Source organism: Schnuerera sp. xch1 (genome assembly GCF_019931165.1).
In the GTDB taxonomy this organism is placed as follows: Bacteria; Bacillota; Clostridia; order Tissierellales; family Tepidimicrobiaceae; genus JAIOUP01.
Window position 1 is genome coordinate 1 of sequence record NZ_JAIOUP010000004.1, and the last position, 115,343, is coordinate 115,343.

Below are 115,343 nucleotides of genomic sequence, written 5' to 3' on the forward strand. Positions count from 1 at the left end.
TTTCTCCGCCACCAAGTTCTATTCTTTTTTTGGTTTCTAGGAGATTTTCAATTTTCTCATTCAATTTTGGTCCTCCTTTTTATCTAATTATTATCTTTCACAAAATTCTATTAAAACTCCAAAAGTAGATTTTGGATGTAAAAAGGCAATCTTCGCTCCTCCAGCTCCATCTCTAGGCTTTTCATCTATTAGCCTAATTCCTCTTTTTTTTAACTCTTCTAGAGCTTTCTCTATGTCATCAACTCTATAAGCAATATGTTGAATGCCCTGACCTCTTTTTTCTATAAATTTGGAAATTGCACCACTTTTATCAGTAGATTCTAACAGTTCTATTTCCGTATCCCCTATAGGCAAAAAAGCTGTTTTTACCTTTTGTTCTTCTACAATCTCAGTATCTACACATTTTATACCCAATATTTCTTCATAAAATTTGATTGTTTTGTCTAAATCTTTTACAGCTATGCCTATATGGTCAACTTTATTCACCATAAAATCCCTCCTATTATTTAATAAGCCTCATTATCTTATCCTTAGCAGTATAAGGATCTAAATCATTTAATACAACTTCATTTGAAAGACTTTCCAATAAATTCTGTTCCAATGCCCTATCCATAATCAAGTTCATCAATTCTTCTTCTATTAATTTTATTATTTTAAACTTGGTATTGTCTTTTCTTCTTTCAATAAGTTTCTCAGTTCGTTCCATATAATTCCTATGCTCTATTAATTTCTCAACTAATTTATCCATATTTTCATCTTGTGTAGCCGATACCTTTATCACAGGAGGCCTATAGTCCTTCTTATCATTTAAATCCAAGTTCATCTCTATTTCCATTTTAGTCTTATCTGCTCCGTCTAGATCAGATTTATTTATAGCAAATATATCCCCTATTTCCATTATGCCAGCTTTTATTGCTTGTATATCGTCTCCCAAATTTGGAACCATTATCATCAATACTGTATCTGCTACTTTCACTATATCGACTTCAGACTGACCTACTCCTACAGTCTCAATAAATATATAATCCATACCATATATGTCTAAAACCTTGGCTGCGCTCCAAGTAGCCTTAGACATTCCTCCTAAGGAACCTCTAGTTCCCATACTTCTTATAAATATACCCTTATCTAAAGCCAAATCACTCATCCTAATTCTGTCTCCTAAGATTGCCCCACCTGTAAAAGGACTAGTTGGATCTATAGCTAAAATGCCCACTTTCTTATCTCTATTTCTAAGCTTTCTTGCCAATCTATTTGTAAGAGTACTTTTACCACTACCAGGAGGTCCTGTTATCCCTATAATATAAGCATTTCCCGAGTGCTTGTATAATCGTTTAATTATTTCTATTGCTCTTTCATCATCATTTTCCAACATGGTAATAAGTCTTGCGCAAGCTCTTCTATCACCCTTAAGAAGCCTTTTTTCTATATTCAATCAAAGCACCACCTGTATTATCTCTTTAAATTATTCTTTATAAATTCTACAACTTCTGAAGTTGATGTTCCTGGAGTAAATATCCTTTCTATGCCAGCATCTTTTAACGTAGGTATATCCTCATCAGGAATTACTCCTCCTCCAATTGTTAATACATCATCTATTCCCTCTTCCTTCAATAAATTTACTACCTTTGGGAAAAGATGATTGTGAGCTCCAGATAGTATACTCATAGCTATTACATCTACGTCTTCTTGAATTGCTGCCGCCACAATTTGTTCTGGAGTCTGCCTAAGTCCCGTATATATTACTTCCATACCTGCATCTCTCAATGCTCTTGCTATCACTTTAGCTCCTCTATCGTGGCCATCTAATCCAGGCTTTGCTACTAACACTCTTATTGGCCTATTCATTTTTATACCTCCCTCTCTATTCACTTTATAATATACAATTATCTTTTACCAATTTTATAGTATTACAGATTGTTCATATTCGCCAAATACTTCTCTTAAAACTCCACAGATTTCACCTAATGTAGCATAGACTCTTACTGCATCCATTATATATGGAACTAAGTTTTCAGATGTATCCGCTACTTCTTTTAATTTGTTCAATTTATTTTCTACTTCTTTGTTATTCCTTTCTCGTTTTAATGTCTCAAGCTTTTCTCTTTGGAACCTTTCAATCTCTGGATCAACTTTTAATATATCCTTGTGAATATCCTCTTCTATTTGAAATTTATTTACTCCTACTACTATCTTTTCTTGTGATTCAATTTCCATTTGATAATTGTATGCGGAGTTTTGTATTTCCTTTTGAATATATCCTTTTTCTATTGCTTTAGCTGCGCCACCTAGTTTATCAATCTTATCAATATATTCTATAGCTTCACTTTCTATTCTATCTGTTAGGCTTTCTACATAATAAGAACCAGCTAATGGGTCTATAGTTTCTGTTACCCCAGATTCATGAGCTACAATTTGCTGAGTCTTTAAAGCTATTCTTACTGATTCTTCTGTAGGTAACGCTAAGGCTTCATCTCTAGAATTTGTATGTAGTGATTGAGTTCCTCCTAAAACAGCCGCTAGTGCTTGAATTGTTACTCTAACAATATTATTATCTGGCTGTTGTGCTGTTAATGTGGAACCGGCTGTTTGAGTATGGAATTTAAGCATCATGGATTTTTCATTCTTAGCATTAAACCTTTCCTTCATAATCTTTGCCCACATCCTTCTTGCTGCTCTAAACTTAGCAACCTCTTCTAATAGATCATTATGAGCATTAAAGAAGAAAGATAATCTAGGTGCAAAGTCATCTACATCTAATCCTGCTTTAATAGCTGCTTCCACATAGGCAATTCCGTCAGCCAAAGTGAACGCTACTTCTTGAACTGCAGTAGCCCCAGCTTCTCTTATATGATACCCACTTATACTTATTGTGTTCCACCTAGGTACTTCCTTAGAACAATATTCGAATATATTAGTTATCAACCTCATTGAAACTTTAGGTGGAAATATATAAGTTCCCCTTGCAATATATTCTTTTAATATATCATTCTGAATAGTTCCCCTTAACTTATCTTTAGATACTCCTTGTTTTTCTGCAACTGCAATATACATAGCTAACAAAACACTTGCAGGTGCATTTATAGTCATAGATGTACTAACCTTATCCAAAGGTATTCCATCAAATAATACTTCCATGTCCTTTAATGAATCTATAGCAACTCCAACCTTTCCTACTTCTCCTTCAGATAATGGATGATCTGAATCATATCCAATTTGAGTAGGTAAATCAAATGCAACACTAAGTCCAGTTTGTCCTTGCTCTAATAAATATTTATATCTATTATTAGATTCCTCAGCAGTTGCAAAACCAGCATATTGCCTCATGGTCCAAAGTCTTCCTCTATACATCGTTGGTTGAACGCCTCTAGTATATGGATATTCTCCTGGAAAACCTATTTTTTCATTATAGTCTAAATCCTCTATATCTTCTGGTGTATAAACTCTATCAACTTCTAAATTAGATCCTGTCTTAAAAACTTTCTTTCTTTCTGGAAATCTACTAGTGACCTTTTTTACTTTTTCTTTTTCCCATTTATCCCTAGCCGCTTCAATATCCTTTAGATCCTTTTCATTAAACATATCTTACCCTCCTTCATATTAGAAAAGTCTATCTAAAATCAATATGGTTCTCTAACTATTATACCGATACTTTTGATGATTTGACAACATGAATTTCAATTTATTTTAAAAATGAAATAAATATTGCAAAATATATAAAAAAAACTTCTATCGAAGCATTAAAAATAGCTTTTCTTGAAACTCATACACGGAGAGTTTTTTTAATTAATATTTTATATAATAGAAAAAAACTTTCCTATTCATTATAAAAAATAGTACTAACGCCTATTAAAGTCATTAGTACTGGATTTTATTTGATGTGGAATTTAGATTTAATCTCATTCCCACAAATAAAACAGTTTTATTATCTTTGATTTTCTTCTTTCCACTTTAGATATCTTCTATATACTCCTTTTGTAGCCACTACTACAGCTTTCTGTGAATATCCAAAAAACCTAGTTTCTATTTTTTTTACTATATCGTCTATACCATCCTTTTCAATATTACAACCTATTGCAAGATAAGCTATGAAATCTTTACATAAATCAGATATTAAAGTTACCATTACATCTTCTATTATTCCCGTCTTGACATTAATTAAAAAACCTACTCCTACTACCTTATGTACATAAGTAGCAGATATATCGGATGGAAGCTTTGCATAGGAAACAAAATATATAGTATCCTCTCCAAAATCTCGAACTTTCCTCATTACTTCACCTCCTATAGAATATATTCTCTATCTTTTTATAAAATTTTCTAGCTACTTTATAAAAAGGCTGCCTTTAACATTGCAGCCTTTTTATTTTTTTAATTCCCAATATACTTCTGGCTTCATCTGGAGTAGCTATCTCCCTTCCTAGTTCTTTAGCAATTCTAACTACTCTCTCTACTAACATTTGATTAGTCGCCAAAATACCTTTGTCATAAAGGATTGTATCTTCCAAACCAGTTCTCGTATGTCCTCCCAATAAGATAGACATGGTAAGCATTGAGACTTGACTTAACCCTATTCCTGAAACTGTAAAAGTTGAACCTTCTGGCAAAGATTCTACCATGTGTAATAAATTTCTAAGAGTACCAGATACTGAACCTCTTACATTCATTACAAGGTTGAATTGTAGAGGTGGCTTTAAAATGCCTCTTTTCACTAGATATTTTGTATTATCGATCATCCCTAAATCAAAGGCTTCTATTTCCGGTTTTATATTATTTTCATACATTTTATTAGCTAGTTCTTCAATTAATTCAAAAGAGTTTGCATTTACTTGAGTTGTGAAGTTAGATGAACCTGTGGCTAAACTTGCCATTTCTGCATTTAAATCCAACATTTGTCCCCGCCATTTAGCAGTATTCCCTCCACCTCTAGCTCCTGTAGAAAGTTGAGTTATAATATCGCAATCTCTCCTTTCTAATTCCTCTAATAACTTTTTATACAATTCCCTATCACAAGTAGGATTCCCTTCTTCATCCCTTACATGAATATGAGCTACAGAAGCGCCTGCTTCCTTACATTTAATTATATCATCTACTATTTCATTGATTGTAATTGGAGTATTAGGATTCATTTCTTTTGTGGGAACGTTTCCCGTAAGTGCAATAGTAATTATTAATTTTTCTTTTCTATAATTCATGATCAAACCTCCTTAATATACTTTTTGTCCCAAGACCTCTTCTGTAGTTTTTTTAACAGATCTGTCTAATTTTGCATATAACAGATCTACCTCTTCTTTAGTTATATTAATTGGAGGTGCTAATAATATATGGTCTCCTCTGACTCCATCAACAGATCCTCCACCTGGATATACTACTAATCCTTCTTCCAGTCCATTGTTGGTTATCTTTCCCTTGACATTCTCTGATACTTCAAAAGGTTCCTTTATATCTTGTTCTTTAACAAATTCAATACCTACCATGAGACCTTTACCCCTAATATCTCCTACAATAGGATAATTGTATAGTCCTTCTAATTTCTTTAACAGATATTCTCCTTGTATTGCACAATTTTCTATATAACTTTCTCTTTCAATGATTTCCATTACCTTATCTGCAATTCCACAGGATAGTGGGTTTCCTGCATACGTATGACCGTGAATAAAATTACCAGTCCCTTCTACCATAATAGTATTAAATATTTCATCGGTACATACTGCAGCACCTATTGGAGTATAACCGCTACTTAATCCCTTAGCAATTGCTAAAATATCTGGCTTAGCTTCAAAATGATCAGAGGCCATTTTCTTACCTGTTCTACCTGTACCTGCCATAACCTCATCCATTATAAACAAAACATCGTATTTATCACATATTTCTCTCACCATTCGGAAATAAACCTTCTCTGGGTATACTCCAGGAGCAGCTGAACCTATTACTGGTTCTGATATAAATGCAGCTATATTTTCTGGACCATGTCTTAATATTTCTCTTTCTAATTCTTTTGCAGCTAATGTACTGGTCTCCTCTAATGTTTCTACTCCCCAAGGATTTCTATAGTGGTAGAATTGATTTATTTTTGGAAAGTTTGCTAACAAAGGATCATATATCTTTCTTCTTCCAACGCTACCTGTCATAGATAAAGACCCCATTGTAGCGCCATGATAGGAATTCCACTTAGATATAACTTTCCATTTACTCGTCTTATGTCCATCTCTTTCTACAAAATACTGTCTAGCCATTTTTATTGCAGCTTCAGTAGCTTCAGATCCACCAGATACAAAATATACATGGTTTAATCCTTCTGGGCACCAGTTAACAATTCTTTCTGCACATTTTTCAATGGAATCAACAGTCCAACGGGATAAATGTGTAAATGCAATTCTTTCTATATGCTCCTTAACAAACTCTGCTACCTCTCTATTCCCATGACCTATATTCGCCACAGCAGAACCAGAACAACCATCGATGTATTTCTTACCATTCTCTCCAATAAGGTAGATTCCCTCACCTTTTTTAATTCTAGGATAATGCCAATTTTGATTTCTATAAAACACATTGTTTTTTGGAGCTTTGTTTAAACTCATATTAAATCCCCCTTCCTAAATTCTTTATTTATGATAAGGTTTAACTAGCTTTTTTTCAGCGTACATACCTCCATGTTCTAATAATTCCCTATCTAAATCACCTTCTAAGGATGATACAGAAACTGCAACAACTAAATCCCCTAGTGAATTGGTAGAAGTGTGAATCTGATCAACTATTCTATATACTCCTGCAATTAATGCTATAGCATCTAGGGGTATTCCTAAGTTCGTCAATAATGCTATTGAAATAATAAGTCCTGTTTGAGGTGCAGCAGCACATCCTATAGATAACAATGTTGCAGTTAAAACTAACATAATCTGCTGACTAATTGATATTGGTATACCATATAATTGAGATGCAAACATTACAACAACTCCAAAATAAATTCCAGTACCATTCATATTAGCAGTTGCACCTAGAGGTAGTACGAAGCTTGCAGTTTCCTTTGGAATACCTATTTCGTCTACACCATTTTTCATTGCTATAGGAAGAGCAGCAGCACTAGTACATGTACTAAAGGCTATTGCCCAAGATTCAAATGCTTTTTTGAAAAATCTCATTGGTTTTACCCTTCCCATAAAATATAGTATTAAGGAATACCATACTACTACAGTGAATATATTTGCACCATAATCTACTAATATAAACTTGAATACAGGTCCAAATATACCTACTCCAAAGGTTGCTACAGCCTTTGCCATAAGTCCAAATACTCCAACAGGAGTAAATTGTACAACAATATCTACTACCTTATACATAAGATCAGAACATCTGTTGATTAAATCTATAATAGGTTTTCCCCTTTCACCCATTAAAAGCAGCCCTGCTCCAACAAATATACAAAAGGAAATAATATGAAGCATTTCCCCCTGTGATAATGAATCAAAAATGTTCTGTGGGAATAATCCTAATATTGATTCAAATACAGATGGAAGCTCCCTCATTTCAACTGCATCAGCACCTACTTCAGCAATATTTAAACCTGAACCTGGTTTAAATATGTTTGCCATAACTAATCCAGTACCTATACATAAAAATCCTGTTCCAAAGAAGAAAAGTATTGTTTTGATCCCTATGCTTCTTAGCTTACTGATCTCAGTTAAACTGGCTACTCCACTAGTTATTGAAAATAGAACCAATGGAACTACTACCATCTTAATAAGTCTTAAGAAGATATCTCCTAATAATCCAAGCCATGGCACTATTTTAACAACGATTGGATGGTCTCTTCCAATAGAACTTAGTATGATTCCTACTATAATTCCTAGGAATAAACCGATGAAAATTTTGTGGAATAATTTCAATTCTCTTTTTTTCACCAAATACCACTCCTTTAATCTCTTTACAATATTTTCTTTGACAGCCTAAATCAATTACTAGCCTCACCCTCCCTTCTATAAGAAATATAAAAACCCAGTATTAATGACAATAGTAAATCATTAATACTGGGTTTTATCTGCTAAGCAATTCGGGTATAGCCTTATTACCACAAATAAAGCAGTATTTTAACATTTAAATATTTAATTTAGAATAATGTGACTAGAAATGTAATTAAGAATTATCTGACATGGTTGTCTTAGTATTCTATTCCATATAAGCTTAAAAAATCCTTTATTTTTTTATAAAAAATTTATAAATTTTTTATAAAAAAATAAAGAAATGAGTTGAACTCATTCCTTTATTTAAGCTATTCGATTCCTACGCTGCTTGAAATACTTCTTCAAATTCTTTTGCATCAAGAGTTTCTTTTTCTAAAAGTTCACTTGCTACTCTATGAAGTTTATTTATATTTTCTTTTAATAATTCTTCAGCTTTATTATATGCCCTATCAATTAAATTTCTCATTTCCCTATCTATAGCTGCTGCAACTTCTTCACTATAGTTCCTTGTCCTGCCAAAGTCTCTTCCTACAAACACTTCTTCTTCATCAGTACCATAAGTCATTGGGCCAAGATTTGAACTCATACCATAGTGAGTAACCATTTGTCTTGCTAATTTAGTTGCTCTTTCAATATCATTTTGAGCGCCAGTACTTATATCTTCAAGTACTAATGCTTCAGCAACTCTACCACCTAATAAACTTACTAACTGATCTTCCATTTTTCTCTTTGTCATAAAGTATCTATCTTGCTCTGGTAAATAAGCGGTAAATCCACCTGCTCCTCCTCTTGGGATTATAGTTACCATATGAACTGGATCTGTATTAGGAAGAAGCCTTGATGTAATTGCATGACCAGCTTCATGATATGCTGTTAGTTTTTTCTCCTCTTCACTAATAACCCTACTTTTCTTTTCAGGTCCTGCTATTACTTTTATTGAAGCTTCATCTATAATATGCATAGGTATTTTTTTCAAGCCTTTTCTAGCTGAAAGCAAAGCTGCCTCATTTGTTAAATTTTCTAAATCTGCAGGAGTAAATCCTGGAGTTCTCTTGGCTACAACCTTCAAATCAACATCCTCATCTAAAGGTTTGTGTCTAGTATGAACTTTAAGAATTTCCTCTCTAGCCTTTATATCAGGTAAGCCTACGTTAACACGTCTGTCAAATCTACCTGGTCTTAATATAGCAGGATCTAGTATGTCAGGTCTATTGGTTGCTGCCATTACAATTATTCCTTCATTAGTACCAAACCCATCCATTTCAACTAATAATTGATTTAGAGTTTGCTCTCTCTCGTCATGACCTCCGCCAAGACCTGCTCCCCTTCTTCTACCTACTGCATCAATTTCATCTATAAAAATTATGCATGGTGAATTCTTCTTAGCTTGTTCGAATAAATCTCTAACTCTACTTGCACCAACTCCAACAAACATTTCAACAAAATCAGAACCAGAAATACTGAAGAAAGGTACCCCAGCTTCACCTGCTACTGCTTTACTTAAATAGGTCTTTCCTGTTCCTGGTGGCCCTACTAATAATACTCCTTTAGGAATCCTAGCACCTATTTCAATAAATTTCCTTGGATTTTTGAGGAAATCTACTATTTCTTTAAGTTCTTCTTTCTCTTCTTCTAGCCCCGCTACATCATCAAAGGTAATCTTTGGTCCATCATCATCCTTTTGTAATTTAGCTTTACTCTTACCAAAGGACATCACCCTACTACCTCCACCTTGGGATTGTTGCATAAAAGTAAACCAAAATACTACAATTATCAAAATCATAAAAATTGTAGGCAATGCTGTAATAAACCAAGGTTCCGATGGTATTGGTTCTGCTGCGTAACTATTTATCTCATTATTTTCTACTTTATCCTTTAAATAATCTGTATAAAAAGTATTCCTAACGTGCTCAGGTAACATAACAGTAAACTCTGTTCCATCCTTTAATTTACCATTTAAAGTATCACCTACAGTTACAATACTCTCTATTTCGTTATTTTCTAAGTGATCTATTAACTCAGTTACATCAATTTCCATAACTTGCTCTACATCTTTGTTAATCATGGATACTACAAAAATTATTATAATCAGTAGAAGCAAGTAGAGACTTGTTCCTCTAAAAAATTTTCTCAATCCAAGTCCTCCCTTCTGCTAAAGTCAAGTTATCTTCAAATTATAGCACATTTTTTGCGAAAAAACAACATATTCGAACTGTAAGCTTCAATCTTTATTAATTATATATTTCTTCTTTTAAAGCTGCAACATAAGGCAAATTTCTATATTGTTCAGCATAATCTAAACCATAACCTACTACAAATTCATCTGGTATATTAAATCCACTGTAATCTACATGAACATTTACTTCTCTTCTTTCAGGCTTATCTAAAAGAGTCACAATTTTAACACTTTTAGGTCCTCTTTTCTTCAAATTATCTGTTAAATATGATAGAGTAAGTCCCGTATCTATTATGTCCTCAACAACCAATATATGCATATCTTCTACACTATAATCTAAATCTTTAATTATCCTAACTATTCCAGTCGATGTTGATGATTTCCCATAGCTAGAGACAGCCATAAAATCCATCAAAATTGGCATATCAATATTTTTCACCAATTCAGACATAAATATTACTGCTCCTTTTAATATACCTATTAATATTAAATTTTTCCCCTTATAATCTTCAGTTATTTGTTTTCCCAGTTCCTTAATCCTTACTTGTATTTCATCTTCAGTTAAAAGTACTTCTTTGACAATATCCTCCATCTTATTCCTCCTTAAGATTAATATCTATTTACTTCAATTACTAATACATTCTTTGTGTCTGAAGTTATCTTATATAAATTGTTAATCCTATAACCAACTAGCCAAAGAATATTTTTATAATCTACTATAAGTGGAATTCTATCTCTTTCTTCTTTTGCAACCTTCTCATCAATAAAATAATCCTTTATCTTTTTAGTACCTTTCATTCCAAATGGCACAAATCGATCTCCAGCTTTTCTATTCCTTATATATAGGTCCCCTATTACTTTATCATAATCAAAGTATTTTATAAACCGATTTTTATTATTTATTTTTATTTTTTTAATAGGACAAACTTTTGCATTAAATTCATACCCTAACTCGTCTATATATGTTGCATCTTCTAGTTCAAGCTTATAAATAAAACTTTTATGTATAACCTTATTTTTCTTCTCCATAATGAAATTTTCATAGCTTGTCTTGGCTATAATATTATCAATTAAATCAATACTCTTTCCTGTCCCCTTTTTTAAAAATAATGTCATTATATCAGAAATATGTTTCTTAGTAACTCCTTGTAGATTTCCTTTTATATCAATGATACAATTCCTTATTATTCTTTGCTGTATGCTTTTATGTTCTTTTTTAAAAGAATTTCCATCTAAGATTATGAAGTTATCAGTCTTTTTTTTCATCAACTGATTATACACTTTTGTCGCATATTTTTCTAAAAAGTCGTTGTCAGTAGATATAAGCTGTGATGTCCTCCAAAGTGTTTCTACAATATTTGGATTATAATACTTCTCAATATAGGGAATCACTTCTAACCGTATTCTATTTCTATTATATACTAATTCAAAATTAGTTCTATCCAATCTAGTCTCTATATTCATATCCGATAGATATTTTTCTATCTCTTTTCTTTCTATACCCAACAATGGTCTTATTATATCTTTATTTATATATTCCATTCCTTTTAAACCTTCCAACCCCGTTCCTCTAAAAAATCTCATTAGCAAGGTTTCAGTCTGATCATTTTTATTATGAGCTACTGCAATTTTACCTCCACCGATTTTGGATAATATTTCTCTAAAAAAATTATATCTTAATTCTCTTCCTGCTTCTTCAGGCGACATTTTATGTTCAATCGCATATTCATCCATGTTAACAGTCTTACAATAATATGGCAAATCCAATCTATTTGCTAAATTCTCTACAAACCTCTCATCTTTATCTGATTCTTTCCCCCTTACTCCGTGGTTAACATGAGCAATAAATATATTAAAACAAATTTCTTTTCTTATTTCCAGCAACACATGAAATAGAGCCATAGAATCCGGACCTCCAGAAAGGCCAATTACTATGTTATCATTGTCTTCAATTAGTCTATGTTTCTCTATAACTTTTAATACTTTCTCTTTCATATATATCACCCATATATATTATACATGATATTTTCCCTAATTTATTATTGATTTTATACTAAAAATTACAACAAAAACAAAACTGACTATACTTATTACAAGTAGATAGTCAATTTTATTCATATTGTTTTTATTGTCTTTATTATTTCTTTTATTCAATGGAGATAAAGAACTAAAGTTTTCTAATTCTAAAATTAAAACTTTAATATCATCACTCTCAATAATTCTTACATTATCAACTTTGAAATCATTCTCTGGTACAAGTCTTGCTATATGTTGCGGTTTAATCTTCATGTTGGATTTGTCGTCAGATATAAGTATGATTTGCTTTATCACAAATATCACTCCTATCAATTTTTATAAGAATTATTGACAAATCCATAAGATATATACAATATATTCTAAATAGTCTTCCAAACCTTTGTTACTAATACAGTCATATCATCTCTTGCTTTTTCACCACCTATTTCTTTAGCTGCATTCATAATCCCTGTTGCAATAGTTTTAGGATTTATACTATCTATATCATTGATTACACCTTTCATCCATTTTTCAGTATCATCTTCATCTTCATTTGCATCCAATATCCCATCAGACATCATAATTATAATATCTCCATCTTCTAAATATTCTTCATATACGTTAAAATCTACATCATCTAATATTCCTACTGGTAAAGATTGTGAATTGATTACCTCCACCTTATTCTTTTTCTTAATAAAGGTAGCGGGAGCTCCTGTTTTTATTACCTGTAATTTCCCTGAATATAAATCTATTAGTGATATATCAAATGTAGTAAATATCTCATCATTTGACTTCAACATAAGTATAGAGTTAATAGTTTTTAAAGCCAGTTCTTTATCAAACTTAGCATCTAAGAACTTTTCCAATAGATTAATTGCTATATCGCTTTCTCTATTTGCCTTTTTGCCTACTCCCATTCCATCACTTATGGCTGCAAAATAAGTATTTTGTCCTTCCCCGAAAGTATAATTGTCCCCCGACACTTTATTTAAATAATTTGGTTTTGAGACTGCTTCTGTAAAAGCACTATACCTATTACTTTTTATTAGCTTGAATTTTACCCTCTCTTTTTCCGATTGATTTATGTTAAACTCTCCCCTTAGAGGTATTCCTATAGTGTCAGAAACTATTTGTTTAATATTTTCTTGACTGTTTATAGCTTTATAGGCTTTATTAACTTCTACATATACTTCAATATTATCATCTTCCAATTCTGATATAATTACATCATCTATATCCACCTTATTCCTTTTCAAATTTGTATAAACAATTTCCTCTAAATCCTCTTTAAAAATAGGATTTATATATATATCATTAGCCATATCCTCCATTATCTTTGCTACTCCTTCTAATTGTTCAGAAACTAATAATCTATTTTGAATTATTTTATTTTTCCACATGTTATTTATCTTAAACCTTTCAAATCGGCTTAGCATTTCTTTTCGTATTCCATTTTTATTTAAACAATAATCTTTAAAAAATTGGGGTAAATTATCATCTGTTAATGATTCATTCTCCTCTAATAAACTTATAGCTTTGAACATAGCATTATAGGTAGTATAAAAATTCCCTTTCCAACAAGACTTTCTCATCCCACAATTTGAACATATGGAATTTGCCACATCATTGATTAATTCATATACTTCATCAACATCATTTGCCTTATTATCTCCAACAGAATCTTTAAATGTCTTTCCTAATCCTCTAAATATATCTGATATTTCATTTAGTTTGTTTATAGTCATTTCATCTTTTCTATGAGAATAAGACTTTTCTTTTGCTCTTTTCGTAATTAGCTCAACATAATCTGATAAATAGTTATTTAATGGTTTATATAAAACTAAAAAAGCTACAATAGATATTATTAATTCTCTAAAATCTATAAAACTTATCCCATATCCATTTATATAAAAAGAGATTATTGCATTTCCTAATACAAATCCTAAAATAGATCCTATTTTCCCCAAATCTTTAAATACTCCTGTTAACAATCCCGCCAATCCATATATAGATAAAATAAATGGCATCTCTGGCTGAGATATATATGATACAATTCCTAAAGTTATTCCTATAGTACTTCCTATAAATGCTCCTTCTGTATATCCAAAATATAATATTATCAATACACTAATGATGTTTTTCAAAGATGCTTCAAGTATTGATAGACTACCAATACCTAATAGTATCAAAGCTAAAGTTAAAAAAGTACATATAATCTTTTCATTTGTATAGGATTTTGCTTCAGAATTAGTAGATAAACTGTATGAAAATATATAAGTCATCGTAAACACTAATAATCCTTCAAAAGTAATAATTAATAAATCATAAATAAAAACTTCTTTAAATATCACTAAATATAATGTTTTTATAAATATGAAAATGCCCGATGTTACTATTGATGATTTAATAATTGAAAACGTTTCTTTAGATTTAATAATATTAAGTAATATCATAACAATAGTAGTTGTAACCATATAATCTAGTCCATTTATACTATGAAATGAAAAGATTCCTAATATAGTGGAAATAAAAACATAAATATTATATTTTCCAGCTAAAATATACGCTGACATAAAAGCTATTCCGAATGGTGTTAATCTTTCAATTATACTTGCCCTGCTGATAAAAAAAGCCAAAGCAATAGGTATTAAATATTCCCAATTAAAATTGATCATTTCATTACGTCTCTTTTCTTTAGATAAAATATATTCCGTATTCAACATCTCTAATCCCCCTCATTTATTTTTCCTGTAAATTTATATTAGCAAAGGTTAAAAAAATATTTTGTCAATACTTCTTGTATAAAACAAAGAAATTTCTGACACATACTCTATAAATACTTGGATATTCATTTATCTAAAGTAAGTAAACATTATATCTCTAGTTTAGTAAATAACAACCTTATAGCTATAATGGAGAAATAAGCATATTTAATGTCTATATTTGTATAAAATCTTGGATAAGGCACTATGCTTAGTATATAGGCATGTTATAGCTATTATATAGACATAATATTAGCATAAGGTGAAGATTACATTAACAAAAAACACAAAAAAATAAAAAGGCCCCATTCAAAACGTTATTATCAATGTGCCTTTTTATATACTCTTACACATTATAAAAAAACCGGAAAATCCGGTTTTATAGATATTATAAGTCCACGCTTCGCCCCCTACATCTTTGGCCTAGGTTTCTCCTGCCTTCTCTCATCTTAATCATATCTTGTTTTTCATTACTGTCTTTTAAAAACTTAGAGAGCTTATCTTCAAAAGACATAGACTTTTGCTTTTCATCATTTTTATCCCAGTCAATTTCTATAGGATTGTTGGTTTTAGGTTTAGCTTGTCTAATTGAAAGGCTAATTTTGCCATCATTAGATACTGATAATATTTTTACTTTAACTTTCTGATCTTTTTTCAAGTAGTCGGTTACTTTCTTAACATAGTCATCAGATATCTCAGAAATATGGACAAGCCCACTTTTCCCTTCAGACAATTCAATAAATGCGCCAAAGTTTGTAATACCTGTGACTGTGCCCTCAACTACTTTTCCAACAGTTACGGGCATAGATAAACTACTCCTCCTTATAATTAATTATATTCTTACTCTAGTATATATTAGAATGCTAGTATTGTCAATAAATTATACTAGTTATTACAATTCTTAAAAACACCATTACTGCTATTTTTATCAATATAAATAATCTCTCTAGGCTTAACTAAGCCTAATTTTTCTCTTGCAACTTTTTCCACAAATGTTAAAGAATCTTTATTTTTAATTTCCATTTGTAATTGTTCAATTTTTCCCTGCAATTCAACTACTTCTTGTTCTTTTCTTAGCTTTTCTTCAGATAAATCATTCATTACTATACTCTGACTAATTAAAGTTTTCCCTACCCAAAATACTATCAATAGAAAAATAAAATGTTTTAATCTAAATTCTCTTTTTCCTCTTTTCTTTTTCTTCACAATAACACCACCTACTTAAATAAAACATTTAGTTAGTATATTTATACTACATCAATTCAAAAAATCCTTTATTTTTTTTTAGAAATTATTTTTTTATATCTTTTTATTTCTTTAATAGCCTCTACTGGCACTCTTCTTGCTTTATTTATCTTTTTTAATTTAGGCGATATTATTTTCTTGGTAAATCTAAAAGGTAATATTAAGATGTTTACAATACTCCTCAATAAATAACCAATACCGTCAAATAGCTTTAAAGTCAACGAAAATATAATCTTGCTTAAAGTCTTTATATATATATATCCTCCAACGAAAAAGCCAATAAATATATAGCCACGTAATTGATCCCAACTACTTTTATTTATAATATAAAAAAATATTAGTGCAATTCCAATCCAAAATAACAAATCCTCTATAATAGTAACTATTTTCTTAGGTTTAAAGCAATATCTTGTAGCTCTATATATATCATAAGCTAACCCCGTTATTAATCCTCCATACACAGCTGTTAAAAATATATAAAATTGAATTTTTATAGTAGTATCCATTTATAAACACCCTAAATCACTTAAATATTTTCCCGATTATATTTCCTTTATGAGATAATTCCTTATCAACATAATTAATTCCACTTATAGTACCAGTTATTTTCACATTTCCATCATCTAGGTTTAACTTATCAACATTAAGATCTTCACCTTTTATAATCATTCCTCCCCTTATAGTTTTTAAAATAATTGTATTATCATTAAAACTTTCTACCTGTTCTACTCCTGTAACATTAATTTTACTCCTATCTTCTATTAAAATATTTTGATTTTTAAACTTTGTACTCCCTTCAGGCATTCGGCTCACCCCCTGTTTATTCATTATTAATATATTTATGAATAAAAAAAGGCTTTTAGAACAAAGCCTTTAATCTATAAATTTATATAGTTGTAATGCCTCATCCTTTTTTACATTATCGCTTACCCTTAATACCTGAACTTTTTGATTATGTGATCCAAAATTTATCTGTATAATATCTCCTACTTTGACGTTATCTCCTGGTTTAGCCGGTTTGCTATTTATAAATACTTTTCCTTGTTCACAAGCCTCCTTAGCTATAGTCCTTCTTTTAATGATTCTGGAATTCTTCAAAAATTTATCGATTCTCAAAATACATTCCCTCCCTATTACCAAAAAAAATCAGGTCTATGACCTGATTTTTTTACTTATTTACAGCTTCTTTTAATCCTTTACCTGCTTTAAATACAGGTGCCTTTGATGCAGGAATTTGAATAACTTCTTCTGGATTTCTTGGATTTCTACCTTCTCTAGCTTTTCTGTCTCTTACCTCAAAAGTTCCAAATCCAACTAATTGCACTTTTTCTCCTCCAGTTAAGCTTTCCTGTACTGCTTCCATAAATGCATTCAATGCATTCTCTGCATCTTTCTTTGTCATATTACCCTTTTCTGCCATACTAGCAACTAATTCTGCCTTATTCATTATTAATTCCTCCTTTTTCTTAATGTTAATGTTAATATTAATCTTTTCTTATAAGTTTATTCTATATTTATTACAAGACTCCTTCTTCTTATACTGTAATATCTATTAAAATGTCAATGTCTATGTAGTTTAGCTTCATTCCATAGTACATCCATTTCTTCTAGTGTCATTTCTTCTAATGTTTTGCCTATTTCCTTACTCTTTTTTTCCATGAATTCAAACCTACTTATGAACTTGTTTACTGTCTTATTCAATGCAATCTCAGGATTCACATCTAAAAATCTGCATAAATTTACAACAGCAAATAATAGATCTCCTGATTCTTCTTCTATTTTTCCTATATCACCACCTTTAAAGGTATTTATTTCCTTAACGACTTCATAATATTCCTCTTTTATCTTATCTAAAGCTCCATCTGTACTATCCCAATCAAATCCAATCCTCGCTGCTCTCTCTTGAACTTTGGAGCTTCTCATCAAAGAAGGAAGCTTAGGTATATCATTTAGCATCTCTGAATAGGTAGAAATACCTTTACTCTTAAATTTTAATTTATCCCAATTATATACCACTTCATCAGATTTTTCTACCTTTTTTTCATCAAAAACATGAGGATGCCTGTAAATTAACTTTTTATTTAACTCAGTTGTAACATTATAAAGGTTAAATTCTCCATTCTCTTGAGCTATTTGACAATGAAATATCACTTGGAACAATAAATCTCCTAATTCCTCAACAACACTATCTATATCACCTCTATCTATGGCATCTACTACTTCATAAGCTTCTTCAATCACACATTGTCTTATAGATTCATGAGTTTGCTGTCTATCCCATGGACAGCCTGTATCACTTCTCAACTTTTTCATTGTATATATGATATCATCAATATTATATATATTTTTAGTTATTTTGTCCATTTTAGTTACATATATACTAAAAAGTGAGTCTATAGTATCAATTCTATCCAATTTATAGATTGGAATTTCTCTTAAAGTTTCTTTCCCCTTTACTCCTGCACTATTTATTAAATAAACTTTATAATCATCTCCATACACCTCAGATAGAACAAGTTTTATGTTAGAAGCAACTCTTCTATTGTACACTTGAGTTATTATAAAATCAATATTTATATTTATATCATTTATATCAAATGTTATTCCATCTACTATTTTTAAACCATTAATGGGATCTCTTTTCATCAGTTGTATTACCGGTTCAATAAAGCTCATCCCAGTCATCAACTCAATTTCTAGTTCTTCATTTTCTTTGTCAAGTAACAACTCTACAGTTTTTTCTGCAACTAAGGGATTCCCTGGTACTAAATAATTAATAACCTTATATTTTTCTGCTTTATTAATTAAATCTTCAACAATATACTCGTATACATCCTCAAATTCAGCTTCCCTATCGTATACATAATCATAGGATTCATACTCAATAGAATTATCATCAAAATATTTTATTGTGGGATGTTTTTTCGTACGCAAGAAATTTTTATTTCCACTATTTATTTCATTTATTACCCCTAATGTTAGAAAATTGGCATCCCCTGGTCCTAATCCTAAAATATTAATCTTTCCCATATTTATTTCTCCTTTGCTATAAGAAATTTATCTACTTATCAATTTTAGTTTTACTAATTTATCAGCTATCTTTTCTCCCTTCGGCAATAGATTAAAGTCATCATATGTTAAAGATCCAGTTACTAGTAACAGTATACCATAAACCACACCAGCAATAATAATAGCAACTACTGTAGCTAATCTATCATCTATAATATTAATTAACCCCAGATAGCTTACTCTTGCAGCAAACATCATCCCCAAAGAAGATGTTAAAGGTTTTATAAAAATTCCCTTTATATCTAATCTTGTTTTAGTATACCTTTTTACGCTAATTAAGTCCAGTAAAGCTGCAATAAAATAAGCCACTACTGTACTTATAGCCGCACCTTTTACATTTATATTTTCAATACCAGTTAATGCATATGTTAAAAATACTTTAGTTATTGCACCTATAAATAAATTTCGTACAGCCACAAATGGTTTGCCCAATCCTTGTAAAATAGCAGTAAGAGATTGTACCAACGTTAAAAATATTACTCCAAAAGAGAGTATGGCCAATATTTTCCCAGTATTATCTATAGTTTCTGCTGTATTATTAAAATATAAAAGATTTATAATAGGTGTTGATAAAACAAATAATCCAAGTGCACAAGGTAAACCTATCAGTAATGTTACCCTAATACCTGAAGAACTTATACTTCTAATCTCACCATATTTTTTTTGGGCATTAACCTCAGAAATTGCTGGCACTAGACTAACAGCTAAAGCCATAGAAAAAACTTGTGGTAAATTAATCAAGGTTTGCGCTAGTCCTGTTAACTGACCATATAAACTATTGGCTTCTAGGGCAGTAAATCCTACACTTTGAAGTCTCCTCAGTACAATCACTGTATCTATGGTATTCATTATAGGTACAATCGCAGCACCTATAGTTATAGGAATAGCTATAATCAATAAATCTTTTATGATTTTAATAGATGAGTCTTCTTCTTCCTGTATAGTAACATTTAATTCTTGGTTAATTTCTTTTCTTTTCATTAAGTATATAATTATCATTACTGCTGCTCCAGCTATTGCTCCTGCAGATCCTCCAAATGAAGCTCCACCAGCCGCTATTGGTTTTCCTCTATCCAATAAAAGCAAAGTCAATGACAACCCTATTGTTACTCTAAAAAACTGTTCAAAAATTTGAGACAGAGCTGTAGGAGTCATAAACTGCCTACCTTGAAAAAACCCTCTAAAAGCTGACATAATAGGCACAAAAAATAAAGCAGGTACTAATGCAATAAGAGCATAGTATGCATTCCCATTTCCTAAAGAATCAACAATATTTTGGGCATTGAAAAACACAAATAAACATGTAAGAACTCCGGTTATTAATAGCCCTAAGAATGCAACTTTAAATACCTTATATGCTCCCCTATAATTCCTAAGTGCTCTCTTTTCTGACACCAACTTTGCTATTGCAACTGGAAAGCCTGATGTAGATATAGTTAACAACAGCGTATATAAAGGATAAGCTGTTTGATAATATCCCATTCCTTCAGTTTTTATTATATTACTAAGAGGTATTCTATAAAATGCTCCAAGTATTTTTACAATTATACCAGCAACACCAAGAATAGCTGCTCCCTTTAAAAAATTGTTTTTTGTCATTACATTTCCCCCTAAATATTAATCCAAACTAAATCCATTATATCAAAAATATATTTGTTTTAATATGATAATATAACAATAAGATGTTAATCAAGTGTTTTTTAATTATTAATAAAAAAATAATTTAGCCTACCAAGATTGGTAGGCTAATTTTCCATCTGTTTGGACAAAAATCCTGCTGCAGTTTCTAATATCTTAATCTCTATTTCTCCCATAGTTGTACCTGGTTCCTTTGATATAAGTATTGCACTTCCTATTGGATCTCCTTGCATAATTATCGGTGCTATTACTTGCGCCGAATAATTATTGGCATTTTCATCCTCATAAAATATCTTAATAGGCTTATTTGTTTCGTTTGTTGCATATACATTTCTTGACTCCATTATTTTTTCCAATTCTGGACTTATTCGTTTTTCAAGATATTGTTTCCTTGAACCACCAGCAACAGCAATTATATTATCCCTATCAGTAATAATAGCAATATAGTTGGTAGTTTCATATAAGGAGTCACAATATTCATTTGCAAATTCATTTAACTCACCAATAGGTGAATATTTTTTTAGTATTACTTCACCTTCTCTGTCTGTAAATATTTCTAATGGATCTCCTTCTCTTATCCTCAAGGTCCTCCTGATTTCCTTAGGTATAACAACTCTTCCTAAATCATCTATACGCCTAACTATACCAGTAGCCTTCATTTTCTCCCTCCTTAAGAAAATTTATTGTGCCATTATTATTTTACTAATAGGAATTTTTTATACATTTATGGTAATCTTAGCTTAAAGTATTTACCTTAAAAAATAATTAATAAAATCTTCACAAGCTTGTGAAGATTTTATTAATTATTTTCATTTTCAATACTTTCTTTTAATTTTCCTTCAACTTCTTCATCTCCCTTTGTAAATGAGTCCTTATAAATTTTCACATCAGCTTCATTGATCAATTTATCTAATTCTTCAGAATACCTTTGATTTTTTAATGCTTCTCTTGCCTCTTCTTTTAAATCATCAAATGTATCCATTCTATCTTCTACTAACACTATATGATATCCTAAATCAGTTTTTATCAATCCACTTATTTCACCAATTCCCAAATCTAGAGCTACATCTTCAATTTCTTTATATTGAGTTCCACCTTTAACAAAGTAATCTCCACCTTTAATTGCTGCTTGCGGATATATAGATTCAGTAGCAGCTAAACTAATAAAATCTTCGCCTTCTTGCAACCTTCTTAACACTTCATTTCCGTCCTCTTCTGTTTCAACAATTATATGGCTCGCTCTAACCTTTATTAATGAATCCTTATGTTCATCAAAATATTTTTTGATCTCTTTTTCTGATAATTCAAGTTCATTAAAAAAATGTTCTCTATGCTTTTCATGTATTAATTCTCTATTTGCTATTCTTTTTAAAGATTCATTGTTAGCATTCATATTCTGTAAATATTTTTGTTGTTCTTCTTCAGTTATTTTAATCCCTAATTTTTTTAATTCTTCACTTTTCAATTTTTCGTATATTAATTCTCGCAACAGCCATTCTCTTAAAACATCCTCAAAGGTTCCATTATCCTTTGACTCCTGATTCATCACATCTTCTCCATATTGACTTATATAATTATTTTTTATCATTTCAAAATCTTCGTCAAACTCCTGTTGAGTTATCTCATAACCATTTACTTCTGCCACAACCTCTTCTTTTACTCTATTATTATTACTACACCCAACAATTGTTGACGATATTATGCTGACCAATAATAAAATAATAAAATAATTTGCATTTGGCTTCACAATTAAAACATCCTTTCTGTACAACACCAATTATATTATATCTTATTTCTCTCAGCATGAAAACTATTAATTTTCTCGACTAATTTTCTTACCTCTAGTAGTAGATTATTCCTAAATCTACAATGAAAAGAAGGATTTTTAGATAAATCAAATTGAATTTTTCTTCCATACTTGCGGGATAGATGATCAATCATGTCTGCTGAAATATGTTTCATAGAACTAAATTCTAAAGTAACTATATCTCCTGATTGAGTAATATTTTCAATATAACATAAACTTGCATTATTCTTAATGTAAGAAATATCCAACAAATTATTTACTTCTTTAGGAATATCTCCAAATCTATCAATCAATTCATCTACTAATTCTCTATAATCTTTGTCACTTCCAACAGCAGCAATCTTCTTATAAATTTCAATTTTTTGTTCCTCATCCTCAATATATTTTGAAGGTACATATCCGTCTACTGATAGATCAATAGCTGTATCAACTGTTTCTTCGAATTTTTCTCCCTTTAACTTCTTAATAGTTTGATTTAAAAATTTGACATAAAGATCATACCCTATAGCCTCAATATGACCATGCTGTTCTATCCCTAAAAGATTTCCAGCACCTCTTATCTCTAAATCTCTCATCGCAATCTTAAATCCTGATCCAAATTCTGTAAAGTCCTTTATGGCCCTTAATCTCTTTTCTGCTACTTCGGTTAAAACCTTGTCCTTCCCATAAGTAAAATATCCATATGCAATTCTATTAGTTCTACCAACTCTACCCCTTAACTGATAAAGCTGTGATAATCCCATCCAGTCTGCATTATATATTATTATTGTATTCACATTTGGTATATCAAGCCCTGTTTCAATAATAGTTGTACATACTAGCACATCATATTTTTTATCTATAAAGTCCACCATGACATTTTCTAATTCCCTTTCACTCATCTGCCCATGCCCTATAGCCATATTAGCCTCTGGGACCAACTTTTTTAATCGGGTAGCCATTTTATCTATGGTTTCTACTCTATTATATACAAAATACACTTGACCGTCTCTCTCTATTTCTTTTAATATAGCTTCTCTTATCATTTGCTCATTGAATTCCACAACATAAGTTTCTACTGGATATCTTTGTTCAGGTGGCTCATCTATTACACTCATATCCCTAATACCTATAAGTGACATATGAAGAGTTCTAGGAATAGGTGTAGCTGTAAGAGTGAGTACGTCAATATTTTCTTTTAATTTTTTCAAGGCTTCTTTATGTTTTACACCAAATCTTTGTTCTTCATCTACTATTAATAGACCTAGATCATTAAAAAATACATCCTTAGATAAAAGCCTGTGAGTACCTACAACAATATCTATAGTCCCATCTTTAATCCCTTCAATAACCTCTTTACGTTCTTTCGGAGTCCTAAATCTGCTTAACATTTCTACATTGATAGGAAATTCATCAAATCTCTCTTTGATAGTATTGTAATGTTGCTGGGCTAATATAGTCGTAGGAACCAAAAAAGCTACTTGCTTTCCGTCCATTATCGCCTTAAAAGCAGCTCTTAAAGCTACTTCTGTCTTTCCATATCCTACATCTCCGCAGAGTAATCTGTCCATTGGTCTTCCTTTTTCCATATCCTTTTTAATTTCATCTACACTTTTAATTTGAGCTTCTGTTTCTTTATAAGGAAATGAATCTTCAAACTGCCTTTGCCATATAGTATCTTCAGAAAAAGCAAATCCTTCTAAAGTCTCCCTTTTAGCATATAATTCAAGCAATTCCTTAGCCATATCTTCTACAGCCTTTTTAGCCCTTTGTTTAGTTCTAATCCATTCTGAACTACTAAGTTTATTAAGCTTTGGCTTTATAGAATCTCCACCTACATATTTTTGCATTAAATTCATCTGATCAATGGGCACATATAATTTATCGCTTCCCTTATATCTAATCATAAGGTAATCTTTTATAATTCCTTGAATGTTTAATTGTTCTACTCCCTGATATTGTCCTATACCATGACTTTCATGTACCACATAATCTCCTATCTTTAAATCAGAAAAACTAAGCGAATCTTCTTTTTTAAATTTCTTTTTATGTCTTCGAATTTCTTTAGAAGAACCAAATATTTCTTCATCATTAATAATCGCTAACTTAATTTCTGGATACTCAAATCCACCATCTATGTTCCCAGGAGTTATAAAAACTTGACTTGATTTGATTTCTCTATTTATATCCTCTACATAATTACATATAACCCCTAAATCCATCAGAGTTGATTCAATACGCCTACCTCTTTCTTCTGTACCAGAAAGGATGATAACCTTATACCCTCTATATTTATAATAATTTAATTCCTTACTTAATAGATCAATATTATTATGAAATGATTGCATAGATTTAGTTACAAAATTAAATACAGATACCGGTTTGAATTTCTTGTCGATTTTAGCAACTGATGTGTTTAGTATACATATTCTTTCTTTTAAACTGTCAAATATATCTTCATATCCAAAGTTAATCTTCGCATGACTTGAGAGAACCTCTCCCGTTTCTAAAACATCAGTATATTTCATTAAAAATTGATTTTTTATATTTTTTGCCCTTTCTTCTATTCTTCTTGGTTCGTCTATAAACACCACACCATTTTCGTTTAAATAACTCAAAATATTTGACAAGTACTTCCCAGGCACATATGGAATTACCATATCCATATTTGAAATGTGTAAATTTCCTTGAATTGCTTCAATAAATCCTTCGAACTTTTCCTCCATGTTCTTCCTAACAACAGAATCTTTTTTTAATTTTCTAGTCGCCTTTATTAAATCCTTTTTCATATTCTCTATAATAGAATTTCTGAAATCATCTAATACAAATATTTCTTTTACTGGAGGGATAAATACTGATTTAACTGCCTTTAAGGATCTTTGACTTGCTAAATCAAACATTCTTATTGAATCTACCTCATCATCAAAAAGCTCAACCCTATATGGATTCTCACTATTAGGAGGAAAAAAATCGATTATTCCGCCTCTTACGCTAAATTGTCCTATTCCTTCTACCATTGTTTCTCTTTCATAGCCACCATTCACAAGCTTTTGAACTAATTCATACAAATCTATTCTACTATCTAAATCTATTTGCATTGATTCTCTTTTAAACAGAGTAGGACTAATAAGTTTATTCAGTAAACTTTCTATATGGGCAACCACAATTATTGACTCTTTTTTTGCTAACCGTGAAATTACCTTTAACCTATTTATAGTCCGCTCGGAACTAATAGCATCAACCTTATAGAATATTACTTCTCTGCTAGGAAACAATTCTACTACATCTTCATTAAATTTTTTGATGTCTTCATATATCCTCTTAGCTCTTCTTTCATCATGAGTTAGTATCAAAATTTGTTTATCAGTATGCTGATTTAGAGCATAAGAAATATGCCCTATATTCTTATCTATAATACCGTGAGTAGCAATAGGACTTTTACCTTCGTTAATATCATGTATTAAATTTTTATAAGAAGTCCAATTCCTTAATGGATCAATAAACATATTTTGCATCATATCAGCGCCCCTTAAGCATACACCTTAAGCCCAGGATTTTAATCCTGGGCTTGTATTCTTTTTGAATTAAATTCATTCATCGCTTTATTTACATTATCTTTTACTATCGTCTCAACTGCTAATGCAGCTCTTTCAATAGAAGCATCTATTTTTTCTCTTTCATCTTTACTAAACTTGCTTAAAACAAAATCAGCTAAGTCCTGACTTTCTTTTTTATCTCCTATGCCAATTTTTACTCTAGTAAAATTATCAGATTGCAATTGATATATTATAGATTTTAAACCATTATGTGAACCAGCACTACCTTTAGCTTTTACTCTAATAGTTGCAAAATCAATATCAATATCATCTACTATTACTATTATATTCTCTATAGGAAGCTTATAGAAGTTATATAAATCCAAAACCGCTATTCCACTATTATTCATATAGGTCTGAGGTTTCAATAGTATAACCTTTTCATCTCCAATAACGCCTTCTCCATATAGTGACTTAAACTTTGTTTTATTTACCTTGATGTTATTTCTATACGCTAATAGATCTAAAGTATCAAAACCGACATTATGTCTAGTATTAGAATAGTTCTTTCCCGGGTTCCCTAATCCAACTATAACAAACAATATATCACTCCTTGTCTTAATCAAACAATGTACTTACAGATTCATTGGAATGAACTCTTCTAATTGCTTCAGCAAATATTGGAGCAATACTTACAACCTCTATCTTGTCAATTCTCTTTTCCTCATTTAAAGGTATAGTATCTGTAACTACAAATTTTTCTATTACAGATTCTTCTATCCTTTTTACTGCAGGTCCTGACAAGACTGGATGAGTAGCACAAGCATAAACGGATCTAGCACCATAATCCTTCAACACTTGGGCTGCCTTGGTAATAGTTCCTGCTGTATCCACTATATCATCTACTAATATTACATTTTTGCCTTCAATATCTCCTATTACATTCATTACTTCTGATACATTAGCTTTAGGTCTTCTTTTTTCAATTATAGCAATGGGCAAATCCAATATATTAGCAAAATTTCTTGTTCTAGCAACTCCACCTAAATCAGGGGATACTATGACAGTTTCTCTATCTATTATATTCTTAAAATAATCTGCAAGTATTGGTACTCCAGATAAATGGTCTACTGGAAGATCAAAATAACCTTGAATTTGTCCTGCATGTAAATCCATAGTAATAAGTCTATCTATACCTGCTGCCTCCAACAAATCAGCAACTAACTTTGCTGTAATAGGCTCCCTAGATTTCGTCTTTCTATCCTGTCTAGCATATCCATAGTATGGAATTACTGCATTAATTCTTCCAGCAGAAGCTCTTTTCAAAGCATCTATTAGTATTAAAACCTCCATTAAATTATCATTAACTGGAGAAGAAGTTGGTTGAATTACAAATACATCATTGCCTCTGACAGTTTGAGCAATATTTACAAATAATTCTCCATCACTAAATTTCCCAACTTCACAGCATCCTAAAGAAACATCTAATTCTTTAGAGATATCTTCTGTTAACTTTCTATGGGAGTTTCCTGAAAAAATTTGAATCTTTCCTATACTTAAATTCATATCAAATCCTCCTGTTAGTTTTTGTTTTATTTATCTTTTTTATAATTCTTTTTTTCTACCCATCCACTTTTATTTACCTGTCTAGCTCTAGCAATAGACAAATAACCTTCTCCTACTTCTTCAGTTATAGTGGATCCAGCAGCTATATAACCCCACTCTTTAACTACTACAGGCGCTACTAAATTAGAATTACTTCCAATAAAAGCATTATCTTCAATTACACTTCTATGTTTAGTACGGCCATCATAGTTTACAAATACAACACCACAGCCTATGTTCACATTTTCACCCACATCTGCATCACCAACATAAGCTAAATGACCTGCTTTTGAATTATTTCCTATTGTAGAATTCTTAACCTCTACAAAATTACCGATTTTTAAATTCTTACCTAAATGACTATTAGGACGCAAATGAGCATATGGTCCTATATGGCATCCATCATCTATGGAACTCTTTTCAATAGTGGATGAATGAATGTCTACTTTATTCCCAATTTGGCTGTCCTCTATTATTGTGTTTTCTCCAATTATGCAGTCTTGTCCAATGACAGTATTACCTTTTAAAAATGTTCCAGGATATACTATAGTATCAATTCCAATCTTTACTTTGGAACCAATATAAGTACTTTCTGGGTTTATTATTGTTACTCCTCTTTCCATATGGCTTTTGTTTATCCTATCTCGCATTACCTTTTCACAAAAAGCTAATTGAGCCCTAGAATTTACTCCATAAATCTCAGTGGAATCATCTATTAAACAAACTCCTATCTTACAATTTTTTTCCCTTAAGATTGTAAAAACATCTGTTATATAATATTCGCCTTGAGCATTGTTATTGTCTATTTCATTTAAAGCATATTTTAAATACTTTCCTTTAAAACAATATATACCTGAATTAATTTCCTTTATTTTCATCTCGTTTTCATTAGCATCTTTATGTTCGACAATTTTTAGTATCTTACCTTCTTCATCTCTTACTATTCTACCATATCCTGTAGGATTTTCCACATATGCAGTTAGTACTGTGCCATCGTATTCATTTTCCCTGTGATAATTCATAAATTCCTTTATTGTTTTACTTGTTATCAATGGGGTATCACCATATAAAATCATTACATTGCTCTCATCATCTATATAATCAATAGCTTGCATAACTGCATATCCAGTACCATAAGGAAATTCTTCTCCTATAGGTTGAGTTTTAAATTCAATATCGACATCTTTGAATTCATTCTTTACTTCATTTCCCCCATGTCCAACTATAACAATATTTTTTTCTATACTAGCATTCTTACTAGCTTCTATTACATATTGTAACATTGTCTTTCCGTTTATATTATGCAAAACTTTTGGGACTCTAGATTTCATTCTTGTTCCCTCTCCTGCTGCCAATATTACAGAAATATTCATAATAACACCTCTCCTAATTTTATATGTTCAAAATATATTTTAACTTATTTATACTATAAGTCCAAACTAAAATTAAATAATTTCAAATAAATTTATAAGTCTTCACTTTTATTATAATATTTCTGTCCATAAAACATCAAGAAAACAAAAAAAGGAGCTTTCGCTCCTTTTTAACTATTTGTCTGTTATTAGAACTTTTTCGTATTCTTCAAAAATCGCATCTTGAATCTTCTTTCTTGTCTCTGCATTAATTGGATGCGCAATGTCCCGAAATTCTCCATCCGCCATTTTTCTACTAGGCATAGCTATAAATAATCCATTTTGACCATCAATTATTTTTATATCATGTACAACAAATTCTTCATCAAAAGTTACGGACACTATCGCCTTCATTTTCCCTTCTTCATTAATCTTTCTAATCCTTACGTCAGTTACTTTCACTAATAAACTCACCACCTTCCATAGAAGTCAATAAAATATTACTAAATATTCTTTATATTCTCTATATTTTTTAAAAGTCCTTCTTATTTTTTAAGTATTTTATTTTTTATTTATAATTTAAACAAAAAAAATTAAGTTTCGCTTTTTTCTTCCAAATATTAGGATATACGATTGTTGCCTTTTTATAATTATAGTAATATGATATAATCAAGCAGTAACAAAATAATATTATTGTGAATAAAATAATATTAATACTTAATTTGGTAATAATATTGGAATAGGGCGATTAATTTGAAAACTTAGGAGGTAAGTTAATGTTTACTTTTTCTATAAATGAACATAAATATAATCATATTCACTTTATCGGAATTGGTGGAGTTAGTATGAGTGCTATGGCAGAAATTCTATTATCAAAAGGATATAAAATTTCTGGTTCTGATATGAATTCTAATTATACAATAAAAAGATTGAAAAATTTAGGAACTGATATATACATAGGCCATAGCAAATGTAATATCAAAGATGCTGATTTAGTAATATATACAGACGCTATATCTAAAGATAACGAAGAATTATTAGAAGCTTTAGATACAGATATCCCAACAGTTGATAGAGCAACTTTTTTAGGTGCACTTATGAAAAATTATCAAAACTCAATCGCAGTATCAGGTACTCATGGTAAAACTACTACAACCAGTATGATTGCCACTATATTAAATCATTCTGATTTAGATCCTACTATTTTACTTGGAGGACAATTAGATGAAATTGGTGGAAATGTGAAATTAGGTAATAAAAAGCATATACTTACAGAAGCTTGTGAATATAAAGGAAATATTTTAAAATACTTCCCAAGTACAGCAATCATTTTAAATATGGAAGAAGACCATCTAGATTATTTTAAAAATATTGATCACATAGTAGATACTTTCGTTCAATACGGGAAAAATATCCAGAAAGATGGAAATCTAATCATCAATATTGATGACGAAAATGCAAAAAAAGTAATTAAAAATACAGATACAAATGTTATTACTTTTGGAATAGATAACAAAGCTGATTATACTGCTGAAAATATATCATTTACATCTCAAGGCTATCCTAAGTTTATGCTCAATATAAAAAATAGTTCATTACATCCAGTTGAATTAAGCATAATGGGAGTTCATAATGTTTATAATGCATTAGCTAGTATAGCAGCTTCACATTCAATAGGTATACCTATTGATACCATATTAAAAAATATAGAGAAATTCAAAGGAACCCATAGACGCTTAGAATTAAAAGGAATTATTAATGGTATAAAAATAATTGATGATTACGCTCATCATCCTACAGAAATAAGAGCATCTTTAAAAGCTCTGAAAAATTCAACAAAAAATCAAATATGGTGTATTTTTCAACCTCACACTTATAGCAGAACAAAATTATTGTTAAATAACTTTTCAAAATCTTTTTCAAATGCTGATAAAGTAATAATTACAGATATATATGCTGCCAGAGAAAAGGATACTGGAATAATTCATTCTACTCATCTAGTAGATGCTTTGGTAAGGAATAAAATAGACGCTAAGTATATCTCCTCTTTTGAAAATATTGAAAACTATATACTAGGCAATGCTAAAAAAGGTGATATTGTTGTAACCATGGGAGCAGGGAATATATATGAAGTAGGAGAATCCATACTGGAATCTAATGAAAAAGAAGCAATTTAACCCCCTAATCATTGGGGGTTTTTTCTATATTATATGTTTCTTCTAATATATTTTTAATTTCTACTGAGTCAAAAATATAATAAGATAATAATTTACCATCATATCTTCTAAATTTCGATTCTCCTGGAAGTGTACTAAAACTTATATCTTCAGATTTCATTCCCAGTGCTTTTCTTGAATAGTTCAAAGCATCAATTAAAGTTATATCAGTTTCAACATATTGATAGCCATCCTTAATCACCATTGGTAAACGATAAGATAAAACTTTATCAGTAAAAGATTTAAGGAATTGTTGTTGTGCTTTAATCCTTCCTAGATCTCCATCTATATAACCATTTTCTTCAGAATTTCCTGTTCTATATCTCAAGAATTCTAGAGCTTTTTTCCCATTTAATACTCTTTTTCCTTTTTTTAAATCTATATGTAAAGGTGGATCAGCAGTAGGATCATCATACTTCATATGAAAAGGTACTACTACTTCCACTCCGCCAATTGAATCTACAACTTTTTCCACACCCTTATAGTCTAACATTATATAATGATGAATAGGTACTCCTTGAAATATATGGGATACGGCTTTTCTTACACCTTCTACACCATGTTCTCCATATATAGCATTTATCTTTCTTTGTTCTGCTCTACTATAACCCTTTCTATGAATATAAGTATCTCTTGGTACTGAAATAACATTTATCTTTTTAGTATCTGGCTCAAAAGAAGCAAATATAATAGTATCTGTTCTAATATCTTCCATTCCTAATATAATTATATTAATTCTATCACTCTTATCATAAGCTTCGGATAACGAATGGTATACCTTTTTCAATTCTTCCCGTTCATTATCTTTATATTGTTTTCGTACAATACTATCATCTATACTTGAATCCGATTTCTCTTCATTTGCTTTTAAATAAGAATAGGAACCCAAAGAAATAGCAATAATAAAAAAAATAAAGGACACAATAAAAACTTTCCAAAAGGTTTTCATTTGATAGCCACCTTCCATAAATAATATTTTTATATATTGTGTCCAATACATATTTTTATATAATGCTCATAATAATAAAATAACTTTCCTTTTTGAAGCCTGGCACCAAAAAAAGAAAGTTATTTTCAATTAAATGATATATTTTATCTAAAATAGTCAAAATTCCTTGCTCATTCTAATATCCAGGTTTTCCTAAGAGCCTAAACATATTCTTTTTGTATTCTTCTACTCCAGGCTGATCAAATGGATTAACTCCTAATATATATCCACTAATAGCACATGCTTTTTCAAAGAAGTAGATTAATTTACCAAGAAAATATTCATTCATTTCAGGTACATTAATTATCAAATTAGGTACCTTCCCAGTTATATGAGCTTCCAAAGTCCCTTCAAAAGCTTTCTTGTTTACATAGTCTATGGTTTTACCTGCTAAGAAATTAAGACCATCCAAATTATCTTTATCCTTTTTAATAACTAAATCCTTTTTTGCTTTCATTATATTTATTGTGGTTTCAAATAAATTTCTTTTCCCATCTTGAATAAATTGTCCTAATGAATGCAAGTCAGTAGTAAAATTCGCTGAAGCCGGATATATTCCTTTTCCATCCTTCCCTTCACTTTCACCATATAACTGTTTCCACCACTCTGCAAGATAATAAATGTAAGGCTCATAATTTACAAATATCTCTATATCCTTTCCTTTATTGTACAAAATATTTCTTATCAATGCATATTGATAGCATATATTATCATCCACTTTATCTAAGTATTCTGTTACACCATCCAAAGCACCTTTTAATAAACCCTCTATATCAATTCCTGATACAGCTATTGGTAATAAACCAACTGGTGTAAGTACAGAATACCTTCCTCCTATATCATCAGGTATAATAAAAGAAGTGTAGCCTTCTTTTTTAGTCAAATCTCTCAAAGCACCTTTTGATCTATCAGTAGTTACATAAATCCTTTTTTTTGCTTCTTCTTTCCCATATCTATTTTCTATGTATTCTTTAAACAACCTAAAAGCTAAAGCTGGTTCTGTAGTCGTCCCAGATTTAGATATTACATTTACGCTTATATCCTTACCTTCTAATATATCAAACAAATCTAAAATATAGCTGCTACTGATGTTATTTCCTACATAATAGATTTCAGGACCTTTACGTTTATCTTTCGTCAACTCGTTATAAAAACTATGGTTCAAAGCTTCTATACATGCTCTAGCGCCTAAATAAGATCCTCCTATACCTATAATTATTAAAACATCTGAACTATCTCGTATATAATCAGCTACATCCTTAATTTGTGCAATTTCATTTTTATCAATATCCTTAGGTAAGTCAATCCAACCTGTAAACTCATTACCTGCCCCAATATTTTTATGTAACATTTCATGAGCAGTATGTACTAGTGGTTTCATCTGCTCTATTTCATAATTTTTAATTAAACTTTTTGAATAATCAAAAGTAATATTACCCATACATTTACACCCTCCATTGAATTATTCTAATGAATGTTAAAAGTTTTAGAAGCTAGCTTCTAAAACTTTTAACTATCTAATACTTCCATCAATAAGATTGCATAATCATCTTCCTGTTCTCCCCATCTAAATTTTTCTATACTATTCACTATACACTTCAATACATCATCGTCACTTTTCTTTATAATATCTATTACGTTATCTACTCCAAACTCTACTCTGTCAACATTTTTTACTTCTGTTATTCCATCAGTATAGAAAAGGATTTTATCATCTTTATTTAATATTATATCATTCTCTTCATAATATACTTTATTAAATATTAGAGATATTGGAAAGCCTTTTGTTTTTAATAGATCTATATCATTAGAATTATACTTAATAGGTATACAATTATGTCCAGCGTTTGCATATTTAAAATGATTATTCTCTGCATTAAACACAGCATAAAAAATCGTGAAATATTTATCTGTACCTAAATTTAGAGATCTAAATCTCTTATGGAGCTTAGTCAAGGCTATAGAAGGGTTCACAACTTCATCTTTTATAGATCTCATGGTCTCTCTAACAAACATGGTCATCATAGAAGCGGTCACACCATGACCTACTACATCACAAATATACATTCCAATATTATTATCATCAATATGAAAAACATCAAAGACATCTCCGCTTAATACTTCAGAAGGTTTATATAAATGATCAATTTTCAATTTATTATATATACCTTTCTTAGGTAAAATTCTACGCTGAAGTTTTTTAGCGAATCTTAAATCCTTAACCATTTTTGTATTTTTTTCAATAAGTTCTAATTCTAATTTTCTTTCTCTAGTTACATCTCTAAGCACTTCAACAGCACCTATTATATTACCATTTCTGTCCTTAAACGGAGAACTCAAAACAGAAAAGTATCTTCCATTTACAATTTCTTCTTTTTGTACTATCTCATTACTTTTTATGCTCCTTTTTGATATACAAAAATTACATGGTTCATCTCTTCCGATTGTTTCATAACATTTTTTACCTACTAAGTCCTCTCCTAAAGCTTTTTTCATAGCTTTATTAGCATATAAAATAGTACCATCATAACTTATCAGTCTAACCCAATCCGCCATGCTTTCAAGAACTTGATAATTTAACATATCATATTCTGTCAAATTGTTCTCTAAAATTTTAGCTCCTTTCCTATTTAACATAGTATCACCCTTTAAATGAATTAGGTACTTTTGTCAATAATATCATAATGAATTTTAAAATACAAAATCTATTCACATTTCCATTCTTAACTAATTATATACTAAATTCTTTGATTTACTTGCACTTTTTTATTTTTATAATACTATAAATAATACAGTTGTCCTATGAAAATTAATATAGATTATTCATTTATTTTAATCTTCGTATTTTACCTTTATCTCATCCTTTTCTAAATATCTTGCTAAAGCATATATTAGATCTGATAATCTATTTATATATTTAAGTACTAGAGAATCTACCTCATTATGATAACTTAAAGTAGTTATTCTTCTTTCTGCTCTTCTACATACAGTACGACAAACATGAAGATACCCAGATTTCTTACCTGACCCAGGAATTATAAAACCAGTCTGATCACTCAACTTTCCCATATATTTATCAATTCCATCTTCTAGGCTTTTAATATCTTGTTCCACTATATTATACTTAACTTTATCCTTATCCTCTGTAGCTAGATTAGAAGCTACTACAAATAACTTACTTTGAACTTGTTGAATCAAATTGTATATTTCTTTATCATCTATATAATTTTTGGCTAATCCTAAAAAAGAAACTAATTCGTCAACAGTACCATAACTTTCTACTCTAATATGGTCTTTTGGTACTCTTTTATTATCAAATAGACTTGTAGTTCCTTTATCTCCAGTCTTTGTATAAATGCTCATATATTATCTTCCCCCTTAATTATTTTTATATATTAACATTATACCTAGACCCCTACTGTCATCTTTTCTTCGGAGGCCTCGGTCCATAATATTGGTAATAATCAACTTTAATCCTGCCATTATATAATTTTCTCTTTCTACTTGCTTTTTTGCCATATAATTTTTCAAAATCTTCATTTGAAGTTAGAACATATATTGAATAGGTATCAAGCTCTCTAAATATTTTCCCCATATCTTTATATATTCTATTTACTTCTTCTTTTTCTCCAATTCTTTCACCGTAAGGAGGGTTGCAAATAATTATGCCGTAATCATCTCTAAAATCTATATTTCTAAAATCTCTAGTAATAAATTTTATGTCTTCCTCTACTCCCATATTATAGGCGTTATCTTTTGCTATTTCTATTGCTTTTTTATCTGTATCTGAACCTATAATATTTAATTTAATATCTTTATTCATTGCATCCCAAACGTTTCTTCTCGCATTATACCAATATTCTTTCTTTATCCTTGGCCATTCTTCTGAAACAAAATTTCTATTAAGTCCTGGTGCTATATTTTTCCCAATCATTGCTGCCTCAATAGGAATAGTCCCAGAACCACAAAAAGGATCTATAAAAAATCTATTTTTGTTCCAATAACTTAACTGAACTAATGCTGCGGCTAAAGTTTCCTTTAAAGGTGCTTCTACGCTTTTACTTCTGTATCCTCTTTTATGCAATCCTATTCCAGAAGTATCTATAGTCAATGTGGCTATGTCCTTTAAAATTGACACTTCTATTGTAAATTTTGCTCCAGTTTCTTTGAACCATTCAGTATTATATTTAGTCTTCAATTTTTCTACTACCGCTTTCTTTACTATGGCTTGAGAATCTGAAATACTATATAACTGAGAATTTACTGATTTGCCTTCTACTGTGAATTCTCCATCTTCAGTAATCCATTCATCCCAAGGAAGAGCCTTAGTCTTTTCAAATAATTCTTCAAAAGAAGTAGTCTCAAACTCTCCCATTTTTAACAATACCCTATCAGCAGATCTTAACCAAAGATTTACAATAGGAATATCCTTTTCTGTAGCATTAAAGGTTACCTTACCATTTTCTACAATCAAATCATTATAACCTAAATTCTGTAATTCCTTTTTTACAACAGCTTCCAATCCGAATGTGGACGTTGCAATTAATTCTAGTTGTCCCATACTATCTTCCTTTCTATATATATCTTACTTATTATTATACCTGAAAAATAGAAACAATTTCTCTTATATGTGTTATTTTTATATTATTTGGGTATTAAATTGTATAGATTGTTAGATTAAAATAATTTTAATAAAATAGGAGGTTTTATAAATGAGAAAAATAGGAGAATTATATCAAAGCGGAGATTGGAAAGGTGAAAAACATGTACCAGTAATCCATGTTTCAGAAAGAGCTAATAAAGGTGATTTAATAGAAGTAAGTGTAAATATAGGAGAAGAAATTTCCCATCCAAATACTCAAGAACACTATATCTCATGGATTAAGCTATATTTCCATCCAGAGGGAGCAAAGTTTCCAGTAGAAGTAGGTAATTATAATTTTAATAGTCATGGAGAGCAAGACATCTATACTGAGCCATATATAACAACTAAGTTCAAGGTTGAAAAGTCTGGAATTCTCTATGCTACAAGCTATTGTAATATACATGGATTATGGGAAAATAGTAAAGAATTAGAAGTAGAATAATTACGTCATAAAGTGTTACAATATATTAGCCATCCTTTCCACCCTTGACAATATATAATATATATATTAATATACACTTAAATCAATATAGAACGAAGATGGATACAGTAACTCATTATGGTTAAATGACAGAGAGTAGATCGTTGGTGAGAGATCTATAACCTAATAATTGAGTGAAATATGAATCCTGAGTTTCAATGGGAAACCATTGCGTTTGTCACACGTTAAGTGATTAAAGGCTTTATGCAAATTAAGGTGGTACCACGGGTATCTTCTCGTCCTTACATGAGAAGATACCCTTTTTTATTGAAATGAATTATTTAAATATAAAACTTTAGGAGGTAGAAAAAATGGCTAATGTATATGATGTATTACAAGAAAGAGGTTATATTGACCAAGTAACTTATGAAGATGAACTTAGAGACCTTTTAGGTAATGAATCAGTTACTTTCTATGTAGGATTTGACGCTACTGCTGATAGCTTAACTTTAGGTCACTTTATTCAAATAATGGTTATGATGCATATGCAAAAAGCAGGTCATCGACCTATAGCATTATTAGGTGGCGGAACTACTATGGTAGGAGATCCTTCAGGACGAACTGATATGAGAAAGATGCTTACTAAGGAAGAAATAGATAATAATGCTAGCAAATTCAAGGAACAATTTTCAAGATTTTTAGATTTTGATAACGGTAAAGCCATTGTAGAAAATAATGCAAATTGGTTATTAAAGTTAAATTTTCTTGAATTCATGAGAGAAATTGGTGTACATTTCTCTGTGAACCATATGCTTACCTTAGAAAGCTATAAAAATAGATTGGAAAAAGGATTAACATTCTTCGAATTCAGCTATATGCTAATGCAATCCTATGATTTCTTACAATTATACAGAAATTATAATTGTCGCCTTCAAGTAGGGGGCAGCGATCAGTGGTCTAATATATTAGGAGGGTATGATCTGATTAGAAAGCTTGAACAAGATAAAGTATATGCTATGACCTTTAAGCTACTATCCACTGCATCAGGAGTTAAAATGGGTAAAACAGCAAAAGGCGCAATATGGTTAGATCATAAAAAAACTTCGCCTTATGAATTCTACCAATATTTACGAAATACAGATGATAGAGATGTGGAAAAATTCTTAGCGTTATTAACATTTCTACCTATAGATGAGGTAAAAAGATTAGGATCCCTAAAAGGATCTAAAATAAATAAAGCTAAGGAAATTCTCGCCTTTGAGGTAACTAAGATGGTTCATGGTGAAAAAGAGGCTATAAAAGCACAAGACGCTTCTAGAGCTTTGTTTTTAGGTGAAAATAAGGAAGGATCTATTCCTTTCACAGAATTTGATAAATCGGCATTCGAAAAAGGAATAGGCATTTTAGATCTATTAACAAAAGTAGGACTTACTAAATCAAATAGCGAAGGTAGACGTCTTATAAAGCAAAATGGTATTTCTATAGATAATGCAAAAATTAAAGATATAAACAGAACCATTATATTAGAAGATTTTAATGACAATAAACTAATGTTGCGCAAAGGTAAAAAAATATATCATCAAATAAGAATAAAATAAAATATTTCCTTTTAGTCCTGATTCAATCAGGACTTTTTATTTTACATGCTATACCAATATTATGTATATATTCCATTTATTGTTCATTTATTTAATAAAAATTTAATGTTATACTCTTACAAAGTTCAAAATGAAAGGGGGATAGATCAAACTAAATAATATTTAAAATCTTAAGGAGGCAATAAATAATGAAAAATGGAAAGAAAATTATAGTTTCTTTAGTAGCAACTCTATTTTTATCTACAGCTATAGGACATGCTCAAAACTTTAATCATAGAGTTAGTAAAAGTAAAAATGACAATAATTTAAACAATAAAAATGGATATGTTTTAAAAAACAACAAGTATTCCAACGATTATCTAAAAAAAGCATTTGACAGTTTAGTTCTTAAATTAACTCCATTATTCAATTTAGATAAAGAAGAACCACAAGATAATGAATCAGAAAACAAAGAAGAACAAGAACCAAATAAACCAGAAAAACCAAAAGATAATGAATCAGAAAATAAAGAAGAACAAGAACCAAATAAACCAGAAAAACCAAAAGATAATGAATCAGAAAATAAAGAAGAACAAGAACCATGTAAGCCAGAAAAACCAGAAGATAATGAATCAGAAAATAAGGAAGAACAACAACCATGTAAGCCAGAAAAATCAGAAGATAATGAATCAGAAAATAAAGAAGAGCAAGAACCAAGTAAACCAGAAAAACCAGAAGATAATGAATCAGAAAATAAAGAAGAACAAGAACCATGTAAGCCAGAAAAATCAGAAGATAATGAATCAGAAAATAAGGAAGAACAACAACCAAGTAAACCAGAAAAACCAGAAGATAATGAATCAGAAAATAAAGAAGAACAAGATAACCAAACACCTGACGACAATACATCTTCTGTAGAAAAAGAAGTTGTTAGACTAGTAAATATTGAAAGAGAAAAAGCTGGACTAGCTCCATTAACTCATAGTGCAGAACTATCAAAAGTTGCTCGAGCTAAGTCTCAAGACATGGCCGACAAAAACTATTTTAGCCATAATTCTCCTACATATGGTGATCCATTCGCCATGATGAAGGAGTTTGGAATCGACTACGGATACGCAGGAGAAAATATTGCTAAAGGACAAAAAAGTGCAGAGTCTGTAGTTGAAGGATGGATGAATTCAACAGGTCATAGAGAAAACATCCTAAATCCAAATTTTAATAAAATCGGAGTAGGATATGTTGAATCTAATGGTACCACTTACTGGACCCAAATGTTTACAGATTAATTCTTGGCTAAAAAAATAAACATATAAAATTAAAAGTTAGGATTCTAATGATTAGAATCCTAACTTTTTTCACTGCTTTTCATTGATAAGAATATAAATTATAACATCGCTTCATATCAACAATGGTAACTGTAATATTCATTCTTCATTTTATTATATCTATAAAATTCTTAGTCACCTTAGCTGTATACCCCCATATTATATAATCATTATAATGATAAAAATATACTGAATGCCTATCTATTTTCCAATCATAATCTTTCCCATTAGGTATCAAATTATATGGAAAATCATTGCTAATTGCTGGATGTAATTCTATGTAATATAATTTAGGTTCATCATTTAGAAAAAATTCAATAGGTACCGTGAATATGTGATCAACTTCGCCCTTGTTTGGTCTTATATCATCTACATCTATATTTTGAATTATAGCTAAAAAAGAATGTATAGTAGTATTATCACGAGACACAAGATAATCTAATTCGCCTATTATATTAATATTTTTATATTCAATATTGAGTTCTTCCATGGTTTCCCTTATAGCAGCATCTCTATAGGTTTCTCCTTTTTCTAGCTGACCACCTGGAAATGATATCTCCCCAGGTTGTCTATTTAAATTTTTATCCCTCAATTCATATATTAACTCCCAACTACCATTTATATTTATCATAGGTACTACTATTGCATATTCTTTCTTAATATCTAGAGGCTGTGGAATTCTATTCTCTATCTTTCTTATAACATCATCTATATCTACCATTATAGCTCCCCCCAATATATAAAAATATAAGCGGCCAGCCATTGACCGCTTATATTTATTATAACAGATCTTCGCCTTCAGTCCAATCGACCGGGCACATACCACCTGTTTTGAGAGCTCGTAATACTCTTAGTGTTTCATCAATACTTCTTCCTACATTTAAACCATGTATTACTGAATATCTTACAACTCCATCTGGGTCTATTATAAATAATCCTCTTAATGCAACACCATCTTCCTCTATTAAAACTCCATAATCACTTGAAACTTTTTTAGTTATATCTGATGCTATTGGGAATTTAACTTTTCCAAGACTTGTATTTATCCAAGCTTTATGTGAATGTTCACTATCTACACTTATAGCAAGTACTTCTGCATCTTCTTTCTTAAAATCTTCATATCTCTTACTATATCCAGTTATTTCTGTAGGACAAACGAAGGTAAAATCTGCTGGATAAAAAAACATTACTAACCATTTTCCTTCGTAATCCTTTAAACTAACCTTACGAAAATCACTACCATCTCCTTCAGCAGCATTCATTACAAAATCTGGTGCTTTTTTCCCTATTAATCTTTCCATTTAATACCTCCTAGTATATATGTTCTTTTGTAAAATATCTTCATTTTATTTATATCCAAAGTACAAAAATTTAAACGTAATAATAATGATTCTCAATATCATTATTATTGTAGAAAAAAACCTAAAGTCATCGACTTTAGGTTTTTTTAACTCTCTAATTAAATTATCTTACTGGTGTAACATCTTCAGCTTGTGGTCCTTTTTGACCATCAACTACTGTGAAAGTTACTTCTTCGTTTTCTTCTAATGTTTTGAATCCTTCTCTGTTAATCTGTGAATAGTGTACAAACACATCTGTACCTTCCTCAGTTTGAATAAATCCAAAACCTTTTTCTGAATTAAACCATTTTACTTTACCGTTAGCCATTTCTAACTACCTCCAAATTTTTATTTCCTTTAATTCTCAGGGCATTTATAAGAAATAAAGATTTGGAGATTTTACAATCTATATAAATCTTATTTCTTTAATCGTTTTTAATTAATACTTAAAAATTTAAAACAAAATACTTAACTGATGAATTAAGGTTACTATTCATTATAACCTTTATTCAAAATAAAATCAACTAATTTCGTGAATTTAAAACAAAATATTTACAATAACTTTCTTTTTTGGTGCCAGGCTATCAAAATAAAGTTATTTAATCATATCTACTATTACTTCATCTGCATGTGTAAAAACTTCTTTACATAAAATTCCTGTATTTTTTATTGTTTCTTCTATATTCTCACCTATTATTCCTACATTGTTTTTGACAATGATGTTTTCATTAGCTAAATATGCAGATATAACTGATTCACTTGCTGATGTCGCTAATTTAAGAGCACAACTTTCTTTAGCTCCATCACATATCATACCAGTCAAATTAGCCAACATATTATTACATGTTCCACTTATTTGTTCATCTTTTCCTCCTAACATCCAAGATATTCCTGCACTAGCTCCAATTCCTGCTGCAATTGCACATCCACACATCCCTGATAATTTGCCAGTATAAGTTTTAACAAATTTGTTGACTATATGCCCTAAAAATACAGCTCTTATTAATCTTTCTCTTTCAATACCTTCGTCTTCTGCTACTACCATAATAGGAAGTACAACACCTAATCCTTGATTTCCACTACCTCCACTGGTCATTATAGGGCAACACCCACCACCCATTCTAATATCAGCCGCAGCTGCTGTCAAAATTCTAGCTTTGGTAGGAGCATCCATAGACAACCTCTTTTTTTCTAGCAACCTTTTCAATGTAGCCCCAATATTCAAGCCCTTATTTTCACTAATACCTCTTTCAGCTGCTTTTTTATTCATGTCAATTCCTTCTTGAATAAATTCTAACTTCTCTAAAGGTATAATCTCACACACTTCCCTAATTTCTTTAAAAGTCATATTCTTTAAAAATTCGCAGGACACAATATTATCATTACTCAACTTTGCCTCATATACAGTTTCTCCACCTACTACTATCTTCTCTATATGAGTGTGGCTATCTTTTAATTCCACTTCGACCACATCAGAATAACTATTAACAACTATATCAACATATACATCAGAATCTCCTTCTACATACTCTGATTTTATCTTGCCTGAATCTATTATTTGATGAGCAGATTCAATTACATCTTCATTAACATCTTTTAATACCATAAATCCCTTCTCTGGATCTCCAACTAAAGCCCCCAACGCCCCTGCTAGATCTAGTCCATATTCATTAGTACTTGGAACAACAACAAATTTCCCATTTTTAAATATATTTTTACTTACCTTTATAAGCATACTATCCATATTGCCTGTCAAATATTTATTTGCAACTGCTGCTGCATAAGCTACAGCAATAGGTTCTGTGCAACCTATCGCTGGAAAAATATCTTTTTTAATTGTCCACAATAAATTATCAAGCTTTTGACTATCCTTCATTATAGCAACTCCTTCCTAATTAAAATATATTTAACTTTATATTATGCAAGGAATATGCCATAATTTTCAAAATATTTTATATATTCTAGAAGTCAGTGCCTTCCCTACTTATAAGGTTATTTTACCGATTTTAAATATTATAATTTTTTCATTTATGCAAATTGCATCTAATTACGAATAGATTATTCTTAGACTAGGTATGAATAAATTGAGAAAAAATTATTATCATCTATGAGAATTAATTCGCATTATTGCAAATTATGTTTACTTAATTTCCTATATAGAGTAGATAAATTGATTCCCAAAATAGACGAAATTTTTATTTTATCTTTTGTAGTATTCCCATATGTATCTAGATATAATTTAAGAATTTCTCGTTCATAATTGTTTAAAATATCTTTTAACCTATGACTATTTCCTGATTTATGAGAATAGTCTTTTATATAACTTTTTATAGCATATGGCAAACTTTCAAAGTTTATACTCTCTCCTTTAACTATATTAACTAAATATTCTACCACATTCTCTAGCTCCCTTACATTACCTGGCCAATTATATTTATATAAAGCTTCTTTCACATCTTCTGAAAAATACTTTTGAAAAACTTCTAGTTTATCGCAATACTTATTAAGAAAATGTTGACTTAATCTATTAATATCCTCTATTCTCTCTCTTAAAGGAGGAATATCAATTGGAATTACATTTAATCTATAATATAAATCCTCCCTAAATTTCCCATCTCGTATCATTTGTTTTAAATCCCTATTAGTAGCGGTTATCAATCTAAAGTCAACAGAAATAAGCTCCTTGCCTCCTACCCTCATAAAAGCTTCGTCTTGTAATACCCTTAAAAGTTTAGGCTGCAAATGCAATGGTAAATCTCCTATCTCGTCTAAAAATAATGTACCTCCATTAGCCAATTCTAGCTTTCCTAACTGTCCATCTTTACTAGCTCCTGTAAAAGCACCTCCCTCATATCCAAACAGTTCACTTTCCAATAGATTATCTGGAATTGAAGCACAATTTATAGCTATAAATGGGTAATTATCTCTTCCGCTAGCATTATGTATTGCTCTAGCAAATAGCTCCTTTCCTGTACCACTTTCTCCATTTATTAATACGGTAGATTTGCTTGTTGCTATTTTTTTTGCTACATTTTTAACTTCAAGCATTTTAGGGCTATTCCCTATAATATGTTCAAATGTAATGTTACTTCCACCTTCTATCAGCTTGTATGCACTCATCACCATACTAGAGGTTTTATGGATTTCCATTATATTGCTTACCTTTTTCTTTCTCAACATTACAGGATTCATCTTTACAATAAAACTTTTTCTTTCGCCATTTACAGTTATCTTGGTCTCAATAGCCCTTTGAGTTTTTGAATCAGATTTCAATTCAGGTATAATTTCATATATTGATTTATTGATTAATGTATAGCCATTGACTTTTAAAAACTTTTCTACTTTAGAATTTATAAATTTTATCTTTCCTTCGTTATCAATGCATATTATCCCATTTTCCAACTCATCTACTATCATTTTGATTTCTTCACTTTGTATAGTCAATGCGGTTATGGTCTTATCATACTTTAAGTTTCCTACTAACAAATCTCCTAATTTATTTAGGAACACAATTAAAGAGTCATAATCCTGTTGAATTTTTCTTTTTTGTTCCATATTAAATGCTATTAATCCAATAACTCCTAACAGATCTCCATTATTCATTATTGGATATCCTATTGTTGCCATCTCAGTACAATTACCCTTCAAACTACATCTGCTACATTTTTCACTTGTATTAGGCATGTCTATGAATTCGGGTTCCTTCTTTTTGCATATCAGTTCAAAGGAGCAATTTTTAGGCAACCTTTTCCCAATTAAGTCTTTGTACATTCCTGTAGCTGCTACTCGATTTAAGTTTTTGTCTACAATAGTTACATCCACATTTAATACAGTAGAAATAGCTTCTGCCACTCCTTGAACCGACTCCTGTATACTAAATAAATTCACCAAAACCACATCCTTAAAATGTTTTAGGCATTATTCTTCTGTCCATCATGAAAGATTTGATCCATCACTATGACCAAAGCCAGTATGAATGGTTGATCTTGTTCATCCATTATTTCTACACAATAAGTATCAGAAAAAGTACCCCATTTTTTATTAACCCAAGCAACTGGTTTATTGTTTTTTAAGACGTCAAAATTATGTTGAAAAACATCTCCATCGATTGTGAATTTTCCATGAGAACTTTCAATACTAAATTTTGGTTTAAAAAAAGTAAATTCTTTTTTAACCATCGCAAGATGACTTCCTTCTCCATATATATTGTATTCGGGTAAAAATCTAAGTATTTTTTGCTCTATATATATTAATTCCTTTCCATTTAATTCATATATTCTTAGTTTATTTCCAACAGAAAATATCTTACCTTCTACCTGATATATAGAATTACCATTCTCATCTTCAATATTAAATTTATCCGACAATGTAAATATTCTTTCTTTTATTAAATATTTCATGATTTAATTTCTCCTCATATTTATTACTGCTTCTATTATATTATATCAATAATATATATATCTACAAATATATCTATATACAATACAATGAAATTCAAAGATATGATAATATAATATTGTATTAGAAACTATTTTTCAAAGGAGAAGGGATAAATGAAAAAAAGGAAATCTTGGAACAAATACTTTATGGAGATAGCAGAGATAGTAGCCACTCGTTCTACATGTGATAGGGCAGAAGTTGGCTGTTTAATTGTTAATGACGATAATAGAATTGTATCCACTGGATACAATGGTTCAATTTCAGGTAATCCACATTGTAACGATGTAGGACATGTTATTAGAGATGGCCATTGTATAGCAACAATCCATGCTGAAATCAACGCTCTGGTATATTGTGCAAGAGAAGGAATCCCCGTAAAAGGATGTAGAGTCTATGTTACCCATTTTCCATGCCTTAATTGTACAAAGGCTTTGATACAAGCTGGAATCAAAAAAATATATTATAAAAATGATTATAGAATTGATGATTATGCAGTAGAATTATTAAATATAAACAATATAGGATTTGAAAAAATATAGGGGTTCCCAATTGGGAATCCCTTTAAACTTCTATTCCAAGAGCCTTTTTAGCTAATAAATCTGCTTCTTCATTATACTCAACTCCCGTATGGGCTTTGACCTTTAAGAACATTATCTTTAATTTATCCTTTACTGAATCGTAATATCTTTTATACATTTTTGTACCATATTTGTTAGTTTTCCATTCTCCAATAGCCCATTTTTCTATGCCCACATAGTCATAATACAAATATAGAGTATCTTTTTCATTTTCTAAAGCTTTCTGCATAGCAACCATAGAACCTTTAATCTCTCCTGCAACATTTCTCATGTCTACCATTTTTTCATCATTATATTTATCCGATAAAGTTTGCTTACCTTCTTTAGTAAATAAAACCGCACCATAACTATAATATCTGTTATCCTTATCAAAGCTACCATCTACATAGGCAATCATTTCATTCTCCTTTAATCTCTGTAAGTCCTTTTCTTCTATAGCTTTCTCATCATTATTAATAAAATTCAAAGCCTCTTCGTATGTTGAAAATTTCTTATATATAGCTCCTGAATATCCTTTCACCTGTAATTCACACTCTGTCCATGTATTATATATTCCTATTTCCTTACCTTCTTTAACAGCATAATAGTGTTTCGCCATAATTCACCTCATCATTTAATATTCATATATCTATTTTAAAGTAAAGATTTCTTCACTTCAAGGTTTCTTTGATCATCTTTAATTAAAAAAGCTTGTTTATAACAACGAATTCGGTGATATAATTGTAATATAATAAAACAACATAAAAACTTAGTTTTATCGACAATAAATATTGATAAGGGGGATTCTAAATGGATACAAGACTAATTGGAGTACCAATTATGTATGGATGTGATCGTCAAGGTGCTCAATATGGACCAAAAAAGTTAAGAGAAAAAGGTATTATTGATATAATTAAAAAACACCATCAAAGTGTTTACGATTTCGGAGATATATATATCCCAGATGTTTCAGAAGAAGATAAATACGCATACCACAAAAAAATCAAATATCTAAAACCAATAGTTGACATCAATACAAACCTTGCACATTCAGTTTATAACACTTTAGTTTCAGATGATTTCCCTTTTATCTTTGGTGGAGATCACTCTTTAGCATTAGGTAGCATCGCTGGTACTAGCAAATTTTATAACGATTTAGCTGTCATTTGGATAGATGCTCACGGAGATATTAATACTGATGAAACATCGCCATCTGGTAACTTTCATGGGATGCCTCTGAGTACAGTATTAGGAAAAGGAGACCCCTCTCTAGTAAACATATATTTTGATGGTCAAAAGGTTAACCCTGAAAATGTATACATTATTGGTGCTAGAGACTTGGATGAAGGTGAAATTCAAATAGCTAAGAATTTGGATTTAACTCTTTACACTATAGATGATATTAGAAAATTTTGTTTAGACACCATTATAGATGAAGTTATAAATAGTATTAAATCCTCTGGCATTGACAATGTTCATTTAAGTTTTGATATAGATGTATTGGACAAATCTATTGTCCCTGGAACAGGAACTCCAGTTGGAAATGGTTTCAGTCTAAAAGAAGGGAAAAAAATTCTCAAAGCCTTTTTGAGTACGGGGATGATAAAATCCATGGACTTTGTAGAACTGAATCCTCAGCTTGATGAAGACGATGTCACAGCAAACCTTTGTATTGATTTAATTGACTGTATTTTTGAAAACCTTAAGTTATCAACTCCTATTAAAGGGGTATAACAAATACTAAAAGAAAAGGAGGTAATTTTTTTGAAGGCACTTACAACTTTTAAATTTACAGATGAGGAATATAAAACATTGCAAAATTTAGGTTACGAGATAATATTTAGAGATGAAAAGGACATCAATTTTTCTAATGCCATAAAGGACATAGATATTTTAGTCTGTTTTAATCCTTTTGATAAAATAAACATTAGTATGTTCCCCAATCTAAAGTGGATTCAACTTTTAAGTGCTGGCATTAACCAAGTCCCAAAGGATAAAATATTAAATCAAAATATATTATTAACCAATAATAGAGGTGGCTATAGTATACCAATAGCTGAGTGGATAGTATTAAAAACATTAGAAATGTTCAAAAACAGTAAGGAGTTTTATCAAAAACAAAAAAATAAGTTGTGGAAAGTCAATACCAATCTATTGGAATTATACGGAAAAAATATTTGTTTTATAGGAACTGGATCTATTGCTCAAGAAACCGCAAAAAGATTTGAAGGATTCGGTGTAAATTTGCTAGGAATAAATTCTAATGGTCATGAAACTGAATACTTTCATCAATGTTTTAATATAGATAAAATTGATGAAGTTGTAAAAAGATGCGATGTCGTTGTAATTACAGTCCCATACACAGATAAAACTCATCATCTTGTAAATAAATCTCTATTAGATAATATGAAAGATGATACCTATCTGGTTAATATTGCTCGTGGGAGCATAATTAACGAAAAAGCACTTATAGAAAGTTTAAAATCGAAGAAGATAAAAAAAGCCGCTCTAGATGTATTTGAAGAAGAACCTTTGCCAGAAAGCAGCCCACTTTGGAATATGGATAATGTATACATATCACCTCATAATTCTTGGGCTTCAGAGATGGTTTATAGAAGAAGATATGAAATAACATATAAAAACATGAAAAAATATATCAATAATGAAAAGTTAATAAATGTAATAGATTTAGATAAAGGATATTAAATATCAAATCTCATTAAGAATCATTTATATGGACATTGTAAATAATATAACGATAGTTGGTATTTACCTTCAAAAGAATTATCATATTAATATAAATGATAAAAGGAGTGCTATAAATGAATTCAATGTTAAAAAGATTAGTAGACCAAGGATTTATGACAGAATTACAAGGAAACTATATTGAAGAAGCAATTTCTAACAGAGAATCCTTGATAGTTTCTGGTCACAGAGGTTGGGGAACTCGTCCATTGATCGCTACATTAATGGCTGTAGCTAAGTCCAACGCTAAGAGTGTTCAAATTAAAGGTTTTGACGATTTTAAAAATAAAAATACAGACTACTTTTTAATTCCAGGAATAAATAATATCGATTTTGAAAAATTAATCACAGAAGCTATGGCCATACCAAATGTATCAATGATAAGTATAAAAGATCCAGAACATCCTTATTCTATATTTAAAATTTTAAGACAAGTATTTAAACAAAACAAAGATACTTCAAAAGTATATCATATTCTAGAATGTGCTAAAATAGATGACGTTCCAATCCTATCAAAGATAACCAGGGTGACATTAGATGAAAAAGGAAAACTTAACAAAAAAAATTTAGAAGGTTAGAAATATATCAATAATAGTAAGGAGGCTCTCGCAGTAGTCTCCTTTTGCTCATTCCTCTTTATTTTCTCTTATTTTTTATCTTCTACAGGATCCATGTGAATAACTATATCAATATCCAGTTGTTCTTCCACTTTTTGTTCCACTTTATCAATTTCTGAATGGATATCTACTATATTCTCATCGTCAGAAACTTCTACATGAATTGAAGCCATCATCTTTTTTGGTCCATAATCATGAACTATCAGGTCGTGAACTCCTATTATATTCTCATTTTCAAGAATTAACTCATTGATTCTATCGATAAGTTGTGGATCTGGAGAACTTCCTAACAGTAAGTTTACAGAATCCTTAGCAATATCAAACCCTGTGTACATTATTAAAGCAGAAATAATAAGACCCAATAATCCATCAATAGGCAAATTTACACGCTTTCCTATTAAAGTTCCTACTATTACTATAAAAGTAGCAGCAGCATCATTTAAGCTATCATAAGCTGTTGCTCTATTTATACCAGAATTTATCCTTTTGCTTATATACTTATTATAAGAAAACATCCATAACTTTACTAAGATGGAAATCAATAAGCCTACAATTAACATCTGACTAAAAACTACGGTTTCTGGATTAATAATTTTATTAAAAGATTCCCTTAACGTCTCTAATCCAACCGCAAATATAATAAAAGCCACTACTAAGGAAGCAATATATTCATATCTTCCATGACCATGTGGATGTTTATCATCCGGAGGTTGGTTACTTAACTTTGCTCCAAATATAATAACAACCGATGAACCTAAATCACTAAGATTGTTAAAGGCGTCAGAAATCACCGCAATACTGTTCATAAAAAGTCCAATAGCTAACTTCAATATAAATAAAAATAGATTGCAAATGATTCCTAATACTCCAGATAATATACCATAAGATTCTCTTACATATTTATCATTTATATTCTCATGATCCTTAATAAATCTTTTTATTATAAAATTAATCAATACAAACCCTCCAATGAATACGTTCAATGTCAAAATAAGTTATAAGTTAAAAATAGTATAACCAAGATGCTCTAATAGAATCTTAACACCCATCCCAATTAGAATAATTCCACCTATTGTTTCGGCTTTTGATTGAAACTTTACTCCAAATATATTCCCAATTTTTACTCCAATAAACGAAAATATAAAGGTAATAATTCCAATTGTTAAAATAGCAGGGATAATATTCACTTCTAAAAATGCAAAAGTTACTCCTATAGCTAATGCATCAATACTCGTAGCAAGAGCTAATAGAGTCATGTCCTTGATATTAAACGGTTCATTAGATATATCACATGTATTATTAGATTCCTTTATCATATTGATACCTATAATCAAAAGTAAAATAAAAGCTAGCCAATGATCAATTGACACTATATAATCCTTAAACTGTGTCCCCAAAATGTAACCTATGAACGGCATCAATGCCTGAAAACTCCCAAAAAAATATCCAGTAATGACTGCATTTTTATAACTCATTTTTTTCATAGATAAGCCTTTACATATTGCAACTGCAAATGCATCCATAGAAACTCCAATTCCAATAATCACTAATTCTAAATTTCCCATAAATATTCTCCTCTCTAGTTAATCAAAACAAAAAACTCTAAAATAGCCAGAGCTACCTATGACCTATAAGCCTTGTCTATGAAAGAAAGCCAAAAAGATCGTTGCATATATTCATCACTATCACTTCATTTTATCATATGGACTTATTAAAATACATATTAATTTCACTATAAAATCATAACGAGCTGTTCATTTATTTAATTAAATTTACCCTATAGTTTCACGCTAATCTGTCGATATTATTATGTGATAGTACATACATCAAATAAATATTATCAATTTTAATGAAAGGAGTAATTATATGAAACTTAAAACAAAGAAAAAAAACTTTAACAAACATTCTATTAAAGTAAGATTATTAATAGTTCCAATAATTATGGTAATTATAGGTATAGCAGCAATGGGAACAATCTCTACTTATAATACCAAACAAAGCTTACTTAATGAAATGAGGGAAAACGGGCAATTTACATTAGATGAATTTATAAGCAGAATGGAAGATAATTCAAAATCCTTAGAGGCCGTAAATAATTCCATAGAAAATCAAATTAGGATAGCAGCTAAGTCCATCATGAAACTTGAGGGTGAATTAAATAATCAAACAGTTACTCAATTAGCAGAGGATTTAGGAATAGTCGAAATTAATATCTTTAATTCTCAAGGTGTAATAATGTACTCAAATCTTTCTCATTATGTAGGTTGGAAACCAGCTGAAAATCATCCTTTAAATGCTTTCTTTGAAAGCAATGAAACAGAATTAATAGAAGAAATTAGGAAAGATACATTATCAAATACATATAAAAAATATGGTACTATAAAAAGTCCAGATGGATCTGCAGTACAAATAGGTCTTTTAGCCAATGACATTAACGCCTTAACAGAACAATTCAGCTATCAAAGGCTAATAGATGATTTAGCTGCAAACGATAATATTGTTTATGCTGTTTTCATAGATGAAAATTTACAAGCTACTGCTCATAGTATAAAGGAGCGTATTGGTTTAGATCTCTCTGAAGATGAAGCAGCCATCTCAGCAGTTGTTGATGATGTTTCTCATACATCTGAGTATTCTTTTGGAGAAGAAAAAATTCCAGTTTATGATATAGCATATCCTGCAATTGTAAATGGTGAAAATGTAGGAGCAGTAAATATAGGTTTTTCAATGGAAAGTGTTAATTCTGCTATAAACAAAAATGTACTTACAGTTATTATTTCAGGAATACTTGCAACTTTAGCAATAGGAGCATTTTTGTTCTTTACATCTAATTATGCTGTAAAAATCATACACAAACTAAAAGATATTATGGGCTTCATGGCAAAAGGAGACTTTAGCATCGACGTACCACAGAGTTTGAGAAGTAAAAAAGATGAATTTGGGGAAATATCTCGATCAGTAAATATTATGCGAAATTCTATAGCTAATATTATTAAAAATGTTTCGGACAGTTCTCAAATGGTAGCTGCTCATTCTGAAGAACTAACAGCAACTACTGAGCAATCTTCAAGAGCATCTAGCGAAATATCTAAAGCCGTCGAAGATATAGCTAGCAGTGCCAGTGAACAAGCAAAAGATGTAGAACAAGGATTTGAAACCGTTACAGAACTTGGGAATGTAGTTGTTAAAAACGCAGATTATATAAAAAATCTAAACAATTCAATTGAAAAAGTTAATCAACTAAAAGATGAAGGAACTGAATTAATTGGAGAACTTGTAGAAAAGAATAATATGAGCAATAAAGCATCAAATCAAATTAAAGAAGTAATAAATAGTACTAATCAAAGTGCAGAAAAGATTGCCTCTGCTAGTGAAATGATAAAAAGTATTGCAGAGCAAACTAATTTATTAGCTTTAAACGCAGCCATAGAGGCAGCTCGAGCAGGAGAGACTGGTAGAGGATTCGCTGTAGTGGCAGATGAAATTAGAAATCTTGCAGAACAATCAAATCAATTTACAGAAGAAATTAGCACCATAATCAATGATCTCACAGAAAAAACATCGATGGCAGTACAAACCATGAAAGAAGTAGGCAAAATAACAGATTCTAGAAATACAAGTGTAAATATGACTAGCAGTAAGTTCGATGGAATTTCTAAATCCATAGAAGAAATGAAGAAAGTAATAAATACAGTTAATGAATCAAGTAATGAAATGGCAGCTCAAAAAGAAAAAATAGCTAATATAATGGAAAACCTATCAGCTATATCACAAGAAAATGCAGCTGGAAGCCAACAAGCATCAGCATCTATAGAAGAGCAAACTGCTGGAATGAGTGAAATTACAAGCGCAAGTGAAGAGCTTGCAAGTATAGCTGAACAACTCAACAGTCAAGTAGAACAATTTAAAATATAAAAATAAATTATAATTGACAAAGACAAAAGTAAAACTATCTATTGTTCAATAGATAGTTTTACTTTTTATCTATACTAAAAGGATAAACCATAAATCATAATTTCTTTGAAACCGTTATACCTAAATGTTAAATTACTAATTTCTAATGCTTTCATTTATATTGGCCAATTTTTCTTTTTATAACACCCATCCCAAAACATATATTCATATTTTGAGGACATAATAAAAATCTCTTCTAGTTTTTTGAGTTGTCGTTCTGGAAGTCCTTCAGCTAACTTGTCCATTAATTGTATACACCAATTGTTCTCATTATTATATTCTTCAGTTGCATATGTAAGTATCCATTCCCTATAAAAAGGATGCTCCAATGCTTTTTTGCTCTTAGCTAAAATCTTACCAATAAATGCATAGCTCCACATACAAGGAAGTAATACAGCTACTAATTCATCTAGTGACCCTTGCGTAGCTACTTGAAGCATATACCTAGTATACGACAAATTATTGACATTCGGTTTTGTGTCTTCTAATTCCTTTTTAGTTATTCCAACTTTCTTTGCGAATTTAATATGTGCATCCATCTCAATATTCACTATTGCATTGGCACTTTTAGAAAAAGCTTGCATATCTTCTAAATTATCTGATTTAACCATACCTAATGCAAAGAGTTTCATATAATCTATTAGATAAACATAATCCTGTTTAACATAGAAACAAAACTTACCTTCTTCTAAAATACCTTTACTAAGTTCATCAAGAAAAGGATGTCTTAGACATGATTCCCAAATAGGTTTCCCTTTTAATAATAATCTTTGCGAAAAACTCATAAAAAAAACTCCTTTCAAACAGTATTTGACATACCACCGAAAAAAGTTAACAATCTAATAATTGTATAAATCTATACAAAATTCTAGATTTATCTTTTAAACTATCAGATAACCTCCCTTCGCTGGCATTATCCAGTGCAGGTTCAAAGGGTTCGAATAATTCATCTCAGCCATAATGGCTCCCCTAGTATATATCTAAATTTTATACTTTAAGTAGAATAATGTCAAGAATACAATATCTTCCGGATTAACAAATATGGTTACTCTAATTATACGCCATGGAAAAACAGTAAATTCCTTACTTATTCTAGCTCTATTGTTCCAGTATTCAATGCATAATAACGACCTTTTTGTTTCATTAAATCATTATGATCGCCTCGTTCTATTATTTGCCCATGTTCTAATACCATTATGGCTTTAGCATCACGAACTGTTGATAATCTGTGGGCAATTACGAAAGTTGTTCTACCTTCCATTAGTTTATCCATACCCTCTGCTATTAATTTTTCTGTCCTCGTATCTACAGAGGATGTTGCCTCATCTAATATGAGTATAGTCGGGTCTGCTACTGCTGCTCTTGCAATAGATAATAACTGGCGTTCCCCTTGAGATAGATTGTGCCCATCAGCTGTAAGCATTGTGTTATAACCTTGAGGTAAATGTCTAATAAAGTAATGAGCATTAGCAAGTTTAGCTGCTTCCTTTACTTCTTCATCTGTGGCATCAAGTCTACCATACCTAATGTTATCTGCAATTGTACCTTCAAATAGATGAACATCTTGCAGTACAATACTCATTGTACTTCTTAAGTCATATTTTTTAATACGTTTAGTATCTATGCCATCATAAAGTATAGTTCCGTTATGTATCTCATAAAATCTATTTATAAGATTGGTTATAGTAGTTTTACCAGCACCAGTAGATCCTACAAATGCTATTTTCTGACCAGGTTTTGCATAAAGATTAATATCTTTGAGTGCTTTCCGCTCTTGTGTATAACCAAAATCCACATCTTTAAAAGTAATAAAACCTCTTAGTGGTACTTTTTCATATTCACCATTTTCCTTTGGGACCTTCCAATAAAGTTTATTGTCCCCTTTATCATCTCTAATAAGAGTAATATCACCTTGATCAACTTCTATTTCTTCATCTAATATATTGAATATCCTTTCTGCACCCGCTAAGGCTGCAAACAATACATTAAGCTGATTAGAAACCTGAGTTATAGGTCTTGAAATTGTTCTTGTATACTGTAAGAATGATGCAATATTTCCAACACTCATTTTATTTACAATTACTAAAAATGCACCAAAGATAGATACAAGTGCATATAGTACATAGGATAAATTTCCCATAATAGGCATAAGCATAACACCATAAGTAGATGCTTGGGTACTTGCATTACGAAGTTCTTCATTTCTTTCATTAAAACTATCAATAGCACGATCTTCATAATTAAATACCTTAACTACCTTTTGTCCTGACATCATTTCTTCTACATAACCATTCATATCTGCCAATGCAGCCTGTTGATTACGAAAGTTTCTTGCCGACTTTTTCCCAATATATTTTACTACGCCAAGCATAACTATTAGCATAGCTACTACTACTAATGTAAGCATCGGACTTAAATATATCATCATGCCAAATGTACCAACTACTGTTACAATGGATATAGTAATCTGAGATACACTTTGTTCTAATGATTGATTAAGCATACCTACATCATTTGTAAATGTAGACATTAAGTCACCATGAGAATGTGTATCAAAGTATGAAACAGGCAATCTCTCCATATGAGAAAACATATCTGCACGAATCTTGTGAATTGTCTTTTGTGCTAACTTTGCCATAAATAAATTTCCTAAATACTGACCTACAGCAATTAGAATTACGAATATCCCCATTATAATAATGTATCGTACAAATTGACTTGTATCATAATCTCCAACCAATGTATCAATAATAGGACTTAGCATACCATTAGCTGCTATCTGTGCAATAGAACCAAGTATTACGAAAAATACTCCTCTAAAAAATAAAGCCTTATTAAACTTAAAATATCCAAATAATCTCATTATTGTTTTCTTTGGATTACTAGGGCGTAATTGTCGATATCCATATTGACTTTTCATTATCCAACCACCCCTTTTTGTTGTGATTCATAGATCTCCCTATAGATTGAAGATATATTTAGTAAAGTTTCATGATTTCCTATAGACTCTATATGTCCTTGATGCATTACAATAATTCTATCAGCATGTTGGATAGAAGCAATCCTTTGTGCAATTATAAGTGTAGTTATATGTCCTAATTTCTCTTTAAATGTTTTTTGAATCTTTGCATCAGTTGTCATATCAATGGCACTTGTTGAGTCATCAAGTATTATAACCTTTGGAGATTTCATCAATGATCTTGCAATACTAAGTCTTTGTTTTTGACCACCTGAAAAATTTTCTCCTCCTTGTTCAACCTTATGTTCTAATCCATCTTCAAATTTTGAAACAAATTCCCAAGCCTGAGCTTGCTTAAGTGCATTTATAATTTGTTCGTCTGAGGCATCTTCATTACCCCATTTCATATTTTCTCTAATTGTACCTAAGAATAACGTGTTTTTTTGTAACACAAATGCTACCTGATCCCGCAATACTTTAATATCATAATCTCTAACATCTATACCACCAACAGCAACTGAACCTTCAGTTACATCATAAAGCCTTGGTATTAATTGTACCAATGTAGACTTAGATGATCCTGTAGATCCAATGATCCCAATAACTTCACCAGATTTTATGTCAAGATTAATATTATTTAAGATATTCTCTGTACTACCAGGATAACAAAAACTTACATGATTAAAGCTAATTGAACCATCTTTTACTTCTTTAATAGGCTTTTCAATTTCCTTAATTTCCGATTCCGTATTCAACACTTCTAAAATCCTGCCTACAGATGCAGAACCACGTAGTAATTGCATAAAGAAAAATGAAATCATCATAAGCGCCATTAAAACCTGTGTTATATAAGTGATAAAAGATATCAATTCTCCACCACCCATGTTTCCTGCAACTACTTTTTGTCCACCGATCCATAATACTGCAATAATAGTTGAATAGACTATAATATTTAATAAAGGCATAAGGAATATAACAAGCGAGATAGCTTCTAGTGCAGTTTCTTTCAGAGAATCATTTCTTTGCTTAAATCTCCCTTCTTCATGTCTTTGTCTATTAAACGATTTTACAACCTTAATACCTGTTAAATTCTCTTGAATAATGGCATTTACTCTATCTACACGAGTTTGTAACATCAAAAATAAAGGTCTTGCTTTAGTTAAAATAATAGTAATAGCAATTGCTGTAATTGGTATAGCAATCATAAAGACTCTTGCTAATGATGCATTTATTTGGAATGCCATAATAAGTGCAAACAATGCTAGAAATGGTGCCCTTACTGCCATACGCAAACTCATCATAGTTACTTGACCTATAGTATTACAATCATTGGTCAACCTTGTTATAAGTGATGAAACTGTAAATTGATCAAGATTTGCAAATGAAAAACTTTGGATCTTATTAAATGTTTTTTTTCTGATCTCTGCAGCAAATCCATATCCTGCTCTTGCACCACAATGAGCACTTAATATACCAAACGTCATGGCAAGTAGTGCAGCTCCAACCATTATAAGTCCAATTCTTACTATATATTCAACATCCCGATTTGCTATCCCTATATCCACTATACGCGACATAAAATAAGGAATGATAATATCAGCCAGAACTTCTAAAATCATAAGTATAGGACTTAATATAGCAAAAGTTTTATATTTCTTCATAAATGGTAATAATGCTCTCAAAATATTCCTCCTGTTCTGCTAAACTTTATAAACCAATTTAACTGCTAATATTACTCAAATTTTTATTAAGCTTTAATATAGAATTATACAATTTCATTAATTCGTCATAGTCAAATCCAATAAACATATCTGAATATATCTCAAGTAAATAATCCTTATAATCATCTATCATGGATTTGCCTTTTTCTGTTACAATCAACCTATTATATCTCATATCCGATTCCAAAGGTATTTGTTCAATCATATCTAGTTTCAGTAACCTCTTAACAGCACTGCTCATAGCTCCTTGTGTAAACCTCATCTCTTCAGCTAATTCTTTTTGGCTAGAATTAGGTTTTTTTTCTATAAGTATTATAAGATATAATAGACCAAGGGTTAGCCCATATTCATCAATCTTAGACTGCATTATATACGTTATCCTCTGATAGGTTTCCTTTAGTTGTATAGCCACATCCTTTTCAATCATATTGCTACCTCCTAATACTTTAGCATTAAAGTATTTAATAAACATTATATAATAATAAACTAAATTTTACATATTGTCAATATATAAGATGATAATTGCAAAACAGTGAGCTAAAGGGTATAATATAACTGTAATACTTGTAAAATTACAATCATCTTTATTATCATAATATCTATATTAAATATAGGAAGTGATTTGATGAATACATCCTTTGAAGATATGTTAAATAAATTGAATGAAAACAATATAAGACTTTCACATCAAAGATTAAAGATTTTGGAATATCTTGCTGAAAATCGGTGCCATCCCACTGTTGATAAAATTTATAATGAACTTCATAAGGATTTTCCTACCCTATCTAAAACTACCGTATATAATACATTAAACCTATTGACTAAAATCAATATTGTTAGGATAGTTAATATTGAAGACAATGAGACTCGATATGACATATGTACAGAAAACCATGGTCATTTTAAATGTGAATCATGTGGCAGAATATACGATTTCTCTATTGATATAGATTCCTTTACAACTAAAGAACTAGATGGTTTCAAAATTAATGAAAAAGATATATATTTTAAAGGAATCTGTCCAAAATGTATTAAAAACTAAAAGAACCCTGTTCAATACAGAGTTCAATATCCATTATTAACCTTAGTTTTCATCCTCCTCTGTTTCCATCCATTCTGGTTTGTCAGGCATTATTAAAGCACAAATTATATATGCTATAATTCCAGTACCGTATGCTAATGAAATAATAACCCATATTAATCTAATTACAGTAGAATCAATATTAAGGTATCCAGCTATACCACCACACACTCCAGCAAGCTTTTTGTCTCTACTTGATTTATATAACTTCTTTTGCATTTATATCCCTCCTACTCCCTATATTTATATTATATAATATGAATTTTATATCTGAAATACAAAATAAACAAAACTTAGATCAAGATAGAATTATTCTTAATATAAGAATAGGAATATATCAAATAGAATGTACATATATTATACACTGTAATTTATATAATTCTTCTTTATCCTTACTTATTTTACTATAATATAGTTTATTTAAGAAAAGGGAAATTTTTTGCTATCTATAAACTCTTATAACTAATATCTATTCTTTTTGCGATAAAAATGGGTTGTTAGTTTCTTGCATTAAATTGTCCTTTTTTGTTACAATAATGTATGAAATTTGGTAAAACCCATTTGAATTATTCGCAATATTGAAAACTACAAAAATATTAAAATACAATAAAAAGGAGAATTTTAAATGAATCAGTTTATAAGACCAAATGTTATACCATTAGTACTATTGGCTCTGATAATTGTTATAGTTCCAACCTACGCTTATAATAATGTGGAAACAGTTTTATTTGCAGAGAGTCTAATGGGTATACCTTTTGAATTAGGAGGTAATACACCAGAAGCAGGGTTTAATAGTACAGGATTTATTCAGTATATTTTTGAAGAAAAAGAAAATATAACTCTCCCTCAATCTCCTTCAAAGCTATGGAAACTTGGTGAACCCATACAACGCAATGAGATACAACCTGGAGATATCCTTTTTTTTAATGGAAGCAAAAACCTTATACCAGCAATATATAAAGGTGATGATATCATTATTGTTGTAGCAACTGATGAAGGTGTAGTAGAACGTAATATTAAAAAACATCCCTATTGGAGAACTCGTTATAAAGGGGCAAGACGCTACACAGATATAACTAATGAATTAGATCCTATAGCCATAAAAGCTCTCGAATTAGCAGAATCTCCCTATGAACTTGGAGGTAATAATCCAAATGGCTTTGATCATTCAGGCTTTGTACAATACGTTTTTAGTCAAATAAAGAAATTAGATTTCCCTAGAACATCCGCAGAGCAATGGCGTATAGGCATGAAAGTAGATATGTCTGATATTAAATCTGGCGATGTGCTATTTTTTCAGGGTGATGATGTCCGACTACCAGCAATTTATATAGACAATGGTATTTTTGTGATCGTTACAACTGAAGGAGTTCAAGTAGTGGATCTCGAGACAAATGATTATTGGAAATCTAAATTACTAGGGGCAAGACGCTTTACTAAGAACATCATTGAGGAATCTATCGTAAGCAATCCAATTGTAGAAAATGCTATGGACTTGCTGGAAACACCTCATAATCCAGATGGTGAACTCCCAGCCGAAGGATTCAATTCGACTAGTTTTGTACGTTATGTTTTTAAAGATACCTTTGACATACAATTATCCGCTTTTGCTGATAGAATATATGAAATGGGTAAACATATCTCTAAGGAAGAGCTCAGACCAGGTGACATAGTGTTTTTTAAAGGAAGTAAACTAATACCCGGTATTTATAAAGGAAATGGTATCTTTATAGTCCAGACAAAAATGAGCGGAGTTGCAGAAAGAGATATTGAAAGTGAATATTGGTCAGATATATATAAAGGTGCAAGACGACTAACAGAAGAAGATATTCATAATTTGCAACCTGAAAATTATATGCAACACGAAAATCCAGTTATTCGAGAAGCAATGAAATATATAGGAACTCCTTATCTGCTAGGTGGAGAAACTATTAATGGTTTTGACTGTTCTTATTTTGTTCAAACAGTTTTTAGAAATTCTAAAAATATTTATTTACCACGTAAGACTAAAAAACAATATAAAGTAGGTGAAACTATTGATTATAAGGACATGCGCCCAGGAGATGTAATTTATTTTTCGAAAAAAAATTCAAAGAAAAAAAAGGTATCTCATACTGCAATTTATTTAGGAAATAATTATATTATTCATGCATCTGGTGATGAAGATATGACTACAATCAGCTATTTAGGAAAACACTGGTTGGATCGTATCATAAAAATAAAGCGCTTTGAAAGGTAAAGCGCTTTGACTCTATTAGTTTGAGGCAGGCTCTAAAATAGTTGAAGAAGCATACGAGCTGCTAGGTACTCCTTATTCTTTAATATCTCAGATAGTTATTAAAGCAAATGTTATGTTGGAGAAGAAGATATAAATAGGTAGTAAAAAATTGACAAGCTACATATGTAGCTTGTCAATTTTTGATGAAGCATATAAAATCATAGTCTTATGAGTAAAGTTGATGAGCTAAAGAAAAGCTTGTCAACTTCTTATCTATAGAAGCTCATCATTCAGCTTAATCTTCTATTGATGTATGTTCAACATTTTTAATTAATTCATCAGGTGTTTTCGCATCCTTTTCTAATATCTTATCTACTTTCTTATCAAAATTAGGCTTTGTAGGATTAAACTTGTTTAAGAATCCCATAATACCATTTGACTTAGCAAATCCATCAGAATCAGCCATTTTCTCCAATTGAGACATTACTATTGGCCAACTATTATTTAACGCTTCATGGATGGAATAAGAGTAATTATTTAATTCACTTGAATTAGCTACAAGCTTATCTCTTAGTCCTTTTGAAACAGCTATCTGAACACCACCCATTTGATAACTATCTTTAAACAATTTATTCTTATTTACAATATTACTGTTCATAACACCAGCAATACGGTCAGGAATACTTAAATTCTTTACAGCATATCCCTTATTAGTAAGATGCAATTTAATTAATTCTGCTAGTATTTTATTCTGTCCACCAACATATGTTATTTCATCATTGTCTGCAGCTCCTATAACAGAAACAGTGTCAGCTGATTTCTTAACTAAATTAACAGCTGATGGCTCATCAAAATTGATAGCCTTTATAAAGAGACTCCAGTTATTAGATGGTTTATTTCCTTCAAATAAATAAGTATTATACTTACCATGTCCACCTAATGCTTCTACAATCTCTGAAGTACCTCTCTCAATACCGCCTCCATGAATAGCTAAAATGGTTGTATCGCTTCCAACATCATTAGTCTTAATTGAATAGTCTTGTCCAGCCTCTTCAACTGCAGATAAATCAGCAAAACTGGTATAACCTTCTGTTAAAGCATATCCGCTTGCACCAATCCCTAAAGTAAATAATAGGACAAAAGCTAAAACTTTAAGATGTTTCTTAGTCATTTTTATTCCTCCTTTAAATAATTTAATATAGATAATCAACAGTAAAAGCTAATAAAGTTAACCCTAACAATACGAGTGATTGATGGCTGGTATTCCTTTTGCTTATTTTAATAAGATATTGACATTTTTCTTTTAATGTTAATGCATTAAAAACCTCGAGTGCATCGTTGTGACTGTCTTCTTTATAAAAAGATGGACTATATTTACTTTTAATTAGCATACTTAGAAAAGTGTTCATTTTATTATCCCTCCCTTCCTATATTGTAATATTTAATAATGTTGCGCACCCATAGGTTATTGCAACCATCAAGCTAGTACTTAAAAATGTTGCAGGAAGACCTTGACGCTGAATTGAATTGGCTATTAATCCAGGCACTATAATACCAACTGAAGCCAGTCCAGTGATGTAAACATAATCAACTGGTAAGAATGTATTCATAATAAACTCTAACATTATTGCTACTACTATCATGGCTGTAAACTTCCTTTTGCCATATAAAATTGTAACTTTACCTATTCCAAAAAATACTATTAAATATGTTAAAATACTAATAATAAAGGTTGTTAATATAGCCTGTGGGAATTTCATAAGTAAAGTTAAATATCCTGGTACAACTAAACCAGCAGGCAAAACTCCTGTAATTTCTGTAAATAACAAACTAAATATTACTCCTAATATAATTATTATGCTTATGTCTGTGAGTAACAACCTGCTTACCTCCTTATAATATTTTCATAGATTTTTATTTCAACTTTTAACATTTCTAAAGGTACTATGATGCTTTTTCCAACTTTGATTCTTCATGGATTATTAGATCAGCTAATTCTTCCCCACCGCCGTGAATATTTCCAATACCAAAAATTGTTCTGTCACTAAAATAATCCTTAATCATTTCATAAACCTCATACGGAGATAAACCTTCAGCATTTATATATTCTTGTGTAGATATTCTTTCAGCATTAACTCCTTCAGTAATTGGTTTAACTGATTGTCCCATTGCCACAAGAACATCAATATCCATATTTGGTAACACATCTTCAGCAATTTGTAATGTTCTATCAACCCTATCAGGTCTACAATTTACAATTATCATAGAATTCTTCGTTGGATATCCAATAGCAGTTATATGATTCCAAATCATTAGTGTTGAACTTGGGTCATTGGCAGCAAATCCATTCACAAAATAAGCTGGTTTCTCATTGTTTAATGTATGTACTATCAATGCCCCAACGTCTGGGTTAGCTTTTAACATTCCTCTTAATGCAATATCCTTATCAATATTCAATGCTTTAGCAACAGCTAACGCAATAGCAACATTTTCATGAAAAGTTATATAGCTAAATTTTTCTAAATAACCATCTGGAACATCTTTTTCCTTTGCAATAATTATTTCGCAATTTCTTTTCCTTGCTTCTTCAGCAAAATAATCATTATACTCACTATCAGAAACAACAAGAGTTCCATTTTTAGGAATGGTAGCAGTAAAAGACTCTGCAATAAAATCCTTAGTCGGACCACATAAATCCATATGGTCTTCACGAACATTAACAATAACACCTATATTTGCTTTGACAAGTTTTTCTTGAAACGTAATTTGATAATCGGGATTCACAGCCATGCATTCTGTTACAAATGCAGAAGCCCCTAGCTTAGCCACTTTTTTAACTACAGATTTTTGTTCTATAATATTTGGACCCAAACGTCCTCTTTCAATTGGTTCTTCTTCTTCTTTATCCCAATAAATAATTCTTGCACTAGTTCCTGTTGTTTTCCCAACAACCTTAATCCCCGCTTCTTTCAAGATCCCAGTAATTAATCTTGTTGCAGTTGACTTACCTCTTGTGCCATTTACATTAATTCTAAGCTCGATAAGCTTTAGCATTTTATTATGTTTTATTTGCTCATAAACACCTAAAATAAAAACAAAAATAATTGCACCTATAGTAAGCAATTGGTGATAAAACAAATTATCAACTCCTTCCCTTGTGGTATTAATTACATCCTAAAGCCTTTAAATAATAGGCTTGTCCTAATTTTAAGTCTTCTAAACTCTTAATAAGCTCTAAGAAATAGTCCTATAAAATTAGTCTTATCTAAGTATATATGGTAAATATTAGAACTATATTAACAAAATATTAAAATTTATTATTGAAATATTAACAATTTTTACAGACATTAAAAGTCTTAACTTTACACATTAAGTAAATTCTGCAAATAAAAATTCCCTTAAACTTTAAAGTTTAAGGGAATATACCTTCGAGTATTACAATTTTCCATTTGTTATTTACTATCCTAATCTTTCTCCTATTTTCACGGATTACTCCGGTTGAATAAGAAAATCATTCAAGCTTGGCCCCATAACTTTAACCTTTCTCCTACTAATGCCAAAAGCACTCCAGATACAATCAATATTGTCTCTACCGATACAACATCAGCTAATGGACCAAAAAGCAAAATTGCTACCGGCATAGCACTTACACACATCAATCATCCATAAGATGATCGACCTTCTCAAAAATCTCTTCTTGCTTATCTTTTGGAAGTTGATCAACGTATCTTTTTAAGCAAAACTGTAACAGCTCTTCTGTTTCTGATAAATCTACAGCTTGACCATCCGAATTAAACGGATGTCTTTCAATCATTGCAGCCATTTCGATATCTTCAAGATTTTTAAAGACAGAAATAATCTCTTCTGTAGTCAATTGTGCATCAAATAGTACATCTTCGAGATCACCAAAGGACTTTACTTTTTCTTTTATAAGTGCAAGCTTATCAGATGAATATCTACATACAAGCAATTCATCAATTAATTTTCTGTAATCCTTATCATCCATCTTTATATCAGATAAAAAATAAATTTTAGGTTTTAATTCTTGATTAATTGAACGTGCAAACACTTTGCCAAGATTATCCGTCCGAACTCCATTTATAATATTTGATATAATCTTTGGCAAACTTTTTTTGATATAATCTCTTAGAGAAGGATTTATAATATTCAACTCTTTTAGTATTCTCTTTATTGCCTTATAGACTTTCAAAGCAATTTCATTATCATCATATTTAAGCAATTTATCACTCAAATATCGAATATCCTTTTCTGTAATATTCAATTTAATAATGTTACAATTTACAAGTGAACAGCCTAGTGCTCCCAGCAGTACATGTTCAAATATATTAATCAACAGATCTTTATATCCTTTATTATATCCGTAAAGCAAATGGTGAATATCCTCCGCAGCGAAATTCTTACAAAATTTATTTTCAAGATATAAGTTCTCTAGATACTTTTGAATAAACTCGACTCCTACCAAATCAGTAACTGGATTACATAACTGATAATCAATAGATGCTGGAAACTCATGAGCTTCATAATCAGGATCATAGGACTTAAAAAAAATTTCTATACCATTTTCGCCGAGAGTTGCGTTGTAAGTATAGTTCATAGTAGCTATTCTATTTTTTTGGACTAATTTATAGATATGTTTTGCAGTATGAAGTTTTGTACTAACAAGTTTTCTGCCCCTTTCATATAATTCAAAAATCCCTATATTTTTGAGTTCTTTCACTGCATAATCTGCATCTTGTAATGACTTTAAATATAATCCAATTGTATATAGATTAGATTTCATAATGCTTTTAGCAGTCTCGACTCTTATAGAACTGCTTTGGCCAAAATTATATCTTTTACTTTTACATGATAAGAGTCTCATACATTCCATCTGAATTTTTTCTATGTCATAATCATCTAAAAGTTCACAGTTATACGCTTCCTGTAAAATAGAATTAAAATAAAATTCCCGGCTTAAATTTTGACTATCAATGATATGCCGTTTTTCAATATTCGCCATATTCGCCCTCCTCTTCATATCCTGTATCCTCCGAATAATCTGGGGCATATCCAAATCGTATATTACGAGCCATATTAGCAAGTTCTCGCCCTGAAAGCAACTCAAGTGATCCCTGACATTTGCCATCAAAACTATGTTTCATGAACTTTATTAAATCATCATCGCTTATCATATCAAGAGTCTCATTTTTATAGAAATAAAACATTTCGATAAGCTCGTGAAGTGTTTTCACATAGTTATACATCGATATATAAGGGGAATCACAAAATTCTTTAATTATCTTATCAATTACACCACCACCGAATTCAATTCGTTCATTATTCTTCAGTAATAAGGCTCGTGTTTCAACTAGCTTAATAGCATCCAAGCGGGATAGAATTAATCCAAACTTAGCGGTAAAATCATTACATTTTTCAATTTCCTCCACCGCTTGTTTTTATATCACTGAAGAAAACATATTCATAATTTCAAATGACAATAATGATCACCTCCAGAATAAAAATAAATTCTAAAATTTTTTAAAAACTATTGACTTTTATTTTGAAATATATTATGATATAATAGGTGGATTTTACTATATTTTTAATATTGTCATAACTCCTATTATAGCATTAAAAAATATTAAAATCAAATATCTTTGATAAATAAAAAATTAGCTAAGATTATAGTCTTAACTGTTGAGTTATTACCCTACAATCTGGGAACAAATTGAATACTAAATTAAAAAAGAGCTATGTTAGCATATCCCTGATAACATAGCTCTCCTAATATTTTTATTATTTTTTGTAAACTATATTTTAAATCAATCTATCATTCAACATTTTCGTATTTCCTAGTCTTGTTCCAAAAATCTTTTTTCCATTCAGGATTTATTATTCTATACAATCCAATAGTTAAAAGAGGCAATGCATATACAGCAATCATTCCATATGCCATAATTGTATATCCTTTGGAAACCAAGTCAATTATGCCAATTTTCGATAGAAAGGTAGCCGTAATTAAAACAACTACTGTAAGTATGGCGTTCTGTTTACGAGTAAGTATTTCTTTTCTCATTTCCTTTAATCCCGAATTAATCCTTTCTACTAAAGCATGAATCATCCCTGTTGATGTTTCGATTAACGTCCAGCCAACTACAATACCAAATAAAATAATTATCCATGGTCTTCCCATCCCCTGTAACATTACAAGCCAAGGAACTGGTGCACCTATAATTTCCTTGGAGGGATAAAATCCCATCAGCGAAAAATAGGTTATAAACCATGGTATTGTCATCAATAATCCTGCTATAATTGCAGCACAAATAGTTTCCTTTCTTTTAGTTTGTCTCTTCAGTGTAAATAAAGTAGCAGGATATACTGCTAAATTATAACCCACATATAAAATACCACTCCATAATACAGCCCCTATAGATACTGATGTTTCTGAAACATAACTAACATCACTAGTCATAAAAACCCGTTGTACATTACCCCAGGTACTTGATAAAACTAGTATACCAAATATTATATAGCCAATATATAAAGCTATGGTTCCATATGTTTCAAACCTTTCAATTAACCAGCCACCATAAAAGTTTAAAATACCAACTATAATTATAACCCCCGTAACACCAATCCAATATGGAAGCCCCATTGTACTTTTAACAATTTCTCCAGTAGCAGAAGCCATTATAGCTATAATTAATATGGCTAAGAGTATATATAAAACATCATATAATATGTAAAATTTACCTATAAATTGCTGCACTAGTAATTTATAATCATACACTTTGAATAATCTAGCTAATTCAAATGTCAAAATAGCTAATACTGTAAAACCTATAAAAATACCTAAACCACCAAGCCATCCCATAGCACCAAATTTACCACCGTAGGCTACGACTTCACTTCCAGTTGCATATCCTCCACCTATAAGAACAGATTGTAATATAACCCCTGGAAGTATATATCGCCCAAATACACCATCATAAAATCCCTTTTTATCTTTACTCGTCATTATAATTCCCCCTAAAAATAAAATAAATTGCACTAATTCCCGTTACAAAGAACTTCTATTGTTTGCTCAAAGAAATTTAGCAAGTCTAATCTCTCAAAATCTGATAGAGATTGTAAGTTTAGTACTCACACCAAGAACCATAGTTACCAGCCTTTAGCTATCTCTAGCACTTCATCGGGAATATGGCCATTAATATATTCATTAATAGATTCTTCAATAATATTTAACGCCTTATCTATCTGTTCTTTATTTATAACAAGAGGAGGTTGAATCCTAAGAACACTATTGCTAAAGAAAGTAAGCAATACTCCCTTCTCCCAGCAACGATAACAAATTTTTGCTGCTGCATTTTGAGCTTTTTCCTTAGTATCTCTATCTTTAACTAAATCAACTCCAATAGATAATCCAAGGCCACGAACATCTCCTATAAGAGAATACTTATCCTTCATCTCATTAAAGCGTTCCTTTACATATTCTCCTAATTCTTTAGAATGATTTATTAGATTTTCTTCCTTTATAACTTCAATAGTAGCTAAAGCTGCTCTACAAGCTATAGGATTACCTCCCATTGTAAATAAATGAGCAGGTGCTCCCATCGATTGCATAATTTCTTCCTTTGCAACTATAGCACTCATGGGCATTCCTGAAGCTATTGATTTAGCCATAACCACAATGTCAGGTTCAATATCAAAATGATTAATTCCAAACCATTTTCCAGTTCTACCAAAACCTTGTTGTACCTCTTCGCTTACGAATAGAATTTGATATTCTTTACATAAGGAATATAACTTATCAATATACTTTTTAGGTGGAATTACAAGACCTGCATCTCCTGCTATAGGCTCAATTACGATTGCAGCAACTTCCTCTATTGGTATATAATGTTTAAAATCATTTTCTAAAAGTTTTAAGCATTCTAAATCACAGATTTCTTCATTTTTATCAAATAGACAACGATAACAATCAGGATATGGAATGTGATGTATGTCGGGTACCAATGGTCCTATCTTTCTACGCATATTTAAACTTAATGCTGACATTGAGATAGCCCCATAGGTTGAACCATGATATGATTGAATATAAGTAATAATCTTACTTCTACCTGTATAAGCTCTAGCAAGTTTAATTACGCCATCATTGGCATCTGAACCCGAAAGGCCAAAAGCTACTTTTTTGTTGAAATGTCCAGGAGTAATATCAATGAGTTCTTTAGCCAATTTAACCAAAGACTCATGATACATATAAGCTGGAGTATAGTGAATAAATTCTTTAGCTTGTTTTATAATAGCGTCAACAACCTTTGGATGGGTATGTCCAGTATTTAGCGCTGCAGCACTAGACAACAAGTCAATATAATTATTTCCATCTACATCTTCAATAATCGCACCCCTTCCACGTTTTACAACTAATGGATAATATGGAACTCTAGCAGATGGACAAATAACTTTGTCATCTTCCTTTACTATGTCAATACAGTTATCTATTTTTACTGTCATAAAACCTCCTCCTTTAATAAGTGAAATTTAAGTTATGTTAAAAAATATTTTAATTATAACTTAATTAATTATTTATTAATTAATTGTAGTATTACTTAATCTATATGCTAGGAGGAAATTAAGTATTCATTATAATTATTAAGTATATATTTATTTTAAATAGAATAATGCTGCCGTTTTTATATAAGGGAACACCTTAAATTGCTTAGTATACAGATTAATCGAGGTTTTTTGAAACTATTATTATATAAGGAAAGTAGTAAATGAAAATAGTTAAAAAGTAAATATAATTTAAACTAGTGATATTTATCTAAGTCTATATTAATAACATATTAAGTATATATTAACAACGTATAATGTTGGAATTAAAGATACTTAAATAAATTAAAAAAGATAATCTGTTTTACAACAGATTATCTTTTTTAATTTATTTAAGGTTACCATATTTTTTCGCATATTTTTGAATATAAATCCAATAGTATTTTAGCTTAGAAATAAATTATTACCATGTCAAAATCAGTTTAGTTTGTCATAGCATCTTCACTTTTAATAAATAAGACTTTTTTACGCTTACTTATCCTTTATCAAGAAATATTTAAAATGATATTTATTTAATGGTAAATTAATTAATATATTGGAGGAGATATATTACTTATACCTATAGCTTTTTCAGTACTAGAATTATAAAATTTATGTGGAACGTTTTCATGAATGTAAATACTATCTCCCTTTTTAAGCTCATATTTACTTTCCCCTAGAAAAACTTCAATTTCCCCTTCTATCACGAATATACACTCATCGGCAGCATGGGTAAGATAATCATCACTGCTCCAGCTTTTTGAATCCAATTGAAAATATATAATTTCCATCTTAGGATTTGTCCTTTTATCAGAAGCCATAGGTGAAACAAATTCATAAATTATACTGCTATTAGGTAAATCTAATTTTTTTCTTTTATCTGCAGTAATAAGGACATGTTCCTTGTTTTCATCAGCTAAAAAAGTATATATAGGTACTTCTAAAGATTCGGCAATCTTTCTTAATGAGGAAAGGGAAGGTTCTATAATTTCTCTTTCCAGCTGTGATATATAACTAGCAGTTAATTGTGTTTTATCAGACAACTGATTTAAAGTGTACCCTTTATTTTGACGTATTTTCCTAATCTTGTAACCTAACATAAAAAACCTCCTTAAGGATTTAATAGTGAACTACTCTCCACAGACTTGACTTTCCCTCGTTTAAAGGACAGATATTGCTTTTATTAATCCCTTTAATGCCTTATATATTTTACATAAGAAAGACAATACTTAGTTTTCACTATTGCCGAATTCTCCTTGCAACATTATATATGTATTTACTCAAAACTATCATATCTATATTATATCAATTATATTATAAAATTAAAGACATAAAGCTATTGATTTTATAGTGTTTACATCCGTACTGAAAGATTCAATATTGGCATTATTGATAAAAATAAAAGTTGATATTTCATAATAAAATAAAACAAGAGAACGGTTTTACTGTGTTATCCGTCCCCTGTATAAAAACAATTATATTCTATATACTAAGCAATGCCAATGATGGTGCAATGGTACTCTAAAAATATCCCTATAACAAAGTCTCACCCTGGATACTATGAATTATTGCAGTTTGATCTTCAATATCATCTCGTTCAATTTTTATTTCTAATTCATCTCCAAAGATATCTTTGCTATTAACCTCTAAATACTTTTGCAAATTCACTTCATCAATATCGTTTTGAAAACTCACTACTAATGTAAATTTATCAATCCGCTTAATATAGTTCTTCTCACAAATTTCATTTAATGACTGAGATATCTTATTCAATAAATAAGTATCATGCATTAGAAACCTCCTCATAGTATAATTTATAAATCCCTCAGCTTATGGATTCATTTAATTCTATGCTTAATAATAAATAAATATTAGCATATAATGAATTACTACTAAAAAGGTAGAGCTCTTACTAGATTATAATATATTACTTGAATCTTATTGCAACTCCTGACATAATTGCTGATGATTGGTTAATTATAAATACCATTATTGATATATGGAATTGTTTAAGCCTGAATCCTCAGTTGTTTTTCTCTTTAATAGTAACACTAATTCCTTCAACGTCGCCGTTATTTTTAGCCTCTTCAAGGAGACTTATAAGTTCGCCACTTTCAATATCGTTAGGAGTCACTCCATGTACACTTACATACGTGCTATCCACTTCACTAGATAAGCTATATTCGCTAAAATTACAGTCATTGTCTACGAATGCCTTATATGCATCAGTTAAGATCTTTGCAATTCCTTCTAAGGTTCTATCTCTTAAATCAACCCGAATTAAAACCTCTGAATCTAAAGGCAATGATCTGTCAAATTCCATATCAAGCTCTAAAACATCATTAGTCAGCTCATCCTTTTTATATATTACTATTGTAGTATTGTCTTCATATCCAAGTTCTTTTGCAATAATATCCTTTGCAATAACTGAGTATTCATCTGAAAGCCTTTGCCATGTATTAAACTTTCCTAATACGTAGCTTTCATAATCATCCCGAATCTCGCCTTTACGATAATATATAGGAAATTTAGTATCAATACTTGTTTTGGATTTGGCTCTTGCCATATATGCTCCAGTTTTAAAATTATAGTTTGCTTTTTCTATTTCAAGGTCTAAAGAAGGATAATTTTCATCCACGTATTTCTCTATAGCCTTATTTGCAATCATTTCAGATATTGGGTTGCCAGCAAAAGCGTTGATAAAAAATAGTATGCCTCCAATAAGTGCTGTAACTATTACCCCTACAAGTACTTTTAATACCTTCCCTCTATTATTCTTCATCTTATTCCCCTTTTCTAAATACAAATTTTATAATTCCTGCAATGATTATACCACAGTGTAATATATCATACAAAAAAACCAATATGCGAAAAAATAGAATCAGACTTGAATTTAGGGAATTATTCAAGCCTGACCCATAAACTATATTTTATTAATACTTCATAAATATTAACCCAAAAGTTTCGAAAGGGAAACTGATCTGAAAAATATGATTCGATTTTAGTCTCATAACTACCACTTAATACATCTTCAATATGAAAATCAGGCCATTGTGCTAAATAACGTTGTTCCTCTTTCGAAAAGGTTTTATCGGGTATGGTAAAATGCAAAATAAGCATAGCAATTATAAATAAAAATGGGAACACGGAAACTATATTCTGCAAAATAGTACAGTTTTTTTGTTATTTATTCGCATATCAATCCTCAAGGTTAAAATCTAAAATATATAAATGGGTTGTAGTCGGACAGAATATCGATATCATCATAAATAAAGCCAGCTGTACTTCCAGCTCCAGCTATTACAGATTCCCTTGGCAGGATTTCATTAAAAACAAAGCCTTCAGTAATAGAATCTCCTATAAATACACTGTTTTCAAAATCAGCTTTAACATCATTTTTTGCAGTTGTATTCTGGCAGGCAGTCATACTACCTATGATAAGAATACCAATTAGTAAACTAATCATTAATTTTTTCATATACAATACCTCTTTTCTTTATTTGATACGTATATATTACAGTAACGAAGTGCAGATGAGGTAAAGTTTGGATATTGTTTAATGTGATTTTTAGCAAAAAAACAGCCATAAAGAATCTCTCATGGCTGTATCGTTCTATTACTCTCCATTTGAAAGCGCATCTAAAATGATCTGCTTATACTCCTCTTTTGTCTTAACTCCTATGATTATTTCACCTATACTATTTCCTGCATTATCAACAATTAAAGTTGTTGGATACGCGATCACTGGTATATCTTTAGCAAGCATCTCATTGTTAATCAAGTTTGTATAACTTATATGTTGTGCATCTATAATTTTATTTGCAAGGGCTATGTTTTGCTTATCCTCTTTAAAATCAGCATCTATTGTATCGCCTACAATTCCTATGATGTTCACGTCTTTATCCTTTAGTTCCTCGCTAAGTTCTTGAATTTCCGGCATCTCATTTATACATGGCTTGCAGGAGGTTGACCAAACATTTATCATTGTAATTTTGTTCTCTTTAAATATATCACTGCTTATTTCATTTCCTTTTAAATCTGTAGTGTTAAAGCTTATCTTTTTAACATCCTTTAGTTTTCCCTTTGCCTTCTTATCATACTCTTCTTGCATTCGTATTTCAGTATCAGACCTATTATCTTTATTTTCGGGCACAGCTTTTCCACAGGCTGAGACCGATATCATTAATATTAATAAAAGCATGATCGCTAATAATTTTCTCTTCACATTTTACACTCCTATACTTTGATAAATTTAGTTTTCGCTGCTCTTAGTTTGCTTATTTCTCAAATTTTGTATTTCCTTTCTCGCATCGAAAATATTCTAAAGATGAAACCCTTTTTTATCGCCTTTTTAGAACAAACTTTGACACATTCTCCGCATCTAATACATTCTCGATGATTTGGATTTCTATTGGGCTCAATATGCATTTTGCAGCTCTTTGAACATATATTACAATCTATACATTTACTTTTATCAATCTCATACTTATAAAAACTAATTTTATTAAAAAAAGAATAAAACGCACCCAAAGGGCAGATATATTTACAAAATGGTCTATAAATCAATATCGAGCTTATCACAACTATGCCTAGAATTATCATTTTCCATGTAAACAAAAATCCTATGGTCTGCCTCAGCGGCTCATTCAACAATACTAATGGAATACCACCTTCCAAAGTCCCTGCAGGACAAATATATTTACAAAAATACGGAATACTTATTCCAAGTTGACCAACTAGTAAAATTGGAAGTAATATTACTGGTATAGCCAAAATCAAGTATTTAGTAGACCTAAGAATTCTATCCACTTTCCTATTAATTGTAATCTTCCCTATAGGTATCTTGTAAACAATATCTTGAAATAATCCAAAAGGACATACAAAACCACATGTAAGCCTCCCAAACAATACGCCTATTAATGAAATAAAACCAATGGTGTATAATGAAACTCCATAACCTACTGTTCCTGCTACAGCTTGTAATGAACCAATGGGACAAGAACCAATAGCACCAGGACACGAATAGCAGTTAAGCCCTGGGACACAAATATTCTTTAGTTTTCCTCTATAGATATTTCCTTTAAGAAACCCCTTAAGATAAGAATTTGTAATTATAGCAGAAATTATTTGGAATACCATCCTTTTATTTACTTTTCTATCCAATACCTATACACTCCAAACATATATTAGTTGCCTTATTTAATATAGTATGTACTTCACCCAAATACACTCCTGCTACTACAAAAACAATGCTTAACAAAAGTATTCCGCATCTCAACTTATTTTGTGTCAGGTTCATTAATATACCTCCCTGTATCAGACTGTTAGTGTAAAGTTATTTACACTAGTTTTTAAAATTTGTCTTTATTTATCAAGGGTTACAATGTTTTTTAAGATAAAAATACAAATGACCTCCTTTTGTGTTATAATTGAGTTTCTCAAGACACTAATTATCTACTAGAAAGGACGTCATTGTTTTGAACTCAATTATAACTTATTTACTTTTATTTAATCAATATCTTTTGAAAGTAATTTCTCAATTACTTTTATTTATCGCTAAATATATTTCTCTTAAGTTATTCGATCTAACGTGATAAAGACATTATCAGGATTTTTCTCGGACAGAATATCGATATCATCATAAATAAAGCCAGCTGTACTTCCAGCTCCAGCTATTACAGATTCCCTTGGCAGGATTTCATTAAAAACAAAGCCTTCAGTAATAGAATCTCCTATAAATACACTGTTTTCAAAATCAGCTTTAACATCATTTTTTGCAGTTGTATTCTGGCAGGCAGTCATACTACCTATGATAAGAATACCAATTAGTAAACTAATCATTAATTTTTTCATATACAATACCTCTTTTCTTTATTTGATACGTATATATTACAGTAACGAAGTGCAAATTAGGTGCAGATGAGGTAAAGTTTGGATATTGTTTTTGTTCTACTTTTGACAAAATAAAAGCCATGAAGTATATTTCATAGCTTTTTTTGCTCATAAAAAGTTTATTTGTATTATTCTATTTCTAAATATTCTTTAACTCCATCACATATAGATTCTGCAACTGAATATTGAAACTCATCATTAAGCATTATCTGTTCTTCTTGAGGATTAGTTAGATATCCAATTTCCAACAAAACTGATGGCATATCTGTATACCTCACTACAAATAAATCTTTCTTTCTAACACCTCGATCGTTAAAACCTGTTGAACTAACTACATTTTTATGCATAATTTCTGCAAAGGATTTAAACTTCTCATGATAATAATATGACTCTGTACCAGATACATTTGGAGATTCAAATGTATTTCCATGAATTGAAATGTATAGATCTGCATCTAATTCATTTGCAAATTTTGCCCTATACTTATCTTCAGTTGAAATAAAAGTATCATCTTCCCTGGTCATATAAACTTCAATCTTTTCTTCTTTTTCCAATATTTCATTTACTTTCTTTGACAAACTTAAAGTGAAGTCCTTTTCATATAAACTGCTTGTCCCTGTTGCCCCAACATCTTTTCCACCATGACCTGGATCAATTACTACTTTAAATGTTTCTTCTGTTGTGTCTAAACCCTTATCATCATCTTGTTTATTAGTATCACCTTGTATATTGTTATTCCATGTTAAAAATATTAATATCAATAATGAAACAATTCCAATAAATCTCACTCTTCTTTTTACTCTTTTGTTCATACTTAAATCTCCTTTGACATATTAATTTTTTTAAGAATACCACTTTCCTTTGCTCGATATATAAATATTACAACTACAATATGCAGATGAAGTGCAGATGAGATAAAGGTTGGGTATTATTTTTACTTTCCTCATAAAATATAATTAATGATTCATGACTCTACTCACAATGTAAAGAAAAAGCGAACGCCATTTTTCGTATTTTCTACACCATAATTTGAATTATGCAGCTTAAGTATTTCCTTAGATATGGAAAGTCCAATACCTGTACCTGCTTTAGATGTCCGTGCCTCAACACGGTAGAATTGGTCCCATATTTTTTCTTTGTCTTCCTCTGATATCGGGTTGCCCTGGTTTTCTACACTGACTTCCACTGTTTTTTCATTGCATCTCATAGCAATCACTATTTCATGTCCTTTTTCTGTATGTCGAATTGCATTGCTTAGAAAATTAACAATAACACGGCTGATTAGCCCTTTATGTCCTACCACCATTTGAGAACATAGTCTTAATGTAAGAATGAGCTCTTTCTCCCGTATTTGTTCAGCCAACGATCTACATACTTCAATAATAGCCTTATCTATTCCAAAAGGAGCCATTTCAGGCTTATAGGTGCCAGATTCAAACTTAGCCAGATCCAGCATATTAACAACCAGTAAGTCCATCCTCTGTATCTCATTTTCCATTGCCTGAATATAATGTTCTCTTTTTTCAGGTGCGATTCCATCCTTTAAAATCGATAGACAGCTCTTCATGATAGCAAGAGGCGTTTTCAACTCATGAGATACCCCTGCAATAAATTCTTTCCGTGTGTTTTCCAGCTTTCTCTCTTTATCTAGGTCCTGCTTAAGCTTACCAATATACATTTCCATCTGACTAGATAAATAATTGATATTTTGAGATAGTTGACCAATTTCATCAATAGAATGCACTGGTAGTTTTTCAGTAAAATCCATATTTGCTATTTTCCCTGTTATCTTGTTGATGGATATCAGCGGTTTTGCTAGCCACCTAGAAAAAATAAATGCCAAAATTATGACACAAAGTAAGGTGACTCCAAAAAAATAAGGATAGAATTGACGTATAGTCGATATTGCTTCATCTACCGGTTGCAAAGAGGTCATAGCAAAAATATATCGCGTTATCCCATCTTCAACGACAGGTTTAATAATTATCTTATAGTCCACAAAATTTTTTGTTACACTAAGTTCTTTTGTACGTTTAATCGGTTTCCCATTATCAGCTAATAAACTAACTTGGAATTCCTTTATCTGTTCCAAAAAATAACTCTCATTATAAGGAAATGAAATATACGACTTTTGTTCTGGAAATACAGTTTTCGTTATCGTTCCCCTATATAGACTGGTTCTAAAGCGACTATAATCTTCATCAGCATCAGGACCATGCAACCTGTTTGCAATGTTTAAATTTATAACTCCCGCTGATTTAGTTTGTATTTGATAAGGTATACTTTCATCTCCTACATTAATCGCATCTATAATCACCTCATCTCCAACCTTTAATGAAGAAAGTACATCAGAAGAAAATTTTCCTTCAAATGAGTACATAGGTATTCGTAAATTATCCTGTGATTCATTTCTCAATTTTACTTCGATATAGTAATTTGCCACATCCCAGATACGCCCATATTCATCTAATTTTGTAATCCAGATATGGTTATTTTCATATATTTTAGCTGACGCTTCTTCTGCTCCTTTTTTTGATGCCAAGCTTAAGTACTCATTCATATACATTTTGAGAGCATCAGATTTCTCACTTATATAATATTTTTCAAAAAAGTAATTTTGCATAATTCCAATGAATAATAACATTATAGAGAATAATAGAGCTGTTAATATAAACCATTTAAAAACAATGCTTTTTTTCATAGTTGTTCCTCTTCAAATTTATACCCAGAACGGATAACCGTAACAATGCAGCTGCCTTTATTTCCCAGTTTAGCCCGCAGATTTCTTATATGACTGTTCACTGTCTTTGCATCACCATAAAAATCATAACCCCATATTTTAGCAATTAACTGTTCTCTGGTAATCACAATCCCTTTATTTTGCATTAAGTAAGCTAGAATTTCAAATTCTGTGTGAGTCAAATTAACTTTATTGCCATCTACAGAAACAAGTCTTGACCCCATATTTATGACAATACCTCCTGCTGATATCAACATTTCATCCATAGCATCCGAGTATTTTTCAAGAAATCGTTTCACTTTTGCCATTAAAACCCGGGGACTATATGGTTTGATCAGATAATCATCGGCTCCTAACTCGTATCCTAAGAGAGAGTCATCCTCATCTGAACGTGCAGTCAAGATAATTATAGGGATATTGGAACTTTTTCTTATTCTACGGCATACTGACCATCCATCAATCTTCGGTAGAACAATGTCTAATATAACTAAATCAACAGAATTTGATTGAAACAGCTCTAAAGCTTCTTCCCCATCTGCGGCCTCTAATACCTGATATCCATCTTCATTCAAATAATCTATTATTACTTCACGCAAAATATCTTCATCTTCCACAACCAATATTGTATTCATCATCTAACCTCCATCTATCCTTAATCCACTGTTAAATAGAAATTTCATCAGTGGCTGAAGTAGATAAATTTCATAAAAACAACTATGCTTTTTATTTTAGTACATTTATTGATTTATAACAATAGGTAATATAGTAACATTTCCATTGGTGTCCCTACAAATACAATCTTTCAAACGTTTTAACCTATATATGACTCAAAGTCTATAATCCAGTTAATACTGTTAACTTATCTCAGGCATCTTTTGTAAAATACTCTTTTTAATTTTATTCTTTAATACTAGTTATTTTAGCATAAATTTGTGGTAAAGTTGTGTCAAATTTATGTCAATTTTTTAATTTTGACTAAGTCAATTTTTCATGTTGACATGCAACATGTTTTGTGATAATTTGTTACTATTGATAATGGTTATCATTGTCATAATATTGTTTATGAGGAGAGACATATATGAAAAAGTTTATATCCATATTTGCTTTATTACTTATTATTTTATCTTTAGTTGCTTGTAGTCCAAACGCGGTTGAAAATTCAAATCAAACAGAAGATACAAGCAACAGTATTGCAATCGAGCATTCAGCAGGAACAACTGTCTTAGACAAACCAGCTGAAAGAGTGGTAGTTTTAGAATGGATTTATGGCGAGGAAATGTTGGCATTAGGAGCACAACCTGTTGGTATGACTGATATACCTGGTTATAATTCATGGATGAATTCTGGAAGTGTAAAATTAGATGAAAATGTTGAAAATTTAGGAACTAGAGGTAATGCAAACCTTGAAGATATTGCCGCTTTGAAACCAGATTTAATAGTTACAGCAGATTACTATGAGTATGATTATAATCTGTTAAGTCAGATAGCACCTACTATCGTTTTAACTCCATATCCAGGCGAAGAATATCCTACAGGTGAATACGATCACATGATTAGTTCCATAGAAATTATGGGTAAAGCCTTAGGATTAGAAGAAAAGGCAACAGAAGTTATTAATGATTTAGAATCAGCATATGAAAAAGCAAATAAAAAATTAGAAGAAACAAGTATAGATTTTGATTATATTGAACTAATTGATTTTTCTACAGATGATACCGTATCCATGTATCTATATACAGATACATCAATTCATACAACTATTTTAGAAAAGATAGGTTTTAACAACATATATAAACCAAAAAAATTTGAATTATATGGACAAACCAATATTAACGTAGAGAATTTAGTAGGTTTAGATGATCATACTCTCTTTGTAGTAGCCGATAAAGGAGAGGATGTTTTTAGCAAAGGTCTTATTTCTGAAGATGTATTAAATGGATTAGAATTCTATATCAATGATAGAATTCATTATTTAGGTTCAAATGCATCTCCTTTTGGTCCTTTATCAACTTTAAATTTTATCGATACTGTTGTGGAGGTCGTTACTGAAAATGAGTAGCAAAATTGAAAATAAGTATAGACTTCTCCTATTAACAATGATAATAGGAGGTCTTCTATCTCTTTTTATTCTATCTTTTATCCATATTAATCAAGGTTCTGTTGGAATTTCTCTAAAAGTTATTTTAGAATCCTTGATTAATCCTAAAAATATAATAGAACACAACGTAATAAGAGATTTAAGATTGCCTAGATTAATCATTGGAATGATTGCTGGAGGAGCATTAGGTATTAGTGGAGCCTTATTTCAAAGTATCATGAGAAACCCCTTAGCTTCTGCTTCTACTCTAGGTATTAATGCTGGAGCATATTTTTCTGTTAGCCTTTTTACCATTTTTCTTCCTAACTTCACTGTAATTCCTTTTTTCCCTGCACTTGCAGGAGCACTAGGAACAGCTATTATTGTCATGAATTTAGGAGGCGGCAGAAAAGCAAATCCAGTTCAAATGACCTTAGCAGGTGTAGCATTATCTTTAGTTTTTTCTTCAATGACTTCAGCTTTACAAATTTTATTTGAAAATGAGACAAAAGGTCTATTTTTATGGGGATCAGGCTCCCTTGTTCAAACAAGTTGGCGTGGGATTAATTTTTCTTTCCCAATAGTATCACTATGTCTCTTTTTTAGTTTAGTTATTGCTTCTAAAATCGATATATTAGAATTGGGAGATGATATAGCAACTTCCTTAGGATTAAGAGTTAACTTGTATAGATATATTGGAATTGCTATTGGAGTAGTAGCTACTTCATCAGTTATAGCTGTAGTTGGCCCTATTGGTTTCGTTGGACTAGTAGCCCCTCACATAATGAAAAGAATTGGTTTCAAAAAACATATCCACATCTTTATATTATCCTTTATATGGGGTGCAGTAATTTTAATAGGGGCAGATGTGTTATCCAGATTATTTACAAAGGGTAGCTATGAACTCCCTGTTGGAGCATTTACAGCGATTATTGGTGCCCCTTGGTTAATCTATCTTGCATATAAAACTGGGAAACACATAGAAAAAACTCCTCATGGCTTATTAGTTCAAGTAAGTAAAAAAAGATTACCTTATTCTATCTTAACAAGTATATTATTGATTAGTATTTTAATAGTATTTTTTATTTCTCTCAGATATGGAGGGCAGGAATACTCAATCAAAGAAATTATAGAAACTATACTGGGCAATGGGAATGGCATCTCTAATATGATTATTAATAAAGTACGACTACCTAGGGTACTTACTGCTCTCTTAGCAGGAATAGTTCTAGCAGTAAGTGGCTTTTTATTACAAACGGTGCTCAACAATACATTAGCAGACCCGTCGACTTTAGGTGTAACTCCTGGGTCTGCTTTAGGAGCATTATTTACAATATATTTTTTACCTAAAATGTCTAATATAATGATACCTATAAGTGCCTTCATTGGTGCAATACTGGCTTCTTTCGTAATTTTTGGTATATCTAAAAAGTCAAAATACAACCCTTCCATGTTGGTGCTAGTAGGAATGGCTGTAACAGCTCTTTGCCAAGCTGGAGTAAATATCATAATAATTAATACTACAGTTGGTAAATCCGCTTCTTTAGTTTGGTTAGCTGGTAGTACTTATGCTAGTACTTGGAATAACGTAGTTACTCTTTTAGTATCTATGCTCATTATGCTTCCTATAGCTTGGTTGCTATGTAAAGACCTTGATGCTATTATGCTTGGACAAGATGTTGCTACAGCAATTGGTAGTGACGTCACAAGGATACGTATTCTTGCATCTGTAGTGGGAATATTTCTTTCTGCAGTTGCTGTATCCACTGTAGGAACAGTAGGTTTTATTGGTTTGTTAGCACCTCATATGGCACGTTTTTTAGTAGGAGTGAAACATAGAAAAAGTCTCCCTATAGTTTCTCTTCTAGGAGGATTGCTGTTGCTCTCAGCAAACTTTATTGGTAGTACAATTATATACCCCAATGAAATTCCCTCAGGACTAATAGTATCAGTCATTGGTGCTCCTTACTTTTTATGGTTATTATATTCTACATCAAAAATAAAGAGGTGATTTTAATGAAAACTATTCAAACAGAAAAATTGATATTAGGCTATGAAAATACTGTAATCATAGATGATATTTCTGTAAAAATTCCTAACAATAAAATTAGCATTTTGATAGGAGCTAACGGATGTGGTAAATCTACATTGCTCCGTTCTTTTGCAAGATTATTAAATCCTATTAGTGGTAATATCATTCTTAATGGAAGAAGCATGTCAAAAGTTTCAAACAAACAAATTGCAAAAGAGCTAGCAATACTCCCCCAAACTCCAGTTGTATCTGGAAGTCTTACTGTAAGGGAATTAGTGAAGATGGGGAGATTTCCATATCAAAGCTGGAAAAATAAATTAAGTGATATAGATCATGAAATAGTAAAAAAAGCGCTTAAATCTACTAACATGCAAAATTTTGCAGATAGAAACCTAAATTCTTTGTCCGGAGGACAACGCCAAAGAGCATGGATTGCCATGGTTTTAGCTCAAGAAACAGATATAATCCTACTTGACGAGCCTACAACTTACTTAGATGTTACCTATCAAATAGAAGTACTAGATTTGTTATGTAAACTAAACAAAGAAGAAGGCAAAACAATCGTTATGGTTTTACATGATCTAAACTTAAGTTGTCGATATGCACATCATATTATAGCTCTCAAGGATAAAAAAATCTATAAACAAGGGGCTCCACAAGAAGTTATTACCAAAGAAACTGTCAGAGATATCTTAGATTTGGAATGTGAAATCATTAATGATCCCATATATAAGACTCCAATGTGTGTTCCTTATAGTAAAGCTGTGTAGTTTGGAAACTGAATCAAAAATCTATAGAATTAGAATCAGGCTTGAATTAATGGAATTAATCAAGCCTGACTCCTTATTATCCCTTGTGAACGGGAATCCAAACTTCACTATATGCATAATCTTCTTTGTGCTCATCCATTTTGGTAAAAGAAAAAGTAGGAGCATTGATTACTTGATAATTGGAAGAAGGAAGCCATTCTGAATATATTTTTGCCATTGTTTCCTGTAGTGTAGAAGGAAATGGTCCTTCATTTGGAAATATCGCCCAAGTACAAGCTTCTACTGGCACCTTTTCTAATAGATCGCTTACCTGATTTTCAGTAGTTAAAACACCTATCAAGTGAGTTAAGTCTCCCTCTTCTTTTAAGAAATTCGCATCAGCCTCATAAGAAGCGTTGACAATTTCATAAGGCTCAATATTTTGAAGAGAATGCATTTCTTCTTTTTGTTCGTCCGTAATGCTTTCTGCAAGCTTTACAATCTCCTTATTAACACCTTCAAATTGCATAGGAACTCGCTTACTAACACCTACTAAATTAAAGGCTGGTTTGTCTTCAATTCTAAATTCCATAGTGATTCCTCCCTTTACAGTTATTATGAATGAAAGCTTAGGAAATGATTTACTTATGCCTTTTTTTATTACATCTGATGGTAAAAATCCACTCCATTTTTTAAAAGCTCGAGTAAAGCCATCCATTGACTGATAACCATATTTAAAAGCAACATTCGTCACTTTTTCTCCATTTAATAAATCCTTATTTGCCTCCGACAATTTTCTGGTTTTGATGTATTCACTAAGGGTCAACCCTGAAAGATAAAAAAATATCTTTCTAAAGTGATAGTCAGGAACCCCAGCATATTCAGAAACTACTTCAAGTGATAGGTCATCATCAGTTAAATGGTCTTCAATATAGTCAATCACATTATTTAATTGGTTTAACATCATCTCCCCTCCCTTTCATATCTACATAATAACAGAGCTAATTTATTGATGCTCGACTTTCTTAACACAAAAAATATCGAATCGTTAAATAATAAATTTGAATCAGTTGTCTTTATTATATGTTAACTACTTTATAGACTTTTTCTATTTAATCTACTTATAAATTAATTATATAACATTAAAACAATTATTAAACTTCATACATTATTTCAGAGATATTTAGATAAAAGAATTGATAAAACTTTACGCCCAAAAAATGGTAGACCTTGAACGCATAATCAATGTAGCAACCGAACTATTAGTGATAAAACTACAAAAGAATCTATGTTTAAATATCAGATAATCTTAATAATGAGGTTAAACACACAACTGAAATTAATATTATCAATAATGAAACCAAAAATATTATCCGGTGCATTTCAATACTGTCGAATATAAATCCATACATTAATGCACCGAGAGGAATACCACCCTTAGTGATTATCCCAACGATTGAGAATATTCGAGACATATATTCGTTCGGCGTTTCCCTTTGTATAAGTGCCTGTACCGGAACATGGATAAACATGATAGAAACACTTAATAAACAGAGAACTCCTAACAGCAAGAGAAAATACAAAAGTGTATCTTCCCCCAGTTGGGATAAGATAGAGGGTAATAATAACACAGAAAATGCCAGCATCATAACCATGAGCATATTACAGCCAATCATAAGAGACTTAGTAACCTTCTTATCTTTACCAAACAATAAGCCCACCAAAACACTTCCAAACAAGGCACCCAATATAATTACCATTTGTAAATAACCGTACTGTGTATCGGAATAATTGAGCTTAGTTCTAAAGAAAAGAGGCAACACAACAGTAAATATCGGCTGAATCAAGGCGTATATTATTAGGAAAAAAACACATAGTTTACGAATTAACTTATTATCAAAAATGAATTTAAAGCTCTTAGTCAAATCTATTACTATTTCCTGTATACCTCTGCTACCTTCTCGACTAGAATGCTTATACTCTATGAACATCTCACTGCTTGCTGATAGAAAAAATGATATACTATTAATAAAAAATAGTATCGTAATCCCCAATTTTGCATACAAAGCAGCACCAATAACAGGTCCCATAAGAGCAGATAATGTCCTAAGGGAGGCTACAGCAGAATTGGCCTGTGTCAGTTTATCCTGTTCTACCAATTGAGGAAGCATCCCTTTTGTAGCCGGATCAAACAGACCATTCAGTATAGCTACTATGACCTGGAGCAGTAACAGCAAAGTAATACTCATTTTACCTAAATAGGAGGTAAAAGCTAGTGCAAGTATTACTATAGCACTAGCGAAGTCTGTTGTAACCATGATTTTTTTCGGTTTAACCTATCTCCTAACACTCCAGCAAGGGGATAAACTAGAAGCGATGGCATTAGGGCCAGAAATGAAAACAGTCCCACAGTAGCTGCTGAACCACCTATATCGATGATATACAGAGGTATAATCACCATTTGGAGACCGGTTCCAGTATCAGAAACCATCCTTCCAAGCAATAACAATATTAGATTTGTATTTAAAGCTTTCTTACCTCTTTTCCACATTCGAAGCACCTCTACTATTCCAATATTTATACATATCCTTCTGTTCCATTTATACGAATTCTTTGCCCATCTTTAATAAGCTTAGTAGCGTTCACCACACCTACAACTGCGGGCATGCCATATTCACGGGTAATAACTGCACCATGGGACATCATGCCTCCTGCTTCAATAACCACTGTCAAACGATCGGAAGTCATTGGATGGGCGGTAAACAGAACCCCAGATACTTCGCAATCAACTATTTTTTGTACAACCACGGCAATTGTAACCTTATCGTGGGGAAAACCATTTTTAATATGGAATGGAATCACCATGTTTAGATAGTTCCTTAATAATTTCTTCCTTGAACTCTAAAGGAAGTCTAATTTTTCCGATTGTCTGTCTCATTTCTTTGCTTAATTTTGTTATTGCTTCTGTTTGATCTGCAACAATCTCCGTCAAGCGAGACAGTAATTCTTTTACCTCTGGTATAGATAAAACTAAATCACTATAACCCTGCGCGCTAACAACAAACCCATCCGGTACAGGAATATCTGGGATACTGTGCAATCTAGAAAGATTAGCTCCTTTCCTGCCTGAAATGGACAGTTTACACGCCTCTTTGTCTTTTAAGTCAATAATATACTTTCCCACTCTTTATACCTCCTTAAAATACATTGCTCTATTAAACAATTATTTATTTGCACTTACTCCTTCTCGCATTATTTTGATGGCGTTATCTAGCGTGCCCAAATATTTCTTTTCATCTAGACCGACACGGTAAAAATTCAATAAAACAAAATTGTAAAACATGTCTATCATTACATCCGCATCGATTTCAGGTTTGATCAGGCCACGCTGCTTATCACGTTCAATGATGTCTTTCCAACGTTTAGTCGAATCTCCACGCAGCTTCCTAATAAATTCATTGTCATCCATTTCTTGAAGTAGAGCAATATGTGCATAGTCTGGATTGCGCTTTCCCAATTCAAACAGGGCTACTATTTTTTCTCGGATTGTATCAAAAAAATCCGCATCCATATCCTCTACGCCAGCTTGTTTTAGAACAGCCCATTTATCTCTTGATATTTCCTTTAAAACATAGAGATAAATGTCTTCTTTATCATCAAAATATTGATAAAAGCTACCCCACGATATCTTCGCAGCCTTTACAATTTGATTAAGAGACGCTTCGCTGAATTTGCGTGATGAAAATTCATGAACTGCCGCCTCAAATATCCGTTGCTTCTTTTCATCCTTCAGGTTATAGAATGTTTCCTTTGGCATAATTACACCTCCAATCAAATAATATGAGAGGCTTCTCATGTTTGCATTATAACACACTTTGTCAAAAATGAGAAGCCTCTCATATTAAAAGTTTTGAAATTGTTTATCAAAACATAGTAATATAAACTATTCCAATATATGCACAATGCCCTGCCCACCGTCAACGATAACCCTATCTCCTGTCTTAAGTCTTAAAGTGGCATTTCCACATCCTACAACAGCTGGAATGCCAAGCTCTCGGGCTACTATAGCGGCATGGGACAGTGGTGCGCCTACGTCAGTTATTATGGCAGCAGCTCTAGGAAAAAGAGGGGTCCATCCTACATTGGTAGTAGTTGCAACCAAGATTTCTCCTGGCTTAAGTTTTTGACCTTCTTCAGGGGTTTCCAGAATACGTACTATTCCTTCTACCCTTCCTGCTGCTCCTGCAACGCCTTTCAAAATTTCAGAATCAGATGCAATGGCAGTTGGCATTGTTGAATCATAAAAGTCCATTCTTCTATTTGGATCCTTCGCCCATTCTAAAGGATTGAAGCGTCCTCGGATTAATGTTGGAAATGGCGGTAGCTCTTTATATCTTTCATAATTTTCTTTTCTTACCGGAATATACTCTGTTTTCACATCTCCACCAGACAATAGGTCTTCTACTTCATTGATATAAAGGAAAAAAACATCTTCTCCTATTTCTGTAATCTCACTTACCTTGAGTACAAAGGCTCTGACAACTCTAAATACCCTTACAAACTCTGAGCGTGCTGCTTCTCTAAATCGTGCCGCTTCCGAAGCTTTTGTAATTTGCTTTTCAAGCCATTTTACTTCATTTGGATAACGGTCCTGAAATCTCTTCCATGCAGCCTTATATTGGGCATGCTGCTTCTCCAGAAGTTCCTCTACATCCGTATCTGACTCTTTGAATTCTTTAATTTGGCTTTCCAACCAGTTTGCATCATCTGAAGGGCATGGGATGAATAATTCAAATTCGTGGGGACCTCTATGTCCATACTTCTCAATATACTCCTCGCTGCTTATCTCTCCTTTCAAAACCTTGGATATACCTAAGACAGGACCAAGGCTTGCCATTTCTGAATTTCCCCTTAGATTTGATAGTAGGGTGTTGGCGTCTTCTGTTCCTACCAGCTTTGTAAGCTTTTTATTCAAGGTTAAGGCAATCACTGCTTTACTACCGCTTACTATCAGACCCCACCACGCCTCTTTGTTATAGGGCTCAATTTCATGTTTCCATAAATTCAACAATCCTTCCTTGGTATTTGTTTTATTTATAGTTTCCTTCATCCTTCTACACCAATCAGGCGTATCCTTGATAGACTGCGACAATTTTTTTGAAACCTCCCAATTCTTTTTTAAGTAATATCTGACTCCCGGGAACATTGTCTTTATTATTTCCATTCTTGAAAATGGATAAAACGGGATGGTTAACCCTTCTGGTATATGCCCAAATACTTCCCTTAGAATTTTTAAACCTAATTTTGAACTTCCATACAGTGCAGTAATAGCGGACAATCTTTGGCTTATATTCGAGTATATTCTCCCACAAATATTTCCCGACCACAAGTAATACCCTGGTACAAAACCAGATTCAATATCCAAAGCCCGTACTAAACTCCAAGTAAGCGGTGTAACAACATCGGGGATTGCCTCTCCTACATTTGTATTTACCCAGAGGGCATCTCTTTCTAAACTCTCATTTATTTCATAGGTATCCAGATTTCCCGAAGTCAATGTGGTTATTGGTCTTGCTTGTAGAAGATACAACTTCCCTTTTGCCACAGTCCATTCAATATCCTGGGGACTACCTAGTTCCCTTTCAAGCTTAGCTGCATATTGATACAGATTAAAAGCATATTTCTTAAACTCGTCAGGGCCATCATATTTCCCCTTCGGTCTGCTGAATTTAAAATTGTATGCATTTGCTTTTCCAGAAACAAGCTGTTCGCCCAATCCATGCACATAATTTCCTATCATATTTTCGAAACTTCCCGTTATGGGATCAGCTGTAAACAAAACCCCTGATATTTCAGACGGCACCATCAACTGAATAACTACAGCAATTTGATGAGTCTCTTCAATATCTTGAACAAAACTGTATGCTTTTACTCTTTCTGACTGTCTAGATTCAAAAACAGTATATATAGCTTCCTGTATCTCCTTATCCGTTCTTACATTGAGAACAGTTTCAAACTCTCCGGCGAAGGAGGCTTGGGCTGAATCTTCACTTAATCCAGAGGATCTTACTGCAAACGAGGCACCTTCATTTTTATTTCTAATATCCTCCAATAAAGCTTGTATCTCCTTCCAAGTTTTATCACTTAGCTTTTGATCTTCAAAGGCTGATGGTAAAATAACAAAACCATCCGGTACTGGATAGCCTGCCTGATACATTTTTGCTAACATGCTACCTTTTCCTCCTGCATATGTCTGTAATTCACGAGTTAATTCTTTAAAGCTTTTAACCATATTTCCCATCACAAGCTCTCCTTTACTTTTGAATTCCATATCGAATCATATTAATAAAACTATTTCTTTCATCTATTATGTTTTCAAAAATACATTCATTTAATTCGCTATCATCAACTAACTCTGATACGTATTTACTTTCAAAATAATCAAGTGTTAGTTTAATGAGTTTATATGCCTTTTTTCGGTCTACATTTTCTCTTAGAGGCACATTGTCAAACAATCTTTCCTGTACTTTATCTCTCTCTTCTATCATCTTTCCATACTTTGAATCAATTTCTCCCATTAGTTCATCTGGAGTGTTGTAAAATGCTTCCATAATAACTTTGTACACTTCAGGATTTTCTTTATAATAATTAAACTTTATTGCACTAATTTTATCTTTGATCTCAAAAAAATCCTCATTATCCAATATGTTTTCAAACGCTATTACTTTGCTGCCTTTCTCAAAGCAGCGATCAAGTATAGACATATACAAGTCTTTTTTACTCTTAAAGTGATGAAAAATTAAAGCTCTAGAAATTCCAGAAGCTTCTGCTAACATTGCCGTAGAGGTTTTATCATATCCATGTTCTGCAAATACTGATAAGCACGTGTCTAATATTTCTTCTTTATCATAGAGTTTCTTAGGCATATTCACTCCTCCTTTAATTTGCTGACTATATAGTTAGTATATTATATGCTGACTAACCTATCAACAAATTTAAAATTTATTTTTAGTTGCTTTAATCACATTCAAGTATGATAACTCCTATTAACAAGACCAAAGATTCGCTGTGGCACATTTATATTATATTCCTATATCAAAAACCAAAAACCGACCAGGTTTAATCCTGATCGGCTCTTTCACCTTCTATTCACATTTGTACTCCATCTCTGTCCCACCTATAAAAATCACAATCAGTTTTCCGCTTTATATCGTCTTGCCCCAACGTATCGTTCATTCCAATACTCGTCATATCTTAAGTTTCTTTCTTTTACACCTGTACTTGTAAGTATGATAAATGAACCTTCCCCTGCATATATGCCTGTCATCGATGGTATATCTTCGGATAGATCGCTTCTAAAAAATACAAGATCTCCTTCTTCAACTGCATCAGGTAAAATTGCTTGACCTAAATTCCATTGCTCATAGGCGGTAGATGGTAATTGTAAATGAACATCCGGCGCTTCAGAGAATACCTTTTGCACAAACTGCGCCGTTGTATAGTCTTCAAATGAATCATCTATATATTCTTTAGCCATAATGACAGCAGGATGGTTATTTTCGATCTTTTCATATCGTCTTGCCCCAACGTATCGTTGACTCCAGTAGCTATCGGAGATATTAAGATCACGAATTGCTACACCTTCAAATTTTGTTACGACGATAAACTGATCATTTCCAATATATAATCCTGGCAATAGTACATTGTTGGATCCTTTGAAAAATAAAGCATCTCCAATCTCTAAATCTTCCCTTTTTATTTTATCTCCTAAAGCCCATTGTTGAAATGAATATCTTGGTAGATCGATATCCAAACCTACTTTCATTACATATTGTAAAAAACCAGAATAATCAAAGCCTTCTTTTGTATTTCCTCCTTTTAAGTAAGGGATACCTAATAGTTCGTATGCTTCTTCAACTATTTTAGAGTCTAGTTCCAAACTTAAGGAGTCAAAGCGCTTTGTCATTAAATAACGGTCCAGCAAATGTTGTCCTAAATAACTGATTGTAACGATACCTTCGTCGCCAGATGCATGAATAACATAATTATTTCCCAAATAGATTGCGGCATGATGTGTTTTCCCGTCCTGCTCCCATTTTCCTGAAAAATAAATTACGTCTCCAGGACGCTTGTTTTTATAATCAATAGTTTCGCCTACTTCACATTGTTTATAAGTTATGCGAGGCAAATAAATATTTTTAGACTCCCTAAAAACTGTCTGAACTAAATAAGAACAGTCCAAACCATCAATGGTTTCTCCACCCATTAAATAAGGCGTTCCTATATACTTCATTGCTTCTCGAATAACTGGATTTTCATGTTCCATATAATTTTCAGGTTGCAAATTATGAATATCTGTCTCCGATAGTCGTTTTGCGCCTATATATATACCTGACCAATATTCACTCTCCATATCCCTTTCCGCAACCCCTTCTGTTGTCTGAACTATAAATATACCATTTCCTTTATAAATTCCAGGTATAACGCTGCTTCCTTGAAAAAACACCAGGTCTCCTGCTTGAAGATCCTCTTTAGAAATGGATTCGCCTATTTCATAGATTCTGTCGGAAAAAACAGATAGTCGTATGTCAAAGACGTCCTTAAAAACATAACGTGCAAAATTAGTTGTATTAAAGCCTTCACTTGGTGATTTCCCTTTTGGGTTATAGGGTGTTCCCCGCAAATCCATAGCCCTTTCTACAATTGGATTGTTTACAATGGATTCCTCAATAATATCCTTAGTAAAGCGTCTTACTCCTAGCAACCTGGATTTCCAATAATCGCTTGTCTCAAGATCTACTACAGCGACTCCGTTAGTTGTGACAATAACAAAAATACCATTATCTATACATATTCCTGGTAGACGTGCACTACTGCCCTGAAAGAATAATACATCACCAGATTCAATATCAGCAGTATCCACTTCCATCCCTATCCACCATTGTTCGGCTGACAATCTTGGAAAATCCAGTTCATATACTTCACTAAAAACGTATTGTACAAAGCCTGAATGATCAAATCCATTTGGCTCATTACCTCCAAGTTCATAAGGAGATCCTACTAATTCCATGGCTTTTACGGCTACAGGATTTAATTCATTAGCTATATCCGTGTAGCACCTTGCACCTTTATACCGATCTTTCCAATAGGAATCTTCTTCTATATTCCGTTTTACTACACCTTCACTAGTAGATACAACGATAATGGTATCATCACCTTTATATATTGCTGGTATAAGATTCTTGCTTCCAGTAAAGAAAAGAACATCTCCAGGTTGTATCTCATTGCGTTCTATAGGTTCACCAAGCTTCCATAACTTTGAAGGAGACTGAGGGAGAAATAAATTTTCTCCTTCTCTAAAAATATACTGAATAAACCCAGCACTATCAAATCCTTCCTCTGGTGCATTTCCCCCTTGTTTATAAGGTTCACCTATCAAATTTTCTGCAAGCAAAACCGTTTCAGTTTCTGCTGGGATAGAATATGCGCTTATACCAATACTAAATGTAAACAATAAGACTAGACTTAAAATTTTAATAAGTTGCTTTTCCATCCTATCTGACCCCTTTCTTTTGACTAATCATTGAAAGCAGATAATCCACATCAATAATCGATACAGTTAATCTCAACAGCATAAGTATTTGATTACTAATATTTCTTTCACTGATTTTTAATAAGATAAAAGCATTTTTCTTTGTAATCTTTTATCCTTATTATTTTGACAAAGATAATGTATCAAATTCAAGATGAATAGGCTTTCCTATATTCTTAACATGTGTATATGCACCATAAATATCAGGCATTAAGCTTGCCTCTCTCCACTCAACGACTTCCAAATCATCAATATCTAAAATACATCTATTAGTTGACGGTGTATCTAATTCTACATATACCATTATTGAATTTGCTTGTTTATCACCTTTTTCAAGAAGTTCAAATGGGACTTCAATTGTTTGCCAACCTTCATCTGATATTTCTATGTCATACTTCTTCTGTCCTAACAATTCTGAAACTGGATCTTCCAAAGGGTTCCCGTCATAAAACCAGTATGAATCAACTCTAAGATGTGCGGAAACCTCACCTTTTCCTTTAGCCGCAAGACGAAGAGTATAGGTTACATCAGAGTCTAGAGGTGAATATGACTCATCATACAATCTGTTATCAACAATCGGGATACGTGCTACTGGACGTATCATCGCCGTTGGATTCTTCTTACTGTTGTGTAATAATCTTATAAATCCTTCTTCATTATCAGCTTTCCATACATCAGATTGATTTGAGCTAAAATGTGCTGCTCCATTTTGGACCATATCCGCTAATGTATCTTCAAAGTGACCCCATCTCAATAAATCACGTCCTATCAAAATCTGTCCCTTAGAAGCTTCTTGCCCCTGTCCAAGACGTGCAGGATAAAGGCTATCATTATCTAAATTTATCGTTTCTCCTGTATCAAGATCAAGAGTACAATTTTCTTTATGCTCATCATAAGCTAGCCGTGCTGTTCCCCACTCAAATCGAAATTGTACAGGTTTTGATTCTTCGTCTCTCTCTGTCTTAACAGTGTATACATAATCATCATATCGTTTTGTCTGAGCAGGGAGAATACTGCTTTCCCATACTTGATTTATAATCTGTTTTGCTGAAGTACCCGTTTCAACTATCGGTTTATAATCAGTAATTTGAATAGGTATAAAGCGAGCTTCTATAAGTTTATCTTTCTCCCATACTGTTTTTAAAAATCCAGAAGGAAATGTATCTAGAAAATTTTGGTCAAAAACCATATTTCCTAAACTGTATACTATTAAACGACCCTTGTACCATTCCATTCCTTGAAGAACATGTGGATGATGTCCAATGACAATATCCGCACCTGCATCGATAGCTTTATGTGCCGCATCTATTAAAACTTCAGAAGGTGATGTTTTAAATTGAAATCCGGAATGAAGCTGAACAACTAATATATCTGCTTTTTCCCGGAGTTCTTTTATTTCTTTTACTGATTCTTTTGATCTCCATTGAGCAGCACCACTTTGTCCATGTCTCGCTACCCAATTCTGCAGCTCAGGATAAGTTTTAATCAATGATCCCCATATTTTTGTCTGTACATCTGAAGAAAGCTTAGACTTCACATCATTATAAACGTTCCAAACTTCACCTGCTCGATATTCTCCTTTAGGCATTGACCAATCTGTTCCAGACCATTCCCATGTCCTTTTTTCCCATATCCATTCTTCTCCTTGCTCCACATAATCTGGCTTGACAGCTTCATTATCGGGGAGAAAATTATTAACAAATGAACCTGTAACACTCGTATATGCCAATGTTCCTATTTTAATTCCCTTTTTCTCAATAAGTACAGGCTCTCTTGAAGTCTTTTCATCTCCTGCTCCAACAGTCACAATATTAGCATTTGCTAACTCTTTTATAGTACTATCCACTCCTTGGTCACCCCAATCCCTGATGTGATTGTTTGCAAGAGAAACCAAATCGACTCCTAGACTTTTAAGAGCATCTATTGCTTCAGGTGGGCTTTGTAAAAGCCACCGTTTACCCTTATATGCTTCATTTCGATTGAATTCACCAATAACTGATTCAAGATTAACACAGCTTATATCAGCTGAAGAAAAAGCTCTATCTAAATGTTTTACAACGTTCAATGCACCTTCTGTTGTATTAGTTGGCATACTTATTGGGGACTCATTAGAGGTGTCAAGATATCGTCTACCCAACATAACATCACCGCCAAAATTTATGGTAACACGTTGTCCTCCTGCATCAGATAAAAGCTTGACTTCCATTGACTGATTGTTATCATCCCATCCTATTGGAACTGTCTCTGTTAAAAAACCTTTTCCTGATATCAATAAAACATCTGGCCCCTCTTTTAATGTCAAACTTAAATTACCGTTCTCATCTGCAGTAAATGAATTATCAGAGCTTTGAATAGTAGCATTTGCAATACCTTGTCCACTTTCATCTACTACTGAAATATCCAACTTTATTTCTGGATTAGAATCAAGATTAGCGTTGCCATATGATATTATTGAAAATACTAAAAAAACACAAATAATTCCAAAAATAAATTTTTTCATGCCATTTTCCCCCTTTTATTTTGTCAATACTTAATAATCTGAATAAAAGACTGGCAAATTAGCAAAGGTAATTTGCCAGTCTTTTATTTATGTATAACCTTTTAGATTACTTTTCTTTTGCACATTGTTAATTTTACTGATAATTATATATGTAAGTAACAACTGATTAACCTCCTTAGAAGATTTCCCTAAAACTTAAAGATTCTTCTGTCTATTTTGTTGAAACAACTTCAATGGTAATCATTTCCTCCTTTATCGAATATATCAGATAAAGATTAAAAAAATTTTACTAAATTGTTAAAATTTGTTACTTAAATGTTAATTAATATTACAAGTCTCATGTTTGATATTTATAGATAACTAAACGTATTTCTATGTAATCCCTCTTTACTAAATATAAAAACTTGTTCTATATATTGTTATATATCGATAGAATTTTTCGATAGAGAAGCTAAAAATATAACCACAGCAAATATCATCATTATAGTAGTGATCAGCATTGTCCAGTACATTTTAGCCCTTTCGAGAATCATTCCATATATGAGTGCCCCAAATGGTATCCCGCCTCTTGAAATCATATTTACCAATGAAAAGACACGGGACATATATTCATTTGGTGTCGCTTGTTGTATAAAAGACTGGACTGGAACGGAGATAAACATATTACCAGCACTAAAAAGACATAAAACGGATGCTAGTAGAATAAAATAAATGGTCGTATCATTGCCTAATATATATAAACTAGTGGGAAAAAGTAAGATCGAAAACATAAACATCGAACTTGAGAGTATGCTGCAGCCTATAACAAGAGGCTTAGACATCCTTACTTCTTTCCCAAACAAGTAACCAACTAGAATACTTCCTATTAGTGAACCTAATATAATAATTGTTTGTAGATAACCGTATTGTACGTCTGAATATAATAAACTCTCCTTGAAAAATAATGGTAAAATTACACTAAAAATTGGTTGTATGACAAAATAGCTAATTAAAAGAAGAAAACTCAGCTTACGAATAAGATAATTTTGCAAAACAAATTTGACCCCTTCCAATAAGTCATTCATCATCCCTTTCACATCTTCTGTAGCTTTCTGTTTAATATGGGTATATCGAATTATCATCTCACTAGTACCAGATAATAAAAATGAAATCCCATTTACAAAAAATACCAGTGTCACTCCAAAATTAGCATACAATGCCGCTCCAATCACCGGTCCTAGTAGTACGGAGGCACTTCTAGCGGAGGCAACAATGGAATTATGTTGAGTCAATTCCTTTTTATCCACCAATTGGGGTAGCATCCCCCTTGTGGCAGGTTCAAACAATCCGTTCATTAATGATATAATCACCTGCACTGTTAGTAGCAACGAAAGTCTCATGATGCCCCAATGAGATAACAATCCTAACCCTAAAATGATTCCTGCATTAATAAAGTCTGTTACTACCATAATTATCTTTCTATTCATTCGGTCTCCAATTACCCCTGCAAATGGATATACAAGAAGTGCTGGCATTAAAGACAAGAAGGAAAATGTCCCCACTGTTGTAGCCGTCCCACCGATATCTATAATATATAGGGGCATAATCATCATTTGGATGCTGGTTCCCGTGTCAGATACAATCCTCCCTAATAAGAATAATATAAAGTTGGTATTGAAAGATTTCTTTTTTCTTTCTATATTCATATCGATTACTCCTCCTGTTTAATGGGCGTTAGGCCTCTATTTATACTAGTCATCGTGATTCCTTCAATACAATATCTACTCTTCTCTATCCCAATATCTCTATATAACCTTCGGTTCCATTAACTCGAATTCGCTGTCCATCCTTTATTAATTTAGTAGCATTTTCAACTCCTACTACTCCGGGAATACCGTATTCACGGGTTACAACAGCTCCATGAGTCATTAATCCCCCTACCTCTGTCACCAGTCCTTTGATGGATACAAACAATGGTGTCCAGCTAGGGTCAGTAAATGATGTTACTAAAATATCGCCCTCCCCTATATTTGCATCTTCCAACTTCAACACGACTCTTGCTGTTCCTTCAACGATGCCCGATGAAACTGGAACTCCAATTAAAGCACCTTTAGGTATATTGTCAGCGTTATATTGTCCAGAGATTATTTCCCCCTCTGAGGTCATCACCCTAGGAGGTGTCAGCTTCTCATATACTTCATAGTCCTCTTTTCTTTTGTCAATGATACTATAATCTAGCTTATGTGTCCGAACAACCTCCCTAAATTCATCAAAGAATAGATAATAAACGTCCTCTACTTCTTTAATGAGTTCCTTTTTCAGTAATATATGTGCCTCTTTCATCAGGGCTTCTTTATAAATTTGAAAACGCTTTATAAAAGAGTATTTAGGATACTCCCTAAAACCAATTACATTTCTTAAAACATCAATCATTTTCTTGACCTTTTTCGCCTTACCTTTTCCTCCAGGCAATTGTTTTAGTCTACTTAGAATTTCGTGTTCTTTTGCCAATGCTTCTAGGCGTCCCTGTTCGAATTTATCAGTACTTGTAGTTTGCTCAACACTTTTTATATTACTGAGAATCACAGGAACGAGAGCTGTTGGTTTTTCACTCCAACGAGGTTTCGTTATATCTATCTCCCCAGGACAACGCATACCATACTTTTCAAGAAATCCCTTTACCGCTATACAAACCGCTTTTCCACCTTCTAACTTTAATAAATCGTCAAAAAAGTTCTCATCTGATGCATGCCTCAAATATTCAATCACCGCTGGGTATTGCCTAGTGACATCAGCTACATCTAAAAGTGCAAACCCCATTTCAGTAGTAACGTTGTTTTCTACTGATTTAGAAAGTATATCTACAACACCCTTTTCCCCTAACCATTTTTCCACTTTTTTATTAATCCAGTTAGAAACGAATCCACCAACTACCATCAATTTCATATTTTCAGGACTGGTCAGTACTGTCTTCAATTTTTTTGTGTCCTGTAAAATAAACTCAAACAGTTCATCTCCTGATAACTTTTCGATTCTTTGCTCCATATCACTTATCATCCGCTCATTATATCTGATCTGATCTTCAACAACTGATAAATCATTTTTTAGATATGTTTTTATCGCTGGAATAATCCAGGATAGGGCACCCGTATCCGAATTGATGGACCCTTTCCCACGAGGCAAAGTTTTAACAAAATCTTTTCGCTTCATTAAATTAGAAAGTCCGTTCTCCATCAGGGCATCAGCCTTTCCGATATTGCTCATAAGAATCTTCCGTCCTATTGGTGAGGCCAGATCATATGATATATCTCCAAAAAGTCTCCCACCAGCATCCTCTAAATTTTCTCCGAACCAAAATGATAAGAATCTGATAAAAGAGATTCCAAGGGGTTTAATAACATCCGTCATCATCTGTGTATGCCCCATAGACATATATATCCGGTTCTTTCCATCGCTCTCCGGTATGGGATATAGTGTAGTAATAGGGCGGCTTTGAACGATATAAAATTCATCTTCATCAAGACACCATTCGATATCCTGGGAACATCTAAAATATGCTTCAATTTTTCTACCTATGGATTCAAGCTGTAAAATCTGCTCATATGAAACTAATCAAACAAGGTAAACTTGAGGGAATTCTAGACAACGATATTTCTTCTGAATCAATTTCAATTTACATTCATGCAATCAATAAGGCACTACAGTCTAATTTAAGTAAAAAGGTACAAAGTGATTTAGGCAAATTATTTTTTTATGGCTTGTTTGGATCGAGTAACTGATTAACTCATGTGGAACATAACTCCTTCTATATTTCTTATGGATTTTATACCTATCATAAATATTTTCTCACAAAAATTACACCCCACTCAGTAGATTTTCATATCTAAAGTGCGGGGTGTATTTTATATTACAAGAATAATTTTTACATTATTTTTTTACGTATTATAATTATGCAAATAATACGCCCGTCACACTTATTAGTCTGAGGGAACATATCGATTGTAAAGGAGCTTCAGTTTCACTTGCAACATTTTTTACACTAGGATATTTCTTAAGATCAGTCAAAGCACCCATATGGTCGTGGTCATGATGTGTAATTAGAATTTTAGTAAATTGGTTACAATCTAAATTTTCCGATCTAAGCCATCTTCAATAATAGGCACAAAACTGCAAGCACACAATTCCTACAGTATAACCCTAATATTGTAAAATTCTTTACAAGTATACAGATGCTACTCCCATTCACTGCTTCCCTATATGTCAATGTTTCTCCATTTCCCAACTTTAATTTTTTATCTGTAAGTTAGTAGTCATTCCATTAATCTCCTTGGACATTTATGGAAACCCTTACATACGTCATCAGAATTATACTCTCAGTCATAGAATGTACCCAATCACATTTCGCTAAGGCTTGTCTTCTTGGACATTCCTGACATGAGACGTACATCTACTTACAACTCATTTCACTCCTTGTAAGCAATGTTACGATTTCAACATATGTTTTGGCTGTAAGATGAGAATAATACGCATTAAAATAATTTTTCATAAAGATATATCCTCTAATGTAAGAGGAATAGAAAATTCGGTATCCTATTAGTTATTTACCCATTTTGTTGAAAGTCTATGAAATCAAAAATATACTTATAAAATACTATACCCTACATGATATTTATACAATTACGCAAAAGGTTATTGATATAATAACCTTTTAACGAAATCTCTCCCTGTGGGTAAGTAACTGTACTTAGTATAAGGACAGGTTATAATTTTTTATAAACTCTCATTGCAAAAATATAAGCAACAACTATTATTGCTATACACCAATCAAGAGCAACCCATATATCATTTCCTACTGGTTGGTTTGCTAATAAATTACGAATAGCTTCTACGATAGGTGTTACAGGCTGGTTTTCTGCAAAGACGCGTACTGCTGAAGGCATCGTATCTGTTGGTACAAAGGCAGAACTTATAAATGGTAAGAAGATAATTGGGTATGAGAATGCTCCTGCACCATCTGGTGTTTTCGCTGCAAGTCCAGCAATTACAGCAATCCAAGTCAAAGCAAGTGTAAATACGCTAAGAATTCCAAATACAGCTGACCACTCTAAGATTCCTGCTGAAGAACGGAACCCCATTAATAATGCAACAAGTATAACAACCAATACAGAAATTCCGTTAGAAATTATTGATGTTAATACATGCCCCCATAGTACAGTTGAACGAGCTATGGGCATAGAATGAAAGCGTTCAAATATACCACTTTTTTTATCTGTAAATAACCGGTAAGCTACATATGCAATTCCGCTACCAATAGTCATTAGCATTATACCTGGTAATAGGTAATCAACATAATTCTCTGTACCTGTTTCAATTGCACCTCCAAATACATATACAAATAGTAACATTATCGCAATTGGCGTGATACTAACTGTGATGATTGTATCCATACTTCTAAAAATATGACGCATAGAACGTCCAAACATAACACCCATATCAGTGAAAAAATATCTATTGATAGATTTCATTTATTTGTCCTCCTTTTTACCAACGATAGCTAGAAATACTTCTTCTAATGTTGGTTGTTTTTTAACATATTCTACTTTTGCAGATGGGAATAACTTTTTCAAGTCTTCTAGGGTACCTTGAGCAATAATCTTCCCTCCATGAAGAATAGCAATTTTATCTGCTAGTTGTTCTGCTTCTTCTAAATATTGAGTCGTTAAGAATACTGTAGTTCCTGCATCTGATAGCCCTTTTACAATCTTCCAAACTTCTAAACGTGTTTCTGGATCAAGACCTGCTGTTGGCTCATCTAAGAAAATAATCTTTGGATTTCCCACAAGACTCATTGCAATATCAATTCTTCTTTTCATACCTCCAGAGTAAGTACCAACTCTACGATCTGCAGCCTCTGACATACCAAAACGATTAATTAACTCATCTGCTACTTGATTTGGATTTTTAAGATGTCTAAGTTTTGCTATCATTTGAAGATTTTCACGTCCAGTCATTACTTCATCAATAGCAGCGAACTGACCAGTAAGGCTGATAGAATCTCTAATCTCCCTTGGATTTTTTTCAACATCAAAATCATCGATCATAACACTTCCAGCATCCGATTTAAGCAAAGTAGTCATAATTTTAATCATCGTCGTTTTCCCAGCGCCATTAGAACCTAGTAATGCAAAAATACTTCCCTTCTCTACTTTAAAATCCACTCCTTTGAGTACTTCTACATCTTTGTAAGATTTCTTTACCCCTTTAATTTGTATGATATTTTTTTTCATTTTCTTTTCCTCCTCTACATTATAGTTTGATAATTGCCATAAAAAAGAGCCAACAACTGTGATTTCACTCACGGTTATCGGCTCTGCGTCTTAGCGTCTGGCTCCTTGATAACTGATATATTTAGCTGTTTTACATTGATTATAGTTTCCTGTTTACACTTGGGACAAAATAGTGGAAAGTTTTCAATTACTGTATCAACACGCATCTTGACCCTTGTTTTATTGCCACAGACTGGGCATAATATCCACTTGTATTTACACACTCTACCATCAACCTTTCACTTCAATTACTTTTTCAATCTCGATATTTTCCTCTTATTTTGTTTTATCCTTAACCTTTTTCATGGCCTTGCTAACTTCTTGGTCAACAGATTCCTGATAAATGTCAGCGTAAGTTTTTGAATCTTTGATTAGATCGTCGCAGAAAGCCGCTACATCACTGCCCGTCACTTCGAGAACGCCTTTCCCCGAGGCCGCACCCTCCTCAAAAAGATCGATAATCCCCGAGAGTAAACCTATCCCGTCGGTCAGTTCAACAGGGCCGACCTTAAAGAGATATCTTTGAATCTCTTTATAAACAACTTGATAATCTTTCGGTAGAGTTTTTGCACGAGCAACGTGCGATCGCCATTCTTTTTTACCTTTAATAATATCTTGTATTCTCATTTTGCCCTCCTATTTACCTAATTTTTTGGCAATATTATTGTTGAGTTGCTCTCGCCATTTGTCGCGAAATGACTTTATCCCTTCCTCGCCTGCTAACGTTGAACAGAAGCCTTTAATATCGTCACCTAAAGCCTCTTGAACACTTTGTCCCTCCACCGCTGTTTCTTCAAGCAGACCAAGCACACCGTCAAGAATTGGCATGAGATTGCGACCGGTAAAATCTGAGTTCATCCAAAGATTAGCATTAATTTCTTCCCATGCCGCTTGATAATCAGTCGGAAGCTTTCTAACTCGCGATTCAAAACTTTTCATTTCTTTAGTCATATCGTTTCCAGTGATTTTTTCCCAAAAATTCATTGTTCTCTCTCCTTTAACTCGTTAATTCTTGATACGATAAATTCCCATTTTTCCCAAAACCTCCGCAGCTCTTCACGTCCAGCATCGTTGAGCGTAAAAAACTTCCGCGGCGGTCCCTTATCGGATGGCTTTTTCATAGTTTCCACCAACTTGTTTTTTTCAAGCCGCACCAAGATAGTGTAAACTGTCCCATCCACAACATCTGTAAATCCGAGATCATTCAGCTGTCTTGTTATTTCGTATCCGTAGGTTTCTTTGCGGCTTAAAATTTCAAGGACGCAGCCTTCCAGTACACCTTTGAGCATTTCAGTAATGTTATTCAAACGAGTCACCTCTTCGCTATCTAGTAATACAGGTATTTAGTAACACTTACTACTCGTATAATATCACGTGGCAGTGGTAGTGTCAATATGATATGTTTATTTTTTTGACTATTCTATGATAATGTCATATTAAATTTATTCTGAAAAATGTCATATATGAAAGAGGAAATATTTAATATGGCTCAAGAAAAATAACTAGACTCATGGTTATTAATCAAACTATTGATAAAGTAATAACTATTAAAGATGCTGCTGAGATTATAGGCTTAAGTAAGCGCCAAGTGATAAGGTTAAAGAAAGGAGTTATAGAAAAAGGACCTGCGTTCATTATCCATAAAAATAACTGTTAAATTCTCTAGCAAATCTGCTTCCCATTGCATTTGAAAATCAATGTCATCAATTTTCGAAGGATTGTCATGGTTACCTATTATAAAACATATTCGATCAATATTTTTGTCATAACTTACCTTTTGTAATATTTCTCTGATTACTGCTGGTTCTTCTTTTTCTCGATCTCCAATATTTTCACCTTTCATTATATCTTCTGCATTTTGTAAAACTTTGAGAGTATGGTCTATGCCAAAAGGAATTTCTTTGAATACTTCTTTCATCTCTATAATGATTTTTTCTTTAAAGATAAATTACCTCCATTTATACCTCATAGATATTTTAGTTCTATCTATCCACTTATCATATTTCACAAGTTTATATTCAAAAGTTTCAAGCAGTTTTATAGCTTTCTTTTCGTTGATACAATAAGCATTATTACATGCAAATAATACTTGATTTAAACATGAAACTACATGAAAAACATGGTCTGCAATAAAATATTTATCATCTGCTCTCAAATTTGCCTTTACAAACATTAAAGAAAACTCTATCTCAAACATAAAAAACTCAACTAAACTTTTCCGCAAGGCAGTAGGATACGTTTTCGCTGTTTTTTAAATTCGCATAAGCTTTCATTCCTAGCATATAGTATTTTGCTAATCGCTAATTCTCCTCAATACATGACACTTATATAACCACGGGGATGACCAGCCTGATAATTGGCAGTAACAATTCCTTGCTCCGTATCTTTCATTATTTATTCAACACGTTTAATATCAAGTAAAATTAAGTCTACATAATGCCCATTTATGACTACCCATCCACCGTCATTAACCCAATTTCCCCATGCTCCGGGAAGTACAACTAGGTTGTTTCTATCTAAGAATCTTTATTTTGAATCTAATTTTCTAATCTCGGTAATCATTGGGCAAACTATAGCAATGCCGATGATTAAAATACCTGATATTAAAAACCAATTGTTTACACCAATTCTATCAGCAAAGAACCCGGAAAGGATTAACCCAAGTGGCATAGCAAATGACATGATACTCCCAGTCAAGGAAAATACACGTCCTAAATATTCAGGCTTAATTTTCTCCTGAAAAAGAGATGTTTGCACACCGCTATAAAACGGTACCGAAAGTCCCATAATTGCACAACAAACTACAAATATCACAAATCCACTTGAAGGAAGTAAGCCCGAAATGGCTAAACTAGCTCCCATCATAAAAATTGATACCGTTATTAATAGTATTCGCTTTTTATAGCTGCCAAGCAATCCTAATAACAGACCCCCTACCAACATACCAGAGGCATAAGCAATCTCCGTAATAGAAATATGCATCGGTGTCCCATTAAAATATTCCATGCTGATTAAAGGATATAATGCATTGATAGGCATATAAACAAACATATATAGTGTTCCTATGAGTAATAAAGCAAACAATCCTTTGTTATCCCTTAAGATAAAAAATCCTTCTCTCATCTCTCCTATAAAACTTAGCTTAAAGCTTTTTTCTTCTACTTTAAGCTTTGGAATATTCACGAATGCTACTGTGAGGCTAGCAATTACAGCACCTAGCACATCGATGGCTATAATCGCATTCAATTCCCAAACAGAGTATAGTAATGCCGCAACTGCTGGACTTAAAATATAACTTATAGACTGCAAGGACTGACTATAACCCGCACATTTGGTCAACTGATCTTCCGGTACTAAAAGAGGTGTGACCGCATTCAAAGCAGGGGAATGAAAAGCTGTACCAATACTACGGATAAACAATACTACCATAAGCATCCATACAGGTAACTCCATATACAATGCAATAATAGCTAGCACTGATCCAGCTGCTGCAATAATTAAATCAGCACCAATCATTATCTTTTTCCTATCATAGCGATCCACTAGCACACCAATAGCTGGCCCAAAAACCGCATAGGGTAGAAAGCCCACTAGTGAGGCCATAGACAAGACCATCGCAGATCCTGTTTTTTCTGTAAGATAAAAAATAATCGCCATTTGTAGGATGGCACTTGTAATTAAAGATATTGCCTGCCCTGCCCATATTGTAAAAAACTTTAGTTTCCAATTATTATATTTTCCCATTTTTATCATCTCCTACATATTATTTTGCTTGAATTTCTATTTTGAATAGTATTCTAGGCAATAAAAAATGCAGACCTTAATCCACAATGTGGCTTTGGTCTGCATACATACAATATGGAAACATTCTTTAAAAACATATAGTTAAATAAAGGCACAACTAAATAAACTATAGCTTACCGTAACTAATGAATGCTCAATATCGTATAAATAAGCACAACAAAAAAGCCTATCATGGAGGATAGATTCTGCTTTTTTTATTGCTAGCTTATCTTAAACGTATTGAGGCTGTCATAGTTTCGGTTCCTCCTAAGTTCTTATTTTTGTCAACGTATATTTTAACACAATAAGTCAGTTTAATCAACGTTTAAATCGGTAACATATCGACGAGATTTTTTACACTATCGGTAAGTGGGAACATATCAATAACTGACGCAACAATAAAAATATCACTGGATAAGTTACAATGATTTCCTTAAATATTCTGCTGTTGCTGTTGTCCCCTTTTCCAACATTTCCAATGGTGTTCCCATAAACACAACTTCTCCTCCATTTTTACCTCCCTCAGGGCCAAGGTCAATAATCCAGTCTGAAGCCCTTATTATCTGCTGATTATGTTCCACCACAATAACCGTATTTCCGGAATCCACCATATGATTCAACAAGATGAGAAAATTCTCAACATCAATAGGATGCAGTCCAGTTGTTGGTTCATCCATTAGATATAGACTATGCTTACCTTTATTGTTAATCAATTCTTTTGCCAATTTCAATCGCTGACCTTCGCCACCAGACAGAGTCGTCAACGATTGTCCAAGCTCTAAATATCTTAATCCCACGTCCAAAAGAAGTTTCAAAACCCTTTTAACTTTGGCATGTTTATCAAAAATATTGAGGGCCTCTCCAACAGTTGATTGCAAAATTTCCTTTATGGAATAACCGTTATATTTGACAGATAAAATTTCTTCATTAAACTGCTTACCGCCACAAACTGGACATGTCACCTCAATATCCTTGAAAAATAGCATATTGCTGGTAACATACCCTAACCCCTCACAATTCTCACAACGACCTCCATGTGTATTGAAGGAGAAGTGTTTGGGGGTTAATCCTTTGCTTGTAGCTTCTTCTAACCCACCAAATATCTTCCTAATCTCCGTATAGACTTCAGAATAAGTAGCAACATTAGAACGTTTCATTCTATTAATTGCATCCTGTTCTATGGTTATAATTTGATCATATTGTTCAGTCCCCAATACAATATTACTTGCATTTTGCTTTTGATCTCTTGCTGCAGCAAGCACTTCAAACACCAATGTAGATTTTCCCGAACCTGAAACTCCTGTAACGGTTGTCAGACATCCCATCGGAAAACTTACATCGATATTCTTTAGATTATATAAATTTGCATTTTTAATCTCTATTACCTTTCTCGTACCCTTTCTAAATTTATTGCGACATTGCTTCGGCTTTTTCAAATATGCTCCTGTCACTGATAATTCTTGGTTCATAAGTTCTTTTAGTATTCCCTTTCCAATAATTTCACCGCCATATTTTCCTGACCCGGGACCAATGTCCACAATATAATCAGCTGCTTGCATAATATCTGGATCGTGCTCAATAAGAATAACGGTATTCCCCAAGTCTCGTAGTTTTTTAAGTATTGTTATCATTCCATCGGTATCTTTGGGATGAAGTCCAATCGTTGGTTCATCTAGGATATAAATGATACCAGTTAGATCAGAGTCCAATGTGGCAGCCAGCTTTATCCTCTGTAATTCACCACCAGATAAGGTAATGGTTTGACGGTCAAGAGAAAGATATCCAAGTCCCAGATTTAAAATTCTCTTAATTTTCGTTTTTATATCTAGCAAATAAACTTCAACTAAGCTATGATTTTTCTCAATTAAAGAGCCTTCCAGCTCTTCTATCCATGAATACAGTTCTTCCAAGGATAGTAAAGATAACTCTGGAAGATGGGTGTTATTTACTGTTACACTGCGACTTAACTCTCCTAACCGTTCACCGTTACAATTTGAGCAAATATCATAATCAAAGTAAGCGTTCAGTTGTTTTGATTCACCGCCCTTGTCGGATAACCTCCTCCACAATATCGGAAAAACCCCTTCGAATCTTCCTGATGTAACAGTCTTTGGTAGTTTGATTTCTGGAAATGCTTTCTTTACTTTTTCGCTTTCCACTCCATAAAATAAAAGTGATTTTTGAATGTTGCTGAAATCTTTAACTGGTGTATTGGCATTAATAGGTATAGCATAATGTTTGAAGGAATTACATAAAATTGAAATTTGATATTTCTTATACCCATCCTCCCAGTATTGGACTGCCCCATCCTCCAATGATAATGATTCGTCAATGGTTTTATCCTTGTTAATTGTTAAAACCTTCCCTAGCCCCCCACAGGTAGGACAAGCGCCTTCTGTAGTATTATATGAGAAGTGAGTTCTGGTAAGTTTCTCCATTATGTAGTTGCAGTGATTGCAATACATAAATACTTTAAAGTCTCCATCTACTTTTTCTACTTCTTCTTTACATTCTAAAGTAGATATCACCTTACCACAGTTTGGACAAATCCGTACTCCCAGCTTTTCATAAATCATCCGCAGATCCGTATATATGTCTGTCAGAGTACCAACAGTGGATCTTGGATTTCTATTGGATTCGTTTTGTGTAATTAAAACTGCCGGTGACAGGTTACGCATAAAATCAATTTTCGGTTTATTAATTCCCTGAAGTCCAATTGCCTCTAAGTATTGCCTCTGGCATTCTTGAAATATAACATCAACTGCCAATGTTGATTTACCAGAACCTGAAAGTCCTGTAAAAACTATAAGTTTATCACGAGGTATTTCAAGTGAAATATCTTTTAGATTTCCTTCTCTTGCACCGCTAATAATTATATTAGTCATCTTTAATCCTCCTAAACTTCATGCTTTGTACTTTTTGCAATTATATTAATCACTCTATTGGGGAAAAGAGCAAGTAAATTCTTCGTACATTTAAACTACACTTTGACATGTATACCTCTATTATATAACCTTATTGCAATTGTTAAACTTAGAAATCCTATTATACAGTAGATATCGAATAATTCATGATATGTCATTTAATAAAGTTTAAACCTATAGTATAATGTTCATAATACTTATAATGATATCGGAGGAATTAAAATGGCAATACGCCCGGTTGATATTGCCCGCAAATTGAATATCAGTACAACTACACTGAGAAAGTATGAGGAGTTTGGATTAACTCCACCTGTACCACGTTCTGAATCAGGATATAGACTATATTCTCAAGAACATGTTGCATATTTTATTTGCGCGCGTGAAATGATTCCAGCCTTTACTATGAAGGAAATTGCAAAAATATTTGAAGAAGTTATGGCAAAAAGAATAGAGAAAGCATTATGGATGGTTAACAAATCTCAAGCAAAGTTACACTCTGAAAAGTTGATATTAGGAAAAATGGTCAAGAACCTGCTTAATGCTAACAATAAACATGTTAGCAAGATTCAATATAAGTTGACAATTAACGAATTGAGTAAAGAAACTGGTATTCCAATTACCACAATAAGATATTGGGATAAAGTTGGACTGATATCTGCTTCCCGTTCTAAAAATAATAACTATCGCTTGTTTACACAGGAACATATAAAACAGGTTTTATTGATATATGCACTAAAATACACTGTATACTCTAAATATGGCAGGTATTCTATTGAAAAAATAAGGCAGAATTTAGAAACCTTTGATTATGCTGACGTAAATCGAATTACAACCATAATTGATAATATTGAAACGTATTTAAGCCAGATTAATAGAGCTCAGATAAGTGGTATTTCTGCACTTTATCGACTATGTGTCCAGGTAGAAACCAATAACTTTGATAATCTGGTATAGGACACTTAAAGTATTAGTGCATCCCTCCATATACTACTGAGTATACTTATACACACAATATTGATACCTACACATGATGTCACGTCTATCCTATCTCCTCAACCTATATGTTATCTGTTCTGTCAACTCAACCCTACCTAATTTTAGGCTCAAATTTTGCCAAAAATATATCCTTGATATGTTTTCTCAGACACATATCAAGGGTATAAGTCGAGTTGACAGATTTACTATCATTTTAAATAACCTAGTATTACCAAGGCTTTTCAGACTTTATTTTCTCGACATCAGACATACCGTCTCAACGTGGCTCGAGAGGACAGAATGAATGTCATTTGAGTATGCCTGTTCTCGGAAACATATCGACTGCGTTTTTGAAGCTATCGGTACGCGGGAACATATCAATCGTTTTTTCTACTTTCCAAATACTTATTTTCACTGAAACATGTCAACAATATTTATAAAGCATGTCCTCCCGATACCTTTATAACCTGTCCTGTTATCCAAGATGCTTTATCTGATGCTAAAAATAATATGGCGTTTGCAATATCTTGTGGCTGACCCAGTCTACCAAGAGGTATGGACGGAAGGACGCTTTTTTCTAATTCTTTGTCTATCCAGCCGGTTTGCGTAGGACCTGGAGCAATAGCGTTTACAGTAATACCAAGATATCCAACTTCCATGGCAATGGAACGTGTTAATGCTTCAACAGCAGCCTTTGATGAGCCATAAGCAATTTGCCCGGCAAAAACCTGTGCAGAGTCCGTACTTAAATTAATCACTCTACCATAGAGGTCTGATGGTATGTTTGAAGTATCCAATCCTTTCCTGTAACCTCGATCCATTCTTTGTTTCAAGGTTTCATTTTCTGTAGAGCTACCTTCAGCTCTCTTACTAAACCTCTTAACAAATTCATGTGTCATCATGATGGTACCTTTTACTTCGACATCGTAGGTTGTATCTATATCAGCTGATGTAATTGTAAAGATAGTATCATTCTCAGCATACATCCCAGCATTGTTAATTAAAATATTCACCATGCCAAATCGGTTTTCAATTTGGTCATATATGTGCGCTATATTAGCTTCAATGGTAATATCACTTTCAATTATCATATAGTCTGATGTAATTTTTCTCATTTCAGCTTCAACTACAGAACTGTCTTCTGAAAGTGCCTTGTAATAGCTGTCAAAGCTGTTTTCATCAGTTTTTTCCCCGTCATAAGGAAAATCCAGCCGTTTATATACCATTGCCACTTTCGCCCCTTCTTTAGCAAAAGCCATCGCAATCTCTGCTCCTATTCCCCGTGGATTATTTGTTCCAGTAATAAGTACAACTTTATCTTTTAAGCCATATTCCATTATTTCACCTCTTTTTCAAATCTATAAATCAATTTGTAGTTATGGACATTTTCAGAAGCATTAACAATAATTTCATTAACAATCAGCCTTTGAAATAATTAAACTATTCGAAAAGGTACTTAAATAATAAGGGAAGACTCTATAGACTTTTTCATATAATTAACGAGTTCAGCCACCTCAAACTCCATTCCTTCCCACTTGTCAACATACTCTCCTAAATAAGCCTTTCTTGCTTTGTCAAGTAAAATGGCACGCTCATAAGGTAATTGAGGTATTGCCCATTCAGCTGCCAGATCTTTTGATCTAATTTCACCAGTAGATGCTGTTAGCCATATTCTGGCTAAAGTTAAAATCACATTGCGTTCGTCACCGTTAATGCTAGCTATCAACCCGGGCAACGATTCTTTAATTGCTTTTTGAATATCTGTCATTGGCACAGGCTCAATTACTTCTGTTGCCTTTGGTCCCAAAAGGTTAATACTATTTTTTCTTAGTTGTGCTAAAAGTATTGCTAAATCCGGATCATAAGCCGGCTCAGGAATTTCTCCCTTTTCAAACTGCTCTCTTAGCCACTCGCCGTACATAAATTCATATTTGGGAGGAAAATGCCAAGGAATAATATCTTTTTGATTAATGACTGTAACTTCAAGAGGCCTCATATCTTTTATGTTTCCTATTTTCCCAGATATAAGCATTAAGCCGTCTGTAAGATCTCTTCGTGTTCTTTCAGATAAACTACGATTTATTACAACTAAAATATCTACATCACTATCCAGACGCAAACCTTCCATTACAGCAGAACCGTATAAATATATTGCCACTAATATACTATCAAGCAGTTCCCTTATAACTTTTAATGCCTGAATCGCTTCATTTGGTATTTCTTTGTTATTCATTATTTCAACTCTGAGCCCTTTCATCTAAACTCGGTTTATTACTCCTTTTCCCCGCATTTATGCGTTATAAATATTTATGTGTGGAGCTATTTTCAGATAGCATCATATCACACTCCTTTACTATTTAAGCGACCTAACTTTTTCAAAAATGCAGAATCTAATCAGCATAACATGTACAGCTTTTCCGCTAATCCTGATAAAATTTCCAGGAGAGTATCCGCATCCAATGTGTCAGCATTATTATCTAAGAATTCAACTACACTCCATATCTTGGCAAGTTTTATCTGCTGAAGTAATTTCCATTCCGAAAACGGGAAATCAAGCCCTGCACTTGACCACATTTTTAAATATTTCTTGGCAATTGACAACTCTAAGAAGTTATCCGGTGTGCCTAACCCGGGCATGATTATAGAAAGGTCTATGGCCGGTGAACCACAACTAATTCTTTCCCAATCAAAAAGGACCACCGAGCCATCTTTTCTGACTCCCCAATTAGTTGGATTCGTATCAGCGTTAATCCAGCAGTAGGGTTTAAATAATTGCTGCGAATCTTCTTGTGCTTTAATCAAGAGAGGTTGTAATTGATTTCCTGTTTTATCAGAATAAAATGCCAACACACTCTCTGTTAATCGGTGATCCCACTTTGGTATGTAGGAATTATCAATAGGAAGACTTTTCCCCAAACTTTCGGTGTGAAAGAGAAATAATGCTCTCAGTACCTGTTCGTCAGCCTGATGCCACCTTTCTTTTGGAAGAGCATAGGGTATATCTTCTATCACAATCCAATATTTATTTTCATCTTTATATGACCAGTATAAAGATGGAATATTCTTACGAAATTCCTTTAACAATGAGGAACATTTATAATAGAATAAATATTCCTGGGGTTTTGTCATCTGCTTAACTATAATTGAATGGTTGGAAAAACCAACCCGATAACATCCACCCTCTGCTTTGATACCATTTAACTTAGTTATAAGGAGAGGTTCCCCGAATGAATCTATTAAAAATTCATATATACTTTTGGGAAATTGTATAAGTGGATTCATTTGTTTAGAAATCCTTTCTCTTTTATACAAAGCATAAAATCTATCTAATATACCTATTCGCTACTGCTTTCTCTTTGCGATATAAAATACATAGCTGTAATAATCCTTAAAACGATTATACAAATCAGCCTCAACCTTACCTGCTTCAACGAATTCTTTAACCTCATCAGCATAATTATACTTTTTAAGGAACGCTTCGGAGTTATCTATAAGCGGTTGATAATAATTATCGATCCAGCACTTATCATCCAGTGCAAAATGGGAAACAATCTCATATCCGCATTTCTCAATTACTGCAAGCTTGTTTTCAATTGTATCAATCTCATGATATGCATTCACCCAATACTGCTCGATTTCGTCCGGTCTTGTACCGGTCAGCCATGAAATTTCAGAAACAGCGATATATCCGTTATCTTTTAAATATTTTCTCCACAGGGACAGTCCTTTTTCAAAACCTATGCAGTAGAAATTATGTACTCTATGGGAATGCCTTTCTCATTGCAGCCTTCAAGCGATATGTTATTATTCTGCGTCAGCCTGTCCAGGTATTTCTCTCTATTCCTGCAACGGTAATACGCCTTGTATACCTCCTTGGTTACTGTGACGCGAATTCCCCTAACCATTAGGGTGTATTTTCTATCATAATTATTCATGAGCTTGTCCTCCATTTCGTGATTTGAAAATCCGGAAATGAAGAACAAGCGGGGGCGAACGACAGCCGACGCAATTTGCCTTTTTACGACAAAAAAAGCTCGCTTGGATGCAACCCAATTGAGCTTCTACTAATTTATGGAATTTATATTTCCTGTTTCTAAGCACTGACAGTTCTACTTGTTGCCCGCACTTTACCCCTGAAAAAAATAGGATTTTTTTAACCGTTTATAACTAAATGCGAGGTATAGGATGTCGGCTTAATTATGCCCGGCTGCTATTTAAAAGCAGCCAATGAATTTTCGCAACATCCTGAATGACCATAAAAATACCCCTCCCAATTTGTGAGTTTAGAGGGGAAGAGTATTTAAGCATGGAAAAAGCCCCGCCAAACTCACGTTTTTTTTGTTGGGCGGGTTTCGCCTTATCTGTTTCAAATTGTATTTGACCTAATAAATATAACCTTTATCCGGTTATACGCTTTGTTACTTCCTGTTAATACAGCTCTGTCAAATCGTTTCACCATCCAAACAGGAACTATAAACTGTTGTTGGAGGTGAACTAATGGAACTAAATAACTTCGACAGACTTGGCAGCATCCTCAAAGCTGCCCGAAATGAAAAAGGGCTTACACGCGAGCAGTTAGCTGAAATCATCAGTATAACTCCCCGTTATCTCATGTCAATTGAGAATGAAAATAAGAAACCAAGCTATGATGTCTTATTCCGGCTTGTTCGGGAGTTAAGTATATCTGCAGATACAATCTTTTATCCCGAGTTTCAGCATGTTGATACCAAGGTTGAGCAGCTTATACGATTATTACATTTGTGCGATGACCGGGAGCTAAAGATTGCAACTGCCACAATTCGAGCCTTGATAGATAACAAATAAAGATTAATTCAGCCATTTCCTTCTGATAAAAATGAAACCTGCCACAAAAAGGGCAGGTTTCATACATAAATCTACGCGGCAGCCAGGCTGTCATAATGCGATGCACATCTTAGACCCTGTGGCTTTGCGTCCTTGCTTTTCAGCAAGTTTGCCCTTTACACAATTATATTAATTTGTTGCAATCGACTAAACACTATGGATTTTACTCAATGCTCTTCAGTGAAGCCACCATATCAATACCTTTGAATTTTCGCCCCATGATATAATTTACAAGCATTGTAAACGCCAGCATAAATGCAAAACCGACGACGATGCTGAAAGCTGTTATCAGAGGCAAAATTTCCAAATCCGGCGTTGTTGCTTGATCAAGTATGGCACGAAGAAGCAGAGTGCCAATGAGGTAAC

111 protein-coding genes, 2 pseudogenes, 2 riboswitches and 1 other annotated feature (1 of these 116 running past the window's edge) are annotated in these 115,343 nt (G+C 32.0%); of the genes and pseudogenes, 16 read left to right on the forward strand and 97 right to left on the reverse strand.

Translation table 11 applies throughout. The annotated features are described in order from the left end of the window. Positions 1-90 precede the first annotated feature (90 nt). The 28 genes from mce to spoVG all read right to left on the reverse strand — a co-directional run bounded on the left by mce (position 91) and on the right by spoVG (position 29,611). Entirely contained in the window at positions 91-489 is a 399-nt protein-coding gene (gene mce / locus K8M07_RS04845) for a methylmalonyl-CoA epimerase (RefSeq protein ID WP_223376770.1), read from the reverse strand. A gap of 13 nt (positions 490-502) precedes the next feature. Then, positions 503-1,435, reverse strand: a complete 933-nt coding sequence (gene meaB, locus K8M07_RS04850) for a methylmalonyl Co-A mutase-associated GTPase MeaB (protein WP_223376771.1) — start codon at positions 1,433-1,435, stop codon at positions 503-505. Positions 1,436-1,452: 17 nt separating this feature from the next. Further along, a complete protein-coding gene (locus K8M07_RS04855) occupies positions 1,453-1,848 on the reverse strand; it encodes a cobalamin B12-binding domain-containing protein (protein WP_223376772.1) in 396 nt (131 codons plus the stop codon). 54 nt (positions 1,849-1,902) lie between these two features. After that, positions 1,903-3,582 carry a methylmalonyl-CoA mutase gene (locus K8M07_RS04860; protein WP_223376773.1) on the reverse strand — a complete coding sequence of 560 codons (1,680 nt, stop codon included), beginning with the start codon at positions 3,580-3,582 and terminating at the stop codon, positions 1,903-1,905. A 343-nt stretch (positions 3,583-3,925) separates the two neighbouring features. After that, positions 3,926-4,273 carry a DUF3870 domain-containing protein gene (locus K8M07_RS04865; RefSeq protein WP_223376774.1) on the reverse strand — a complete coding sequence of 116 codons (348 nt, stop codon included), beginning with the start codon at positions 4,271-4,273 and terminating at the stop codon, positions 3,926-3,928. 73 nt (positions 4,274-4,346) lie between these two features. Next, positions 4,347-5,195: a 3-keto-5-aminohexanoate cleavage protein gene (locus K8M07_RS04870; protein ID WP_223376775.1), complete on the reverse strand. Its 849-nt coding sequence runs from the start codon at positions 5,193-5,195 to the stop codon at positions 4,347-4,349. A 12-nt stretch (positions 5,196-5,207) separates the two neighbouring features. Next, positions 5,208-6,581 (reverse strand): aspartate aminotransferase family protein, encoded by a 1,374-nt coding sequence (locus K8M07_RS04875; RefSeq protein ID WP_223376776.1) that lies wholly within the window; start codon positions 6,579-6,581, stop codon positions 5,208-5,210. 24 nt (positions 6,582-6,605) lie between these two features. Further along, entirely contained in the window at positions 6,606-7,901 is a 1,296-nt protein-coding gene (locus K8M07_RS04880; protein ID WP_223376777.1) for a dicarboxylate/amino acid:cation symporter, read from the reverse strand. A gap of 379 nt (positions 7,902-8,280) precedes the next feature. Then, positions 8,281-10,095 (reverse strand): ATP-dependent zinc metalloprotease FtsH, encoded by a 1,815-nt coding sequence (gene ftsH, locus K8M07_RS04885; protein WP_223376778.1) that lies wholly within the window; start codon positions 10,093-10,095, stop codon positions 8,281-8,283. A 97-nt stretch (positions 10,096-10,192) separates the two neighbouring features. Further along, on the reverse strand, positions 10,193-10,729 hold the full coding sequence (gene hpt, locus K8M07_RS04890; protein ID WP_223376779.1) for a hypoxanthine phosphoribosyltransferase: 537 nt from the start codon (positions 10,727-10,729) through the stop codon (positions 10,193-10,195). Between the two features lie 17 nt (positions 10,730-10,746). Next, complete coding sequence (gene tilS / locus K8M07_RS04895; protein ID WP_223376780.1) at positions 10,747-12,132, reverse strand: tRNA lysidine(34) synthetase TilS; 1,386 nt, start codon at positions 12,130-12,132, stop codon at positions 10,747-10,749. 36 nt (positions 12,133-12,168) lie between these two features. After that, a complete protein-coding gene (locus K8M07_RS04900; protein WP_223376781.1) occupies positions 12,169-12,468 on the reverse strand; it encodes a hypothetical protein in 300 nt (99 codons plus the stop codon). A 65-nt stretch (positions 12,469-12,533) separates the two neighbouring features. Next, entirely contained in the window at positions 12,534-14,879 is a 2,346-nt protein-coding gene (gene spoIIE / locus K8M07_RS04905; protein WP_223376782.1) for a stage II sporulation protein E, read from the reverse strand. 427 nt (positions 14,880-15,306) lie between these two features. Then, positions 15,307-15,723 (reverse strand): S1 RNA-binding domain-containing protein, encoded by a 417-nt coding sequence (locus tag K8M07_RS04910; protein ID WP_223376783.1) that lies wholly within the window; start codon positions 15,721-15,723, stop codon positions 15,307-15,309. 80 nt (positions 15,724-15,803) lie between these two features. Further along, positions 15,804-16,124 (reverse strand): FtsB family cell division protein, encoded by a 321-nt coding sequence (locus tag K8M07_RS04915; RefSeq protein ID WP_223376784.1) that lies wholly within the window; start codon positions 16,122-16,124, stop codon positions 15,804-15,806. 68 nt (positions 16,125-16,192) lie between these two features. Continuing rightward, positions 16,193-16,669 (reverse strand): spore cortex biosynthesis protein YabQ, encoded by a 477-nt coding sequence (gene yabQ, locus K8M07_RS04920; protein WP_223376785.1) that lies wholly within the window; start codon positions 16,667-16,669, stop codon positions 16,193-16,195. A gap of 16 nt (positions 16,670-16,685) precedes the next feature. After that, positions 16,686-16,967 (reverse strand): sporulation protein YabP, encoded by a 282-nt coding sequence (yabP, locus tag K8M07_RS04925; protein WP_223376786.1) that lies wholly within the window; start codon positions 16,965-16,967, stop codon positions 16,686-16,688. Between the two features lie 69 nt (positions 16,968-17,036). Beyond that, a complete protein-coding gene (locus K8M07_RS04930; protein ID WP_223376787.1) occupies positions 17,037-17,279 on the reverse strand; it encodes an RNA-binding S4 domain-containing protein in 243 nt (80 codons plus the stop codon). 52 nt (positions 17,280-17,331) lie between these two features. Further along, positions 17,332-17,610, reverse strand: a complete 279-nt coding sequence (locus K8M07_RS04935) for an HU family DNA-binding protein (protein WP_223376788.1) — start codon at positions 17,608-17,610, stop codon at positions 17,332-17,334. A 113-nt stretch (positions 17,611-17,723) separates the two neighbouring features. Then, positions 17,724-19,193, reverse strand: coding sequence for a nucleoside triphosphate pyrophosphohydrolase (gene mazG, locus K8M07_RS04940; protein WP_223376789.1), 1,470 nt, complete (start codon positions 19,191-19,193; stop codon positions 17,724-17,726). Positions 19,194-19,220: 27 nt separating this feature from the next. After that, positions 19,221-20,831 carry a polysaccharide biosynthesis protein gene (locus K8M07_RS04945; RefSeq protein WP_223376790.1) on the reverse strand — a complete coding sequence of 537 codons (1,611 nt, stop codon included), beginning with the start codon at positions 20,829-20,831 and terminating at the stop codon, positions 19,221-19,223. Positions 20,832-20,977: 146 nt separating this feature from the next. Next, complete coding sequence (gene spoVT / locus K8M07_RS04950) at positions 20,978-21,529, reverse strand: stage V sporulation protein T (protein WP_223376791.1); 552 nt, start codon at positions 21,527-21,529, stop codon at positions 20,978-20,980. A 140-nt stretch (positions 21,530-21,669) separates the two neighbouring features. Beyond that, positions 21,670-22,617, reverse strand: coding sequence for a SurA N-terminal domain-containing protein (locus K8M07_RS04955; protein WP_223376792.1), 948 nt, complete (start codon positions 22,615-22,617; stop codon positions 21,670-21,672). 35 nt (positions 22,618-22,652) lie between these two features. Next, positions 22,653-26,174, reverse strand: coding sequence for a transcription-repair coupling factor (mfd, locus tag K8M07_RS04960; RefSeq protein WP_223376793.1), 3,522 nt, complete (start codon positions 26,172-26,174; stop codon positions 22,653-22,655). 38 nt (positions 26,175-26,212) lie between these two features. Continuing rightward, the gene (gene pth, locus K8M07_RS04965) at positions 26,213-26,794 is read right to left on the reverse strand and encodes an aminoacyl-tRNA hydrolase (RefSeq protein WP_223376794.1); all 582 of its coding nucleotides are present in this window, start codon (positions 26,792-26,794) and stop codon (positions 26,213-26,215) included. 16 nt (positions 26,795-26,810) lie between these two features. Beyond that, positions 26,811-27,758 carry a ribose-phosphate diphosphokinase gene (locus K8M07_RS04970; RefSeq protein WP_263282456.1) on the reverse strand — a complete coding sequence of 316 codons (948 nt, stop codon included), beginning with the start codon at positions 27,756-27,758 and terminating at the stop codon, positions 26,811-26,813. A 26-nt stretch (positions 27,759-27,784) separates the two neighbouring features. Then, entirely contained in the window at positions 27,785-29,170 is a 1,386-nt protein-coding gene (gene glmU, locus K8M07_RS04975) for a bifunctional UDP-N-acetylglucosamine diphosphorylase/glucosamine-1-phosphate N-acetyltransferase GlmU (protein WP_223376795.1), read from the reverse strand. 174 nt (positions 29,171-29,344) lie between these two features. Then, complete coding sequence (spoVG, locus tag K8M07_RS04980; RefSeq protein ID WP_223376796.1) at positions 29,345-29,611, reverse strand: septation regulator SpoVG; 267 nt, start codon at positions 29,609-29,611, stop codon at positions 29,345-29,347. 314 nt (positions 29,612-29,925) lie between these two features. On the opposite strand from spoVG, the gene murC reads away from it, so the two are divergent. Next, positions 29,926-31,326, forward strand: a complete 1,401-nt coding sequence (murC, locus tag K8M07_RS04985; RefSeq protein ID WP_223376797.1) for a UDP-N-acetylmuramate--L-alanine ligase — start codon at positions 29,926-29,928, stop codon at positions 31,324-31,326. 4 nt (positions 31,327-31,330) lie between these two features. On the opposite strand, the gene K8M07_RS04990 is transcribed toward murC, so the two are convergent. The 5 genes from K8M07_RS04990 to K8M07_RS05010 all read right to left on the reverse strand — a co-directional run bounded on the left by K8M07_RS04990 (position 31,331) and on the right by K8M07_RS05010 (position 36,914). After that, positions 31,331-32,314 (reverse strand): LCP family protein, encoded by a 984-nt coding sequence (locus tag K8M07_RS04990; protein ID WP_223376798.1) that lies wholly within the window; start codon positions 32,312-32,314, stop codon positions 31,331-31,333. Positions 32,315-32,489: 175 nt separating this feature from the next. Further along, positions 32,490-33,794: a glucose-6-phosphate isomerase gene (locus K8M07_RS04995; RefSeq protein WP_223376799.1), complete on the reverse strand. Its 1,305-nt coding sequence runs from the start codon at positions 33,792-33,794 to the stop codon at positions 32,490-32,492. A gap of 68 nt (positions 33,795-33,862) precedes the next feature. After that, positions 33,863-34,990: a SpoIIE family protein phosphatase gene (locus K8M07_RS05000; RefSeq protein ID WP_223376800.1), complete on the reverse strand. Its 1,128-nt coding sequence runs from the start codon at positions 34,988-34,990 to the stop codon at positions 33,863-33,865. A gap of 195 nt (positions 34,991-35,185) precedes the next feature. Continuing rightward, the gene (locus K8M07_RS05005; protein ID WP_223376801.1) at positions 35,186-35,716 is read right to left on the reverse strand and encodes a cob(I)yrinic acid a,c-diamide adenosyltransferase; all 531 of its coding nucleotides are present in this window, start codon (positions 35,714-35,716) and stop codon (positions 35,186-35,188) included. A 58-nt stretch (positions 35,717-35,774) separates the two neighbouring features. Continuing rightward, a complete protein-coding gene (locus K8M07_RS05010; RefSeq protein WP_223376802.1) occupies positions 35,775-36,914 on the reverse strand; it encodes a class I SAM-dependent RNA methyltransferase in 1,140 nt (379 codons plus the stop codon). A 151-nt stretch (positions 36,915-37,065) separates the two neighbouring features. On the opposite strand from K8M07_RS05010, the gene K8M07_RS05015 reads away from it, so the two are divergent. The 3 genes from K8M07_RS05015 to K8M07_RS05025 all read left to right on the forward strand — a co-directional run bounded on the left by K8M07_RS05015 (position 37,066) and on the right by K8M07_RS05025 (position 40,282). After that, on the forward strand, positions 37,066-37,440 hold the full coding sequence (locus K8M07_RS05015) for a class II SORL domain-containing protein (protein ID WP_223376803.1): 375 nt from the start codon (positions 37,066-37,068) through the stop codon (positions 37,438-37,440). Positions 37,441-37,526: 86 nt separating this feature from the next. Beyond that, positions 37,527-37,726: a binding site (T-box leader), on the forward strand. Between the two features lie 64 nt (positions 37,727-37,790). Then, positions 37,791-39,017 carry a tyrosine--tRNA ligase gene (tyrS, locus tag K8M07_RS05020; protein ID WP_223376804.1) on the forward strand — a complete coding sequence of 409 codons (1,227 nt, stop codon included), beginning with the start codon at positions 37,791-37,793 and terminating at the stop codon, positions 39,015-39,017. Between the two features lie 188 nt (positions 39,018-39,205). Next, positions 39,206-40,282, forward strand: coding sequence for a CAP domain-containing protein (locus K8M07_RS05025; protein ID WP_223376805.1), 1,077 nt, complete (start codon positions 39,206-39,208; stop codon positions 40,280-40,282). A 145-nt stretch (positions 40,283-40,427) separates the two neighbouring features. Here the strand turns inward: K8M07_RS05025 and K8M07_RS05030 are convergent, their stop codons facing one another. The 6 genes from K8M07_RS05030 to K8M07_RS05055 all read right to left on the reverse strand — a co-directional run bounded on the left by K8M07_RS05030 (position 40,428) and on the right by K8M07_RS05055 (position 46,061). Continuing rightward, positions 40,428-41,042: an NUDIX hydrolase gene (locus tag K8M07_RS05030; RefSeq protein WP_223376806.1), complete on the reverse strand. Its 615-nt coding sequence runs from the start codon at positions 41,040-41,042 to the stop codon at positions 40,428-40,430. 58 nt (positions 41,043-41,100) lie between these two features. After that, positions 41,101-41,622: a peroxiredoxin gene (locus K8M07_RS05035; RefSeq protein WP_223376807.1), complete on the reverse strand. Its 522-nt coding sequence runs from the start codon at positions 41,620-41,622 to the stop codon at positions 41,101-41,103. Between the two features lie 163 nt (positions 41,623-41,785). Beyond that, complete coding sequence (locus tag K8M07_RS05040) at positions 41,786-41,989, reverse strand: cold-shock protein (protein WP_223376808.1); 204 nt, start codon at positions 41,987-41,989, stop codon at positions 41,786-41,788. 267 nt (positions 41,990-42,256) lie between these two features. Beyond that, positions 42,257-43,537: a serine dehydratase subunit alpha family protein gene (locus K8M07_RS05045; protein ID WP_223376809.1), complete on the reverse strand. Its 1,281-nt coding sequence runs from the start codon at positions 43,535-43,537 to the stop codon at positions 42,257-42,259. Between the two features lie 248 nt (positions 43,538-43,785). Then, on the reverse strand, positions 43,786-45,549 hold the full coding sequence (locus tag K8M07_RS05050) for a sigma-54 interaction domain-containing protein (protein ID WP_223376810.1): 1,764 nt from the start codon (positions 45,547-45,549) through the stop codon (positions 43,786-43,788). Between the two features lie 23 nt (positions 45,550-45,572). Next, positions 45,573-46,061 (reverse strand): LURP-one-related/scramblase family protein, encoded by a 489-nt coding sequence (locus tag K8M07_RS05055; protein ID WP_223376811.1) that lies wholly within the window; start codon positions 46,059-46,061, stop codon positions 45,573-45,575. A 153-nt stretch (positions 46,062-46,214) separates the two neighbouring features. On the opposite strand from K8M07_RS05055, the gene K8M07_RS05060 reads away from it, so the two are divergent. Continuing rightward, positions 46,215-46,640 (forward strand): deoxycytidylate deaminase, encoded by a 426-nt coding sequence (locus K8M07_RS05060; protein WP_223376812.1) that lies wholly within the window; start codon positions 46,215-46,217, stop codon positions 46,638-46,640. Between the two features lie 22 nt (positions 46,641-46,662). Here the strand turns inward: K8M07_RS05060 and K8M07_RS05065 are convergent, their stop codons facing one another. Next, positions 46,663-47,277, reverse strand: coding sequence for a viroplasmin family protein (locus K8M07_RS05065; protein WP_223376813.1), 615 nt, complete (start codon positions 47,275-47,277; stop codon positions 46,663-46,665). A 191-nt stretch (positions 47,278-47,468) separates the two neighbouring features. Between K8M07_RS05065 and rocF the strand changes: the two genes are divergently transcribed. From rocF to K8M07_RS05080, 3 genes are all read left to right on the forward strand, one after another. After that, entirely contained in the window at positions 47,469-48,392 is a 924-nt protein-coding gene (gene rocF / locus K8M07_RS05070; RefSeq protein WP_223376814.1) for an arginase, read from the forward strand. Between the two features lie 30 nt (positions 48,393-48,422). Further along, positions 48,423-49,364: a phosphoglycerate dehydrogenase gene (locus K8M07_RS05075; protein WP_223376815.1), complete on the forward strand. Its 942-nt coding sequence runs from the start codon at positions 48,423-48,425 to the stop codon at positions 49,362-49,364. A 116-nt stretch (positions 49,365-49,480) separates the two neighbouring features. Next, the gene (locus K8M07_RS05080) at positions 49,481-49,981 is read left to right on the forward strand and encodes a hypothetical protein (protein ID WP_223376816.1); all 501 of its coding nucleotides are present in this window, start codon (positions 49,481-49,483) and stop codon (positions 49,979-49,981) included. Between the two features lie 68 nt (positions 49,982-50,049). Here K8M07_RS05080 and K8M07_RS05085 read toward each other — a convergent pair whose 3' ends face one another. Together K8M07_RS05085 and K8M07_RS05090 are read right to left on the reverse strand one after the other, a co-directional pair. After that, positions 50,050-50,976, reverse strand: a complete 927-nt coding sequence (locus tag K8M07_RS05085; protein WP_223376817.1) for a cation diffusion facilitator family transporter — start codon at positions 50,974-50,976, stop codon at positions 50,050-50,052. Positions 50,977-51,015: 39 nt separating this feature from the next. Further along, positions 51,016-51,585: a manganese efflux pump MntP family protein gene (locus K8M07_RS05090; protein ID WP_223376818.1), complete on the reverse strand. Its 570-nt coding sequence runs from the start codon at positions 51,583-51,585 to the stop codon at positions 51,016-51,018. A gap of 301 nt (positions 51,586-51,886) precedes the next feature. Between K8M07_RS05090 and K8M07_RS05095 the strand changes: the two genes are divergently transcribed. Further along, positions 51,887-53,935 carry a methyl-accepting chemotaxis protein gene (locus tag K8M07_RS05095; RefSeq protein WP_223376819.1) on the forward strand — a complete coding sequence of 683 codons (2,049 nt, stop codon included), beginning with the start codon at positions 51,887-51,889 and terminating at the stop codon, positions 53,933-53,935. 155 nt (positions 53,936-54,090) lie between these two features. On the opposite strand, the gene tenA is transcribed toward K8M07_RS05095, so the two are convergent. From tenA to K8M07_RS05115, 4 genes are all read right to left on the reverse strand, one after another. Further along, a complete protein-coding gene (gene tenA, locus K8M07_RS05100) occupies positions 54,091-54,759 on the reverse strand; it encodes a thiaminase II (RefSeq protein WP_223376820.1) in 669 nt (222 codons plus the stop codon). 97 nt (positions 54,760-54,856) lie between these two features. Then, positions 54,857-54,955: riboswitch (TPP riboswitch) on the reverse strand. 106 nt (positions 54,956-55,061) lie between these two features. Beyond that, positions 55,062-56,894, reverse strand: coding sequence for an ABC transporter ATP-binding protein (locus K8M07_RS05105; RefSeq protein ID WP_223376821.1), 1,833 nt, complete (start codon positions 56,892-56,894; stop codon positions 55,062-55,064). Beyond that, positions 56,894-58,615: an ABC transporter ATP-binding protein gene (locus tag K8M07_RS05110; RefSeq protein WP_223376822.1), complete on the reverse strand. Its 1,722-nt coding sequence runs from the start codon at positions 58,613-58,615 to the stop codon at positions 56,894-56,896. The genes K8M07_RS05105 and K8M07_RS05110 overlap by 1 nt, the downstream gene beginning before the upstream one ends. A gap of 37 nt (positions 58,616-58,652) precedes the next feature. Next, entirely contained in the window at positions 58,653-59,081 is a 429-nt protein-coding gene (locus K8M07_RS05115; protein WP_223376823.1) for a MarR family winged helix-turn-helix transcriptional regulator, read from the reverse strand. Positions 59,082-59,279: 198 nt separating this feature from the next. Here K8M07_RS05115 and K8M07_RS05120 point away from each other — a divergent pair, with 198 nt between their 5' ends. Further along, complete coding sequence (locus K8M07_RS05120; RefSeq protein WP_223376824.1) at positions 59,280-59,696, forward strand: Fur family transcriptional regulator; 417 nt, start codon at positions 59,280-59,282, stop codon at positions 59,694-59,696. A 42-nt stretch (positions 59,697-59,738) separates the two neighbouring features. Here the strand turns inward: K8M07_RS05120 and K8M07_RS05125 are convergent, their stop codons facing one another. Continuing rightward, the gene (locus K8M07_RS05125; RefSeq protein ID WP_223376825.1) at positions 59,739-59,954 is read right to left on the reverse strand and encodes a PspC domain-containing protein; all 216 of its coding nucleotides are present in this window, start codon (positions 59,952-59,954) and stop codon (positions 59,739-59,741) included. Between the two features lie 406 nt (positions 59,955-60,360). Between K8M07_RS05125 and K8M07_RS05130 the strand changes: the two genes are divergently transcribed. Beyond that, a complete protein-coding gene (locus tag K8M07_RS05130; RefSeq protein WP_223376826.1) occupies positions 60,361-61,974 on the forward strand; it encodes a C40 family peptidase in 1,614 nt (537 codons plus the stop codon). 274 nt (positions 61,975-62,248) lie between these two features. Here K8M07_RS05130 and K8M07_RS05135 read toward each other — a convergent pair whose 3' ends face one another. From K8M07_RS05135 to K8M07_RS05235, 21 genes are all read right to left on the reverse strand, one after another. After that, positions 62,249-63,124 (reverse strand): poly-gamma-glutamate hydrolase family protein, encoded by an 876-nt coding sequence (locus K8M07_RS05135; protein WP_223376827.1) that lies wholly within the window; start codon positions 63,122-63,124, stop codon positions 62,249-62,251. A 22-nt stretch (positions 63,125-63,146) separates the two neighbouring features. Continuing rightward, positions 63,147-63,362, reverse strand: coding sequence for a hypothetical protein (locus tag K8M07_RS05140; protein WP_223376828.1), 216 nt, complete (start codon positions 63,360-63,362; stop codon positions 63,147-63,149). 18 nt (positions 63,363-63,380) lie between these two features. Further along, the gene (pgsC, locus tag K8M07_RS05145; RefSeq protein WP_223376829.1) at positions 63,381-63,833 is read right to left on the reverse strand and encodes a poly-gamma-glutamate biosynthesis protein PgsC; all 453 of its coding nucleotides are present in this window, start codon (positions 63,831-63,833) and stop codon (positions 63,381-63,383) included. 64 nt (positions 63,834-63,897) lie between these two features. Beyond that, entirely contained in the window at positions 63,898-65,091 is a 1,194-nt protein-coding gene (pgsB, locus tag K8M07_RS05150; protein WP_223376830.1) for a poly-gamma-glutamate synthase PgsB, read from the reverse strand. Positions 65,092-65,468: 377 nt separating this feature from the next. Then, a complete protein-coding gene (locus K8M07_RS05155) occupies positions 65,469-65,609 on the reverse strand; it encodes a hypothetical protein (RefSeq protein WP_223376831.1) in 141 nt (46 codons plus the stop codon). Beyond that, entirely contained in the window at positions 65,609-66,973 is a 1,365-nt protein-coding gene (locus K8M07_RS05160) for a DUF6179 domain-containing protein (protein ID WP_223376832.1), read from the reverse strand. The genes K8M07_RS05155 and K8M07_RS05160 overlap by 1 nt, the downstream gene beginning before the upstream one ends. Then, positions 66,960-67,400: a DUF6323 family protein gene (locus K8M07_RS05165; RefSeq protein WP_223376833.1), complete on the reverse strand. Its 441-nt coding sequence runs from the start codon at positions 67,398-67,400 to the stop codon at positions 66,960-66,962. Before K8M07_RS05165 ends, K8M07_RS05160 begins: the two co-directional genes overlap by 14 nt. A 383-nt stretch (positions 67,401-67,783) precedes the next feature. Next, positions 67,784-68,971, reverse strand: a complete 1,188-nt coding sequence (locus tag K8M07_RS05170) for a hypothetical protein (RefSeq protein WP_223376834.1) — start codon at positions 68,969-68,971, stop codon at positions 67,784-67,786. Between the two features lie 143 nt (positions 68,972-69,114). Continuing rightward, positions 69,115-70,467, reverse strand: coding sequence for an aspartate aminotransferase family protein (locus K8M07_RS05175; protein WP_223376835.1), 1,353 nt, complete (start codon positions 70,465-70,467; stop codon positions 69,115-69,117). 626 nt (positions 70,468-71,093) lie between these two features. Further along, positions 71,094-71,645: a helix-turn-helix domain-containing protein gene (locus tag K8M07_RS05180; protein WP_223376836.1), complete on the reverse strand. Its 552-nt coding sequence runs from the start codon at positions 71,643-71,645 to the stop codon at positions 71,094-71,096. A gap of 433 nt (positions 71,646-72,078) precedes the next feature. Further along, complete coding sequence (locus tag K8M07_RS05185; protein WP_223376837.1) at positions 72,079-72,336, reverse strand: hypothetical protein; 258 nt, start codon at positions 72,334-72,336, stop codon at positions 72,079-72,081. A 232-nt stretch (positions 72,337-72,568) separates the two neighbouring features. Beyond that, a complete protein-coding gene (locus K8M07_RS05190) occupies positions 72,569-73,327 on the reverse strand; it encodes a hypothetical protein (RefSeq protein ID WP_223376838.1) in 759 nt (252 codons plus the stop codon). A 119-nt stretch (positions 73,328-73,446) separates the two neighbouring features. Then, the gene (locus K8M07_RS12830; RefSeq protein ID WP_223376884.1) at positions 73,447-73,665 is read right to left on the reverse strand and encodes a DHHW family protein; all 219 of its coding nucleotides are present in this window, start codon (positions 73,663-73,665) and stop codon (positions 73,447-73,449) included. Positions 73,666-73,756: 91 nt separating this feature from the next. Continuing rightward, on the reverse strand, positions 73,757-74,023 hold the full coding sequence (locus tag K8M07_RS05200) for a hypothetical protein (protein WP_223376839.1): 267 nt from the start codon (positions 74,021-74,023) through the stop codon (positions 73,757-73,759). Between the two features lie 138 nt (positions 74,024-74,161). After that, complete coding sequence (locus tag K8M07_RS05205) at positions 74,162-74,770, reverse strand: TlpA family protein disulfide reductase (RefSeq protein ID WP_223376840.1); 609 nt, start codon at positions 74,768-74,770, stop codon at positions 74,162-74,164. A 59-nt stretch (positions 74,771-74,829) separates the two neighbouring features. Further along, on the reverse strand, positions 74,830-75,708 hold the full coding sequence (locus tag K8M07_RS05210; protein ID WP_317845474.1) for a 4Fe-4S binding protein: 879 nt from the start codon (positions 75,706-75,708) through the stop codon (positions 74,830-74,832). Continuing rightward, on the reverse strand, positions 75,701-75,844 hold the full coding sequence (locus K8M07_RS05215) for a CD1871A family CXXC motif-containing protein (protein WP_223376841.1): 144 nt from the start codon (positions 75,842-75,844) through the stop codon (positions 75,701-75,703). The genes K8M07_RS05210 and K8M07_RS05215 overlap by 8 nt, the downstream gene beginning before the upstream one ends. Positions 75,845-76,116: 272 nt before the next feature. Further along, on the reverse strand, positions 76,117-76,398 hold the full coding sequence (locus K8M07_RS05220; RefSeq protein ID WP_223376842.1) for a hypothetical protein: 282 nt from the start codon (positions 76,396-76,398) through the stop codon (positions 76,117-76,119). A 167-nt stretch (positions 76,399-76,565) separates the two neighbouring features. Further along, a complete protein-coding gene (locus K8M07_RS05225; RefSeq protein ID WP_223376843.1) occupies positions 76,566-77,249 on the reverse strand; it encodes an N-acetylmuramoyl-L-alanine amidase in 684 nt (227 codons plus the stop codon). 164 nt (positions 77,250-77,413) lie between these two features. Next, positions 77,414-79,138: a sensor histidine kinase gene (locus K8M07_RS05230; RefSeq protein ID WP_223376844.1), complete on the reverse strand. Its 1,725-nt coding sequence runs from the start codon at positions 79,136-79,138 to the stop codon at positions 77,414-77,416. Further along, complete coding sequence (locus tag K8M07_RS05235; RefSeq protein WP_223376845.1) at positions 79,135-79,809, reverse strand: response regulator transcription factor; 675 nt, start codon at positions 79,807-79,809, stop codon at positions 79,135-79,137. Before K8M07_RS05235 ends, K8M07_RS05230 begins: the two co-directional genes overlap by 4 nt. A 446-nt stretch (positions 79,810-80,255) precedes the next feature. Here K8M07_RS05235 and K8M07_RS05240 point away from each other — a divergent pair, with 446 nt between their 5' ends. The 3 genes from K8M07_RS05240 to K8M07_RS05250 are packed head-to-tail and all read left to right on the forward strand — an operon-like array spanning position 80,256 to position 84,056. Next, entirely contained in the window at positions 80,256-81,236 is a 981-nt protein-coding gene (locus K8M07_RS05240; protein WP_223376846.1) for an ABC transporter substrate-binding protein, read from the forward strand. Beyond that, positions 81,229-83,265, forward strand: a complete 2,037-nt coding sequence (locus tag K8M07_RS05245; protein WP_223376847.1) for an iron ABC transporter permease — start codon at positions 81,229-81,231, stop codon at positions 83,263-83,265. Before K8M07_RS05240 ends, K8M07_RS05245 begins: the two co-directional genes overlap by 8 nt. 5 nt (positions 83,266-83,270) lie before the next feature. Further along, positions 83,271-84,056, forward strand: coding sequence for an ABC transporter ATP-binding protein (locus tag K8M07_RS05250; protein ID WP_223376848.1), 786 nt, complete (start codon positions 83,271-83,273; stop codon positions 84,054-84,056). Positions 84,057-84,132: 76 nt separating this feature from the next. On the opposite strand, the gene K8M07_RS05255 is transcribed toward K8M07_RS05250, so the two are convergent. The 23 genes and pseudogenes from K8M07_RS05255 to K8M07_RS05365 all read right to left on the reverse strand — a co-directional run bounded on the left by K8M07_RS05255 (position 84,133) and on the right by K8M07_RS05365 (position 109,100). After that, the gene (locus K8M07_RS05255) at positions 84,133-84,999 is read right to left on the reverse strand and encodes an AraC family transcriptional regulator (protein ID WP_223376849.1); all 867 of its coding nucleotides are present in this window, start codon (positions 84,997-84,999) and stop codon (positions 84,133-84,135) included. Between the two features lie 328 nt (positions 85,000-85,327). Then, complete coding sequence (locus K8M07_RS05260; RefSeq protein WP_223376850.1) at positions 85,328-86,353, reverse strand: MFS transporter; 1,026 nt, start codon at positions 86,351-86,353, stop codon at positions 85,328-85,330. Then, entirely contained in the window at positions 86,323-86,586 is a 264-nt protein-coding gene (locus K8M07_RS05265) for a hypothetical protein (RefSeq protein ID WP_223376851.1), read from the reverse strand. The genes K8M07_RS05260 and K8M07_RS05265 overlap by 31 nt, the downstream gene beginning before the upstream one ends. A gap of 26 nt (positions 86,587-86,612) precedes the next feature. Beyond that, entirely contained in the window at positions 86,613-86,843 is a 231-nt protein-coding gene (locus K8M07_RS05270) for a PEP-utilizing enzyme (protein WP_411741954.1), read from the reverse strand. Between the two features lie 34 nt (positions 86,844-86,877). Beyond that, the gene (locus tag K8M07_RS05275; protein WP_223376853.1) at positions 86,878-87,219 is read right to left on the reverse strand and encodes a PEP/pyruvate-binding domain-containing protein; all 342 of its coding nucleotides are present in this window, start codon (positions 87,217-87,219) and stop codon (positions 86,878-86,880) included. Positions 87,220-87,258: 39 nt separating this feature from the next. Beyond that, positions 87,259-87,852, reverse strand: coding sequence for a TetR/AcrR family transcriptional regulator (locus K8M07_RS05280; protein WP_223376854.1), 594 nt, complete (start codon positions 87,850-87,852; stop codon positions 87,259-87,261). Between the two features lie 126 nt (positions 87,853-87,978). Continuing rightward, positions 87,979-90,336, reverse strand: coding sequence for a PEP/pyruvate-binding domain-containing protein (locus K8M07_RS05285; RefSeq protein ID WP_223376855.1), 2,358 nt, complete (start codon positions 90,334-90,336; stop codon positions 87,979-87,981). Between the two features lie 13 nt (positions 90,337-90,349). Then, entirely contained in the window at positions 90,350-90,961 is a 612-nt protein-coding gene (locus K8M07_RS05290) for a TetR/AcrR family transcriptional regulator (RefSeq protein WP_223376856.1), read from the reverse strand. A 266-nt stretch (positions 90,962-91,227) separates the two neighbouring features. Beyond that, positions 91,228-93,588 carry a C40 family peptidase gene (locus K8M07_RS05295; RefSeq protein WP_223376857.1) on the reverse strand — a complete coding sequence of 787 codons (2,361 nt, stop codon included), beginning with the start codon at positions 93,586-93,588 and terminating at the stop codon, positions 91,228-91,230. 160 nt (positions 93,589-93,748) lie between these two features. Then, positions 93,749-96,127: a CapA family protein gene (locus K8M07_RS05300; RefSeq protein WP_223376858.1), complete on the reverse strand. Its 2,379-nt coding sequence runs from the start codon at positions 96,125-96,127 to the stop codon at positions 93,749-93,751. A gap of 419 nt (positions 96,128-96,546) precedes the next feature. Then, the gene (locus K8M07_RS05305) at positions 96,547-97,812 is read right to left on the reverse strand and encodes an MFS transporter (protein WP_223376859.1); all 1,266 of its coding nucleotides are present in this window, start codon (positions 97,810-97,812) and stop codon (positions 96,547-96,549) included. A gap of 85 nt (positions 97,813-97,897) precedes the next feature. Then, positions 97,898-99,700, reverse strand: coding sequence for a phosphoenolpyruvate synthase (locus K8M07_RS05310; RefSeq protein WP_223376886.1), 1,803 nt, complete (start codon positions 99,698-99,700; stop codon positions 97,898-97,900). Between the two features lie 354 nt (positions 99,701-100,054). Continuing rightward, positions 100,055-100,228: pseudogene (locus K8M07_RS12835) on the reverse strand (MBL fold metallo-hydrolase); the annotation flags it as partial. A 638-nt stretch (positions 100,229-100,866) separates the two neighbouring features. Further along, a complete protein-coding gene (locus tag K8M07_RS05320) occupies positions 100,867-101,631 on the reverse strand; it encodes an ABC transporter permease (protein WP_317845475.1) in 765 nt (254 codons plus the stop codon). Next, positions 101,632-102,393, reverse strand: coding sequence for an ABC transporter ATP-binding protein (locus K8M07_RS05325; protein WP_223376860.1), 762 nt, complete (start codon positions 102,391-102,393; stop codon positions 101,632-101,634). It abuts the gene before it with no gap. Between the two features lie 74 nt (positions 102,394-102,467). Further along, positions 102,468-102,656, reverse strand: a complete 189-nt coding sequence (locus K8M07_RS05330; protein ID WP_223376861.1) for a cysteine-rich KTR domain-containing protein — start codon at positions 102,654-102,656, stop codon at positions 102,468-102,470. Between the two features lie 52 nt (positions 102,657-102,708). Then, positions 102,709-103,059: a DUF1048 domain-containing protein gene (locus K8M07_RS05335; RefSeq protein WP_223376862.1), complete on the reverse strand. Its 351-nt coding sequence runs from the start codon at positions 103,057-103,059 to the stop codon at positions 102,709-102,711. Between the two features lie 9 nt (positions 103,060-103,068). Then, the gene (locus tag K8M07_RS05340; protein ID WP_223376863.1) at positions 103,069-103,416 is read right to left on the reverse strand and encodes a DUF1048 domain-containing protein; all 348 of its coding nucleotides are present in this window, start codon (positions 103,414-103,416) and stop codon (positions 103,069-103,071) included. Continuing rightward, positions 103,413-103,739, reverse strand: coding sequence for a PadR family transcriptional regulator (locus tag K8M07_RS05345; RefSeq protein ID WP_223376864.1), 327 nt, complete (start codon positions 103,737-103,739; stop codon positions 103,413-103,415). Before K8M07_RS05345 ends, K8M07_RS05340 begins: the two co-directional genes overlap by 4 nt. 290 nt (positions 103,740-104,029) lie before the next feature. Beyond that, the gene (locus K8M07_RS05350) at positions 104,030-104,350 is read right to left on the reverse strand and encodes a hypothetical protein (protein WP_223376865.1); all 321 of its coding nucleotides are present in this window, start codon (positions 104,348-104,350) and stop codon (positions 104,030-104,032) included. Positions 104,351-104,416: 66 nt separating this feature from the next. After that, a pseudogene (locus K8M07_RS05355) lies at positions 104,417-104,949 on the reverse strand (nucleotidyltransferase domain-containing protein); the annotation flags it as partial. A 9-nt stretch (positions 104,950-104,958) separates the two neighbouring features. Continuing rightward, positions 104,959-106,176 (reverse strand): macrolide efflux MFS transporter Mef(A), encoded by a 1,218-nt coding sequence (gene mef(A), locus K8M07_RS05360; RefSeq protein ID WP_223376866.1) that lies wholly within the window; start codon positions 106,174-106,176, stop codon positions 104,959-104,961. Positions 106,177-106,634: 458 nt separating this feature from the next. Then, on the reverse strand, positions 106,635-109,100 hold the full coding sequence (locus K8M07_RS05365) for an ATP-binding cassette domain-containing protein (protein ID WP_223376867.1): 2,466 nt from the start codon (positions 109,098-109,100) through the stop codon (positions 106,635-106,637). Positions 109,101-109,361: 261 nt separating this feature from the next. On the opposite strand from K8M07_RS05365, the gene K8M07_RS05370 reads away from it, so the two are divergent. Further along, positions 109,362-110,093 carry a MerR family transcriptional regulator gene (locus tag K8M07_RS05370; RefSeq protein WP_223376868.1) on the forward strand — a complete coding sequence of 244 codons (732 nt, stop codon included), beginning with the start codon at positions 109,362-109,364 and terminating at the stop codon, positions 110,091-110,093. Between the two features lie 455 nt (positions 110,094-110,548). Here the strand turns inward: K8M07_RS05370 and K8M07_RS05375 are convergent, their stop codons facing one another. The 5 genes from K8M07_RS05375 to K8M07_RS05395 form a co-directional block, all read right to left on the reverse strand. Continuing rightward, positions 110,549-111,451, reverse strand: a complete 903-nt coding sequence (locus K8M07_RS05375) for an SDR family NAD(P)-dependent oxidoreductase (RefSeq protein WP_223376869.1) — start codon at positions 111,449-111,451, stop codon at positions 110,549-110,551. Positions 111,452-111,570: 119 nt separating this feature from the next. Beyond that, positions 111,571-112,347, reverse strand: coding sequence for an aminoglycoside nucleotidyltransferase ANT(9) (gene ant(9) / locus K8M07_RS05380; protein WP_411741955.1), 777 nt, complete (start codon positions 112,345-112,347; stop codon positions 111,571-111,573). Positions 112,348-112,508: 161 nt separating this feature from the next. Then, positions 112,509-113,396 (reverse strand): aminoglycoside phosphotransferase family protein, encoded by an 888-nt coding sequence (locus tag K8M07_RS05385; RefSeq protein ID WP_223376871.1) that lies wholly within the window; start codon positions 113,394-113,396, stop codon positions 112,509-112,511. Positions 113,397-113,456: 60 nt separating this feature from the next. Next, positions 113,457-113,735 carry a hypothetical protein gene (locus K8M07_RS05390; protein ID WP_223376872.1) on the reverse strand — a complete coding sequence of 93 codons (279 nt, stop codon included), beginning with the start codon at positions 113,733-113,735 and terminating at the stop codon, positions 113,457-113,459. A gap of 116 nt (positions 113,736-113,851) precedes the next feature. Then, complete coding sequence (locus K8M07_RS05395) at positions 113,852-114,049, reverse strand: hypothetical protein (RefSeq protein ID WP_223376873.1); 198 nt, start codon at positions 114,047-114,049, stop codon at positions 113,852-113,854. Between the two features lie 562 nt (positions 114,050-114,611). Between K8M07_RS05395 and K8M07_RS05400 the strand changes: the two genes are divergently transcribed. Continuing rightward, positions 114,612-114,938, forward strand: coding sequence for a helix-turn-helix transcriptional regulator (locus tag K8M07_RS05400; RefSeq protein WP_223376874.1), 327 nt, complete (start codon positions 114,612-114,614; stop codon positions 114,936-114,938). A 74-nt stretch (positions 114,939-115,012) separates the two neighbouring features. Beyond that, positions 115,013-115,101, reverse strand: a riboswitch (cyclic di-GMP riboswitch). Positions 115,102-115,140: 39 nt separating this feature from the next. Here the strand turns inward: K8M07_RS05400 and K8M07_RS05405 are convergent. Further along, positions 115,141-115,343, reverse strand: partial view of an ABC transporter permease gene (locus K8M07_RS05405; RefSeq protein ID WP_223376875.1) — the end only. Its footprint extends 2,122 nt past the window's final position; only the last 203 of its 2,325 coding nucleotides appear in the window; the start codon falls outside the window, past its right edge; it ends in the stop codon at positions 115,141-115,143.

Excerpts from the sequence above, each read along its gene's own strand:
- mce (WP_223376770.1), bottom strand. The coding sequence starts at position 489 with ATGGTGAATAAAGTTGACCATATAGGCATAGCTGTAAAAGATTTAGAC.
- K8M07_RS04855 (WP_223376772.1), bottom strand. The coding sequence starts at position 1,848 with ATGAATAGGCCAATAAGAGTGTTAGTAGCAAAGCCTGGATTAGATGGC.
- K8M07_RS04860 (WP_223376773.1), bottom strand. The coding sequence starts at position 3,582 with ATGTTTAATGAAAAGGATCTAAAGGATATTGAAGCGGCTAGGGATAAA.
- K8M07_RS04865 (WP_223376774.1), bottom strand. The coding sequence starts at position 4,273 with ATGAGGAAAGTTCGAGATTTTGGAGAGGATACTATATATTTTGTTTCC.
- K8M07_RS04870 (WP_223376775.1), bottom strand. The coding sequence starts at position 5,195 with ATGAATTATAGAAAAGAAAAATTAATAATTACTATTGCACTTACGGGA.
- K8M07_RS04875 (WP_223376776.1), bottom strand. The coding sequence starts at position 6,581 with ATGAGTTTAAACAAAGCTCCAAAAAACAATGTGTTTTATAGAAATCAA.
- hpt (WP_223376779.1), bottom strand. The coding sequence starts at position 10,729 with ATGGAGGATATTGTCAAAGAAGTACTTTTAACTGAAGATGAAATACAA.
- tilS (WP_223376780.1), bottom strand. The coding sequence starts at position 12,132 with ATGAAAGAGAAAGTATTAAAAGTTATAGAGAAACATAGACTAATTGAA.
- spoIIE (WP_223376782.1), bottom strand. The coding sequence starts at position 14,879 with ATGTTGAATACGGAATATATTTTATCTAAAGAAAAGAGACGTAATGAA.
- K8M07_RS04910 (WP_223376783.1), bottom strand. The coding sequence starts at position 15,723 with ATGCCCGTAACTGTTGGAAAAGTAGTTGAGGGCACAGTCACAGGTATT.
- yabQ (WP_223376785.1), bottom strand. The coding sequence starts at position 16,669 with ATGGATACTACTATAAAAATTCAATTTTATATATTTTTAACAGCTGTG.
- yabP (WP_223376786.1), bottom strand. The coding sequence starts at position 16,967 with ATGCCTGAAGGGAGTACAAAGTTTAAAAATCAAAATATTTTAATAGAA.
- K8M07_RS04935 (WP_223376788.1), bottom strand. The coding sequence starts at position 17,610 with ATGAATAAGGCAGAATTAGTTGCTAGTATGGCAGAAAAGGGTAATATG.
- mazG (WP_223376789.1), bottom strand. The coding sequence starts at position 19,193 with ATGGGAAAGATTAATATTTTAGGATTAGGACCAGGGGATGCCAATTTT.
- K8M07_RS04945 (WP_223376790.1), bottom strand. The coding sequence starts at position 20,831 with ATGACAAAAAACAATTTTTTAAAGGGAGCAGCTATTCTTGGTGTTGCT.
- spoVT (WP_223376791.1), bottom strand. The coding sequence starts at position 21,529 with ATGAAGGCTACTGGTATAGTTAGGCGTATAGATGATTTAGGAAGAGTT.
- mfd (WP_223376793.1), bottom strand. The coding sequence starts at position 26,174 with ATGATGCAAAATATGTTTATTGATCCATTAAGGAATTGGACTTCTTAT.
- K8M07_RS04970 (WP_263282456.1), bottom strand. The coding sequence starts at position 27,758 with ATGAATTTAAGTATAGGAAAGATTCAAATTTTTTCAGGAAACTCCCAT.
- glmU (WP_223376795.1), bottom strand. The coding sequence starts at position 29,170 with ATGAATATTTCTGTAATATTGGCAGCAGGAGAGGGAACAAGAATGAAA.
- murC (WP_223376797.1), top strand. The coding sequence starts at position 29,926 with ATGTTTACTTTTTCTATAAATGAACATAAATATAATCATATTCACTTT.
- K8M07_RS04990 (WP_223376798.1), bottom strand. The coding sequence starts at position 32,314 with ATGAAAACCTTTTGGAAAGTTTTTATTGTGTCCTTTATTTTTTTTATT.
- K8M07_RS04995 (WP_223376799.1), bottom strand. The coding sequence starts at position 33,794 with ATGGGTAATATTACTTTTGATTATTCAAAAAGTTTAATTAAAAATTAT.
- K8M07_RS05000 (WP_223376800.1), bottom strand. The coding sequence starts at position 34,990 with ATGTTAAATAGGAAAGGAGCTAAAATTTTAGAGAACAATTTGACAGAA.
- K8M07_RS05005 (WP_223376801.1), bottom strand. The coding sequence starts at position 35,716 with ATGAGCATTTATACAAAGACTGGAGATAAAGGAACTACAAGTCTATTT.
- K8M07_RS05010 (WP_223376802.1), bottom strand. The coding sequence starts at position 36,914 with ATGGGACAACTAGAATTAATTGCAACGTCCACATTCGGATTGGAAGCT.
- K8M07_RS05015 (WP_223376803.1), top strand. The coding sequence starts at position 37,066 with ATGAGAAAAATAGGAGAATTATATCAAAGCGGAGATTGGAAAGGTGAA.
- tyrS (WP_223376804.1), top strand. The coding sequence starts at position 37,791 with ATGGCTAATGTATATGATGTATTACAAGAAAGAGGTTATATTGACCAA.
- K8M07_RS05025 (WP_223376805.1), top strand. The coding sequence starts at position 39,206 with ATGAAAAATGGAAAGAAAATTATAGTTTCTTTAGTAGCAACTCTATTT.
- K8M07_RS05030 (WP_223376806.1), bottom strand. The coding sequence starts at position 41,042 with ATGGTAGATATAGATGATGTTATAAGAAAGATAGAGAATAGAATTCCA.
- K8M07_RS05035 (WP_223376807.1), bottom strand. The coding sequence starts at position 41,622 with ATGGAAAGATTAATAGGGAAAAAAGCACCAGATTTTGTAATGAATGCT.
- K8M07_RS05040 (WP_223376808.1), bottom strand. The coding sequence starts at position 41,989 with ATGGCTAACGGTAAAGTAAAATGGTTTAATTCAGAAAAAGGTTTTGGA.
- K8M07_RS05045 (WP_223376809.1), bottom strand. The coding sequence starts at position 43,537 with ATGAAGGATAGTCAAAAGCTTGATAATTTATTGTGGACAATTAAAAAA.
- K8M07_RS05055 (WP_223376811.1), bottom strand. The coding sequence starts at position 46,061 with ATGAAATATTTAATAAAAGAAAGAATATTTACATTGTCGGATAAATTT.
- K8M07_RS05060 (WP_223376812.1), top strand. The coding sequence starts at position 46,215 with ATGAAAAAAAGGAAATCTTGGAACAAATACTTTATGGAGATAGCAGAG.
- K8M07_RS05065 (WP_223376813.1), bottom strand. The coding sequence starts at position 47,277 with ATGGCGAAACACTATTATGCTGTTAAAGAAGGTAAGGAAATAGGAATA.
- rocF (WP_223376814.1), top strand. The coding sequence starts at position 47,469 with ATGGATACAAGACTAATTGGAGTACCAATTATGTATGGATGTGATCGT.
- K8M07_RS05080 (WP_223376816.1), top strand. The coding sequence starts at position 49,481 with ATGAATTCAATGTTAAAAAGATTAGTAGACCAAGGATTTATGACAGAA.
- K8M07_RS05090 (WP_223376818.1), bottom strand. The coding sequence starts at position 51,585 with ATGGGAAATTTAGAATTAGTGATTATTGGAATTGGAGTTTCTATGGAT.
- K8M07_RS05095 (WP_223376819.1), top strand. The coding sequence starts at position 51,887 with ATGAAACTTAAAACAAAGAAAAAAAACTTTAACAAACATTCTATTAAA.
- tenA (WP_223376820.1), bottom strand. The coding sequence starts at position 54,759 with ATGAGTTTTTCGCAAAGATTATTATTAAAAGGGAAACCTATTTGGGAA.
- K8M07_RS05105 (WP_223376821.1), bottom strand. The coding sequence starts at position 56,894 with ATGAAAAGTCAATATGGATATCGACAATTACGCCCTAGTAATCCAAAG.
- K8M07_RS05115 (WP_223376823.1), bottom strand. The coding sequence starts at position 59,081 with ATGATTGAAAAGGATGTGGCTATACAACTAAAGGAAACCTATCAGAGG.
- K8M07_RS05120 (WP_223376824.1), top strand. The coding sequence starts at position 59,280 with ATGAATACATCCTTTGAAGATATGTTAAATAAATTGAATGAAAACAAT.
- K8M07_RS05125 (WP_223376825.1), bottom strand. The coding sequence starts at position 59,954 with ATGCAAAAGAAGTTATATAAATCAAGTAGAGACAAAAAGCTTGCTGGA.
- K8M07_RS05130 (WP_223376826.1), top strand. The coding sequence starts at position 60,361 with ATGAATCAGTTTATAAGACCAAATGTTATACCATTAGTACTATTGGCT.
- K8M07_RS05135 (WP_223376827.1), bottom strand. The coding sequence starts at position 63,124 with ATGACTAAGAAACATCTTAAAGTTTTAGCTTTTGTCCTATTATTTACT.
- K8M07_RS05140 (WP_223376828.1), bottom strand. The coding sequence starts at position 63,362 with ATGAACACTTTTCTAAGTATGCTAATTAAAAGTAAATATAGTCCATCT.
- K8M07_RS05155 (WP_223376831.1), bottom strand. The coding sequence starts at position 65,609 with ATGTGTGTAAGTGCTATGCCGGTAGCAATTTTGCTTTTTGGTCCATTA.
- K8M07_RS05160 (WP_223376832.1), bottom strand. The coding sequence starts at position 66,973 with ATGGCGAATATTGAAAAACGGCATATCATTGATAGTCAAAATTTAAGC.
- K8M07_RS05170 (WP_223376834.1), bottom strand. The coding sequence starts at position 68,971 with ATGACGAGTAAAGATAAAAAGGGATTTTATGATGGTGTATTTGGGCGA.
- K8M07_RS05175 (WP_223376835.1), bottom strand. The coding sequence starts at position 70,467 with ATGACAGTAAAAATAGATAACTGTATTGACATAGTAAAGGAAGATGAC.
- K8M07_RS05180 (WP_223376836.1), bottom strand. The coding sequence starts at position 71,645 with ATGTTAGGTTACAAGATTAGGAAAATACGTCAAAATAAAGGGTACACT.
- K8M07_RS05185 (WP_223376837.1), bottom strand. The coding sequence starts at position 72,336 with ATGCATGATACTTATTTATTGAATAAGATATCTCAGTCATTAAATGAA.
- K8M07_RS05190 (WP_223376838.1), bottom strand. The coding sequence starts at position 73,327 with ATGAAGAATAATAGAGGGAAGGTATTAAAAGTACTTGTAGGGGTAATA.
- K8M07_RS12830 (WP_223376884.1), bottom strand. The coding sequence starts at position 73,665 with ATGCTTATTTTGCATTTTACCATACCCGATAAAACCTTTTCGAAAGAG.
- K8M07_RS05200 (WP_223376839.1), bottom strand. The coding sequence starts at position 74,023 with ATGAAAAAATTAATGATTAGTTTACTAATTGGTATTCTTATCATAGGT.
- K8M07_RS05215 (WP_223376841.1), bottom strand. The coding sequence starts at position 75,844 with ATGAACCTGACACAAAATAAGTTGAGATGCGGAATACTTTTGTTAAGC.
- K8M07_RS05220 (WP_223376842.1), bottom strand. The coding sequence starts at position 76,398 with ATGAAAAAATTAATGATTAGTTTACTAATTGGTATTCTTATCATAGGT.
- K8M07_RS05225 (WP_223376843.1), bottom strand. The coding sequence starts at position 77,249 with ATGAACAAAAGAGTAAAAAGAAGAGTGAGATTTATTGGAATTGTTTCA.
- K8M07_RS05230 (WP_223376844.1), bottom strand. The coding sequence starts at position 79,138 with ATGAAAAAAAGCATTGTTTTTAAATGGTTTATATTAACAGCTCTATTA.
- K8M07_RS05235 (WP_223376845.1), bottom strand. The coding sequence starts at position 79,809 with ATGAATACAATATTGGTTGTGGAAGATGAAGATATTTTGCGTGAAGTA.
- K8M07_RS05240 (WP_223376846.1), top strand. The coding sequence starts at position 80,256 with ATGAAAAAGTTTATATCCATATTTGCTTTATTACTTATTATTTTATCT.
- K8M07_RS05245 (WP_223376847.1), top strand. The coding sequence starts at position 81,229 with ATGAGTAGCAAAATTGAAAATAAGTATAGACTTCTCCTATTAACAATG.
- K8M07_RS05250 (WP_223376848.1), top strand. The coding sequence starts at position 83,271 with ATGAAAACTATTCAAACAGAAAAATTGATATTAGGCTATGAAAATACT.
- K8M07_RS05255 (WP_223376849.1), bottom strand. The coding sequence starts at position 84,999 with ATGTTAAACCAATTAAATAATGTGATTGACTATATTGAAGACCATTTA.
- K8M07_RS05260 (WP_223376850.1), bottom strand. The coding sequence starts at position 86,353 with ATGGTTACAACAGACTTCGCTAGTGCTATAGTAATACTTGCACTAGCT.
- K8M07_RS05265 (WP_223376851.1), bottom strand. The coding sequence starts at position 86,586 with ATGTGGAAAAGAGGTAAGAAAGCTTTAAATACAAATCTAATATTGTTA.
- K8M07_RS05280 (WP_223376854.1), bottom strand. The coding sequence starts at position 87,852 with ATGCCAAAGGAAACATTCTATAACCTGAAGGATGAAAAGAAGCAACGG.
- K8M07_RS05285 (WP_223376855.1), bottom strand. The coding sequence starts at position 90,336 with ATGGGAAATATGGTTAAAAGCTTTAAAGAATTAACTCGTGAATTACAG.
- K8M07_RS05290 (WP_223376856.1), bottom strand. The coding sequence starts at position 90,961 with ATGCCTAAGAAACTCTATGATAAAGAAGAAATATTAGACACGTGCTTA.
- K8M07_RS05295 (WP_223376857.1), bottom strand. The coding sequence starts at position 93,588 with ATGGAAAAGCAACTTATTAAAATTTTAAGTCTAGTCTTATTGTTTACA.
- K8M07_RS05300 (WP_223376858.1), bottom strand. The coding sequence starts at position 96,127 with ATGAAAAAATTTATTTTTGGAATTATTTGTGTTTTTTTAGTATTTTCA.
- K8M07_RS05305 (WP_223376859.1), bottom strand. The coding sequence starts at position 97,812 with ATGAATATAGAAAGAAAAAAGAAATCTTTCAATACCAACTTTATATTA.
- K8M07_RS05320 (WP_317845475.1), bottom strand. The coding sequence starts at position 101,631 with ATGAAATCTATCAATAGATATTTTTTCACTGATATGGGTGTTATGTTT.
- K8M07_RS05325 (WP_223376860.1), bottom strand. The coding sequence starts at position 102,393 with ATGAAAAAAAATATCATACAAATTAAAGGGGTAAAGAAATCTTACAAA.
- K8M07_RS05335 (WP_223376862.1), bottom strand. The coding sequence starts at position 103,059 with ATGAGAATACAAGATATTATTAAAGGTAAAAAAGAATGGCGATCGCAC.
- K8M07_RS05340 (WP_223376863.1), bottom strand. The coding sequence starts at position 103,416 with ATGAATTTTTGGGAAAAAATCACTGGAAACGATATGACTAAAGAAATG.
- K8M07_RS05350 (WP_223376865.1), bottom strand. The coding sequence starts at position 104,350 with ATGAAAGAAGTATTCAAAGAAATTCCTTTTGGCATAGACCATACTCTC.
- K8M07_RS05365 (WP_223376867.1), bottom strand. The coding sequence starts at position 109,100 with ATGACTAATATAATTATTAGCGGTGCAAGAGAAGGAAATCTAAAAGAT.
- K8M07_RS05370 (WP_223376868.1), top strand. The coding sequence starts at position 109,362 with ATGGCAATACGCCCGGTTGATATTGCCCGCAAATTGAATATCAGTACA.
- K8M07_RS05375 (WP_223376869.1), bottom strand. The coding sequence starts at position 111,451 with ATGGAATATGGCTTAAAAGATAAAGTTGTACTTATTACTGGAACAAAT.
- K8M07_RS05385 (WP_223376871.1), bottom strand. The coding sequence starts at position 113,396 with ATGAATCCACTTATACAATTTCCCAAAAGTATATATGAATTTTTAATA.
- K8M07_RS05395 (WP_223376873.1), bottom strand. The coding sequence starts at position 114,049 with ATGAATAATTATGATAGAAAATACACCCTAATGGTTAGGGGAATTCGC.
- K8M07_RS05400 (WP_223376874.1), top strand. The coding sequence starts at position 114,612 with ATGGAACTAAATAACTTCGACAGACTTGGCAGCATCCTCAAAGCTGCC.